The sequence below is a fragment of the Pseudomonas sp. LB-090624 genome, from assembly GCF_003205205.1.
Taxonomy (GTDB): domain Bacteria; phylum Pseudomonadota; class Gammaproteobacteria; order Pseudomonadales; family Pseudomonadaceae; genus Aquipseudomonas.
Window position 1 is genome coordinate 1 of record NZ_QJRL01000003.1, and the last position, 113,173, is coordinate 113,173.

The 113,173-nt window shown below is 62.5% G+C and carries 105 protein-coding genes, 1 other RNA gene and 1 pseudogene (1 of these 107 cut by a window edge); 41 read left to right on the forward strand and 66 right to left on the reverse strand.

All coding sequences use genetic code 11. From position 1 onward, the window contains the following. Positions 1–166: 166 nt before the first annotated feature. A complete protein-coding gene (locus DMX11_RS03855) occupies positions 167–643 on the reverse strand; it encodes a DUF4399 domain-containing protein (protein WP_110743307.1) in 477 nt (158 codons plus the stop codon). Positions 644–863: 220 nt separating this feature from the next. Between DMX11_RS03855 and DMX11_RS03860 the strand changes: the two genes are divergently transcribed. Beyond that, on the forward strand, positions 864–1,352 hold the full coding sequence (locus tag DMX11_RS03860) for a transporter substrate-binding domain-containing protein (RefSeq protein ID WP_110743593.1): 489 nt from the start codon (positions 864–866) through the stop codon (positions 1,350–1,352). Positions 1,353–1,439: 87 nt separating this feature from the next. Here DMX11_RS03860 and DMX11_RS03865 read toward each other — a convergent pair whose 3' ends face one another. Both DMX11_RS03865 and DMX11_RS03870 read right to left on the reverse strand, forming a co-directional pair. Continuing rightward, the gene (locus DMX11_RS03865; protein ID WP_110743308.1) at positions 1,440–1,943 is read right to left on the reverse strand and encodes a DUF523 domain-containing protein; all 504 of its coding nucleotides are present in this window, start codon (positions 1,941–1,943) and stop codon (positions 1,440–1,442) included. Next, on the reverse strand, positions 1,930–2,562 hold the full coding sequence (locus tag DMX11_RS03870; protein ID WP_110743594.1) for a 2OG-Fe(II) oxygenase: 633 nt from the start codon (positions 2,560–2,562) through the stop codon (positions 1,930–1,932). Before DMX11_RS03870 ends, DMX11_RS03865 begins: the two co-directional genes overlap by 14 nt. Before the next feature lie 113 nt (positions 2,563–2,675). Here DMX11_RS03870 and DMX11_RS03875 point away from each other — a divergent pair, with 113 nt between their 5' ends. After that, entirely contained in the window at positions 2,676–3,428 is a 753-nt protein-coding gene (locus tag DMX11_RS03875; protein WP_110743309.1) for a DUF2059 domain-containing protein, read from the forward strand. On the opposite strand, the gene DMX11_RS03880 is transcribed toward DMX11_RS03875, so the two are convergent. After that, positions 3,429–4,355 carry an alpha/beta hydrolase gene (locus DMX11_RS03880; protein ID WP_110743310.1) on the reverse strand — a complete coding sequence of 309 codons (927 nt, stop codon included), beginning with the start codon at positions 4,353–4,355 and terminating at the stop codon, positions 3,429–3,431. A gap of 157 nt (positions 4,356–4,512) precedes the next feature. On the opposite strand from DMX11_RS03880, the gene DMX11_RS03885 reads away from it, so the two are divergent. Continuing rightward, positions 4,513–5,082, forward strand: a complete 570-nt coding sequence (locus DMX11_RS03885; protein WP_110743311.1) for a DUF6436 domain-containing protein — start codon at positions 4,513–4,515, stop codon at positions 5,080–5,082. Here the strand turns inward: DMX11_RS03885 and DMX11_RS03890 are convergent. After that, positions 5,061–5,627: a sugar O-acetyltransferase gene (locus DMX11_RS03890; protein ID WP_110743312.1), complete on the reverse strand. Its 567-nt coding sequence runs from the start codon at positions 5,625–5,627 to the stop codon at positions 5,061–5,063. The genes DMX11_RS03885 and DMX11_RS03890 overlap by 22 nt on opposite strands. Positions 5,628–5,712: 85 nt before the next feature. Between DMX11_RS03890 and DMX11_RS03895 the strand changes: the two genes are divergently transcribed. After that, a complete protein-coding gene (locus tag DMX11_RS03895) occupies positions 5,713–8,076 on the forward strand; it encodes a penicillin acylase family protein (protein ID WP_110743313.1) in 2,364 nt (787 codons plus the stop codon). A 151-nt stretch (positions 8,077–8,227) separates the two neighbouring features. Here DMX11_RS03895 and DMX11_RS03900 read toward each other — a convergent pair whose 3' ends face one another. From DMX11_RS03900 to DMX11_RS03970, 14 genes are all read right to left on the reverse strand, one after another. Next, the gene (locus DMX11_RS03900) at positions 8,228–9,013 is read right to left on the reverse strand and encodes a MetQ/NlpA family ABC transporter substrate-binding protein (protein ID WP_110743314.1); all 786 of its coding nucleotides are present in this window, start codon (positions 9,011–9,013) and stop codon (positions 8,228–8,230) included. A gap of 175 nt (positions 9,014–9,188) precedes the next feature. Further along, on the reverse strand, positions 9,189–10,019 hold the full coding sequence (locus DMX11_RS03905; RefSeq protein ID WP_110743315.1) for a sigma 54-interacting transcriptional regulator: 831 nt from the start codon (positions 10,017–10,019) through the stop codon (positions 9,189–9,191). 64 nt (positions 10,020–10,083) lie between these two features. Then, positions 10,084–10,665 carry an alpha/beta hydrolase gene (locus DMX11_RS03910; protein WP_110743316.1) on the reverse strand — a complete coding sequence of 194 codons (582 nt, stop codon included), beginning with the start codon at positions 10,663–10,665 and terminating at the stop codon, positions 10,084–10,086. A 283-nt stretch (positions 10,666–10,948) separates the two neighbouring features. Continuing rightward, positions 10,949–11,350: a biopolymer transporter ExbD gene (locus DMX11_RS03920; RefSeq protein ID WP_110743318.1), complete on the reverse strand. Its 402-nt coding sequence runs from the start codon at positions 11,348–11,350 to the stop codon at positions 10,949–10,951. 1 nt (position 11,351) lies between these two features. After that, entirely contained in the window at positions 11,352–12,071 is a 720-nt protein-coding gene (locus tag DMX11_RS03925; RefSeq protein WP_110743319.1) for a MotA/TolQ/ExbB proton channel family protein, read from the reverse strand. A 30-nt stretch (positions 12,072–12,101) separates the two neighbouring features. After that, positions 12,102–12,896: an energy transducer TonB gene (locus DMX11_RS03930; RefSeq protein WP_110743320.1), complete on the reverse strand. Its 795-nt coding sequence runs from the start codon at positions 12,894–12,896 to the stop codon at positions 12,102–12,104. 379 nt (positions 12,897–13,275) lie between these two features. Next, on the reverse strand, positions 13,276–14,265 hold the full coding sequence (locus DMX11_RS03935; RefSeq protein WP_110743321.1) for a sulfate/molybdate ABC transporter ATP-binding protein: 990 nt from the start codon (positions 14,263–14,265) through the stop codon (positions 13,276–13,278). A 3-nt stretch (positions 14,266–14,268) separates the two neighbouring features. Then, entirely contained in the window at positions 14,269–15,141 is an 873-nt protein-coding gene (gene cysW / locus DMX11_RS03940) for a sulfate ABC transporter permease subunit CysW (protein WP_110743322.1), read from the reverse strand. A gap of 11 nt (positions 15,142–15,152) precedes the next feature. Next, on the reverse strand, positions 15,153–15,971 hold the full coding sequence (gene cysT, locus DMX11_RS03945; protein WP_010955699.1) for a sulfate ABC transporter permease subunit CysT: 819 nt from the start codon (positions 15,969–15,971) through the stop codon (positions 15,153–15,155). Between the two features lie 204 nt (positions 15,972–16,175). Then, entirely contained in the window at positions 16,176–17,183 is a 1,008-nt protein-coding gene (locus DMX11_RS03950; protein WP_110632752.1) for a sulfate ABC transporter substrate-binding protein, read from the reverse strand. A gap of 48 nt (positions 17,184–17,231) precedes the next feature. Next, complete coding sequence (gene oscA, locus DMX11_RS03955; protein ID WP_003258557.1) at positions 17,232–17,414, reverse strand: sulfur starvation response protein OscA; 183 nt, start codon at positions 17,412–17,414, stop codon at positions 17,232–17,234. A gap of 204 nt (positions 17,415–17,618) precedes the next feature. Continuing rightward, positions 17,619–20,672, reverse strand: a complete 3,054-nt coding sequence (locus DMX11_RS03960; RefSeq protein ID WP_110743323.1) for an efflux RND transporter permease subunit — start codon at positions 20,670–20,672, stop codon at positions 17,619–17,621. Continuing rightward, positions 20,669–21,736, reverse strand: coding sequence for an efflux RND transporter periplasmic adaptor subunit (locus DMX11_RS03965; RefSeq protein WP_110743324.1), 1,068 nt, complete (start codon positions 21,734–21,736; stop codon positions 20,669–20,671). Before DMX11_RS03965 ends, DMX11_RS03960 begins: the two co-directional genes overlap by 4 nt. Then, a complete protein-coding gene (locus tag DMX11_RS03970; RefSeq protein ID WP_110743325.1) occupies positions 21,733–22,821 on the reverse strand; it encodes an efflux RND transporter periplasmic adaptor subunit in 1,089 nt (362 codons plus the stop codon). The genes DMX11_RS03965 and DMX11_RS03970 overlap by 4 nt, the downstream gene beginning before the upstream one ends. 344 nt (positions 22,822–23,165) lie before the next feature. Here DMX11_RS03970 and DMX11_RS03975 point away from each other — a divergent pair, with 344 nt between their 5' ends. Beyond that, positions 23,166–24,107, forward strand: coding sequence for an RHS repeat-associated core domain-containing protein (locus tag DMX11_RS03975; protein ID WP_110743326.1), 942 nt, complete (start codon positions 23,166–23,168; stop codon positions 24,105–24,107). A 108-nt stretch (positions 24,108–24,215) separates the two neighbouring features. Here DMX11_RS03975 and DMX11_RS03980 read toward each other — a convergent pair whose 3' ends face one another. From DMX11_RS03980 to DMX11_RS04010, 7 genes are all read right to left on the reverse strand, one after another. Continuing rightward, a complete protein-coding gene (locus tag DMX11_RS03980) occupies positions 24,216–25,109 on the reverse strand; it encodes an ABC transporter permease subunit (protein WP_110743327.1) in 894 nt (297 codons plus the stop codon). Continuing rightward, the gene (locus DMX11_RS03985; protein ID WP_110743328.1) at positions 25,106–26,026 is read right to left on the reverse strand and encodes an ABC transporter permease subunit; all 921 of its coding nucleotides are present in this window, start codon (positions 26,024–26,026) and stop codon (positions 25,106–25,108) included. Before DMX11_RS03985 ends, DMX11_RS03980 begins: the two co-directional genes overlap by 4 nt. Next, complete coding sequence (potA, locus tag DMX11_RS03990) at positions 26,023–27,165, reverse strand: polyamine ABC transporter ATP-binding protein (RefSeq protein WP_110743329.1); 1,143 nt, start codon at positions 27,163–27,165, stop codon at positions 26,023–26,025. The genes DMX11_RS03985 and potA overlap by 4 nt, the downstream gene beginning before the upstream one ends. A 71-nt stretch (positions 27,166–27,236) precedes the next feature. Then, entirely contained in the window at positions 27,237–28,331 is a 1,095-nt protein-coding gene (locus tag DMX11_RS03995) for a polyamine ABC transporter substrate-binding protein (protein WP_110743330.1), read from the reverse strand. A gap of 158 nt (positions 28,332–28,489) precedes the next feature. Beyond that, positions 28,490–29,587, reverse strand: a complete 1,098-nt coding sequence (locus DMX11_RS04000) for a polyamine ABC transporter substrate-binding protein (protein WP_110743331.1) — start codon at positions 29,585–29,587, stop codon at positions 28,490–28,492. A gap of 170 nt (positions 29,588–29,757) precedes the next feature. Beyond that, a complete protein-coding gene (locus DMX11_RS04005) occupies positions 29,758–31,119 on the reverse strand; it encodes an aspartate aminotransferase family protein (protein WP_110743332.1) in 1,362 nt (453 codons plus the stop codon). Positions 31,120–31,165: 46 nt separating this feature from the next. Beyond that, positions 31,166–32,524, reverse strand: a complete 1,359-nt coding sequence (locus DMX11_RS04010; RefSeq protein WP_009681719.1) for a glutamine synthetase family protein — start codon at positions 32,522–32,524, stop codon at positions 31,166–31,168. A 573-nt stretch (positions 32,525–33,097) separates the two neighbouring features. Here DMX11_RS04010 and DMX11_RS04020 point away from each other — a divergent pair. Continuing rightward, the gene (locus DMX11_RS04020; RefSeq protein ID WP_014592784.1) at positions 33,098–34,474 is read left to right on the forward strand and encodes a glutamine synthetase family protein; all 1,377 of its coding nucleotides are present in this window, start codon (positions 33,098–33,100) and stop codon (positions 34,472–34,474) included. Positions 34,475–34,544: 70 nt separating this feature from the next. Here the strand turns inward: DMX11_RS04020 and argA are convergent, their stop codons facing one another. Continuing rightward, positions 34,545–35,843 (reverse strand): amino-acid N-acetyltransferase, encoded by a 1,299-nt coding sequence (gene argA, locus DMX11_RS04025; protein ID WP_110743333.1) that lies wholly within the window; start codon positions 35,841–35,843, stop codon positions 34,545–34,547. Positions 35,844–35,967: 124 nt separating this feature from the next. Continuing rightward, positions 35,968–37,110, reverse strand: coding sequence for an acetylornithine deacetylase (gene argE, locus DMX11_RS04030; RefSeq protein WP_110743334.1), 1,143 nt, complete (start codon positions 37,108–37,110; stop codon positions 35,968–35,970). 144 nt (positions 37,111–37,254) lie between these two features. Here argE and DMX11_RS04035 point away from each other — a divergent pair, with 144 nt between their 5' ends. Further along, positions 37,255–38,622 (forward strand): CYTH domain-containing protein, encoded by a 1,368-nt coding sequence (locus DMX11_RS04035; RefSeq protein ID WP_110743335.1) that lies wholly within the window; start codon positions 37,255–37,257, stop codon positions 38,620–38,622. Positions 38,623–38,716: 94 nt separating this feature from the next. Here the strand turns inward: DMX11_RS04035 and DMX11_RS04040 are convergent, their stop codons facing one another. Then, on the reverse strand, positions 38,717–39,187 hold the full coding sequence (locus tag DMX11_RS04040; protein WP_110743336.1) for an Lrp/AsnC family transcriptional regulator: 471 nt from the start codon (positions 39,185–39,187) through the stop codon (positions 38,717–38,719). 126 nt (positions 39,188–39,313) lie between these two features. Between DMX11_RS04040 and DMX11_RS04045 the strand changes: the two genes are divergently transcribed. The 3 genes from DMX11_RS04045 (at position 39,314) to DMX11_RS04055 (ending at position 41,816) form a co-directional block, all read left to right on the forward strand. Then, positions 39,314–39,619: a hypothetical protein gene (locus DMX11_RS04045; RefSeq protein WP_110743337.1), complete on the forward strand. Its 306-nt coding sequence runs from the start codon at positions 39,314–39,316 to the stop codon at positions 39,617–39,619. 121 nt (positions 39,620–39,740) lie between these two features. Further along, a complete protein-coding gene (locus DMX11_RS04050; RefSeq protein WP_110743338.1) occupies positions 39,741–41,414 on the forward strand; it encodes a GspE/PulE family protein in 1,674 nt (557 codons plus the stop codon). An 87-nt stretch (positions 41,415–41,501) separates the two neighbouring features. Next, complete coding sequence (locus tag DMX11_RS04055) at positions 41,502–41,816, forward strand: DUF2388 domain-containing protein (RefSeq protein WP_110743339.1); 315 nt, start codon at positions 41,502–41,504, stop codon at positions 41,814–41,816. Positions 41,817–41,873: 57 nt separating this feature from the next. On the opposite strand, the gene gcvP is transcribed toward DMX11_RS04055, so the two are convergent. The 10 genes from gcvP to DMX11_RS04105 form a co-directional block, all read right to left on the reverse strand. Further along, positions 41,874–44,747, reverse strand: coding sequence for an aminomethyl-transferring glycine dehydrogenase (gene gcvP, locus DMX11_RS04060; RefSeq protein WP_110743340.1), 2,874 nt, complete (start codon positions 44,745–44,747; stop codon positions 41,874–41,876). Between the two features lie 175 nt (positions 44,748–44,922). Next, positions 44,923–45,306, reverse strand: a complete 384-nt coding sequence (gene gcvH / locus DMX11_RS04065; RefSeq protein ID WP_110743341.1) for a glycine cleavage system protein GcvH — start codon at positions 45,304–45,306, stop codon at positions 44,923–44,925. A 51-nt stretch (positions 45,307–45,357) separates the two neighbouring features. Then, positions 45,358–46,440, reverse strand: a complete 1,083-nt coding sequence (gene gcvT, locus DMX11_RS04070) for a glycine cleavage system aminomethyltransferase GcvT (RefSeq protein WP_110743342.1) — start codon at positions 46,438–46,440, stop codon at positions 45,358–45,360. Between the two features lie 124 nt (positions 46,441–46,564). Continuing rightward, positions 46,565–48,145 (reverse strand): iron ABC transporter permease, encoded by a 1,581-nt coding sequence (locus DMX11_RS04075; RefSeq protein ID WP_177410707.1) that lies wholly within the window; start codon positions 48,143–48,145, stop codon positions 46,565–46,567. A 204-nt stretch (positions 48,146–48,349) separates the two neighbouring features. Further along, a complete protein-coding gene (locus DMX11_RS04080; RefSeq protein ID WP_110743343.1) occupies positions 48,350–49,351 on the reverse strand; it encodes an extracellular solute-binding protein in 1,002 nt (333 codons plus the stop codon). A 116-nt stretch (positions 49,352–49,467) separates the two neighbouring features. Next, the gene (locus DMX11_RS04085) at positions 49,468–50,685 is read right to left on the reverse strand and encodes a 2-octaprenyl-3-methyl-6-methoxy-1,4-benzoquinol hydroxylase (protein ID WP_177410708.1); all 1,218 of its coding nucleotides are present in this window, start codon (positions 50,683–50,685) and stop codon (positions 49,468–49,470) included. Positions 50,686–50,694: 9 nt separating this feature from the next. Further along, positions 50,695–51,177 carry a DUF4442 domain-containing protein gene (locus DMX11_RS04090; protein WP_110743345.1) on the reverse strand — a complete coding sequence of 161 codons (483 nt, stop codon included), beginning with the start codon at positions 51,175–51,177 and terminating at the stop codon, positions 50,695–50,697. Further along, complete coding sequence (gene ubiH, locus DMX11_RS04095; RefSeq protein WP_110743346.1) at positions 51,174–52,373, reverse strand: 2-octaprenyl-6-methoxyphenyl hydroxylase; 1,200 nt, start codon at positions 52,371–52,373, stop codon at positions 51,174–51,176. Before ubiH ends, DMX11_RS04090 begins: the two co-directional genes overlap by 4 nt. Then, positions 52,370–53,704: a Xaa-Pro aminopeptidase gene (gene pepP / locus DMX11_RS04100; RefSeq protein ID WP_110743347.1), complete on the reverse strand. Its 1,335-nt coding sequence runs from the start codon at positions 53,702–53,704 to the stop codon at positions 52,370–52,372. The genes ubiH and pepP overlap by 4 nt, the downstream gene beginning before the upstream one ends. 21 nt (positions 53,705–53,725) lie before the next feature. Continuing rightward, on the reverse strand, positions 53,726–54,280 hold the full coding sequence (locus DMX11_RS04105; RefSeq protein WP_110743348.1) for a YecA family protein: 555 nt from the start codon (positions 54,278–54,280) through the stop codon (positions 53,726–53,728). 180 nt (positions 54,281–54,460) lie between these two features. Between DMX11_RS04105 and DMX11_RS04110 the strand changes: the two genes are divergently transcribed. The 4 genes from DMX11_RS04110 (at position 54,461) to DMX11_RS04125 (ending at position 55,845) form a co-directional block, all read left to right on the forward strand. Beyond that, on the forward strand, positions 54,461–54,643 hold the full coding sequence (locus DMX11_RS04110; protein ID WP_029886233.1) for a TIGR02449 family protein: 183 nt from the start codon (positions 54,461–54,463) through the stop codon (positions 54,641–54,643). Beyond that, complete coding sequence (locus tag DMX11_RS04115; protein WP_110743349.1) at positions 54,640–54,960, forward strand: cell division protein ZapA; 321 nt, start codon at positions 54,640–54,642, stop codon at positions 54,958–54,960. The genes DMX11_RS04110 and DMX11_RS04115 overlap by 4 nt, the downstream gene beginning before the upstream one ends. 17 nt (positions 54,961–54,977) lie before the next feature. Next, a non-coding RNA gene (gene ssrS / locus DMX11_RS04120) (6S RNA) lies at positions 54,978–55,157 on the forward strand. A gap of 79 nt (positions 55,158–55,236) precedes the next feature. Beyond that, positions 55,237–55,845, forward strand: a complete 609-nt coding sequence (locus DMX11_RS04125; protein WP_110743596.1) for a 5-formyltetrahydrofolate cyclo-ligase — start codon at positions 55,237–55,239, stop codon at positions 55,843–55,845. Between the two features lie 18 nt (positions 55,846–55,863). Here the strand turns inward: DMX11_RS04125 and DMX11_RS26020 are convergent, their stop codons facing one another. After that, positions 55,864–56,016, reverse strand: a complete 153-nt coding sequence (locus DMX11_RS26020) for a hypothetical protein (RefSeq protein WP_177410703.1) — start codon at positions 56,014–56,016, stop codon at positions 55,864–55,866. 179 nt (positions 56,017–56,195) lie between these two features. Between DMX11_RS26020 and DMX11_RS04130 the strand changes: the two genes are divergently transcribed. Further along, on the forward strand, positions 56,196–56,648 hold the full coding sequence (locus DMX11_RS04130) for an EVE domain-containing protein (RefSeq protein ID WP_110743350.1): 453 nt from the start codon (positions 56,196–56,198) through the stop codon (positions 56,646–56,648). Between the two features lie 98 nt (positions 56,649–56,746). On the opposite strand, the gene DMX11_RS04135 is transcribed toward DMX11_RS04130, so the two are convergent. After that, positions 56,747–57,151 carry a flagellar basal body-associated protein FliL gene (locus DMX11_RS04135; protein WP_110743351.1) on the reverse strand — a complete coding sequence of 135 codons (405 nt, stop codon included), beginning with the start codon at positions 57,149–57,151 and terminating at the stop codon, positions 56,747–56,749. 157 nt (positions 57,152–57,308) lie between these two features. On the opposite strand from DMX11_RS04135, the gene DMX11_RS04140 reads away from it, so the two are divergent. Further along, a complete protein-coding gene (locus tag DMX11_RS04140) occupies positions 57,309–58,286 on the forward strand; it encodes an NADPH:quinone oxidoreductase family protein (protein ID WP_110743352.1) in 978 nt (325 codons plus the stop codon). Between the two features lie 80 nt (positions 58,287–58,366). Here DMX11_RS04140 and DMX11_RS04145 read toward each other — a convergent pair whose 3' ends face one another. The 5 genes from DMX11_RS04145 to trxA form a co-directional block, all read right to left on the reverse strand. Next, entirely contained in the window at positions 58,367–59,017 is a 651-nt protein-coding gene (locus DMX11_RS04145) for a gamma-glutamylcyclotransferase (protein ID WP_110743353.1), read from the reverse strand. A 245-nt stretch (positions 59,018–59,262) separates the two neighbouring features. Beyond that, entirely contained in the window at positions 59,263–60,231 is a 969-nt protein-coding gene (locus DMX11_RS04150) for a CDP-6-deoxy-delta-3,4-glucoseen reductase (RefSeq protein WP_110743354.1), read from the reverse strand. Further along, entirely contained in the window at positions 60,231–61,697 is a 1,467-nt protein-coding gene (ubiD, locus tag DMX11_RS04155; RefSeq protein ID WP_110743355.1) for a 4-hydroxy-3-polyprenylbenzoate decarboxylase, read from the reverse strand. Before ubiD ends, DMX11_RS04150 begins: the two co-directional genes overlap by 1 nt. Positions 61,698–61,855: 158 nt before the next feature. Then, positions 61,856–63,115 carry a transcription termination factor Rho gene (gene rho / locus DMX11_RS04160; RefSeq protein WP_003253661.1) on the reverse strand — a complete coding sequence of 420 codons (1,260 nt, stop codon included), beginning with the start codon at positions 63,113–63,115 and terminating at the stop codon, positions 61,856–61,858. Positions 63,116–63,488: 373 nt separating this feature from the next. Beyond that, positions 63,489–63,818 (reverse strand): thioredoxin TrxA, encoded by a 330-nt coding sequence (trxA, locus tag DMX11_RS04165; RefSeq protein WP_054894093.1) that lies wholly within the window; start codon positions 63,816–63,818, stop codon positions 63,489–63,491. A gap of 244 nt (positions 63,819–64,062) precedes the next feature. Between trxA and ppx the strand changes: the two genes are divergently transcribed. Further along, a complete protein-coding gene (gene ppx, locus DMX11_RS04170; RefSeq protein ID WP_110743597.1) occupies positions 64,063–65,565 on the forward strand; it encodes an exopolyphosphatase in 1,503 nt (500 codons plus the stop codon). On the opposite strand, the gene ppk1 is transcribed toward ppx, so the two are convergent. Next, complete coding sequence (gene ppk1, locus DMX11_RS04175) at positions 65,552–67,807, reverse strand: polyphosphate kinase 1 (RefSeq protein WP_110743356.1); 2,256 nt, start codon at positions 67,805–67,807, stop codon at positions 65,552–65,554. The two genes, ppx and ppk1, sit on opposite strands and share 14 nt — an antisense overlap. 213 nt (positions 67,808–68,020) lie before the next feature. Between ppk1 and DMX11_RS04180 the strand changes: the two genes are divergently transcribed. Continuing rightward, on the forward strand, positions 68,021–68,623 hold the full coding sequence (locus tag DMX11_RS04180; protein WP_110743598.1) for a DedA family protein: 603 nt from the start codon (positions 68,021–68,023) through the stop codon (positions 68,621–68,623). A 262-nt stretch (positions 68,624–68,885) separates the two neighbouring features. Beyond that, positions 68,886–69,554, forward strand: coding sequence for an isoprenoid biosynthesis glyoxalase ElbB (elbB, locus tag DMX11_RS04185; protein WP_110743357.1), 669 nt, complete (start codon positions 68,886–68,888; stop codon positions 69,552–69,554). 27 nt (positions 69,555–69,581) lie between these two features. On the opposite strand, the gene DMX11_RS04190 is transcribed toward elbB, so the two are convergent. Next, complete coding sequence (locus DMX11_RS04190) at positions 69,582–70,034, reverse strand: YaiI/YqxD family protein (protein ID WP_110743358.1); 453 nt, start codon at positions 70,032–70,034, stop codon at positions 69,582–69,584. A 170-nt stretch (positions 70,035–70,204) separates the two neighbouring features. On the opposite strand from DMX11_RS04190, the gene DMX11_RS04195 reads away from it, so the two are divergent. Further along, positions 70,205–73,054 carry a class I adenylate cyclase gene (locus tag DMX11_RS04195; protein WP_110743359.1) on the forward strand — a complete coding sequence of 950 codons (2,850 nt, stop codon included), beginning with the start codon at positions 70,205–70,207 and terminating at the stop codon, positions 73,052–73,054. A gap of 71 nt (positions 73,055–73,125) precedes the next feature. On the opposite strand, the gene rnk is transcribed toward DMX11_RS04195, so the two are convergent. The 3 genes from rnk to cyaY form a co-directional block, all read right to left on the reverse strand. Next, positions 73,126–73,536 (reverse strand): nucleoside diphosphate kinase regulator, encoded by a 411-nt coding sequence (gene rnk / locus DMX11_RS04200; RefSeq protein WP_110743360.1) that lies wholly within the window; start codon positions 73,534–73,536, stop codon positions 73,126–73,128. Positions 73,537–73,682: 146 nt separating this feature from the next. After that, positions 73,683–73,907: a DUF1289 domain-containing protein gene (locus DMX11_RS04205; protein WP_110743361.1), complete on the reverse strand. Its 225-nt coding sequence runs from the start codon at positions 73,905–73,907 to the stop codon at positions 73,683–73,685. Between the two features lies 1 nt (position 73,908). Beyond that, positions 73,909–74,241, reverse strand: coding sequence for an iron donor protein CyaY (gene cyaY, locus DMX11_RS04210; protein ID WP_110743362.1), 333 nt, complete (start codon positions 74,239–74,241; stop codon positions 73,909–73,911). A gap of 239 nt (positions 74,242–74,480) precedes the next feature. On the opposite strand from cyaY, the gene DMX11_RS04220 reads away from it, so the two are divergent. From DMX11_RS04220 to DMX11_RS04245, 6 genes are read left to right on the forward strand one after another with little or no spacing between them, the layout of a single operon-like run. Next, positions 74,481–74,693, forward strand: a complete 213-nt coding sequence (locus DMX11_RS04220) for a lipoprotein (protein ID WP_110743363.1) — start codon at positions 74,481–74,483, stop codon at positions 74,691–74,693. A 10-nt stretch (positions 74,694–74,703) separates the two neighbouring features. Next, on the forward strand, positions 74,704–75,951 hold the full coding sequence (gene lysA / locus DMX11_RS04225; protein WP_110743364.1) for a diaminopimelate decarboxylase: 1,248 nt from the start codon (positions 74,704–74,706) through the stop codon (positions 75,949–75,951). Between the two features lie 4 nt (positions 75,952–75,955). Beyond that, positions 75,956–76,786: a diaminopimelate epimerase gene (dapF, locus tag DMX11_RS04230; RefSeq protein WP_110743365.1), complete on the forward strand. Its 831-nt coding sequence runs from the start codon at positions 75,956–75,958 to the stop codon at positions 76,784–76,786. Positions 76,787–76,799: 13 nt separating this feature from the next. Then, the gene (locus tag DMX11_RS04235; protein WP_110743366.1) at positions 76,800–77,510 is read left to right on the forward strand and encodes a DUF484 family protein; all 711 of its coding nucleotides are present in this window, start codon (positions 76,800–76,802) and stop codon (positions 77,508–77,510) included. Continuing rightward, positions 77,510–78,409 (forward strand): tyrosine recombinase XerC, encoded by a 900-nt coding sequence (gene xerC / locus DMX11_RS04240; RefSeq protein ID WP_110743367.1) that lies wholly within the window; start codon positions 77,510–77,512, stop codon positions 78,407–78,409. The genes DMX11_RS04235 and xerC overlap by 1 nt, the downstream gene beginning before the upstream one ends. Further along, positions 78,406–79,101 (forward strand): HAD family hydrolase, encoded by a 696-nt coding sequence (locus DMX11_RS04245; protein ID WP_110743368.1) that lies wholly within the window; start codon positions 78,406–78,408, stop codon positions 79,099–79,101. Before xerC ends, DMX11_RS04245 begins: the two co-directional genes overlap by 4 nt. A 93-nt stretch (positions 79,102–79,194) precedes the next feature. On the opposite strand, the gene sutA is transcribed toward DMX11_RS04245, so the two are convergent. The 3 genes from sutA to glnK all read right to left on the reverse strand — a co-directional run bounded on the left by sutA (position 79,195) and on the right by glnK (position 81,670). After that, positions 79,195–79,524 carry a transcriptional regulator SutA gene (gene sutA / locus DMX11_RS04250; RefSeq protein ID WP_110743369.1) on the reverse strand — a complete coding sequence of 110 codons (330 nt, stop codon included), beginning with the start codon at positions 79,522–79,524 and terminating at the stop codon, positions 79,195–79,197. 429 nt (positions 79,525–79,953) lie between these two features. Next, positions 79,954–81,285 (reverse strand): ammonium transporter, encoded by a 1,332-nt coding sequence (locus DMX11_RS04255; protein ID WP_110743370.1) that lies wholly within the window; start codon positions 81,283–81,285, stop codon positions 79,954–79,956. Positions 81,286–81,331: 46 nt separating this feature from the next. Then, complete coding sequence (glnK, locus tag DMX11_RS04260) at positions 81,332–81,670, reverse strand: P-II family nitrogen regulator (protein ID WP_002555808.1); 339 nt, start codon at positions 81,668–81,670, stop codon at positions 81,332–81,334. A 519-nt stretch (positions 81,671–82,189) separates the two neighbouring features. Between glnK and DMX11_RS04265 the strand changes: the two genes are divergently transcribed. Then, the gene (locus DMX11_RS04265) at positions 82,190–82,456 is read left to right on the forward strand and encodes an accessory factor UbiK family protein (RefSeq protein ID WP_110743371.1); all 267 of its coding nucleotides are present in this window, start codon (positions 82,190–82,192) and stop codon (positions 82,454–82,456) included. Continuing rightward, on the forward strand, positions 82,457–82,810 hold the full coding sequence (locus tag DMX11_RS04270; RefSeq protein ID WP_110743372.1) for a gamma-glutamylcyclotransferase family protein: 354 nt from the start codon (positions 82,457–82,459) through the stop codon (positions 82,808–82,810). Here the strand turns inward: DMX11_RS04270 and DMX11_RS04275 are convergent. Continuing rightward, the gene (locus DMX11_RS04275; protein WP_110743373.1) at positions 82,764–84,839 is read right to left on the reverse strand and encodes a DUF4034 domain-containing protein; all 2,076 of its coding nucleotides are present in this window, start codon (positions 84,837–84,839) and stop codon (positions 82,764–82,766) included. The two genes, DMX11_RS04270 and DMX11_RS04275, sit on opposite strands and share 47 nt — an antisense overlap. A 257-nt stretch (positions 84,840–85,096) precedes the next feature. Between DMX11_RS04275 and DMX11_RS26365 the strand changes: the two are divergent. Next, a pseudogene (locus DMX11_RS26365) lies at positions 85,097–85,180 on the forward strand (magnesium chelatase); the annotation flags it as partial. 10 nt (positions 85,181–85,190) lie between these two features. On the opposite strand, the gene DMX11_RS04285 reads toward DMX11_RS26365, so the two are convergent. Beyond that, a complete protein-coding gene (locus DMX11_RS04285; protein WP_110743374.1) occupies positions 85,191–85,682 on the reverse strand; it encodes a hypothetical protein in 492 nt (163 codons plus the stop codon). Between the two features lie 160 nt (positions 85,683–85,842). Here DMX11_RS04285 and DMX11_RS04290 point away from each other — a divergent pair, with 160 nt between their 5' ends. The 3 genes from DMX11_RS04290 to DMX11_RS04300 all read left to right on the forward strand — a co-directional run bounded on the left by DMX11_RS04290 (position 85,843) and on the right by DMX11_RS04300 (position 89,181). After that, on the forward strand, positions 85,843–86,085 hold the full coding sequence (locus tag DMX11_RS04290; RefSeq protein ID WP_256590498.1) for a response regulator transcription factor: 243 nt from the start codon (positions 85,843–85,845) through the stop codon (positions 86,083–86,085). A 635-nt stretch (positions 86,086–86,720) separates the two neighbouring features. Beyond that, a complete protein-coding gene (locus tag DMX11_RS04295) occupies positions 86,721–87,182 on the forward strand; it encodes a hypothetical protein (protein WP_110743375.1) in 462 nt (153 codons plus the stop codon). A 508-nt stretch (positions 87,183–87,690) separates the two neighbouring features. Then, on the forward strand, positions 87,691–89,181 hold the full coding sequence (locus tag DMX11_RS04300) for a YifB family Mg chelatase-like AAA ATPase (protein ID WP_110743376.1): 1,491 nt from the start codon (positions 87,691–87,693) through the stop codon (positions 89,179–89,181). Positions 89,182–89,209: 28 nt separating this feature from the next. Here the strand turns inward: DMX11_RS04300 and DMX11_RS04305 are convergent, their stop codons facing one another. Next, on the reverse strand, positions 89,210–89,578 hold the full coding sequence (locus DMX11_RS04305; protein WP_110743377.1) for a response regulator transcription factor: 369 nt from the start codon (positions 89,576–89,578) through the stop codon (positions 89,210–89,212). After that, positions 89,575–90,567, reverse strand: a complete 993-nt coding sequence (locus DMX11_RS04310; protein WP_110743378.1) for a response regulator — start codon at positions 90,565–90,567, stop codon at positions 89,575–89,577. The genes DMX11_RS04305 and DMX11_RS04310 overlap by 4 nt, the downstream gene beginning before the upstream one ends. A gap of 240 nt (positions 90,568–90,807) precedes the next feature. Here DMX11_RS04310 and DMX11_RS04315 point away from each other — a divergent pair, with 240 nt between their 5' ends. Further along, positions 90,808–95,856, forward strand: a complete 5,049-nt coding sequence (locus tag DMX11_RS04315) for an ATP-binding sensor histidine kinase (RefSeq protein WP_110743379.1) — start codon at positions 90,808–90,810, stop codon at positions 95,854–95,856. Between the two features lie 54 nt (positions 95,857–95,910). Here the strand turns inward: DMX11_RS04315 and ycaC (DMX11_RS04320) are convergent, their stop codons facing one another. Further along, the gene (gene ycaC, locus DMX11_RS04320; protein WP_060498171.1) at positions 95,911–96,537 is read right to left on the reverse strand and encodes an isochorismate family cysteine hydrolase YcaC; all 627 of its coding nucleotides are present in this window, start codon (positions 96,535–96,537) and stop codon (positions 95,911–95,913) included. Between the two features lie 72 nt (positions 96,538–96,609). Then, on the reverse strand, positions 96,610–96,972 hold the full coding sequence (locus DMX11_RS04325) for an AraC family transcriptional regulator (RefSeq protein WP_110743380.1): 363 nt from the start codon (positions 96,970–96,972) through the stop codon (positions 96,610–96,612). Between the two features lie 131 nt (positions 96,973–97,103). Between DMX11_RS04325 and DMX11_RS04330 the strand changes: the two genes are divergently transcribed. The 3 genes from DMX11_RS04330 (at position 97,104) to DMX11_RS04340 (ending at position 101,086) form a co-directional block, all read left to right on the forward strand. Further along, positions 97,104–98,090 (forward strand): GlxA family transcriptional regulator, encoded by a 987-nt coding sequence (locus DMX11_RS04330; RefSeq protein ID WP_110743381.1) that lies wholly within the window; start codon positions 97,104–97,106, stop codon positions 98,088–98,090. Between the two features lie 173 nt (positions 98,091–98,263). Beyond that, a complete protein-coding gene (locus tag DMX11_RS04335; RefSeq protein ID WP_110743382.1) occupies positions 98,264–100,051 on the forward strand; it encodes a monovalent cation:proton antiporter-2 (CPA2) family protein in 1,788 nt (595 codons plus the stop codon). 741 nt (positions 100,052–100,792) lie between these two features. Continuing rightward, positions 100,793–101,086 carry a hypothetical protein gene (locus DMX11_RS04340; protein ID WP_110743383.1) on the forward strand — a complete coding sequence of 98 codons (294 nt, stop codon included), beginning with the start codon at positions 100,793–100,795 and terminating at the stop codon, positions 101,084–101,086. 114 nt (positions 101,087–101,200) lie between these two features. Here the strand turns inward: DMX11_RS04340 and ycaC (DMX11_RS04345) are convergent, their stop codons facing one another. Continuing rightward, on the reverse strand, positions 101,201–101,830 hold the full coding sequence (gene ycaC / locus DMX11_RS04345; RefSeq protein ID WP_012274792.1) for an isochorismate family cysteine hydrolase YcaC: 630 nt from the start codon (positions 101,828–101,830) through the stop codon (positions 101,201–101,203). Positions 101,831–102,028: 198 nt separating this feature from the next. On the opposite strand from ycaC (DMX11_RS04345), the gene DMX11_RS04350 reads away from it, so the two are divergent. After that, positions 102,029–102,940, forward strand: a complete 912-nt coding sequence (locus DMX11_RS04350; RefSeq protein WP_110743384.1) for a LysR substrate-binding domain-containing protein — start codon at positions 102,029–102,031, stop codon at positions 102,938–102,940. On the opposite strand, the gene DMX11_RS04355 is transcribed toward DMX11_RS04350, so the two are convergent. Next, on the reverse strand, positions 102,901–104,100 hold the full coding sequence (locus DMX11_RS04355) for a YbfB/YjiJ family MFS transporter (RefSeq protein ID WP_110743385.1): 1,200 nt from the start codon (positions 104,098–104,100) through the stop codon (positions 102,901–102,903). The genes DMX11_RS04350 and DMX11_RS04355 overlap by 40 nt on opposite strands. 129 nt (positions 104,101–104,229) lie before the next feature. On the opposite strand from DMX11_RS04355, the gene DMX11_RS04360 reads away from it, so the two are divergent. The 3 genes from DMX11_RS04360 (at position 104,230) to DMX11_RS04370 (ending at position 108,095) form a co-directional block, all read left to right on the forward strand. Continuing rightward, entirely contained in the window at positions 104,230–105,087 is an 858-nt protein-coding gene (locus tag DMX11_RS04360) for a LysR family transcriptional regulator (protein ID WP_110743386.1), read from the forward strand. A 145-nt stretch (positions 105,088–105,232) separates the two neighbouring features. Then, positions 105,233–106,495: an OprD family porin gene (locus DMX11_RS04365; RefSeq protein WP_110743387.1), complete on the forward strand. Its 1,263-nt coding sequence runs from the start codon at positions 105,233–105,235 to the stop codon at positions 106,493–106,495. Position 106,496: 1 nt separating this feature from the next. After that, on the forward strand, positions 106,497–108,095 hold the full coding sequence (locus DMX11_RS04370) for an MFS transporter (RefSeq protein ID WP_110743388.1): 1,599 nt from the start codon (positions 106,497–106,499) through the stop codon (positions 108,093–108,095). A 61-nt stretch (positions 108,096–108,156) separates the two neighbouring features. On the opposite strand, the gene DMX11_RS04375 is transcribed toward DMX11_RS04370, so the two are convergent. From DMX11_RS04375 to ycaC (DMX11_RS04390), 4 genes are all read right to left on the reverse strand, one after another. Next, complete coding sequence (locus DMX11_RS04375) at positions 108,157–109,998, reverse strand: amidohydrolase (protein WP_177410709.1); 1,842 nt, start codon at positions 109,996–109,998, stop codon at positions 108,157–108,159. A gap of 350 nt (positions 109,999–110,348) precedes the next feature. Continuing rightward, positions 110,349–111,167, reverse strand: a complete 819-nt coding sequence (locus DMX11_RS04380; RefSeq protein ID WP_110743390.1) for an alpha/beta fold hydrolase — start codon at positions 111,165–111,167, stop codon at positions 110,349–110,351. Between the two features lie 40 nt (positions 111,168–111,207). Continuing rightward, positions 111,208–111,516 carry a hypothetical protein gene (locus DMX11_RS04385; RefSeq protein WP_110743391.1) on the reverse strand — a complete coding sequence of 103 codons (309 nt, stop codon included), beginning with the start codon at positions 111,514–111,516 and terminating at the stop codon, positions 111,208–111,210. 117 nt (positions 111,517–111,633) lie between these two features. After that, positions 111,634–112,263 carry an isochorismate family cysteine hydrolase YcaC gene (gene ycaC / locus DMX11_RS04390; RefSeq protein WP_110743392.1) on the reverse strand — a complete coding sequence of 210 codons (630 nt, stop codon included), beginning with the start codon at positions 112,261–112,263 and terminating at the stop codon, positions 111,634–111,636. 261 nt (positions 112,264–112,524) lie between these two features. On the opposite strand from ycaC (DMX11_RS04390), the gene DMX11_RS04395 reads away from it, so the two are divergent. Beyond that, positions 112,525–113,173 carry the 5' end (the start) of a mechanosensitive ion channel family protein gene (locus DMX11_RS04395; protein WP_110743393.1) on the forward strand. Its footprint extends 779 nt past the window's final position, so only the first 649 of its 1,428 coding nucleotides appear in the window; its start codon is at positions 112,525–112,527; the stop codon falls past the right edge of the window.

The window sequence follows — 113,173 nt, forward strand, 5'->3', positions numbered from 1 at the left end:
TCGACCTGATCCACTACGGCCAATTTAAAAGTCAGCGAGTAATCACGCTGTGTTCGCTTCACACCATGCACCATCGAGCTCTCCAGATTCTCGGGGGAAAGGTGTAAACCTTATTCAGGACGGGACAGCAGCATGAAGAAGGGAGGCCCTGGTGGCCTCCCTTTTTTCATTTCACTTCGACAGTGATCTTCTTCGACTCCACGCTCGGCTTGAACGGCACGTGGTAACGGTCACCCAGCACCAGTTGCAGGGTGTGCTTGCCCGGGGTCAGGGTGATGCTGGTTTCAGTCTGTGCCTTACCGAAGTGCAGCACCTGCGGGCCTGCTGGCAGTGCGGTACCGGCCTCTGGCATCAGGCTGGTCGGCAGCGGCATGTCGGCTACCGGCTCTTTGTCCACATCCACCAGCAGGTGGTGATGGCCGGTGTGCGGGGTCTGGTCACCGGCCGGCTTCAGGCCCATGCCCTCGATGCCGAACTTGACGGTAAAGGTCTTGTCGACCGTAGCGCCATCGGCGGGGGAAACGATGACGACCTTGGCATCCTTGGGCGGCTCCTGGCTCTTCAAGGCGTCTGCGGCACTGGCGACCACCGACACTCCCATCAGCAGACCGGCTACGGCAGCACGCGAAAATAGGCTGTTCATTCACTTCTCCTGTGATTCACTTATTGACCGCCGCAATAGTCCAGCGGCAGCGGTGTTTCACCTTAGTTGAAATATTCGCCAAGGTGTTCACATTGCCTGACAGAAATATTTCCGTCAGGGTTAAACAATGCCGAGGCTTCAGGGTCATAGGCTGCGCTCGACCATGGCGAGGAAGAAAGCCATGGCGAAAGTTATTCATCTGCGAAAAAAAGGGGCATTCATGCGTTCGACCATAGGGGTACTGCTGGCAGTACTGATCAGTCCATTGGCCCAAGCGGAGCTGATCGACGAAATCGCCGACCGGGGTGAACTGCGCATTGCCGTACAGGCCAACAATCAGCCGTACGCCTTCAAGCAAGACGACCACCTGACCGGGTTCGACATTGAGTTTGGCCAGGACCTGGCCAAGGAGCTGGACTTGCGCGCCGAGTTCGTCGAAACCCCGGCAGCCGATGTGCTGCCCGGTGTCGAAAGCGGCAAGTACGACATCGCACTCACACCGTCTATTGAATCGCTCACCGTTGACGGCCCGCTCGATGTGAGCCAGCCGTTTGGCGAGCAGAAACTGGTGATCCCGTTCCAGAAGGACAACCCGGCTTTCGAAAGCGCGGTGAACAATGCCCTGCAGCGGTTGAAAGACAGCGGCCGCACTGCCGAACTGGAGCAGAAGTGGTTCAAGGGTGTGCAGGAGACTGCAGCCGGGCAGTAAGATTCTTATCGCCTGCACTGGCCTCTTCGCGGGGGTGCGTGCTATCCCCGTGGGAGCGGGCTCACCCGCGACGGGGCCGGCACAGGTTTAACCTGAAAGCTCAGCCAGGGCCCGCTGCGCCTGTTCCAGCTCCAGCTCGCTGAACACCTGCACCCCCGCCCGCCGTAGCAATGCCGTGGTCACCCCTTCGCCCGTCACCTTCACCCCACTGAACGTGCCGTCATAGGTCAGCCGGTTGCCACAGGAAGGGCTGCCCGACTTCAGCACCGCCACGCCAATGCCATGCCGCCGCACCAACTCCAGCGCCAGCTGCGCACCGGCCAGAAACTCGGCAGTGACATTTCCACCCGTCACGGTAATCACCTGCGCGTCACCATCAAGCACCTTGCCGCCCTGCCCACCCGGGATCTCCGCTGGCGGGCGCGGGGTCGGCAACCCCCCGGCGACTTCCGGGCACAATGGCACCACGCGCCCTTCGGCCTGCCACTGCTGCAACAGGTCTGGGTGGCCACTGGCTCGGCCGTCATAGCGCACCGGCTGCCCCAACAGGCAGGCACTGACAAGCACCTTGGGCAAATCAGAACGGGTCATTGCCCCGACGCCTGAACCAGCCGGTCAACGATAGGCGTTCGCGCCCGGCCGGCAGCACTTCGTGAGGCACCTCGCCCGACAGGAACACCACCAGGCAACCCGCCACCGGCTCGACATCATGCTCGATACCGTCCGCGAGGAACATGCGCAACTGCCCGCCATCCTGCGGCTGCCAGCCCTCGTTCAGATAAAGCACCGCCGAGACCATGCGCCGGTCGTCGTCGCGAAAGCGGTCCAGATGGCGGCGGTAGAATGCCCCCGGCGGGTACAAAGCGAAGTGGCACTCGAAATCTTCCAGACCGAGGAACAGCCCCTGGTTGATGGCCTGGCGCAACTGGTCCATGGCGCCCAGGTACTGGTCGCAAGCCTCGGCCTGCCCGGGGTCGATCCACTGGATCTGGTCGCCACGAATGGTCTCGCGCACCTCCTGGGCATCACCGCGCCCCACCCCGGCCGGGTTGAGTTCGCCTTCGGCGTCACGGCGCCGGCACTCGGCCGCCAGCGCGCGCACGAGGTCGCCCGGCAGGAAGAGCGCCTGCTGGGACCAGCCATGGGTGGCCAAATCGTCTACGACGGCCGCAAGCATCGGGTTTTCAGGGGAAGTGTGCATGGCGCGCATCATATCCATTCGCCTTGTCGGCGCACAGCGCCACTTGGCCGAGAAACACGCGGATATCTCGACAAACCGGCGCCGGGCCAAGGACAATAGCCACCTGCCGACAGGAGTCCTGAATGCGCCGTCTGTTTTCCCTGATTCTGCTGATGATCTGCACCACGCCTGTCTGGGCAGACAACCTGGATCAACTGTACAAGGCCGCCGGCTGGCCCGACCAGCGCGCCCACTTCAACGATGCCCTGACCGCCGCCCAGCAGCGCTACCGCAACAGTTTGCCACCCGCCGTATACCAGGCGCTGGTCAACAACAGCAACCAGCGCTTCCAGGCCCAGGCGGTGGACCGTCGCGCCCAGGCAAAACTGCGCGCCAGCCTGGCCAACCCGGCACCGGCCCTGGCGTTCTTCCAGTCGCCGCTGGGGCGCAAGGTGGTGGCGGCCGAGCTCAAGGCCACGCGCAAGGACGAACTGGCCAAAAATGCCAAGGGCCTGCCGAAAATCCAGGCCAGCGACGACCGCCTGCTGGTCATCGGCCATCTGGCCCAGGCCCTGCCAGCACGTGAGGCCGGTGCCGAAGTCAGCCTGGCCATTGCCGGCGTGGCCGCCGACAGCCTGAGCTCGATGATCCCCGGCCTGTTCGGCGGCGGCCAGGCCCAGGGCCTGCTCGACGGCCAGCGCCAGCGGTTGATGGGGCAGATTGGCGAAGACCTCAACAACACCCTTCTCTACGTCTACCGCGACCTGACCGACGCCGAGCTGGAAGAGTTCGCCACTTTTGCCGAATCCCCCGACGGCAAGGCCTATTACCAGGCTGCCTTGGCCGCTGTGCGTGCCGGCCTGGCGGTTGGCCAGAGCAGCAACGACCTGAAGTGATCAGCCAAGGTGCTGGTCGATGAAGTCGAAGTAGCGCTGGCGAATGCCCGGCAGCTCGTTGGCCAGATGGTGACGCGCTTCGGGCAGCATCAGTATCTGCGGCTCGGCGAATTTGGCCTTCAGCACTTCAAGGTTGTAGGGCCAGTCCACCGTACCATCGGCCTCACCCTGCACGATCAATGGCCGCCGCGTACTGCGTGGCGCGGCCTCGATGCGTTTGACCCAGGCAATCAAGGCGCCCACCCAGGCGGTTGGTAGCCGGCGCGGTTGCAGCGGGTCTGCCTCAAGAAACGGCAGAAAGGCCGGATCGTTGGTGTTCTCGCTGAAGCGTCGCTCGATGCCGTTGACGAAGTGGCGCAGCACGCGATAGCTGAACTTCGACCAACGCCAGGAACAGGGCCGCACCAGCGGGGCCAGCAGGATGACCTGGCCATCGACAGGGCTGCGCGCGCCCTGGTACAGCAGATGATCCACGGCAATCGCGCCGCCGGTGCTTTGCCCGCACAGGTGCCACGGGTGCGGTAGCTGCAACGTACTCGCCTGGTAGAACAGGGCCTCCAGCACCTGCTGATACACCGCAAAGTCACTGATACTGGCGCGCTCGCCGCTGGACAACCCATGGCCGGGCAGGTCGCAGCTGACTACCGCAAAACCCTGCTTGAGCGCCCACTCGATCACGTGCCGATACAGGCCCATGTGGTCGTAATAGCCGTGCAACAGGAACAGCGTCGCGCTTGGCTGCTCGGGCAGCCATGCCTGCGCGACCAGGTCGAACCCCGCGGCCTGAAAGCTGCCCAGCCAGCTGTGTGCCGGTAGGTTCAGGCCATAGAAACGCTGGTAGTCCTGCGCTTGTGCCGACAGAGGCTGGCGAGTGGTGAACGGCGCCAGGCTGGTGCGCAGGCGGTCGGGGTGAAAGGCAGGGGGCATCGGGTACATCCACATTGATGCAAGTATTGATCTGGAATCTTCAGCTCTGGCCGGCGCCATGGCAAGCTTGCTCACCTTTGCACAATCATCACCGATCAAACTGTTGGATCAACTGTCTTGCACAAAGCCTGCTCCCACAAAGGGCCATCGACTCTTCATGAATAGCCGAATCATCAAACCGCTGTGCACGGTAATCGCCTTGTTGGTCGGCGCAGTCATCCTCTGGCAGGCCTACACCACCTTCCAGGCCCGCTACCTGCGCCCGTTCGACAACCAGGCCACGCTGTTCGACGGCAGCCAACTGCAACTACCTGTAGGGCTGGCCGGCCCCGGCCCGGTTCGTGTGGTGCATTTCTGGGACCCGGCGTGCCCGTGCAATGTCGGCAACCAGCAGCACCTGGGCGACCTGGTGAGCCAGTTCGCAGGCCACGGCGTTACCTTCCACGTGCTGCAAAAGCCCGGTAGCCACGGCCAGCTACCGGCTAACCTCGGCAGCTTGCAACCCATCACCGATCTGCCCGGCAGCCAGCACCTGCCCGCTTCCCCGGCCGTAGCCATCTGGGACCAGCAAGGCCGCCTGGCCTACTTTGGCCCGTACAGCGAAGGCGCGGTGTGCAACGCCAGCAACAGCTTCATCGAACCAATCCTCAGGGCCCTGCTCGACGGCCGCCAGGTCAGCGCCTCCAATACCCTGGCCGTGGGCTGCTACTGCCCTTGGGCGGGCTGACGCACCCGCGCAGGGTTACCCACCACCGTCGCACCCGCCGGCACGTCCCGGGTTACCACGCTGCCGGCGCCGACCACAGCATTGTCGCCAATGGTCACCCCCGGCAGGATGATCGCCGCACCGCCAATCCACACGTTGTCGCCGATCGTCACCGGCCGCCCACTCTCCAGGCCACTGCGCCGCACTTCAGGGTCAAGCGGATGGTCCGCCGCGTAGATTTGCACATTGGGACCGATCTGGCAGTGGTCGCCGATACGCACGGGCACCACGTCGAGGATCACGCAGTTGAAGTTCACGAAGGTATTGCGGCCGACACTGATGTTGTAGCCGTAGTCGCAATAGAACGGCGGGCGAATCACTGTGCCTTCGCCGACGTGATTGAAGTGCTCGACCAACAGCCCATGACGCGCATCATTGAGCAGTTCGACACTGCCGTTGTAGTGATTCATCCAGTGCTTGTTGGCGATCTGCTCGGCTTGCAGCTCGGGGCAGCCAGCGTGGTAGAGCTGGCCGGAGAGCATTTTCTGTTTTTCGCTGAGGGACATGGAAACTCCTTTGGGGGCTATGCTCTGTTCGCGAATCCACCGATGATCGGACCTTATTTTCTGCTTGAACGCACAAGGAGTCTGCATGAAGCGCAGCCTGACCCTGCTGGCCGTGGTGGTTGCCGTGGCCGCCGGCGCCGGTTACTGGTACGTGCAGGGCAAGCTGCCGCGACGCGAAGGCGAGGTCGCCATCGCGGGCCTGCAAGCGCCGGTCAGCGTACGCTATGACGCCCGTGGTGTGCCGCACCTGCAGGCACAGAGCGAGCCAGACCTGTACCGCGCCCTGGGCTACGTGCACGCCCAGGACCGGTTGTTCCAGATGGAGATCATGCGCCGCCTGGCGCGTGGCGAGCTGGCCGAAGTACTGGGCAACAAGCTGCTGCCCACCGACACCCTGTTCCGCAGCCTGCGCATACGCGAGCAGGCCGCGCTGATGGCCAAGCGTCAGGACCCGCAGTCGCCCGCCGGGCAGGCCCTGCAAGCCTACCTGGAGGGGGTCAACAGTTGGCAGGCCAGCCACCCCAAGCCGATGGAATTCGACCTGCTCGGCATCACCCCACGCCCGTTCACCGCCGAGGACACACTCAGCATCGCCGGCTACCTGGCCTACAGTTTCGCCGCAGCGTTCCGCACCGAACCGGCGCTGACCTACATCCGGGATCAGCTGGGCCCCGACTACCTGAACGTCTTCGTCCAAGGCTGGCAACCCGACGGGGCGCTGGGCAAGCCGCTGGCCGCGGCCGACTGGCGCACCCTGGAAGCCCTCGCCCGCCTGAGCCACGAAGCGCTGACCGACGCCGGCATCCCCCAGTTCGAAGGCAGCAACGCATGGGCCGTTTCAGGCAGCCGTACCCGCAGTGGCAAGCCATTGCTGGCCGGCGACCCACACATCAGCTTCGCGGTGCCAGCGGTGTGGTACGAAGCTGAGCTTTCGGCGCCCGGCTTCAACCTCTATGGCTACTTCCAGGCGCTCAACCCATTCGCTCTGCTCGGCCACAACCGCGACTTCGGCTGGAGCCTGACCATGTTCCAGAACGACGACGTGGACCTGATCGCCGAGCGCAGCAACCCGGCCGACCCCAGCCAGGTCATGGTCGGCGGTAAATGGCAGGCGCTGGAAAAAACCGAGCAACAGATTGCGGTCAAAGGCGAAACGCCGGTCACCATCAGCCTGCGCCGCTCGCCCCATGGCCCGATCGTCAACGACGTGCTGGGCAACACCGCCGGGGCCACGCCAATCGCCATGTGGTGGGCGTTCCTGGAAACCGAAAACCCGATCCTCGACGGTTTCTACCAGCTCAACCGCGCCGACACCCTGGCCAAGATGCGTGAGGCCGCAGGCAAGGTTCACGCACCAGGCCTGAACTTTGTCTGGGCCAACGCCCGCGGCGATATTGGCTGGTGGGCGGCGGCGAAGCTACCGATACGTCCGGACGGCGTCGACCCAGGGTTCATCCTCGACGGCGCCAGCACGCAAGCCGACAAGCTCGGTTTCTACCCGTTCAGCGTCAACCCGCAGCAGGAGAACCCGACACAAGGCTACATCGTCTCGGCCAACTACCAGCCGGCAGCGGCGGTGCCGGTACCGGGTTACTACAACCTGCCCGACCGTGGCCGCCAGCTCGATCGCTACCTGGCCAACCCTGACGTGAAGTGGGACACCCAGAACAGCCAGGCGCTACAACTGGACACCGCCAGCGCCTATGGCCCGCGTACCCTGGCCCCACTGCTGGCAACCCTGCGCGGTATAGCCGTAGGTGACGAAGAGAAGGAGCTGGTCGAGCAACTGGCGGCCTGGGCTGGCGACTACCCGCTGGACTCGACCACTGCCACGCTGTTCAACCAGTTTCTCTACGAATTGGCGTTCGCGGCCCTGCATGACGAACTGGGCGACACCTGGTTCCCGGTACTGATCAGCACCCGAGCCATCGACGACGCCCTGCCGCGGCTGGCGGCAGATGCCGATTCACCTTGGTGGAACACCCGTGGTGGCAACCAGCGTACCGACCGTACGGCGGTGGTGCGTACGGCATGGCAGAACAGCCTGAAGCACCTGCGCGATACGCTGGGCAACGACCCGGCGCGCTGGCAGTGGGGCAAGGCCCATACCCTGACCCACAACCATCCACTGGGGGTGAAAAAGCCGCTGAACCTGCTGTTCAACGTTGGTGCGTTCGCGGCGCCAGGTACCCACGAGGTACCCAACAACCTCTCGGCAAAGATTGGCCCGGCGCCATGGCCGGTGACCTATGGGCCGTCTACCCGACGGTTGATCGACTTTGCCGATGCCGGGCAGGCGCTCACCAGCAACCCGGTTGGGCAGAGTGGCGTGCCATTTGACCGGCATTACTCGGACCAGGCCGAGGGGTATGTGCAGGGGCAGTATCAGCGAGCGCAGATGGGGGTGATTCCAGCGCACAGTACCTTGCGATTGATACCAGGCGAATGACGCAGAGGGTACTGCTGGTGCCGGTGGTTCTGCGTACGCCGGGCATTGTGGAATGCCTGCCTTGCGCCGCGAATGGGCCGCAGAGCGGCCCCGAAACAGAAACGCCGACACAAGCGTGTCGGCGTTGGTCATGCCAGGACCTGCAACCGGATCAGAACGCCGGCAGCACAGCACCTTGGTACTTCTTGGCGATGAATGCTTTCACTTCCGGGCTGGTCAGCGCCTTGGCCAGTTTCTGCATGGCCTCGCTATCCTTGTTGTCCGGGCGGGCAACCAGGAAGTTCACGTACGGCGAGTCGGCACCTTCGATCACCAGCGCATCCTTGGCCGGGTTCAGGCCGGCTTCCAGGGCGTAGTTGGTGTTGATCATGTCCAGGTCCACTTGGTCCAGCACGCGCGGCAGCATGGCCGACTCAAGCTCGCGGAACTTCAGCTTCTTCGGGTTCTCGGCGATGTCCTTGGGGGTAGCCAGGGCGTTTTTCGGGTCTTTGAGGGTAATCAGGCCAGCCTTCTGCAGCAGGATCAGCGCACGGCCGCTGTTGCTCCCCTCGTTCGGGATAGCCACGGTAGCGCCGTCCTTCAGCTCGCTCAGGTTCTTGACCTTCTTCGAGTAACCACCGAACGGCTCGACGTGCACGCCGACCACTGTCTCCAGGTGGGTGCCCTTGCCTTCGTTGAAGCTCTTCAGGTACGGCAGGGTCTGGAAGTAGTTGGCATCCAGGCGCTTCTGGTCAACCTGCACGTTCGGCTGGACGTAGTCGGTGAAGACCTTGATCTGCAGGTCCACGCCTTCTTTCGCCAGGGTCGGCTTGATCAGCTCGAGGATTTCGGCATGGGGTACCGGGGTAGCAGCAACCACCAGTTTCTCGGCAGCGGCGGCCAGGCCGGAAAACGACAGGGCAGCGGCCAGGGCAGTGGTGAGCAGGGTCTTCTTCATGGTGGTCCTTGTTCTGATTCTGGGCCATCAGCGATGGCGAAAGGGGTGCCCAACCGATTCACCAGCGGGCATGAGGCGGACAATACCTAGATTTTTTATTCCGTAACAATATCTTTTACTTAGCTGCTTATTCCAAAAACAAAATGCCACCAGTCACTTTGCTTATGAGTGAGGTCTAGCGCGCGTGCTTGAGCAGATCGAGATCTTCAGGCTGGATCTCAACACCGTCATTCACCAGCAAGGCAAAGTGGATGACGTTCTCGAGTTCGCGGGTGTTGCCAGGCCATGGATGGGCCTCCAACACGTGCTGCGCAGCCTCGCTTACCAAGGGCACTGGCCGCTGCAGGCGCACACTGTAGATGCCCACGAAATACTCGGCCAGCGGCAGGATATCGCCCGGCCGCTCGCGCAACGGGGGCAGCTCCAAAGCCCCTTCGCGCAGGTATTGGTAAAGGCGTTCGTTAAAGCGCCCCGCACGCACCACACGCGCCAGGTCGATGCTGCTGGCGGCCACCAGGCGCACATCCACCGGCTGCGGCTGTTGCGCGCCCACCCTTATGACCTCGCGGTTCTCCAGGGCCGCCAGCAGCTTGCCCTGGATGGCCAGCGGCAAGTCGGCGATCTCGTCCAGGTACAGCGTGCCGCCGTTGGCCGAGCCGAACCACCCGGCGCGGCTGCTGGCCGTCCCGCCATGGCTGCCGGCGCTGTAGCCGAACAACTCGGCGTCGGCGTAGGTGGGGCTGATAGCTGCGCAGTTGACCGACACGAATAGCCCGCCCCGGTCGCTGGCGCGGTGAATCTGCCGCGCCAGCAGCTCCTTGCCGGTGCCAGTCTCGCCACGGATCAACACCGGCACGGGTTGCGGCGCCAGGCGCTCAAGGTCCTCGCGCAATTGCTGCGAACGCGGGTCGATGAAAACCAGAGCCTTGGCACGGATGCTCAGCGGGCTCTTGTCCAGCTCGGGGAAGGTCAGCAGTGGCTGGCCAAACGGGTTTTGAAACGTCATGACGAACTCCCGCCCCAGGCCTCCATTGGCCGGGCGTCAGGTAAACGGAAAACGCTAAGGCCTATCAGGCGCGACGCAGTGCGCGCAGCTCGACCCGGCTCTGCAAGCGATACAAGTAGGCAAAGCCTTGTTCCCAACGCTCATGGCCAGACTTGACGTTGATGTGCCCGGCGTTGCTCAGCAACCCCGCTTCGGCGCCCCACGCCTGGGCCAGGTACAGCGCCCGCGGCACGCTTACGGCAGGGTCGTTGTCAGAGCTGACGACCTGGCTGGGGAATGGCAAGGCTTCGGTCGGGATCGGCGCAAAGTTGCGCAGGGCCGGCGCACAGGTCGGCCGTTCGACGTCTGCCGGTGCCACCAACAGTGCACCCCGCACCTGCCGCCGCAAGGCCGGGCTGGCCTGCGCAGCCCAATGGGCGACAGTGACGCAGCCAAGGCTGTGGGCAATCAGGATCACCGGCGAGCGCTCGGCGGCAATCGCCTGCTCCAGCGCCTGGACCCAGTCCTGCCGTTGCGGGGTGAGCCAGTCGTGCTGCTCAACCCGCGCACTGTTGGGCAGGGTGCGCTGCCAGTGACTTTGCCAATGGTTGTCTGGCGATCCTTGCCAGCCCGGCACAATCAGGTAACGAATCGACTCATTGCGCATGGGGACGCCTCCAGTAAGTTTGCGTGCTTGGAGACAAGTATAGGGAGGGAGTTATATTCGTAAAGGAATAAGAAGCTATTTATTAATAACCAAATATTCGATAGCTTGTGCGATCCCAGTGGGAGCGGGCATGCCCGCGAAGCAAGCACCGCGGTGGATGGCACGGGCTTCGCCCGTGTTCGCGGGCACGCCCGCTCCCACCCGGCTCAGGCAAAAAAAAGAGGGCCAACCCCTGCCAAGAGATGTGGCCCATAAGCACTTGCCTGAAGCGGATTTGCAGGTATCAGCGCGCGGTTATCACCGCCAGTTTGCTGATCCCCGCACGTTCGATGGCGGCCATAGCCCGCGCCACTTCGCCGTAGTTCACGCCGTCATCGGCCTGCAGTTGCACGCGTACATCAGCGTTCTTGTCCTTGGCAGCCTTGAGGCTGCTTTCCAGCAGGTCGGGCTGGATTTCGTCCTTGTTGATGAACAGCTTGCCCGCGCCATCGATGCTGACCACTAGCGGGTCCTTCTGCTCCACCGGGGCCACGGCCTCGGTCTTGGGCAGATTGATGGGGATAGCATTGGTCAGCAGCGGTGCCGTGACGATGAACACCACCAGCAGCACCAGCATGACGTCAACCAACGGGGTGACGTTGATTTCACTGAGGACTTCGTCGCTGTCCTGGGTCGAAAAGGCCATATCAGGACGCCTCCTTCACCGGCTGGGTGAAACCGGCCTGCGCTTTGTGCACAGCCGGGTGCACCAGCACGCGGAAGGCGTTCTTCTGCGCCAGGCTGTAGAAGTCGTGGGCAAAGTCATCCAGGTCGGCAGCCGTCAGCTTGAGGCGGCGCAGGAAATAGTTGTACACCAGCACCGCCGGGACCGCGACGGCGATACCTACACCGGTTGCCACCAGTGCAGCACCAATCGGCCCGGCCACGGTTTCCAGACTGGCAGAGCCGGCCGCGCTGATGCCCTTGAGCGCTTCCATGATGCCCCACACGGTGCCGAACAGGCCGATGAAGGGCGACGTGCTGCCGATACTGGCAACCACTGCCAGGCCGGTTTCCAGCGAGCGGCGCTCACGCACGATTTGCTGGCGCAACGCGCGCTCCAGGCGGTCCTGGTGATTGATGGCGTGGCTCAGGTCATTGGCCTGGGTTTCGCCCACGGCGATTGCAGCGTAACCAGACTGGGCCACACGGGCAGCCGGGCCAGGCAGCTCGTGGCTGAGTTGTGCCGCCGAGTCCAGGCTGGAGGCAGCCCAGAACTGCTGGTGGAAGCGTTTGTCCTGGTTCTTCAGCCGCACGAACTGCGCGACCTTGACCAGGGCAAGCCCCCACGTGACGACAGAGAAACCAACCAGCAGCCAGATGACTGCGCTTTCAACGGACTCAAGGGGGGATGCCAGCAGGCTCATGATGATGTCTTCCTGTGTTCTGCGAAAAAGTTAGCGAAGCTTGAAATCGATCGGCACGCTGACCCAGCCGGCCTGCGCCACGTCGCCCTGCTTGGCAGGCACGAAGCTCCAGCGCTTGACCGCGGCTAGCGCAGCGGCATCCAGGGCATCGCGGCCGCTGCTCTTCTGGATCTGAATTTGCCCCGGCTTGCCGCTGGGCAGCACCTCTACGCGCAATAGCACGGTGCCTTCCCAGCCACGACGCTGGGCCATCTGCGGATACTCCGGTGCCGGGTTTTTCAGGTATGCGGCGTTTGCCGAAGCCGGGGTTATCGGGGCCGGCGCAGGTGGTGCCGGAGCAGGCGGGGCCGGCGCTGCGACCGGCCTCGGCGGTGGTGCTTCGACCGGTTTGGGCTGGGGCTTCGGCGCTTGCTTGACCACTGGCTTAGCCACGGGCTTGGGCTTGGGTTTGGGCTTGGCGGCCAGCTCGTCGACTGCCGGGGGCGGTGGCACGACAACGGGCGGCGCAGGGGCTGGCGGCGGCGGCTCGACCACGGGCGGTGCCGGCGCGGCGAATTCGATGGTCATGGGCGGCACCTGCGGCGGCACCACCGGCAGCACAGGCGTGGGTGCCTGGCTGACCCAATACCCAGCTGCGCCATGCAGGGCCAGCACTAGCAGGCCGAGCACCAGCTTGTCGCGGCGCTTGAGCCCGCTGACCGGCGTGCGTTGCAGGCGCAGCTGGCCCAGTGGCAGGCGAAGCGTGCGTCCAAGCTCGACCAGGTCGCCCGGGGCCGGGCCCCATGGCTGGTCGTAGGCCCTGACGGCCGACTGGACATTACCCATTGATAAAAACTCCTGGGGTCTCGATTCAGGTGTGTGGCTGAATCATCGGGGCCAGAGGCTTATCTCTTAAAGTAATGTTTGAAATTATAGTTATAACTTAATTGAATATTGTTTTTGATGGGCAACGCTCAAGCCACGAATTGCGTGGGCTGCGGCAGTCAGAAGCAAGCGCGATGCATTGAGGGCATACAAAATATTTGCGCAAGGCATGAGACTGCCGCGAGGGTTGCGCCCTTGTTCGCTCAAGCAATTGGGGCCGCCCTGCGGCCCTTCGCCGGCAAGCCCGCGAAAGGCTGCAAGGCAGCCCCAATCGATGTCACATCGGGCTTAGGTGAACAGCATCAAGACCAAGCCCGGGCCTTTCAATCACAAAGCCGGCTCAGATATCCGCCACCTTCTGCCAAACTTTCGGCCGGAAGAACAACGTTTCTCCCCGCGCCAACCCGGTCAGGCTGTCATGGTCCTTGACCACTTCGGCTTCGATCAGCTCGCTCTGCCCTTCCACCTTCAAGGTCACCCGTGTGGTCGCGCCCAACGGCCGGATATCTCGCACCTCGGCGGCATGGTGCCCTTCGGTCTCATGGCGCGACAGCGACACTTCGTGCGGGCGGAACAGCACATGGTGCCCTTCGCTCAAGGCCAACCGGTTGGAATCGCCGAGGAAGTGATAGACGAAATCGTTGGCCGGCTGTTCGTACACCTCGCCTGGCGAGCCGATCTGCTCGATCACCCCTTTGTTCATCACCACAATGCGGTCAGCCACTTCCATGGCCTCCTCCTGGTCGTGGGTGACAAACACCGAGGTCAGGTTGATATCCTCGTGCAGCCGCGCCAGCCAGCGCCGCAGCTCTTTTCGCACCTTGGCATCCAGCGCACCGAATGGCTCGTCCAGCAGCAGCACCTTCGGCTCCACCGCTAGGGCACGGGCCAGGGCGATACGCTGACGCTGGCCGCCAGACAGCTGCTCCGGGTAGCGGTCGGACAGCCAGTCCAGCTGCACCATGTTCAGCAGTTCATGCACCTTCTCGGCAATCCTGCTCTCGCTCGGGCGCTCGCCCTTGGGCTTCATGCGCAGGCCAAAGGCAACGTTGTCGAACACGCTCATGTGACGGAACAACGCGTAGTGCTGGAATACGAAACCGACGTTGCGGTCGCGCACGTCATGGCCGGACACGTCCTCACCATGGAACACGATGTTGCCCTGGTCCGGGGTTTCCAGGCCGGCGATGATGCGCAGCAGGGTGGTCTTGCCGCAACCGGACGGGCCGAGCAAGGCCACCAGTTCGCCGCTGTTGATGTCCAGGTTGATGTTGTCCAGGGCCTGGAAGCTGTTGAAGCGCTTGCTGACGTTACGAACTTCGATCGACATGAATCATTCCTCCGCGGCGCTGTGGCGCAGGCGGTTAATACGGTTCTCGCTCCACTGCTTGAGCAGCAGGATGAAGAGCGCCAAGATCAGCAACAGGCTGGCCACGCTGAAAGCCGCGACGTGGTTGTACTCGTTGTAGAGGATCTCCACGTGGAGCGGCAAGGTGTTGGTCACGCCACGGATGTGGCCGGACACCACCGACACCGCGCCAAACTCGCCCATGGCCCGTGCAGTACACAGCACCACGCCATAGATCAGGCCCCACTTGATGTTCGGCAGGGTCACGTGCCAGAACATCTGCCAACCATTGGCGCCGAGCAGGCGTGCGGCCTCCTCCTCTTGCGTGCCCTGCTCCTGCATCAGCGGGATCAGCTCACGGGCCACGAACGGCACGGTGACGAAGATGGTCGCCAGGACAATGCCGGGCAGTGCGAAGACGATCTGGATATCGTGGTCCTGCAGCCACGGCCCGAACAGGCCTTGCGCGCCGAACATCAGCACGTAGACCAGGCCGGCGATCACCGGCGACACCGAGAACGGCAGGTCGATCAGGGTGACCAGGATGCTCTTGCCGCGGAAGGTGTACTTGCTCACGCACCACGCAGCGCTGACCCCGAACACCAGGTTCAGCGGCACCGAGATGAACACGGCGAGCAGGGTCAGCTTCAGCGCCGACAAGGCGTCAGGCTCGAAGATCGCCTCGAAGAAGGTACCAAAACCGTTCTTCAGTGCCTGCGACACCACGATGACCAGCGGCAGCAGCAGGAACAGCGCGAACACCAGCCAGCCAAGGCCGATCAGAATGCGGCGCGAAGTGGCACTGCCACGGCGGGCGGCGTTGGCGGCGGCGCTGGTACTCAGGGATGAACTGGACATGCCGGCCTCCTTCAAGGGGTTTCGATACGGCGCTGCAGCAGGTTGATCAGCAGCAGCAGGATGAAGGAAACCACCAGCATCAGCACGCCGATAGCGGTCGCGCCGGTGTAGTCGTACTGGTCGAGCTTGACCATGATCAGCAGCGGCAGGATTTCGGTTTTCATCGGCATGTTGCCGGCGATGAAAATCACCGAGCCATACTCGCCCACGCCACGGGCGAAGGCCAACGCAAAGCCCGTGAGCCAGGCCGGCAGCAGTGCCGGCGCCAGGATGTGGCGGAACACCTGCAATGGCTTGGCGCCCAGGCAGGCCGCGGCTTCTTCCACTTCACGCGGGATATCGGCCAGCACCGGCTGCACCGTGCGCACCACGAACGGCAGGGTGACGAAGGTCAGTGCCAGGGTGATACCCAGCGGGGTGTAGGCGATCTTGAAGCCCAGGTCGGTGGCGAACTGGCCGACCCAACCCTGCGGTGCATACAAGGCGGTCAGGGCGATGCCGGCAACGGCAGTGGGCAGGGCGAAGGGCAGGTCGATCATGGCGTCGATGATCTTGCGCCCTGGGAACGTGTAACGCACCAGCACCCAGGCCAGCAGGGTACCGATCACACCATTGATGATGGCGGCGAACAGGGCGGTGCCGAAGCTCAGCTTGAGCGCAGCGATCACCCGCGGCGCACTGATGATGTTCCAGAACTGCTCGAAGGTGAGCTGCGAGGCATGGATGAACATGGCCGCCAGCGGTATCAGCACGATCAGGCTGAGGTACACCAAGGTGTAGCCCAGCGTCAGCCCGAAGCCGGGTATGACGGGGGAAATACGACGTGACATAAGTATCCCTGGTTGAATGCACTTGGCCCAGTATCGATCCGGGGCCGGTGCAGGCTTCTGAATCCTGGGGCTGCTTTGCAGCCCATTCGCGGCACAAGGCCGCTCCCACAGGGGCCGCGGTTCCACAGGGGGATCGCGGCTCTTTGTGGGAGCGGCCTTGTGCCGCGAATGGGCCGCAAGGCGGCCCCCGCTTTTCCTTGGCGTTTACTGTGCCTGATAGATCTGGTCGAACACACCGCCATCATTGAAGAATTTCGGTTGTGCCGTCTTCCAACCACCAAAATCCTTGTCGATGGTCACCAGGTCGAGTTTCGGGAACTGCTTGCCGAACTCGGCAGCCACTTTCTCGTCACGCGGGCGGTAGAAGTTCTCCGCAGCAATCTTCTGCCCGGCCGGGCTGTACAGGTGCTTCAGGTACTCGGTGGCAATCTCGGTATTGCCCTTCTTCTCGGCGTTCTTGTCCACCACCGCGACCGGCGGCTCGGCCAGGATCGACAGCGACGGTACGACGATGTCGAACTTGTCAGCCCCGCCGTCTTCCTTCAGCGCCAGGAAAGCTTCGTTTTCCCAGGCCAGCAACACGTCGCCCTGGCCGTTGTTGACGAAGGTGATGGTCGAGCCACGGGCGCCGGTGTCCAGCACAGGTACGTGCTTGAACAGCTCCTGGACATATGCCTTGGCCTTATCTTCGCTCCCGCCGGTCTTCAGGCCGTAGGCCCAGGCGGCGAGGAAGTTCCAGCGCGCACCGCCAGAGGTTTTCGGGTTGGGGGTAATGACCGACACGTCCTTCTTGATCAGGTCGCCCCAGTCCTTGATGCCCTTCGGGTTGCCCTTGCGTACTAGGAACACGATGGTCGAGGTATACGGGGTGCTGGCGTCCGGCAGGCGGGTTTGCCAGTTGTCCGGCAGGGTCTTGCCCAGCTTGGCGATTTCGTCGATGTCACCGGCCAGGGCCAGGGTCACCACGTCGGCACGCAGGCCGTCGATCACCGCACGCCCCTGTTTGCCCGAGCCACCGTGGGATTGCTGGATCTTCACCTTGTCGCCCGGGTGGGCCTGCTGCCAGTGCTTGATGAACTCGGCGTTATACTGCTGGTACAGCTCACGGGTCGGGTCGTAGGACACGTTCAGCAGTTCGTAGTCCTTGGCGATGGCGGAACCGGCAAAAACAGCACTGGCCAGGGCGGCGAGCGCATAACGGCGGATGGACATGGTGAAGCTCCCGATTGGCATTTTTCTAGTTTTGAATGGGTGGCGCGATCAGCCGGTCTTGTTGCCGGGCTGTTGCAGGCGGAACTTCTCCTTGCGCTCGATCTGGACGACCTGAGCGTTGTGCACAGTGATCTCCACCGCACCGAACCGCAGGTCGCGCAGGGCGCTCTGGATTTCCCGCAGAATGGTGGCTTCGTCCTGACCGTCGATGCTACGCAGGGATGCACTCATGCTCGTTCTCCTTGGAGTGAGGTGCCGGGCAGAGGTTTGAAGGGGATTTGCGCCTGGCTTGAGGGCAATAGTAGTGAGGCGGAGTTATTCTTAAAAATACTGTTTAAGAATTTTTATATAACCAAAATAAATTCACGATTTCGCAGGCGCCAGAACCCCCTGTGGGAGCGGGATCACCCGCTCCCACAAGGTCCGTACAAGGCTTCAGTTCTGTTTCTGCGGCTCGCGGATCTTGTACCAGGCCACGTACAGTGCCGGTAGGAACAGCAGCGTCAGCAAGGTGGCCACGATGATCCCGCCAATCATCGCGTAGGCCATCGGGCCCCAGAACACCTCGCGGGCAATCGGGATCATGCCCAGGCTCGCCGCCGCCGCAGTCAGCAGGATAGGCCGACGACGATGATTGGTAGCCTCCACCACCGCATCCCACGGCGAGAAGCCCTGGGCTTCGAACTCGTCGATCTGGGTCACCAGGATCACCGAGTTGCGAATGATGATACCCGCGAGCGCCAGAATGCCGAGGATCGCCACAAAGCCCATCGGCGTGCCCGTAGGCACCAGCGCCAACACCACGCCAATCAACCCCAGCGGCGCCACGCTGACCACCAGGAACAGCTTCTGTACGCTGTGCAACTGGATCATCAGGAAGGTCGCCATCAGGAACAGCATCAGTGGGAGGACCTTGGCGATCGGCCCCTGGGCCTTGCTGCTTTCTTCAACCGTACCCCCCGTGGCCACTTCGTAACCGACCGGCAGCTTGCTGGCGAACTCGTCAATTTTCGGCTTCAGTTGGGCCACCAGGTCGGTGGGCTGGATGTCGCCGTTGACCGAGGCCTTGATGGTGATGGTCGGTTTGCGGTCGCGCCGCCATACCAATGGCTGCTCCAGCTCGTAGCGCACGGTGGCGAACGACAGCAGTGGGATCGAGGTGCCGTTGGGGGTGAGGATCTGCAGGTTCTGCAGGGTATCGGGCGAACCGCGCTCGCTGTCTTCGGCGCGGGCGACCACGTTCACCAGGTAGATGTTGTCGTTGACCTGGGTTATCTGCACGCCACTGACGATGCTGTTCATCACATTGGCCACGTCTTCCGACGACAGCCCCAGCTGGCGCGCCTTGTCCTGGGCAATCTCCACGCGCAGCACCTTACCGGGCTCGTTCCAGTCATAGATCATCTCGCCGATGTGCTCGTTCTGGTTAAGCAAGGTGGCCAGGTCGATGGCGTGCTTGCGCACCTCGTCGATACTGGAGCCACTGACCCGGTACTGGATCGGCCGACCCACCGGCGGGCCCATTTCCAGCGATTGCACGTTGGTGCCGATGCCGACGAATTCTTCATGCAGGATCTTCTGCAAGCGCTCGATCATGCCCTGGCGCTCTTCGAAGCCCTTGCTGACAATGACCAGCTGGGCGTAATACGGGTTCTGCAACTGCTGGTCGAGGGGCAGGTAGAAGCGGATGGCGCCCTGGCCAATGTAGGTGCTCCAATGCACCAAATCGGGGTCATCCTTGATGCGGGCCTCGAAACGGTCGACCACCTTTCGGGTTTCCTCGATCGAAGCGTTTTGCGGCAGGTTCAGGTCGACCAGGATCTCTGGGCGGTCCGAGGAGGGGAAGAACTGGTTCTGCACGAAACGCATGCAGAACAGCGACAGGGCAAACAACAGGATGGTGCCGATGATCGTCAGCCAGCGATGACGCATGCACCACAGCAGCCCCCCTTCAAACGCCCTGCCGACCCGCCCAGGCTCGGCTTCGTGAGCCTTGAGCCTGCTGCTGCTGAGAATATGCACACCCAGCACTGGGGCGAAGAACACGGCAACGATCCATGACACCAGCAAGGCCACGGCAATGACCGCGAACAAGGTGTAGGTGTATTCGCCCGCGGAGCTGGCGTTGAGGCCGATCGGCACAAAGCCGGCCACGGTCACCAGAGTGCCGGTGAGCATCGGGAAAGCCGTGGAGGTATAGGCAAAGGTAGCCGCCTGCTCCTTGCTCTCGCCCATCTCCAGCCGGGTGACCATGACCTCCACGGTGATCATCGCATCATCTACCAACAGCCCCAGGGCAATGATCAACGCGCCCAGCGAAATCCGCTGCATGGTGATGCCGCTGTATTCCATGAACACGAACACCATCGCCAGCACCAGCGGAATCGAGCAGGCCACCACCAAGCCTGCGCGCATGCCCAGGCTGACGAAGCTCACCGCCAGCACGATCACCACCGCTTCGAACAGCGCACTGGTAAAACCGCCAACCGCCTGTTTGACCACCACCGCCTGGTCCGACACGGTGTGCACGCCAACACCTATCGGCAGGTCTTCGATCACTTGGTCCATGCGCTTTTTCAGCGCAGCACCGAATACCTGCATGTTGCCGCCAGCCTTCATGCCAATGGCCAAGCCGATCGCGGTCTGGCCGTTGTACCGGAACATCGGTGACGGCGGGTCGACATAGCCGCGCTCGATGTCAGCGATATCAGCCAGGCGGAAGAAGCGGTCGTTGATCTTGAGGTTGACGGTTTGCAGGTCCTTTTCCGAGGCGAACTGCCCGGAGGTACGCACCGAGATACGCTCCGGCCCAGCCTCGATCACCCCGGCCGGGGTGACCGCATTCTGCGCTTGCAGGGCCTGCATGACCTGGCGCTGGTCTATGCCCAGGGCGGCCAGCTTGCGGGTGGAGAAGTTCAGGTACAGCACTTCGTCCTGGGTACCGACAAACTCGATCTTGCCGATGTTGGGCACATCGCGTACTTCGGCCCGCGCCTGCTCTACATAGTCACGCAACTGACGCATGGTCAGGCCGTCGGCGGTAAAAGCGTAGATCGAGCCGAACACGTCACCGAACTCGTCGTTGAACCCAGGCCCCTGGATGCCGGCGGGGAACTGGCCACGAATGTCCTGGATCTTCTTGCGCACCTGGTACCAGATTTCCGGGATGTCCTCGGCCTTGGTGGTGTCACGCAGGTACACGTAGACCGTGGACTCGCCCGGGCGGGTGTAGCTCTTGGTGTAATCCAGCGAGTCGAGCTCCTCGAGCTTCTTCTCGATGCGGTCGGTAACCTGGTACAGGGTTTCATCCTGGGTTGCACCGGGCCAGCGGGTCTGGATGACCATGGTCTTGATGGTGAACGACGGGTCTTCCTCACGGCCCAGGTTGAAATAGGAAAAAATCCCCATCAGCAAGCCGACGAACATCAGGTACCAGACGAACGATTGATGCTTGAGTGCCCAGTCGGACAGGTTGAAGCTTCCTTTCATTGCGCATCCTCGTCGAAGGCGACCTTCTGGCCAGGCTTGAGGCTGTTAACGCCGGCAGTCACCACACGCTCGCCTGGCTGCACGCCGGAAGCCAGGATGATGCTGTCAGACGTGCGGTCGATCAGGGTGACGTCGCGAGGGGCAACCGTCTTCTGCTGGATGTCGATCACCCACACCTGGGTCTTGCCGTCACGCTCGAGCAAGGCACTCAGGGGCAGCTCGCTGCGTGGGGAAACTTGCGAAGTCAGGGTGACACTGATCGCAGTGCCTAGGTGGAACGCTGCCGGGGTGCTCGCCAAGGTCAGTCGCGCACGGCGGGTACGGGTTGTCGGGTCGGCCTGCGGCTCCAGCTCGCGCAGGGTGGCGGTGGTGCTGATGGTAGGGTCGAGCTGCGAGGCGACAGTGAAGGTCAGGTCCTTGTTCAGTTGCTCAGCCAGGCCGATCGGCAGGTCGATCACTGCCTCCTTCACATCGGGCCGGGCCAAGGTCACCACGGCCTGCCCGGCGGTCACGGTTTGCCCGGCTTCGGCCTGCCAGGCGGTGATTACCGCCGCGTGGTCGGTGCGCAGGGTGCTGTAGTCGAGCTGGTCGCGGGCCTGGCTGAGTGCCGAGCGCGCCTGCTCCAGCGCGGCACTGGTAGTTTTCAGGTTGGTCTGGGCGATGTCCAGCTGCGCCTGGGCACCCACGCCACGGTCATACAGCTGTTGCTGGCGCCGAGCATCTGCCTGGGCATTGATCCATTGTGCCTGCACCTTGGCCAGGTCGCCTTCGGCGGCACGCAGCTGGTTCTGCTGGTCGGTGGGGTCGAGCGTGGCCAGCGTATCGCCCGGCTTGACCTGGGCGCCCACATCCAGCCAGCGGCGGGCAATGCGCCCGGAAACCCGAAAGCCCAAAGTGCTTTCAAAGCGCGCTTCGATATTGCCGGCAAAGCGGCCCAGCTGTGACTGTACCTGGGGCTCCACCTTCACCGACAGCACCGGCCGGATCGGCTCTGGGGCTTGCTCCTCGCTTCCGCAGCCGGCCAGCAGCATGGCGGCCGAGAGCATCAGCAGCAGGCGTGTCATAACTCACCCCCTTGGGCCTTGGCATCGACCTTCTCAACCTGCATGCCCGGGTGCAGCAGCTGGCTACCATTGACCACCACGGTCTCGCCCGCCTTCAAGCCGCTGGCGATCACGATCTTGCCGGTCAGGTAGCGGCTGACCTCGACCTTGCGCAATTCGACCTTGTCACCTTCGCCCACTACCCAGACGGCAGGCCCATGCAGTGCCTTGGTCAAAGCCGACCACGGCAGCTCGATGCTCGGCCGCCCCACCGCATTGGTGCTGGCGGTTACCGGCGCGCCCAGTTGCATGCCCGGTGGCACGTCCTTCAGGGCTACCTTGACCTGCACCGTGCCGCTTTGCGCCGACACGGTAGGGGTGATTTCACGGACAAAGCCGTGCGCCTGGACCTTAGGGTCGTCCAGCAGGCTGACAATCACCCCGGCATCGCTGGGCGGTGCCACCAACAAGGATTCATAAACGTTGAACACCGCGTCTCGATCACCGTCCACGGCCAGGCTGAAGATCGGCATGGTCGCTTGCACCACCTGGCCAACTTCAGCTTGACGCTCGGTGATCACCCCGGCGGCCTCTGAGACCAGTGCGGTGTAGCTGAGTTGCTCGTTGGCATTGGCCAGTTGCGCCTGGGCGGCCTTGAGCGCGCTCTGATTGCTGCGCAGCGCGGCTTCGGCAGCATCGTATTCGCTCTGGCTGGTGTAGCCCTTGGGCAGCAGCTTTTGCTGGCGTACGAAGGCCGCGCTGGTCTGGGTAACCCGCGCCTGCGCGGCGAAGACCTCGGCTTTGGCCGAGTTGACGTTGTTCTGCAGGTCTTTCGGGTCCAGCCGCGCCAGCACCTGGTTAGCCTTCACATGATCGCCCACGTCCACACTGCGCGAAATGATCTTGCCGCCAACGCGGAACGACAGGTCGGTCTGCACGCGCGCCTGTACGTCGCCGGTCAGGGTGACCCTGGCAGCGAAATCGGTGGGCTGAACCTGTTGCACGCCGACCCGAGGCAATGTCTCGGGGACCTCTTCCTTGCTACAGCCAGTGAGCATGTAAAGCAGCCCGAGGCAGACGACCGACAGCGGACGTATCAACGCCATGCTGGCTCCTTGCTTGTGCACAAATGATTTGTGGAATGCGACTGTGAGCGTAGTTCAGGGTTCGATAAACATCACTGACGTGGGTCACGCTGGCATTTTTGTTACCTGTCCCGCCGTGCGCATGGCGAAAGGGCCGAACTTAGCCGAAGCAGCCGCCTTGAAAAGGTAAAAATCCGGGCATGCAAGAGGTCTCGGATTCAGCACGAATGCTTACTGATGACCTGACATTTCTACCAGTTGCCGGGCATTCAACCCCACCGCACACTGTGCTCAACCTGATGTTTCCACCTATGCGAGCAATAGCCAGGTAGCGCTATGCTCAACTTCGCCGCCCTGGAGGTTTCGTGGCCGCTCCCAAACAAACACTGCGCTTCTATCAGAACAGCCGTGTTTCTACCGAAGTCAAAGGCTCTCTGACACATTCGGTCTTCCGGCATGCGGGTGGTCTTTTAGCGCAACGCGCCTCAGTTGCTGACGAAGGTCACTTACTCATAGGCGTTAGCAATAACGACACCGTCATGACCGAGTTAGGGCATGCCGCGCTGAAGGCGTATCCCTACAGCCCTTATGGCCACTGCAACGCCCGTAGCGAATCGAATACCCTCTTGGCATTCAACGGCGAGCCGCTGGATTCAGCAACAGGCTGCTATGCGCTCGGTAATGGGTATCGTCTGTATAATCCCACGCTCGAGAGGTTCTGCAGCCCAGATAATCTTAGCCCCTTCGGGAAAGGTGGGTTGAACGCTTATATGTATTGTGCGGGTGACCCGGTAAATCGCGTTGATCCCACAGGGCACTTAAGTTTCGGTATCATTGGGGCGGGGCTTCATTATACTGCACTCGCCACCGGGCTTGTGGGAAGCGGGCTGGCGATCGCTGGAATGATTACAAAGTCCAAAAAACTAGAAATGGCTGGAGGATTTCTTTCCTTAGCAACCCTACTGATTATAGGTGCTGGGCGACTTGCTATGCAAAAAATGCGCACCATTAACGCTGCTCGGCCGGCCCCTCGCCCTGAAAATTTACCACCCTCTCACAGTCAAGCTATAAATCGCGCAAGGCCTAGTGCCCCTACAGAGCCCCCACCACCTTCTTACAGTGAAGCTGTAAATCCCCCAGAGACCCCACCACCAACTTTCAGTAAAGCTACAGGAAACTCAGCTAATCACGCAGCGGCCGCACAAGCCCTTAACTCTAATGCAGGTACGTCCAGCGTGCCTGTTAACAACAACGGCAGGACAAGCGCATTTGCCACCCAGATCAGCATGGGCAATGTACGCCAATAATTATGATATGCCGAATGAGCTAAGAAAATCTGGTGAATATCAGCCAGGTAATTTCGGAGCTTGTACGAGCCTGTTCGCGGCAATGGCTCGCCGCGAACAGGCGCTATATCACGCTGAAGCCGTGAGCTGGCTCGGTCGCTTGACCTGCGGCTGCGAAGCGTTGGCCGCCGCACCCTCTTCGATTGCCTGCTGAATCGCCTTGCGACGACGCTCTTCGGCACGGCGGCTGAAGAACCAGACAAAGAAGGTGACCAGCGATACAGACAGCAAAATCAGGCTGGCCACTGCGTTGATTTCAGGCTTCACGCCCAGGCGCACCGCCGAGAACACTTCCATCGGCAAGGTGGTCGAGCCCGGGCCGGACACGAAGCTGGCCAGTACCAGGTCGTCCAGCGACAGGGCGAACGACATCATGCCGCCCGCCGCCAGCGATGGCGCGATCATCGGGATGGTGATCAGGAAGAACACCTTCCACGGCTTGGCACCCAGGTCCATCGCCGCCTCCTCGATCGACAGGTCCAGCTCACGCAGGCGAGCCGACACCACCACCGCCACATACGCCGCACAGAACGTTGTATGGGCGATCCAGATGGTGACGATACCGCGCTCCTGCGGCCAGCCGATCATCTGCGCCATGGCCACGAACAGCAGCAATAGCGACAGACCGGTGATCACTTCGGGCATTACCAGCGGCGCGGTGACCAGGCCACCGAACAGCGTCCGGCCCTTGAACCGGGTGACCCGGGTCAGCACGAAGGCCGCCAGGGTACCCAGCGCCACCGCAGCCACCGCCGTGTAGCAGGCAATTTCCAGCGAGCGCATCACCGAACCCATCAGCTGGGTGTTGTCGAGCAGGCCGACGTACCACTTGATCGACCAGCCGCCCCACACCGTCACCAGCTTGGAGGCGTTGAACGAGTAGATCACCAGGATCAGCATCGGCAGGTAGATGAACAGCAAGCCGAGCACCAGCATCAGCTTGGAGAAACTGAAGCGTTTCATGCGCGGCCCTCCATCTCTTTGGCCTGGCTACGGTTGAACAGCAGGATCGGCACGATCAGGATCGCCAGCATCACCACCGCCAGGGCAGATGCCACCGGCCAGTCGCGGTTGTTGAAGAACTCCTGCCACAGCACTTTACCGATCATCAGGGTTTCCGGGCCGCCGAGCAGTTCAGGGATCACGAACTCGCCCACCACCGGGATGAACACCAGCATGCAACCGGCGATGATGCCGTTCTTCGACAGCGGCACGGTAATTTTCCAGAAGCTGTTGAAGGTACTCGACCCCAGGTCCGAAGCAGCCTCCAGCAGCGAAGGGTCGTGCTTCACCAGGTTGGCGAACAGCGGCAGGATCATGAACGGCAGATACGAATAGACCACGCCTATGTACACCGCCAGGTTGGTGTTGAGGATCTGCAACGGCTGGTCGATCAGCCCGGTCCACATCAGGAAGCCATTGAGCAGGCCGTTGTTGCTGAGGATACCCATCCACGCGTAGACGCGAATCAGGATCGCCGTCCAGGTCGGCATCATGATCAGTAGCAGCAGGACGGTCTGGGTTTCCTTCTTGGCGTTGGCAATGGCATAAGCCATTGGGTAGCCGATCAGCAGGCACAACAGGGTGCTGAAGAAGGCCATCTTCAGCGAGCCAAGGTAAGCCGAAATATACAGCTCATCCTCGGTCAGCAGGCCGTAGTTGGCCAGGTTGAGCACCAGCTGGATCTTGTCTCCGACGTAGGTGTAGATCTCGGTGTACGGCGGGATCGCGACGTCGGCTTCGGCGAAGCTGATCTTCAGCACGATGAAGAACGGCAGCATGAAGAACAGGAACAGCCAGATGAACGGCACGCCGATCACCAGGTGTCGCCCCTCCGGGGTAATGCGCTGGAAGGCTCGCTTGAGCTTGCGCAGTTTCATGACCGCAGTACCACGCCGCTGTCGTCTTCCCACCAGACGTACACTTCATCGCCCCAGGTCGGGCGCGTGCCCTGGCGCTCGGCGTTGGCGACGAACGACTGCACGACCTTGCCGCTCGGCAGCTCGACGTAGAACACCGAGTGGCCACCCAGGTAGGCGATATCGTGGACCTTGCCGCGCGACCAGTTGTGCTCGAACTCGGGCTGCTTGGTGGTGACCAGCAGTTTCTCCGGGCGCAGGGCGTAGGTGATGTGCTTGTCTTCCACCGAGGTGGTGATGCCGTGGCCGACGTAGATCTTGCGCTCCAGCTCTGGGCTGGCAATGATCGCGTGGCCTTCGGCGTCATCGACCACGTCACCTTCGAACAGGTTGACGTTACCGATGAACTCGCACACCAGGCGGCTGGTAGGTGTCTCGTAGATGTCGACCGGCGAGCCGATCTGGGCGATCCAGCCCAAGTGCATGATGGCGATGCGCTGGGCCATGGTCATGGCCTCTTCCTGGTCGTGGGTCACCATCACGCAGGTCACGCCCACGCGCTCGATGATCTCTACCAGTTCCAGCTGCATCTGCGAACGCAGCTTCTTGTCCAGCGCGCCCATCGGTTCGTCGAGCAGCAGCAGCTTGGGGCGCTTGGCCAACGAGCGGGCCAGGGCCACGCGCTGGCGCTGGCCACCGGACAGCTGGTGCGGCTTGCGCTTGGCGTACTGGGTCATATGCACCAGCTTGAGCATCTCCGCCACGCGGGCATCGATCTCGGCCTTGGCCATCTTGTCCTGCTGCAGGCCAAAGGCGATGTTCTGCGCCACGGTCATGTGCGGGAACAGCGCGTAGGACTGGAACATCATGTTGATCGGCCGCTCGTAAGGCGGCATGTCGGTGATATCGACGCCATCGAGGAAGATACGCCCTTCAGTCGGGCGTTCGAAGCCAGCCAGCATGCGCAGCAAGGTGGACTTGCCAGAGCCGGAACCACCCAGCAGGGCGAAGATCTCGCCCTTGCGGATTTCCAGGGACACATCGTCCACGGCTACGGTTTCGTCGAATTTTTTCGTGACCCGGTCGATCTTGACCAGCACCTGCTTGGGTTGCTGGCCACCCTCGAGGGCTTTCTTATAGGCACCGGAGGCAACTGCCATGAGTGAAACTCCCAACAAGATTTTTGTGCCCGCGTGGCCTGTTCTGCAGGTGCCGGCGCGGGTCTGGATTTTTACTTGCCCGACTTGACCTTGGTCCAGCTACGGGTCATCAGCCGTTGCACCTTGGGTGGCAACTCTGAGTTCACGAACATCTTGTCCAGCACTTCCTGCGGTGGGTAAACCGCGGCGTCAGTCCTCACGGCCTGGTCCATCAGGTCGCCAGCCTTGGGGTTCGGGTTGGCGTAACCGACGTAATCACTGACCTGGGCGATAACCTCAGGTTTCAGCAAATAGTTGATGAAGGCGTGCGCCTCCTTGACGTTCTTGGCGTCCTTGGGGATCGCCAGCACGTCGAACCAGAGGTTGCCGCCTTCCTTGGGAATGGCGTAGGCCAGGTTCACGCCCTTCTTCGCTTCTTCTGCGCGGGCCTTGGCCTGGAACACATCACCCGAAAAACCTGCCGCGACGCAGATGTCGCCGTTGGCCAGGTCGGTGATGTACTTGGACGAGTGGAAGTAGGTCACGTACGGGCGCACCGCCAGCAGCTTCTGCTCGGCCTTGGCGTAATCCTTGGGGTCGGTGCTGTTGGGGTTGAGGCCCATGTAGTTGAGCACCGCTGGCAGCATTTCGTCTGCCGAGTCGAGGAAGGCCACACCGCACTTGGAGAGCTTTTTCATGTTTTCGGGCTCGAACAGCACGGCCCAGGAATCGATGGTATCCACGCCCAGCGCGGCCTTGACCTTGTCGACGTTGTAACCGATGCCGTTGGTGCCCCACAGGTAAGGCACCGCGTACTGGTTGCCCGGGTCGTTCTTTTCCAGGCGCTTCATCAACGCCGGGTCGAGGTTGGAATAGTTGGGCAGCAGGTTCTTGTCGAGCTTCTGGAAAGCGCCCGCCTTGATCTGCTTGCCGAGGAAATGGTTGGACGGCACTACCACGTCATAGCCGGTGTTGCCGGCCAGCAGCTTGCCTTCCAGGGTTTCGTTGGAGTCGAATACATCCTGCACGGGTTTGATGCCCGTGGCTTTCTCGAAGTCCGCGAGTGTGGTCGGGCCGATGTAGTCGGACCAGTTATAGAAGTGCACCGTTGGCGCCGCTTGGACGCTGCATGCCAGCGTCAGGCCCGCGCCGGCCATCAAGGCCTTGCGGAATACAGAAATAGACAAGTGGGTGGTCCTCACAATCAGTGCCTGGGTAGCGACAATGCTGCCGCACACGCAAAACCGGCGCGCAACTTACCTTCGCAGCTTCGATGCCGCAATCATCAATTGCCTTTCACAGGCCCTGGGCCGGGAATCCCCAGCCCAGGGATGTTTCATCGGGCTTACTTGCCCGACTTGATCTTGGTCCAGCTGCGGGTGATCACGCGCTGTACCGAAGCATCAGGTGCAGCGATCGCGTACAGCTGCTTCTTCACTTCGGCAGGCGGGTAGATGCTTGGGTCGCTGGAGATGTCCTTGTCCACCATCGGGGTGGCCGCCTTGTTGCCGTTCGGGAAGCGCACGGCATTGGTGATCTCAGCCATGATTTCCGGCTGCATCAGGAAATTCATGAACTGGTAGGCAGCGTCTTTGTGCTCGGCATCTTTAGGGATGGCGACCATGTCGTAGAAAGTACCGGCACCTTCTTTCGGAATGACGTAGTCCACTTTCACCTTGTCACCAGCTTCGTGGGCGCGGGCCTTGGACTGCTCCAGGTCACCCGAGTAACCGACGGCCACGCAGATGTTGCCGTTGGCCATGTCGCCGATGTACTTGGACGAATGGAAGTAGGTGATCGAAGGACGGATCTTGAGGAACAGGTCCTCGGCGGCCTTCAGGTCTTCTTTCTTGGTGCTGTTGCTTGGCAGGCCCAGGTAGTGCAGCGCGGCCGGCAGCATTTCGGTCGGGGCATCCAGGAAGCTCACACCGCAGCTCTTGAGCTTGGCGATATTCTCAGGCTTGAACACCGCGTCCCACGAGTCGATCTTGTCCACACCCAGCGCGGCCTTGACCTTCTCCGGGTTGTAGCCGATGCCGATCGAGCCCCACATGTACGGGAAGGCGTGCTTGTTGCCTTGGTCGCTGGCATCGCCGACGGCCTTGAGCAGGTCTTCGTCGAGGTTCTTCCAGTTCGGCAGCTTGGAACGGTCCAGTTCTTCGTACACGCCAGCCTTGATTTGCTTGGCCAGGAAGTTGTTGGACGGCACCACGATGTCGTAACCCGATTTGCCGGCCAGCAGCTTGGCTTCAAGGGTTTCGTTGCTGTCGAAAACGTCGTACTTGACCTTGATGCCAGTCTGTTTCTCGAACTTGGCGATAGTGTCCGGAGCGATGTAGTCCGACCAGTTGTAGACGTTCAACACCTTGTCTTCAGCCTGAACAGCGGAGGCCATGGCACCCATAAGGGCGGCGGCCAGCAACGTCTTGCCCATTTTCTTCATGCGTAATGCTCCAGAATTTTTTGTTTAGCCTTCCGTTCAGCAGCCAGGACCCACGGTGCAGAGCGCGCGGCGACTGAAACAGTCGCTAGTCTGGCAAGTTACAAGGCCCTGTTTCAAGGAAAGCAGGGCGTTGTAACGACTTAATGTCACATCGCTAGCCTAGCAGGTGCTCAGTTGATCGCTTCGAGCGTCAGGTCCAGGCATTTGCGCGCCTTTTCCACCAGCTCGTCGATCTCCGCATGGCTGATCACCAGCGGCGGCGCGATGATCATGGTGTCACCCACCGCGCGCATGATCAGGCCGTTTTCAAAGCAGAAGTTGCGGCAGATCATGCCCACGCCCTTGCCTTCGTAACGGCTACGGGTGGCCTTGTCCTTGACCAGCTCGATCGCGCCGAGCAGGCCCAGGCCACGTACCTCGCCCACCAGCGGGTGGTCCTGCAGCTCACGCAACCGCTTTTGCAAATACGGTGCCGCTTCCGTACGCGCCTTCTCGACAATTTTCTCGTCGCGCAGGATGCGCAGGTTTTCCAGACCCACCGCAGCCGCCACCGGGTGGCCGGAGTAGGTGAAACCATGGTTGAAGTCACCGCCTTCGCTGATCACCTTGGCCACGGTGTCACGCACAATCACACCGCCCATGGGGATGTAACCGGACGTCAGGCCCTTGGCGATGGTCATCAGGTCAGGTTCGAGGCCGTAGTAGTCAGAGCCGAACCACTCGCCGGTACGGCCGAAACCACAGATCACTTCGTCGGCGACAAACAGGATGTCGTACTTGGCGAGGATCTCCTTCACCTTCGGCCAGTAGGTCTCGGGCGGGATGATCACGCCACCGGCACCCTGGATAGGTTCGGCGATAAAGGCGGCGACATTGTCTTCGCCAACTTCGAGAATTTTCTTCTCCAATTGCTCGGCAGCCCAGACACCGAATTCATCCGGGGTCATGTCGCCGCCTTCACCGAACCAGTAAGGCTGCGGGATATGCACGATGCCCGGAATCGGCAAGCCGCCCTGCTCGTGCATGCCGCTCATACCGCCCAGGCTGGCGCCGGCCACGGTAGAGCCGTGGTAGCCGTTGACCCGGCTGATGATGGTCTGCTTGTGTGGCTTGCCCTTCAGCGCCCAGTAGTGGCGGACCATGCGCAGCACAGTGTCGTTGCCTTCGGAGCCAGAGCCGGTGAAGAACACATGGGTCATGCCCTCCGGCGCCACGTCAGTGATCGCCTTGGCCAGCTCCAGCGCTGGCGGGTGGGCGGTCTGGAAGAACAGGTTGTAGTACGGCAGCTCGCGCATCTGCTTTTCGGCCGCCTGTACCAGTTCCTCACGGCCGTAGCCGACCGCCACGCACCACAGGCCGGCCATGCCGTCGAGAATCTTGTGCCCCTCGCTATCCCACAAATGCACACCCTGGGCCTTGGTGATGATGCGCGGCCCCTTCTCCTTCAGCTGCTTGTAATCACTGAAGGGTGCCAGGTGGTGCTCGCCGCTCAGGGTTTGCCATTCACGGGTTTGCGGGTTGATGACGCTCATGTGCCTCTCCATTTTCCGGCGGCCGCGCGGGCGGCCTCAGGGTTGATCAGACAGCGAACAGCAGGAACTCACGCTCCCAGGAGCTGATGACGCGTTTGAAATTTTCGTGCTCGGCACGCTTGGTGGCGACGTAACCGGTAATGAATTTCTTGCCCAGGTACTGGACGAGCGCACGGCTGTTTTCCATGCGTTCCAAGGCATCTTCGATGGTCAGGGGCAGGCGCAGGTTGCGGCGTTCGTAACCACGGCCCTGCACTGGCGCGCTGGCCTCGATGCCTTCGACCATGCCGATATAGCCGCACAGCAGGCTGGCGGCGATGGCCAGATAAGGGTTGGCGTCGGCGCCCGGCAGGCGGTTCTCGACCCGGCGGCTTTGTGGGCCGGCATCCGGTACGCGCAGGCCGACGGTGCGGTTCTCTTCGCCCCACTCCACGTTCACCGGCGCCGAGGTGTCGGGCAGGAAGCGGCGGAACGAGTTGACGTTGGGGGCGAACAGCGGCAGGGCCTCGGGGATGAACTTCTGCAAGCCACCGATGTGGTGCAGGAACAGCTCGCTCATGCTGCCGTCGGCATTGCTGAAGATGTTCTTGCCGGTGGCCACGTCAACCACGCTCTGGTGCAGGTGCATGGCACTGCCCGGCTCGCCGGTCATCGGCTTGGCCATGAAGGTGGCGGCCACGTTGTGCTTGAGCGCTGCCTCGCGCATGGTGCGTTTGAACACCAGAATCTGGTCGGCCAGGTGCAGGGCGTCGCCGTGACGGAAGTTGATTTCCATCTGCGCCGTGCCGTCCTCGTGGATCAGCGTGTCGAGGTCCAGCTGCTGCAGTTCGCACCAATCGTAGACATCTTCGAACAGCGGATCGAATTCGTTGGCAGCTTCGATCGAGAACGACTGGCGGCCGGTTTCCGGGCGGCCGGAGCGGCCTACCGGTGGCTGCAACGGGAAGTCCGGGTCTTCGCTACGCTTGGTCAGGTAGAACTCCATCTCGGGCGCGACAATCGGCTGCCAGCCCTTGTCGGCGTAGAGTTTGAGGACTTTCTTCAACACGTTGCGCGGCGACAGCTCTACCGGGTTGCCCTTTTTGTCGTAGGTATCGTGGATCACCTGGGCCGTGGGCTCGATGGCCCACGGCACAAGGAACACGGCGTTCTCGTCGGGGCGACAGATCATGTCGATGTCGGCCGGATCGAGCAGTTCGTAATAGATGTCGTCGTCGACGTAGTCGCCAGTCACGGTTTGCAGCAGCACGCTCTCGGGCAGGCGCATGCCTTTTTCGGCGATGAATTTGTTGGTGGGCGAAATCTTGCCGCGCGTGATGCCGGTCAGGTCACTGATCATGCATTCGACTTCGGTGATCTTGTGCTCTTTCAACCAATCGGTGAGCTGGTCGAGGTTGTTACTCATAAATACCTCAGGAGGTAAGGTGGTCCGCGCCTTGATTCTGGATGGAGTAGATTGCTAAAGCAAAAACCCCCGCGCAGGCGGACACTGGATACACTGAAAACAAGCGTGTCCGTATGAGTTGGAAGGGCAGGAAAACGAAATCAAGGGCGGCATGCCGCTACGAGGACGGGTCCGAAGGCGCCAAGCGTCAATTATTGCGGCCAGGGCGGCCACGCCATTGACGAAGCTTGCAAAAACGAAAGAGGTACCCGTTGGCACTGCGCAGGCAGTGCTTTCAGGTCGCGGCAAGCGGACCATGTGACCCTCGTATTATTGTGTTCTGGGTTGAGACCGAGCTTAGCCTTGTTCATTTTTTTACACAACACCCGCGTAAAAAATAAAACACGGCGAGCTTGAGATAGCCCTTTACAAGAGAAATAGCGGATAATGGCACGCCCCGATATGCAGCAAATCTGCCGTAGATGTGCCATTTCAGGGCGTCATGGGGTTGGCTTGACATCAGTATGGCTTTTCGATTGACTGGTCCTGCAAGCCCCCCTTGATTGATATTTTTAACAACAAAGGTGTTGCATCATGTCGGTACCCCCGCGTGCCGTTCAGCTTAACGAAGCGAACGCGTTCCTTAAGGAACATCCTGAGGTTCTCTACGTTGACCTTCTGATTGCAGATATGAATGGTGTGGTGCGTGGCAAGCGCATTGAGCGCACCAGCCTCCACAAGGTTTACGAGAAAGGCATCAACCTGCCGGCCTCCCTCTTCGCCCTGGACATCAACGGTTCCACCGTCGAAAGCACCGGGCTGGGTCTGGATATCGGCGATGCTGATCGCATCTGCTATCCAATCCCCGACACGCTCTGTAACGAGCCGTGGCAAAAACGCCCTACCGCCCAGCTGCTGATGACCATGCACGAGCTGGAAGGCGAACCGTTCTTCGCCGACCCGCGCGAAGTGCTGCGCCAGGTGGTGAGCAAGTTCACCGATATGGGCCTGACCATCTGTGCCGCATTCGAGCTGGAGTTCTACCTGATCGATCAGGAGAACGTGAATGGCCGCCCTCAGCCGCCGCGCTCGCCAATCTCGGGCAAGCGTCCGCAGTCGACTCAGGTGTACCTGATCGACGACCTCGACGAATATGCCGATTGCCTGCAGGATATCCTGGAAGGCGCGAAGGAACAGGGCATCCCGGCCGACGCCATCGTCAAGGAAAGCGCCCCGGCGCAGTTCGAAGTCAACCTGCACCACGTGGCCGACCCGCTCAAGGCCTGCGACTACGCGGTACTGCTCAAGCGCTTGATCAAGAACATTGCGTACGACCATGAAATGGACACCACCTTCATGGCCAAGCCCTACCCGGGCCAGGCAGGTAACGGCCTGCATGTACACATTTCCGTGCTGGACAAAGATGGCAATAACATCTTCACCAGCGAGGATCCCGAGCAGAACGCCGCGCTACGTCACGCTGTCGGCGGTGTGCTCGAGACCCTGCCTGCGTCCATGGCGTTCCTCTGCCCGAACGTCAACTCGTACCGCCGCTTTGGCGCGCAGTTCTACGTACCGAACGCGCCAAGCTGGGGCCTGGACAACCGCACCGTAGCGCTACGCGTACCAACCGGCTCGGCCGATGCAGTGCGCATCGAGCACCGCGTCGCGGGTGCCGACGCCAACCCGTACCTGATGATGGCTGCCGTGCTGGCTGGCGTGCACCATGGCCTGACCAACAAGATCGAGCCAGGCGCGCCGATCGAAGGCAACTCGTACGAGCAGCTGGAGCAGAGCCTGCCGAACAACCTGCGCGATGCCCTGCGCGAGCTGGACGACAGCGAGATCCTCAACAAGTACATCGATCCGAAGTACATCGACATCTTCGTCGCGTGCAAGGAAAGCGAGCTGGAGGAGTTCGAGCACTCGATCTCCGACCTCGAGTACAACTGGTACCTGCACACCGTGTAAACAAAAACGCCGCCCCTCAAGGGCGGCGTTTTTGGTTGAGACCGGTGTCGCCGGCTTCGCGGGCACAGGCCTATAGCGGTTTCTCGAAAATCTTCGAATTGCGCTGATAGTTGTACAGCGAAGCCCGGGCCGCCGGCAGCCGCTCCACGCCACTCGGCGCAAAGCCACGTTCGCGGAACCAGTGAGCGGTACGCGTGGTAAGCACGAACAAGGTATTGAGGCCCATGTCCCGCGCCCGGCTCTCGATACGCTCCAGCAACTCGTCCCCACGCCCACCATGGCGGTATTCCGGGTTCACCGCCAGGCATGCCAGCTCCCCAGCCTCGGAATCGGCAATCGGGTACAACGCCGCGCAGGCGATGATCATGCCTTCGCGCTCGACCACGCTGAACTGCTCGATCTCGCGCTCCAGGACCTCGCGCGAGCGGCGTACCAGGATGCCCTGCTCTTCCAGTGGGCTGATCAGCTCCAGCAAGCCGCCTACGTCCTCGATGGTCGCCTCGCGCACCACTTCAAACTGCTCCTGTGACACCAGCGTACCGCCACCGCCTCGGGTGAACAGCTCGGTCAGCAGGGCGCCATCCTCGGCATAACTGACAATATGGCTACGCGCCACGCCGCCTTTGCAGGCTTCGGCGGCAGCATCCAGCAGTTCGCCCTGGTAATCGCTGCCCAAACGCTGCAGGTGCGGCGCTACCTGCTGCGGGCGCAGCTCGCGTACCAACTTGCCGTCGGCATCCAGCAGGCCCGGCTCGGCGCCGAACAGCAGCAACTTGTCGGCACCCAGCTCGATGGCCGCGCGGGTGGCAACGTCTTCGCAGGCCAAGTTGAAGATTTCACCCGTGGGCGAGTAGCCCAGCGGCGACAACAGCACGATGGACCGCTCGTCGAGCAGGCGGCTGATGCCCTTGCGGTCGACCCGGCGGACTTCGCCGGTGTGGTGGTAGTCCACCCCTTCGAGCACGCCGATCGGCCGTGCAGTGACGAGGTTGCCGGACGCCACGCGCAGGCGCGAGCCCTGCATCGGCGAAGCAGCGATGTCCATCGACAGGCGCGCCTCGATGGCCAGGCGCAGGGCGCCCACGGCGTCGATCACGCAGTCCAGCGTGGCCGCATCGGTGATGCGCAGGCCACGGTGGTAGTGCGGGGTCAGGCCGCGATCGGCCAGGCGGCTTTCGATCTGCGGGCGCGAGCCATGCACCAGCACCAGGCGCACGCCCAGGCTGTGCAGCAGCACCAGGTCGTGGACGATATTGCCGAAATTGGGGTGTTCCACCCCATCGCCAGGGAGCATGACCACGAAGGTGCAGTCGCGATGGGCATTGATGTACGGGGAGGCATGACGCAGCCAGTTAACGTAGTCGGGCATGACAGGGCCTGTGGATAAGTGGACGGAGAACGGCGATTCACGGGGCGTTCAGGATCATCGTCGGAACAGGCTTGCGGTCACGCGCGGTCTCCTCTAGGCAGGAACGAATCAGTTCGATTGACGTTTAGTGCAGGCAATAGTGCCGGATCAGGTCACGCAATAGACGCACGGTAGGCTCGATTCGTGACATTTCAAGGTATTCGCCAGGTTGGTGGGCACAGGCGATGTCGCCGGGGCCCAGCACGATGGTCTGGCAACCCAGCTGCTGAAGATAAGGCGCTTCGGTGCCGAACGCCACCGCTTCGGCGCGATGGCCGGTCAGGCGTTCCGCCACTTGTACCAGTTCGGCGTCAGCGTCCTGCTCGAACGGCGGCACTTCGGGGAACAGCGGCGCGTAGTCGATCCGCACCTCATGGCGCTCGGCCACCGGCACCAGCTTTTCGCGAATGGCCGCGCGCAGTTGCTCGACGTCCATGCCCGGCAGCGGTCGCAGGTCGAACTCCAGGGCGCACTGGCCGCAAATGCGGTTGGGGTTGTCGCCGCCGTGGATGCAGCCGAAGTTCATGGTCGGGGTCGGCACGGTGAACTGCGGGTTGCGATAGGTTTGCTGCCACTGCTGGCGCAAGCCCATCAGCTCGCCCATTACCGCGTGCATGGCCTCCAGGGCGCTACGGCCCAGGCTTGGGTCCGACGAATGGCCGCTGCGCCCAAGGATGTCGATGCGATCCATGAGGATCCCCTTGTGCATACGGATCGGCCGCAGGCCGGTAGGCTCGCCGATCACGGCTGCACGGCCCAAGGGCTGACCAGCCTCGGCCAGGGCACGGGCGCCAGACATCGAGCTCTCTTCGTCGCAGGTGGCGAGGATCAGCAGCGGCTGCTTGAAATCGTGCTCCAGCAGCGGAATGACAGCCTCGATGACCAAGGCGAAGAAGCCTTTCATGTCGCAGCTGCCCAGGCCGACCCAGCGGCCATCGGCCTCGGTCAGCTTCAGCGGGTCGCTGCTCCACAGCTGTTCGTCATAGGGTACCGTGTCGCTGTGCCCGGCCAGCACCAGGCCGCCTGGGCCTGAGCCACGGCTGGCCAGCAGGTTGAACTTGCCGGGGGTGACTTGCTGGATATCGCATTTGAAACCCAGGTCACCCAGCCAGCTGGCCAGCAGGTCGATGACCTGCCGGTTGGACTGGTCCAGCGCAGGCTGGGTGCAACTGACCGACGGCGCAGCGATCAAAGCGGCAAACTGGTCTTTCAGCGTCGGCAACGGCATGCGCGTACTCCTCGGAAGCGTCACCCATCATAACAATGCCTATCGTTCGCAGGGCAAGCCCGCGAAGAAGGCACCAGGATCCAACAGTCGACAGCCGACTACTGTAAACTCCTTGCCAACCACGCCCCCTCCTTCGAGTCTGTGATGCACAAAGAAACCGAACTCAAGCTCCGCGCCAGCCGCGAGACCCTTGCCGCCCTGCGCGAGCACCCTCTGCTGAAAAAGCGCAACAAGTCCGGCTGGCAGACCCGCGAACTGACCAACCAGTACTTCGATACCCCTGAGCGTGAACTGTCCGCCGCGCGTGTGGCCCTGCGCCTGCGCCGCGATGGCGATGTGGTTATCCAGACCCTCAAGTGCCGCGGTCAGAGCGTGGCGGGGCTCTCCGAGCGCAACGAGTACGAGTGGAATCTGGACAAGGCCAAGCTCGACCTGAAAAAGCTCGACGCCACCTGCTGGCCTGAGCAACTGGCGGACCTGGACAAAAAGACCATCAAGCCACTGTTCACCACCGACTTCACCCGCGAGTTCGCTGAAATCGCCTGGGGCCGTGGCAAAAGCAAGGTAGTGATCGAGGCCGCGCTGGACCAGGGCTTCGTGGTCGCCGGCAAGCGCAAGGAAGAAATCTGCGAGCTGGAGCTGGAACTGCGCGAAGGTGAGCCGCAGGCACTGCTGGAGCTGGCTGCCGAGCTGGCCGCCAGCCTGCCGCTGATGCCTTGCGACATCAGCAAGGCCGAGCGTGGCTACCGCCTGCTGGAACCGGACAGCTACGAGCTGGGCCTGCCAGCCACCGAGCTGGAAGCCGAAATGGCCGTGGACGACGCCTACGCCGCGCTGGCCTGGCAGCTGCTGGGCAGCAGCCAGCGCCTGGCCGAGCAATATCGCCACAACGGCCACTGGCGCCTGCTTCAGGACTGGGTCGAGTGCTTGAGCGAGCTGCGTGCCCTCACCGCCAGCCTTGGCCAGGCCGCGCCGCGTGCCACTACCCGCGAACTGCGCAGCAGCCTGGACGCCCTGCTCGAAGACTGGCGCCCGCTGGTGCACGCTGGCAACGATGACGAAGACATCCGCCGCGCCGCGCCTGAGCAGTTTGCCGAAGAACTGGAAGACGTGCGCTGGGGCCAGTTCTCGCTGGAAACCTCGCGCTGGCTGCTGGCCCGTGCCTGGACCGTGGAGCGTAAAGGCCGTGGCGAACGCCAGGGCAAGGCGCAGCTGGCCAGCTGGATGGGGCACTTGCTGGGCGAAGAAGGCCGTGCGCTGAAGCTGCCGCTGTACACCCAACGCCCGGAAGACCTGGCCGAGCAGTTGCCGCGCCTCGAACAGCTGCTGGCCTGGTTGCATCATGCGCGCCAGGTGCTGGAAGCGCCGCAGATGGACCGCCTGTATGGCGACCTGAAGAAACTGCACGAGTTGGCCGAGCTGCCGATCAGCGATGAAGTCCTGGAAGCCCGCATCGAACAGGCTCGGGCAGTGGACCAGAGCCGCGGCTGGAAGCACCTGCTCAAGGCGTGATACCGCGTCGCCTGCTTCGCGGGTAACACGCTCCTACAAAGGGTTCGCGCCAGGCGTGAGGCCGGTGTAGGAGCGGGTTTACCCGCGAATGGCCTCACCGCGACAGCGGCAGGCTGGTGGTGGACTTGATTTCGGACAGCGCCACAATCGAGTTCACCTCCTGTATACCCGGCACGTTCGACAGCTTTTCAAAGAAGAAACGCTCGTAGGCTTCTATGTCCGACGTGACGATACGCAGCAGAAAGTCCACGGCCCCCATCAGCACATAACACTCCAGCACTTCAGGGAACCCGCGGATCGCCTCGGTGAACTCGGTAAAGTTGGAGCGCCCGTGGGCGTTCAGTTTCACTTCGGCAAAAATCTGCGTGTTCAGGCCGACCTTCTTGCGGTCGAGCAAAGTTACCTGCCCACGAATTATCCCCTCCTCCTTCAAGCGCTGAATACGCCGCCAGCACGGCGATTGCGACAGCCCGACACGCTCGGCGATCTGCGCGCTGGACAGCGAAGCGTCCTCTTGCAGCAGTTCGAGAATCCGCCGGTCGTATGCGTCCAGCTCGCTGTGCATTTTTAAGTCTCCATATCGGCTTATGTTGGATTAAATTATTCGCTATAAATGGGATATAACCAAATCATAGCGAAAAAATACCGCCCACAACGTGCAAGAATTTCTCCCACATTTGCGGAGACCAGTATGAACGCACAGCCCCGTACCGACGCCTGGGCCGCCCACAACGCCCACAGCACCGTCCATTACCGCCTGCAAGCCGACGCAGAGCCCGACAGCCTTTGTCGGGTGCTCAACCTGTTCGCCCTGCAGTTCCTCACGCCGCACAGCGTGCAGGTCAGCCAGCAGGATGACTGGCTGGATATCGAAGTGGGTGTCGGCGGCCTGAGCTGGCACCGGGCCGAGGTGATTGCGCAGAAACTCCGTAACCTGGTGTGTGTGGGCGAGGTGAGCCTGAACAACCTGCAGCGTTTGGAGCTGGCAGTCGTATGAGCCTGCACCGGCCCTATCGCCGGCACAGGCACAGCAAAATCCCGAAACCCTTCGCGCATGATGATCCCGCCCCACGCGGCTAGCCTTGTTCAGCCCATTCCTACAGGCACGGACGCCCATCATGCACACCCCTGAGAACCCGGCACTCGACCTCAACCACGTGCTCCAGGCCCTGCTCGCTGACCAATGCCTGCATGCCAGCGACACCCTGAACGTGCTCGAACACGCCGCCGCCGACCCCACCCGCCACCCACTGGAACAAATCGCCGCCTGCAGCCTGGAAAACCGCCAGCACCCGGGCCAGCCGCTGGACCTCGATCACCTCTGCCAATGGCTGGCGAGCAAGGTTGGCCAACCCTACCTGCGCATCGATCCCATCCAGCTCGACCTGCCCCAGGTCAGCGGCCTGATCTCTCCGGCCTTCGCCCAGCGCCACGGCATCCTTATCATCGCCGCCGACGCTACCAGCGTTACCGTCGCCAGCGCTCAGCCCTATCAGGATGACTGGCAGGCCGACCTGGCCCGCAGCCTCGGCCGGCCAATCCGTCGCGTGCTGGCCAGCCCGTTGCAGATCCGCCAGTCAGGCCAATCGTTCCAGCGCCTGGCCCAGTCGGTGAAAGGGGCGCAACACCAGCAAGCCGCCAGCCTGGGCGAACTGGAGCAATTGCTGGAACTGGGCAAGCGCCAATCCGAAGCCAGCGCCGACGACGCCCACATCGTGCATATCGTCGACTGGCTGCTGCAGTACGCCATCGAACAGCGCGCCAGCGATATTCACCTTGAACCCCGCCGCGACCAGGGTCAGCTGCGCTACCGCATCGACGGCCTGCTGCATAACGTGTACGCCTTCCCTGCCGGGGTCACCCTGGCGCTAGTCAGCCGCCTGAAGCACCTGGGTCGCATGGATGTGGCGGAAAAGCGCCGCCCACAGGACGGCCGGCTGCAAAGCCGACTGCCAGGCGGCGGTGAGGTGGAACTACGGCTATCGACCCTGCCAACCCCGTTTGGCGAGAAGCTGGTGCTGCGCCTGTTTGACCCGAACCAGCTGCAAGATGGCTTCGACCGCCTCGGCCTGCAAGGCCAGCAGCTGGCCCAGTGGCAAGCCCTGCTGCGCCAGCGCCAAGGGATCATCCTGGTCACTGGCCCAACCGGCTCCGGCAAGACCAGTACGCTGTATGCCAGCCTCAAGCTGCTGGCGACGCCCCAGGTCAACCTGTGCACCATCGAGGATCCGATCGAGCGCCTGGAACCGGCCTTCAACCAGTTGCAGGTCCAGCCAGCCTTGGACCTGGGCTTTGCCGACGGCGTGCGGGCCCTGCTGCGACAGGATCCGGACATCATCATGGTTGGCGAAATCCGCGATCGCGAAACGGCCTTGGTGGCGGTGCAGGCAGCCCTGACTGGGCACCTGGTGCTGTCCACTCTGCATACCAACGACGCCTGTGCGGCAATTACCCGCCTGCAAGAACTGGGTGTCGCCGATTACCTGATAAAGGCGACACTGATCGCCGTGATGGCCCAGCGCTTGGTGCGCACCTTGTGCACGGATTGCCAAGTGGCTGCATCGGGCAATTGCCGAACCTGCCGGGGCACCGGCTTTCACGGGCGTACGGGTTTGTTCGAACTGCTCGAGCCCAGTGACAGCCTGCGTGCATTGATCGGCCCGAACGCCGACCTGAACCAGCTACGGCGCCAGGCAGTGCTCGACGGCCTGGTTGATCTGCGCCGCTGCGGCGAAGCGAAAGTGGCCTGTGGGCAGACGCGTGAGGAGGAGGTGCTGCGCGTCTGCAGCTGACGAAAAGCCCACTGTATTCAGGAACTTGCCTCGTTGAAAAAGATCCAACCGCGCATCTTCAACCCTCACCCTTCGAGGTGTTTCAACATGCGTCTCAAAACCGCCATCGCCGCCGCTGCCTTGCTTTCGCTGCCTATAGGCTCGGCCATGGCCGATACCTTCTGGCGTAACGTAATGACCTCCGGTGCTACTACGGCATCGAGCTACCTGACCTCGCGGGATCACAAGCTGGTAGTGGCCGCGCAGGATGACGCCAGCAGCTTCGTCGCCAGTGAAGGCGCGATCCGTGGGCCGTTCCTGGAAGCAGCCATGCGCCAGGCCCGGGCCGAGCACCCGGGGCTGCAGGCTTCGGACATGGAATTGGCCAATGCCATCCTGGCCAAGAATGCAGTAGCCGAGTAACCGCCTTGCCTGCTTCGCGGGCCTCCCCCGCGAAGCGGGCGACACCAGTCTTCTGCCCTACCGGTAAGCGTCCACCGGTACACACGCACAGAACAGATTGCGGTCTCCATACACGTTGTCCACCCGGTTTACCGCCGGCCAGTACTTGTGCTGGCGGACATGGGCGCTGGGCGCCACCGCCTGCTCCAGGCTATAGGGCCTGTCCCACACGCCCAGCACATCGGCCAAGGTATGCGGCGCATGCTTGAGCGGGTTGTTCTCCGCTGGCCAGTTACCCTCCTGCACCTCGGCAATCTCCGCACGAATCGCCAGCATCGCCTCGACAAAGCGGTCCAGCTCAGCCTTGGACTCACTCTCCGTCGGCTCCACCATCAGCGTACCCGGCACCGGAAACGACATGGTCGGCGCATGGAAGCCATAGTCCATCAGGCGCTTGGCCACGTCCTCCTCGCTGATACCGGTCAGCGCCTTCAACGGCCGCAGGTCGAGGATACACTCGTGCGCCACACGCTGGTTGCGCCCGCGGTAAAGCACCGGAAACGCGCCGCCCAGCTGGCTGGCCAGGTAGTTGGCTGACAGGATCGCCACCTCACTGGCGTCGGCCAGCTGCGGGCCCATCATGGCGATGTACATCCAGCTGATCGGCAGGATGCTCGCACTGCCCCAGGGTGCGGCACTGACCGCGCTGTTGTTCGGGTCCAGGCCGGGCACCGGTACTACCGGGTGGCTGGCGACGAACGGCTTGAGGTGCCCGCGAATGCCGATCGGTCCCATGCCCGGCCCCCCTCCGCCGTGGGGGATGCAGAAGGTCTTGTGCAGGTTCATGTGTGAAACGTCGGCGCCGATGTCCGCCGGGCGCGCCAGGCCCACCTGGGCATTGAGGTTGGCGCCGTCCATGTACACCTGGCCGCCGTGCTGGTGCACCACTCCGCAAATTTCGCGAATGCCCTCTTCGTACACCCCGTGGGTCGAAGGGTAGGTGATCATCAGGCACGACAACCGCTCGCCGGCCGCGCTGGCCTTGGCTTTGAGATCGACCAGGTCGACGTTGCCGTCATTATCGCAATCGACGATCACCACCTCCATGCCGGCCATTTGCGCCGACGCCGGGTTGGTGCCGTGAGCCGACGACGGTATCAGGCACAACGTGCGCTGAGGCTGGTGGCGGCTGCGGTGATAACGGGTAATGGCCATCAGCCCGGCGTATTCGCCCTGGGCGCCAGAGTTGGGCTGCATGCAGATGGCATCGAAGCCGGTGATCGCGCACAGCCAGCTCTCAAGCTCGTCGATCATCGCCTTGTAGCCGATGGCCTGCCCCGCCGGGGAAAACGGGTGTAGCTGGGCAAACCCGGGCCAGGTGATCGGGATCATCTCGCTGGTGGCATTGAGCTTCATGGTGCACGAGCCCAGCGGAATCATCGATTGGTTCAGCGCCAGGTCCTTGTTCTCCAGCTGCTTGAGGTAGCGCAGCATCTCGGTTTCGCTGTGGTGCAGGTTGAACACCGGGTGCGCGAGGAACGGGGTACGCCGCACCAGGCTGGCGGGGATACCTTCGGGCATGGCCAACTGGTCGAGGGCGGCAATCTCCAGGCCGTGATCCACCCCCAGGAAGATATCCAGCAGGCGCAACACCGTCTGTTCGTTGCAGGTTTCGTCCAGGCTAACGCCCAGGTGGCCGCGGCCCAGTATGCGCAGGTTGATCTGCGCGGCTTCAGCGCTTTCGATTATCGCGGCCTGGGCGCCACCGACATTCAGGGTGAGGGTGTCGAAGAACTGCTGGTTGAGGCGCTGGATGCCTTTGGCTTCCAGCCCGGCGGCCAGGATGAAGGTCAGCCGGTGCACGCGCTGGGCAATGCGTTGCAGGCCTTCTGGGCCGTGGTAGACGGCATAGAAGCCGGCGATGTTGGCCAGTAGCACCTGCGCCGTGCAGATGTTGGAGTTGGCCTTCTCGCGGCGGATATGCTGCTCGCGGGTCTGCAGAGCCATACGCAGCGCGGTGTTGCCACGGGCATCACGCGATACGCCGATGATGCGCCCGGGCATGGCCCGCTTGTAGTCGTCGCGGCAGGCGAAATAGGCCGCGTGGGGGCCGCCGTAGCCCATCGGCACGCCAAAGCGCTGGGTCGAGCCCAAAACCACATCGGCGCCCAGCTCACCGGGTGGCGCGAGCACCACCAGGCTCAACAAGTCGGCCGCCACGCAAGCCAGGGCCTGCTGGCTGTGCAACTGATCGATCAGCGGGCGCAGGTCGCGCACTTCGCCATGGGTGTCGGGGTATTGCAGCAAGGCGCCGAACACCGAATGGCTGGCCAGGTTATCCACAGAGTCGACGATCAGCTCGAAGCCAAAGCCCTCTGCGCGGGTCCTGAGTACCGACAAGGTCTGTGGGTGGCAGTGCTCATCGGCGAAGAACGCATTGCTCTTGTTGCGTGCCACCCGCTTGGCCAGGGCCATGGCCTCGGCCGCGGCGGTGGCCTCATCGAGCAGCGAAGCATTGGCCAGCGCCAAACCAGTGAGGTCGATGACCATCTGCTGGAAGTTCAACAACGCCTCCAGCCGGCCTTGGGCAATTTCAGGCTGGTAGGGCGTGTACGCAGTGTACCAACCGGGGTTTTCCAGTACGTTGCGCAGGATCACCGTGGGGGTGATAGTGCCGTGATAGCCCATGCCGATCAGGCTGGTCCAGACCTGGTTTTGCGCGGCGTAGCCAGCAAGCTTGGCCAAGGCAGCCTGCTCGTCCAGCGCCGGTGGCAGGTCGAGGGGGCGGTTGAAGCGGATGTCTGGCGGTACGGTCTGCTCGATCAGCTCACTGCGGCTGGCGATGCCCAGCGCGTTGAGCATGGCTTGTTGCTCCGTGGCATCCGGGCCTAAGTGGCGACGCAGGAACGGGTTGAGCTCTTGCAGTTGGTGCAGGGATGGCGACTGGGACATGACGACGCTCTCTTCCTGGAACAGCTCTCATGGAGACTTACAAGTCTAGGAAGGGATTGCCGATTGTGCGGGGAAACTTGTTTGCAGGCCCGGCCTCTTCGCGAGGCTGCCGCCCCCACAGGTTAATCACCGGCCAGCGGCGGGCGCTTACGCTGTGGGAGCAGGCAACGGGGATTTACTCGCCGATGGCGGCTTGATAGCCAGCAGCATCAAGCAGCTTGTCCAGCTCGGCAGGGTTGCTTGGCTTCAGCTTGAAGATCCACGCAGCGTAAGGTTCTTCGTTGAGCTGTTCCGGGCTATCGGCCAGTTCTTCGTTAACGGCGATCACTTCGCCACCCACCGGGGCGTAAATATCAGAAGCGGCCTTGACCGACTCCACCACACCCGCAGCATCGCCAGCGCCAAACACTTTGCCGACTTCAGCCAGCTCTACGAACACCACGTCACCCAGGGCTTGCTGGGCGTGGTCGCTGATGCCCACGGTCACTGTACCGTCGGCTTCCAGGCGCGCCCACTCGTGGCTTTCGGCAAAACGCAGTTCGGCGGGGATATTGCTCATGTCTTGAATTCCTCGATTGGCTCAGCGGTACGCCCGCCGGTTAAAAATTGTTCAGATCAGGATCTTTCCGTGGCGCACGAAAGTCGGTTTGACTACCCGCACCGGGTACCACTTGCCGCGAATTTCCACCTCGGCCCGGTCACCGGTCGCCATGGGCACGCGCGCCAAGGCAATGGACTTGCTCAGCGTAGGCGAGAAACTACCACTGGTGATCTCCCCTTCGCCAATGCCGGATACACGCACGACCTGGTGGGCACGCAGCACGCCGCGCTCTTCCAGCACCAGGCCGACCAGTTTTTCCTGCACACCCTGCTCGATTTCCTTCAGCAGGCCGGTGCGGCCGATGAAGTCACGCCCGGCCGGCTCCCAGGCGATGCTCCAGCCCAGGTTGGAGGTAAGGGGGGTGTGGGCTTCGTCGATGTCCTGGCCGTAGAGGTTCATGCCGGCTTCCAGGCGCAAGGTGTCACGGGCGCCCAGGCCGCTGGGGGCGATGCCCGCGCCGACCAGGTCGTTGAAAAAGGCCACGGCCTGCTCACCCGGGAAGATGATCTCCAGGCCGTCCTCGCCGGTATAACCGGTGCGGGCGATGAACCAGTCGCCGTCGGTAACGCCTTCAAAGGGGCGCAGTTCGCGGATCAGCGCGGCGCGTGCGGGGCTGAGCAGGGCTGCAACTTTCTCGCGAGCGTGTGGCCCCTGGATGGCAAGGATGGCCAGGTCGGGGCGGACCTGGAAGCCCACGTTGAAACTGGCACGCTGCAGTTGCAGCCAGTCGAGCACCCTGGCCCGGGTGGCAGCGTTGGTGACCAGGCGATAGCCGGATTCAGTGCGATAGACGATGAGATCATCGATCACCCCGCCCAGTTCGTTCAGCAGCGGGCTGTACAGCGCCATGCCAGTGCCTTCGAGGCGGGCCACGTCATTGGCCAGCAGGCGCTGCAGCCAAACGGTAGCATCGGTGCCGTCGACATCGATCACAGTCATGTGGGAAACATCGAAGACGCCGCAGTCGCTGCGCACCTGATGGTGCTCCTCGACCTGCGAGCCGTAGTGCAGGGGCATGTCCCAGCCACCAAAATCGACCAGCTTGGCGCCTAGCGCCAGGTGCAGGTCATACAAAAGCGTGCGCTGTCCCATGGGTTTCTCCTTCCGGGCGTGGCGAAGCGGCGGCGGTCGATGACGTTGGTCGTCAGCTCTTCTTGTTCAACACCCACCGCGCGAATGCCGCGCATTGTAGCCGCAAGGTCGCAAGCTGGCATCCTCAGTGACTGTGACCGGGTCGACGGGCCGAACGACGGATCAGGCCGATGACCGGCAGCAAGCCCACCAGCACCAAGGTCAGCGCCGGCAGCGAAGCACGCGCCCACTCGCCTTCGCTGGTCATCTCGAACACGCGCACGGCAAGGGTGTCCCAGCCGAACGGCCGCATCAGCAAGGTGGCCGGCATTTCCTTGAGGACGTCGACGAACACCAGCAAGGCGGCGCTAAGAACACCAGGTACCAGCAGCGGCAGATACACCTTGCAAAACAATCTTGCGCCACCGACACCCAGGCTGCGCGAAGCCTCCGGCAATGACGGGCGGATGCGTTCCAGGCTGCTCTCCAGTGGCCCGTAAGCGACTGCGATGAAGCGCACCAGGTAGGCCAGCAGCAACGCCGACAGGCTACCCAGCAGCAACGGTTTGCCCGCCCCGCCCAGCCAGCCGGACAGTGGGATGACCAGGTTGTTGTCGAGGTAACTGAAGGCCAGCATGATTGACACCGCCAGCACCGAACCGGGCAAGGCATAACCCAGGTTGGCCATACCTACCCCGGCGCGAATGGCGCCGGTCGGCGCCTGGCGCCGGGCAAAAGCCAGCAGCAGCGCCACACACACCGTAACCAGAGCAGCCATCCCGCCCAGGTACAAGGTGTGCAGCACCAGGCCGACGTAGCGCTCGTCCAAGTCATGCCGCCCGCGCTGCCAGAACCACACCAGCAGCTGCAGCAGGGGTATCACGAAGGCGCAGGCGAACACCAGCAGGCACCAGCCGCTGGCCAACACCGCCTTGAGCCCGCGCAGGTGATAAAGCGCCTGACCACGCGGCCGCTCGTTACCACTGCGACTGGCGCCGCGGGCGCGGCGCTCGCCGTACAGCACCAGCATCACCGCCAACAGCAGCAGGCTGGCCAGCTGGGCCGCACTGGACAGGCTGAAGAAGCCGTACCAGGTCTTGTAGATGGCGGTGGTGAAGGTGTCGAAGTTGAATACCGCTACAGCACCAAAGTCGGCCAGGGTTTCCATCAGCGCCAGGGCGATGCCGGCGCCGATTGCCGGCCGCGCCATGGGCAGGGCCACGCGCCAGAATGCCTGCAATGGGGAGAGCCCCAGTACCCGCGCGGCTTCCATCAGGCCCTTGCCTTGGGCCATGAAGGCAGTGCGCGCCAGCAGATAGACGTAGGGATAGAACACCAGCACCAGGACGATGATTACCCCGCCGGTGGAGCGTACCCGTGGCAAGCGCATTGGCCCGAACACCTCACGCAACGCACTTTGCACCGGGCCGGCGAAATCCAGCAGGCCGACGAAAACGAATGCCAGCACGTAGGCAGGGATGGCGAACGGCAACATCAGCGCCCAGTCCAGCCAGCGCCGGCCAGGGAACTCGCACAGGCTGGTGAGCCAGGCCAGGCTGACGCCCAGGACAGTGACGCCGATGCCTACGCCGACTACCAGGGCCAGGGTATTGCCCAGCAGCCGGCTCATCTGGGTGTCGAGAAGGTGCGACCAGATCTGCAGGTCGACGGATTGCCAGGACAACAGCAGCACGCTCAGGGGCAGCAGCACCAAGGCGGCGATCATGGCGACCGGGAGGTACCAGCGGCGTTGGGGAGTGTGGGGCAAGGCTTGGTTCTCGATTGCGATGGCGACCGCTGCGCGGTCGTTCGCGGGACAAGCCCGCTCCCACAGGGACCGCACAAGGCATCGATCCTGTGAAGGTCCTGTGGGAGCGGGCTTGTCCCGCGAAGGGGCCTCTGACGGCCCCGGAAGGATAAAGCCTGGCGCTTAGTTGTAGCCAGCCCGATCCATCAGGCGGATAGCTTCAGCCTGGCGCTTGCCGGCAATCTCCACCGGAATGCTATCGGCCTTGAAGCTACCCCACGCTGCCACTTCATCCGATGGCTTGACCTTCGGGTTGGCCGGGAATTCCTGGTTGATGTCGGCAAACAGCTTCTGAGCTTCTTCGCCGGTCATCCACTCCACCAGTTTCTTCGCGGCTTCCGGGTGTGGCGCATGCTTGGTCAGGCCAATGCCCGACAGGTTCACATGTACGCCACGGTCGCCCTGGTTGGGCCAGAAGATTTTCACCGGCAGTTGCGGGTTCTGCTTGTGCAGGCGGCCGTAGTAGTAGGTGTTGACCACGCCCACGTCGCACTGGCCGGCCTCGATGGCCTGGATCACCGCATTGTCGTCGGAGAACACGTCGGTGGACAGGTTGTTGACCCAGCCTTTGACGATTTGCTCGGTCTTCGCCTCGCCATGGGTTTCGATCAGGGTAGCGGTCAGCGACTGGTTGTACACCTTCTTCGCCGTGCGCAGGCACAGGCGGCCTTCCCACTGCTTGTCGGCCAGCGCCTCGTAGGTGCTCAGCTCTGCCGGCTTGACCCGCTCGGTGGAGTAGATGATGGTGCGCGCACGCAGGCTCAGACCAGTCCAGTCATGGGACGAGGCGCGGTACTGTGGCGGAATGTTCTGGTCGATGATGTCGGACTTGATCGGCTGCAGGATGCCCATTTGCTCGGCCTGCCACAGGTTGCCGGCATCGACCGTCAGCAGCAGGTCGGCCACGCCGTTTTCGCCCTCGGCCTTGATGCGCTGCATCAGCGGGGCTTCCTTGTCGGTGATGAACTTGACCTTGACCCCGGTCTTGGCGGTATAGGCATCGAACACCGGCTTGATCAGCTCGTCGATGCGCGAGGAGTACACCACCACTTCGTCCGCTGCTTGAGCGGTGCCGCCGAACAAAGTCAGGGCCAGGGCGGCCAGTAGGGGCTTGCGTGGCAACATGGAAAGCACTCCTCGGAGGGTATGAGAGGTGCGAATGGTAGTGAATCCCATTTTCTGGCTCATCTACCTAGCAGTTACCGAATGTTGCAAAGGGCCGCAACGCGGCCCCGGCACGCTCAAGCCTTGGCCAGATCCGGCAGATCACCACTTAAACCCAGTGCCTGACGCACAAACAGCGCTTTGGCTTCAGGCATCTGCTCCACCAGCTTCAACCCGCTGTTGCGCAACCAGCGCAACGGCAGCGGATCGGCCTGGAACAACCTCTCGAAGCCCTCCATCGCCGCCATCAACGCCAGGTTGTGTGGCATGCGCCGGCGCTCGTAACGGCTCAGCACCTTCACATCGGCCAGCCGCTCGCCGCGCGCGCAGGCATTGACCAGCACCTCGGCCAACACCGCCGCATCGAGAAAGCCCAGGTTCACACCCTGCCCGGCCAGCGGGTGGATAGTGTGTGCAGCATCACCGATCAAGGCCAGGCCTTCATCCACATAGCGCTTGGCGTGACGCTGGCGCAGCGGCACGCACACCCGTGGGTCGGCCTGCAACACGCCCCCCAGGCGCCCTTCGAAGGCCCGTTCCAGGGCCTGCATGAAGGCCGCTTCATCCATCGCCATCAGCTGCTCGGCATGCTCAGGGGTGGTCGACCATACGATCGAACACCAGTCTTCCTGGCCATCGCGGCTCAACGGTAAAAAGGCCAATGGCCCTTCATCGGTGAAGCGCTGCCAGGCCGTGGCCTGGTGCCCGCCGCTGCAACGCACGCTGGTGACGATGGCATGGTGCAGGTAATCCCACTCGCGGGTTTCACAGCCCGCCAGGCGCCGTACTGCCGAATTGGCGCCATCAGCAGCGATTACCAGCGGCGCGCGCAGTTGCCGGCCATCGGCCAGGGTCAGCAGCCATTCATCGCCAGATCGGCGCAGCTGCTCCAGCCGCGCATTCGCCAGCAGGCCAATGTCGCTGTCGTGCAGGCGCTCCAGCAGGCCGTCCTGCACCACCCGGTTCTCGACAATATGGCCGAGCACCTGGGCATGCACGCTGGCCGCCGAGAAATGAATCTGCCCGGTGCCGCTGCCATCCCATACATGCATGTCGGAATACGGCGTGGCGCGCCGCTGGGCAATGCCGTCCCAGGCGCCAAGGCGCTCGAGGATGCGCTGGCTGGCAGCCGACAGCGCGCTGACACGCGGCTCGAACGGAGCCTGGGCATCGAATGGCTTGACCGTCAGCGGGCCACCGTCGAGCAAGAGGATTTGCAAGCCACTGTGGCGCAACGCCAGGGCCAGTGCGCTGCCGACCATACCGGCACCGACAATCAACAGATCTGCGCGCATTTCCATGCTTTACGCCAGCCTCGCTTGCGGCTTGAGCCGCACATATAGGGTTTTATCGACCCGCGCCACCAACTCGCCAGCGCCATCGCGGATATCGACCTGCAAACGCGGCAGGCACTTCTTGCCGGTGGCGGTCTGCTGGCGAATGTCGTCCAGCAGCGCGTCATCGACGTGGAATTCGGCATACACCGGGCCTTTGCCCGGCGAGATGAAATCGATGCTGGCAGCCTTGTCCCAGACGATGTACTCCCGCCCCAGTTGCTCGATCAGCAGCAGCATGTAGAACGGGTCGGTCATGGCGTACAAACTGCCACCGAACTGGGTACCGACATAGTTGCGATTCCAGCGCGTCAGTTTCATCGCCACCTTGACGCTGCGCAGGTCCGGGCTGATGTGCTGCACACGAATGCCGGCGCCCAGGTAAGGGGGGTAAAGGTTCAGCAGCCAGCGCAGCATACGCGCCCGGCGCGCCAGTTTACGCGCGTTGCTCATGCCTGGCCCCGCGGGTCGGGGCGAGTGCCCAGGCCCATGGCCTGGCGGGCGAACCAGCTTTTTGCCGGTGGCAGCAGGTCGAGCCCGAGCAGGCCCAGGTTGCGCCCGGCGGCCAGCAACGGCTGGTTGCTGCCGAACAGGCGGGTGACCTGGTCGGAGAAACCGATGGTCATGGCCTGGTCCAGGCGCTGACGCTGGTGGTAAGCCTGCAGCGTGGTCAGGTCGCCTGGCCGCTGCGGGCCAGCCAGCAGAGCCTCGGCCAGCGCCTGCACGTCACGCAGCGACAGGTTGAAGCCCTGGCCAGCGATGGGGTGCAGGCTGTGCGCAGCGTTGCCCAATACCACCAGATGCGGCCGCACCTGCTCCTGGGCTTCGATCAACGACAGCGGGTACAGGTGCCGTGCGCCGACCTGGCGAAGCGCCCCCAGGCGGTAGCCGAACTCACCCTGCAGCTCGCGCAGGAAGCTGCGCTCGTCGATGTCGGCCAGCCGCCGTGCATCCATGCCCTGGCGGGTCCACACCAGCGCACAGCGGTTATCCGGCAGTGGCAACAGGGCCATCGGGCCTTCTGCGGTGAAGCGCTCGAATGCTTGGCCACCGTGGGCCTCGCCGGGGGTGATATTGGCGATCAACGCGCTTTGCTGGTACGGCGTATGGCGTACGTGGATGCCCAGCTGTTCGCGCAAGCCGGAACGGCCGCCGTCGGCCAGTACCGCGAGGTCGCATTCCAGCTGGGTGTCGTCGTTCAGGCGCAACCGGTAGCCGCCTTCGATGGCCTGCATCGAGGTCACTTCCGCTGGGCAGCGCCAGCTCACCACGTCACTGTCCAGCCCTTGCCACAGGCATTGCCCGAGCCAGGCGTTTTCCACCACGTAGCCCAGCGCCGGCACACCCTCTTCCAAGGCATCCAGGCGCGTGGCGCCAAAGCGGCCACGGTCGGAGACGTGAATCTGCCGGATCGGTTCGGCGCGACGGCCGATGGCCTGCCACAGTCCCAATTGCTGATAGATCTGCTGGGTGCCGAAAGACAATGCCGAGGACCGCGCATCGTAGCTGGGCTGGAAGCTGTCGCCGGGGGCGAAGGGCTCGATCAGCAGGATCTTCCAGCCACGCGCCTTGGCCCCGGCCTGCAGGGCCAAGGCCAGGCTTGCACCCACCAGGCCACCGCCGATGATCGCCAGGTTTACCCGGTTCATGCAGCGTCCTTGCGGGCGGCCTGCATCAGCGCCTCGATCTCGGCGACCGTGCGTGGCACGCCCGACGTCAGGATTTCACAACCTTTCTTGGTGACTACCACGTCGTCCTCGATCCTTACCCCAATGCCGCGCCACTTCCTGGCTACAGCCTGGTTGTCGGCGCCAATGTAGATACCCGGTTCGACGGTCAGCGCCATGCCGGGCTCCAGCACGCGCCACTCGCCGCCCACCTTGTACTCGCCTACATCGTGCACATCCATGCCCAGCCAGTGGCCGGCGCGGTGCATGTAGAAGGCGCGATAGGCTTCGCTGTCGATCAGCTCCTGCACATCCCCTTGAAGCAGGCCGAGCTCCACCAAGCCTGCGGTAATCACCCGCACGGTCGCCTCGTGGGCGTGGTTCCAGTGCTTGCCGGGGGCGATTTCGGCAAATGCCGCCGCCTGCGCCTTGAGCACCAGCTCGTAGATGGCCTTCTGCTCGGGCGAAAAACGGCCGCTAACCGGGAAGGTGCGAGTGATGTCACTGGCGTAGCAGTCGATTTCGCAACCTGCGTCGATCAGCACCAGGTCACCCTCCTTGAGCGGCGCGTCATTCTGCTGGTAGTGCAGGATGCAGCCATTGCGCCCGGCCGCGACGATCGAACCGTAGGCTGGCATTTTTGCCCCGCCCTTGCGGAATGCGTAGTCCAGCTCGGCTTCCAGGCTGTATTCATGCAGCCCGGCCCGGCAGGCCTGCATGGCCCGCACGTGGGCCCGTGCAGAAATGTCTGCAGCCGCACGCATTACCTTCACTTCCGCTGCCGATTTATACAGGCGCATGTCATGCAGCAGATGATCCAGCGCAACGAACTCGTTCGGCGGCTGGGCGCCCAGGCGGGCCTTGGAGCGGATCACGTTGATCCAGTCCATCAGCCGGCGATCGAACTCTGGGTTGCTGCCCATGGCGCTGTACACCCGCTCGCGGCCTTCGATCAGGCCTGGCAGGATCTCGTCGATATCGGTGATGGGGAAGGCATCGTCGGCACCAAAATCACTCACCGCGCCTTCCTGGCCGGCGCGCAGGCCGTCCCACAGTTCGCGCTCGGGGTTACGCTCACGGCAGAACAGCACGTACTCGCCATGCTCGCGCCCAGGGATCAAGGCGATCACCGCCTCCGGCTCGGGAAAACCGCTGAGGTACTGGAAGTCACTGTCCTGGCGGTACACGTGCTCGACGTCGCGGTTGCGGATCGCAACTGCGGCGGCAGGCAGGATGGCGATGCTGTTGGGGACCATCTGCGCCATCAGCGCCTTGCGCCGCCGGGCATACTCGGCCTTGGGAATGTGGCTCATGGGCAGACTACCCCCGGTTGATCAGTGCAACGATGGCTTGGGCGCGGGTGCGGCTGGCTTGGCCAGCTCGGAGAACAGCAGCAGTGGCGCCACGCGCAGGTACTCCATGACCTCCATGTAGTCGCTCTCGCCGTCTTCGGACTCCTCGAGGGCTTCCTGCACCTGGGAAATGGCTACCAGGTCCTGCAGCACTTCCTTGGCCTCGTCGGACAAGTCCTTGCCGCCGGCGTTCAAGCCAAAACCGGTGATGAAACCTTGGCACCACTGGCCCAGCGCGGTGGCGCGGTCACTCAGTGCAGCGTCGTCGGAAGGCAGCAGGAGGACAATGGCCATGTCGTCGCTGGTTAGCTCGCCCTTGACCATTTCCTGCAGGCCCACCAGGGCGTTGCGCACGGTATCACCGGGCTCGGTTTCCAGCAGTTGGGCGGCATCGGCCAGCCAGGCGTCGGCTTCGAAGCCGGCGCCGGCGCAACTGCGGCCGATCAGCAGGCCGTGCAGTTCGGCCGGGGTGACAGGATGGCCATTGCTCGAGAGCAGCATGGCGAAGGCGATGTAGGGCGATTGGGTATTGGGCATGGGCTGCTAGGCGCCAGACGGCGCAATGACTAGAATGAAGACCTTGTATCCTAGCACCGGCAGGCGCGCCAAGACCATCGGCACTGGCCGTCGCCGCCCAGGGAGCGGCATCATCGCAGGTGACTCAACGACGGAGCGAATCGAGTGCAACCCACGCAAGAGAATGACCTGCAGGCACTGATGAGCCGATTCGAGTTGCTGATCGAGCGCGTCGAGCAACTAAAACGGCAAAATGCACTCCTAGTAGCTCAGGAAAAATCCTGGCGCGAAGAGCGCGCCCACCTCATCGAAAAGAACGAGATCGCCAAGCGCAAGGTCGAGTCGATGATTTTACGCCTCAAGGCTCTGGAGCAAGACTCATGAGTTCAAGCAATAGCGTCACCGTGCAGATCCTCGACAAGGATTACTCGATCATCTGCCCGCCGGAAGAGCGCAACAACCTGGTTAGCGCCGCCCGCTACCTGGACAGCAAGATGCGCGAGATCCGCAGCAGCGGCAAGGTGATCGGCGCCGACCGCATTGCGGTCATGGCGGCATTGAACATTACCCACGAAATGCTGCACCGTCAGGAAGACCGCAGCGCTGCGCCGGTCAACAGCACCAACCGCGAACAGGTGCGCGACCTGCTGGATCGGGTGGACAAGGCTTTGTCCGACGACACGGGTACCAAAATCGACTGAGATTGGTATACTGGCGCCACTCCCTGGGGGATGCGCCAGTCGGTTATGTCCCTGAGCCGATACGCACAACCACGGGGGTTGCACGCTGGGGCCGGTGTGCATGTCCGCCCGACGGAAAGCCTTAACGCCCCCTGCAATCTCCACCTTGAACTTTCGGGTTCAAGGGCTACACCGATAGCGGTCTTGTCGGGGAGCCTGAATTTCTTGCCCGCCTTTATTGGCGGGCAATTCGTTTTGGCCGAGCTCATCGGCCAGCACCCTGGGATCGCTTGTGCCATGACCGACACCGCGCCGCTCACCCGCCCCCAGCTTCGTCGCCTGCTCCGCAATGCCCGCCGCGCCCTTACCCCTGCCCAGCAACGCCAGGCCACCCTTGGCCTGTACCGCCAGCTGGCGCAGCACCCGCTGTTTCGCCGCGCCAGGCACATTGCCCTTTATCTGCCCAATGACGGCGAAATCGACCCCTGCCTGTTACTGCGCGAAGCCCAACGCCGCGGCAAGCGCACTTACCTGCCGGTGCTGCATGCCTGGCCGCGCACGCGCATGGTGTTCCAGCGCTTCGAACAGGGCGAAAAGCTCCGGCCCAACCGTTTTCGTATTCCCGAGCCGGTTACCGAGCGCAAGCGCCAACGGCCGATCTGGGCGCTGGACCTGATCCTGCTACCGCTGGTCGGTTTCGATGAAATGGGGGGTCGCCTGGGAATGGGCGGGGGGTTCTATGACCGCAGCCTGGCTTACCAGGCACGTCGACAGACCTGGAAGAAACCTTTGCTACTAGGGTTGGCGCACGAATGCCAGAAGGTCGAGCGGCTGGCCCAGGCCAGTTGGGATGTACCACTGCAAGGCACGGTCTCGGACCGTGGCTGGTACCTGGCGCCGCGTTGAGCGGCACCAGCGGGCGTATCAACGTTGCGGCTGGCTGGCCTCGACCGGCATTTGATAGGCGTTGTCCAGCTTGCGCTCCCAGAACCCTTGCGCATAACCGGTAGTGACCACACCCAGGCCAAAAATGAAGACCAGGATCCACAGCAGATCCGGTTTTTTACGTTGATACATGGAAGATTGCCCCCCAAGGCAAACTGTTCAGGCTCGGCGGTATTCTGGGCACCACCTGAGCATCGCGCTTTAAACGGGGCGCATTTTCCGACAACCTGCGTCTGCACGCAAACCTTGACGCCAACCGGCTGTCGGTTTCGTGCAACAGGTTATTTCAAACCTTTTCAGGAGCTGCATCCATGGCCTACTGGCTGATGAAATCCGAGCCCGACGAGCTCTCCATCGAAGCCCTCGGCCGCCTGGGCGAAGCGCGCTGGGACGGCGTGCGCAACTATCAGGCACGCAATTTCTTACGCGCCATGAGCGTGGGGGACGCGTTCTTCTTCTACCACTCCAGCTGCCCGCAGCCCGGTATTGCCGGCATTGGCAAAATCATTCGCGCAGCCTACCCCGACCCGACCGCACTGGACCCGCAGAGCCACTACTACGATGCCAAGGCCACGGCAGAGAAGAATGCGTGGACAGCGGTGGATGTTGCACATGTGAAGACATTCCGCCAGGTGCTGGGGCTGGGGCTGCTGAAGCAGCAGAGCGCGCTGGAGGCGTTACCGCTGGTGCAGAAAGGCACACGATTGTCGGTAATGCCAGTGACCGAGGAGCAATGGGCGGCGATCGTTGCGCTGGCAGGGTGAGCCTGAAGCGTTCGCCTTGAGTCATGACGCGTGATTGAAATCGAGCGCCGCGCGGGCGGCGCTCGACAGAACAGGCGCTACAGCTAACGCGACGGGAATTACTGCACGATCAGGTTGTTGAACAGCAGGTCTTCTACGATCGGCTTGCCCTCTTCAGCTTCCAGCACCTGCTGTACCTGCTTCAGCGCTTCCTGGCGAAGGTGTTCCTTGGCCTCGACGTTGCTCATGCTGTCTACGGTCTGCTGGGTGAACAGCGCCACCAGCTGGTTACGAATCAGCGGTTCGTGGTGCTGGACCGCCTTGGCGGCTTCGTCGCCAGTCACACGCAGGGCCACATCGGCCTTGTAAACGCGCAGGCGCGGGCCGCCATCGAGGGCATAGTTGCCGACAAAGGGCGGGCTCAAGCTGATGTAGGCGACCTTGGGCGCCCCTTCCTTGGCTTCCTCGGCCATGGCCGCAGCCGGCAGCAGCAGCGCCAGTACCATCAAGATCCACGCGTTCACGAATTCGCTCCTCAATACAGTTGGCGCCAGCTTACCCAGCACACCGCTCAAACCCAAGCCCGGGCTTATGCCGGCCCATCAGGGAGGACCATGCTCGTTGACCCGGCAAACGGCCCTCCTACACTTATCGGCCACTACCCGCAAAGGAATAGCCCCGATGAAAGCTGTGTTGTGCAAAACCCTCGGCCCGGCGCGCAACCTGGTGCTGGAAGAGGTAGCCAGCCCCCTGCCGAAGAAAAACGAGATCCTGCTGGACGTGCAGGCTGCCGGGGTCAACTTTCCCGACACCCTGATCATTGAAGGCAAGTACCAGTTCCAGCCTCCACTGCCGTTCTCTCCCGGTGGCGAGGCGGCAGGCGTGGTCGCTGCGGTCGGGGAAAAGGCCGGTGCCTTCAAGGTCGGCGACCGGGTCATGGCACTCACTGGCTGGGGCGCATTTGCCGAGCAGGTGGCAGTGCCCGTCTACAACGTGCTGCCGGTCCCGACCAGCATGGACTTCACCACCGCTGCGGCATTCGGCATGACCTATGGTACGTCGATGCACGCCCTGCGCCAGCGTGGCCAACTGCAGGCGGGCGAAACCCTGCTGGTGCTGGGCGCGTCCGGCGGGGTCGGCCTGGCGGCGGTTGAGATCGGCAAGGCCATGGGCGCGCGGGTCATTGCCGCCGCCAGCAATGCCGAGAAACTGGCCGTGGCAAAGGCGGCCGGGGCGGATGAGCTGATCGACTACAGCCAGGCCAGCCTGCGCGAAGAGATCAAGCGCCTGACCGGTGGCCAGGGTGTGGACGTGATTTACGACCCGGTCGGCGGCGAACTGTTCGAGCAGGCGGTGCGCGGCCTGGCCTGGAACGGCCGGTTGCTGGTGGTGGGGTTTGCCAGCGGGGCCATCCCGCAATTGGCGGCCAACCTGGTGCTGCTCAAGGGTGCCGCGGTGCTGGGGGTGTTCTGGGGGGCGTTTGCACAACGCCAGCCCGAGGACAATGCGGCCAACTTCAAGCAGCTGTTTGCCTGGCATGCCGAAGGTAAATTGAAGCCGCTGGTGTCGCAGACTTATCCACTGGCCGAGGCAGGCGCTGCCATTGAGAAGCTGGGGCAGCGACAGGCTGTGGGTAAGTTGGTGGTGCTCGCTAGATAAGCCTCAGGTTTTCTGGTGACAGTGCTGGCCTCTGCGCAGGTAGGAGCAGTTCTACCCGCAAAGCGACCGGCACCGATCAGTCACACTTCCCGCAGGTTATGGCAACGGCGAAACCGTGCTTCGAGGTTGCGATCAGGCATCTGGTGGCTGCGCAGGGCATGCAAGGTCTGCTCGACATAATCGCGCGTGCTGCCATAACGCCCCTTGGCACTCGCCAGGATCTGGCTGAGCAAAGTATCTGGCAGGTTGCCGGCATAGCACGGCAAATGCCGCTCCAGCACAAAGCCCAAGGCTTGCACCTTGCTGCCATCGCCCAGGCGGCAGTTCAGCCAATGCGGCCGGTACGCCGGATAGGGCATCTCGCGTTGCCACAGGGCCATCAACGAGTCGTCCAGGTTGCTTTCATCCAGCCGGTAGGCAAAACCGCTGCAAGAGCCGCCCCGGTCTAGCCCAAACACCAGGCCGGGGGTTTCAGGGGTACCGCGATGCTCGTGCGACCACAAGTACAAGCCGCGGTGGTAACCATGTACCCGCGCACGCTGGCGTTCCACCGAGTTGCACTCCGGGCGCCAAATCAACGAACCATACGCAAACAGCCACACCGGCCCACCCTGGTGCCGAGACATGGTTGTCTTCATGGAGTGGAACAACTGTTCGTTGGTATGTTGCTGACCAAAGTCGAGTGTCGGTGGATATGAAACTTTCCAGGACATACTTTCAAGTGCCGACATAAGCTGCCGCCATTATCCCTATGAACTACGGATGAAGCGCGATTCGATAAGAGGCAGCCCAAGGCCTGTAAACCACGGCTGCTTGCAGTAACCATAGGCCAGATTTGCAGAAATACTCAAGCCCTGACAGCCGCGTTTCATGCGCGGCCCCGACGACCGGGAAGTACTGTTTCGCAACCCGTGAAAGTTATTAGCCAAGGCGGTAACAATTACCGCCTTATACCCGTACTTGCCAACTTCGGTTATTAAGCGCGGGGCGCGTAGGCGAACACATCAGCACGCATGCGGTGCGCATCCATGCCGGCTTCGACAAGGGCGTCGAGGGTGGCGTAGATCATGTTGGGCGAGCCGCTGGCATAGACATGCACGCTATTGAGGTCGGCAATGTCTTCGCAAACCGCTTCATGCAGCATGCCGCAACGGCCTTCCCAGCCGCACAGATCGCTGACCACCTGATGCAGGAACAGGTTGGGCAGGCGCTGCCATTCGTCCCAGTGTTCGATCTGGTAGAAGTCTTCGGGCCGGCGCACGCCCCAGTACAGGTGAACCGGGTGCTTGAAGCCCTTGGCCCGGCAATGCTCTACCAGGCTGTGCATCTGGCCCATGCCGGTACCGGCGGCGATCAAAACCAGCGGGCCGTCGGGCAACTCGGCAAGGTGAGTATCGCCAAAAGGCATTTCGATGCGCGCCAGGCCGTCGCGCTTGAGCTGTTCGATCAGTTGCAGCGCACTGGGCTCACGCGCCAGCACATGCAACTCCAGCTCACGCCCGGCGTGCGGCGCGGAAGCCAGCGAGAAGGCCGCCTGCTTGCCGCCCTCACGCTCGATCATCAGGTACTGCCCGGCGTGATAGCGCAGCGGCTTGCCGGCTGGCGCGCGCAGACGTACCCGCCAGACGTCGCCACCCACGTCGACGCACTCACTGACACTGCACGCCAGCTTGCGCACTGGCAGCTCGCCCAGGGCGAGCACACCATCCCAGAGCAACACACAGTCCTCCAGCGGTTCGGCAATGCAGGTGAACAATTCGCCATGGTCGCGGACTTCGCCATCTTGGCGTACCCGACCTTCGACCAACAACGCGGCGCAGACATGGCAATTGCCATTGCGGCAGCTGTTAGGGCAGTCATAGCCCAGCCGCCGCGCTCCATCCAGGATCCGTTCCCCGGGTTCGAGCGCCAGCACCGCCCCGGACGGCTGCAACGTTACCTGCATCAATCTATTCCCAACTGGTCCCACAGCTCATCGATACGGCGGGTGACGGCTTCGTCCTTGACGATGACCCGCCCCCATTCGCGTGTTGTCTCGCCCGGCCACTTGTGCGTGGCGTCCAGGCCCATCTTCGACCCCAGCCCGGATACCGGCGACGCAAAATCGAGGTAGTCGATCGGGGTGTTATCGATCATCACCGTATCACGCTTGGGGTCCATGCGCGTGGTAATGGCCCAGATCACATCGTTCCAGTCACGGGCGTTGATGTCGTCATCGGTGACAATAACGAACTTGGTGTACATGAACTGTCGCAGGAACGACCACACACCCAACATCACGCGCTTGGCGTGGCCGGGGTACTGCTTCTTCATCGTCACCACCGCCATGCGGTACGAGCAACCTTCCGGCGGCAGGTAGAAGTCGGTGATTTCCGGGAACTGCTTCTGCAGGATCGGCACGAACACTTCGTTCAGCGCAACACCCAGAATGGCCGGCTCATCTGGCGGCCGGCCGGTGTAGGTGCTGTGGTAGATCGGCTTCTGCCGGTGGGTGATGCGCTCGACGGTGAACACCGGGAAGCTGTCCACTTCGTTGTAGTAGCCGGTGTGGTCGCCGTAAGGGCCTTCCGGGGCCATTTCACCCGGGTGGATCACGCCTTCGAGGATTATTTCGGCAGTGGCCGGCACCTGCAGGTTACTGCCACGGCACTTGACCAGCTCGGTACGGTTGCCACGCAGCAAGCCGGCGAAGGCATATTCAGAGAGCGTATCCGGTACCGGGGTCACGGCGCCAAGAATGGTCGCCGGGTCAGCGCCCAGGGCGACTGCAACCGGAAACGGCTGGCCGGGGTTCTTCTCACACCACTCGCGGTAGTCGAGGGCGCCACCACGGTGGCTGAGCCAACGCATGATGACCTTGTTGCGACCGATTACCTGCTGGCGGTAGATGCCCAGGTTCTGACGGTCCTTGTTCGGGCCGCGGGTCACGGTGAGGCCCCAGGTGATCAGCGGCGCCACGTCGCCTGGCCAGCAATGCTGGATCGGCAACGAACCGAGGTCGACGTCGTCACCCTCGACCACCACTTCCTGGCATACCGCGTCCTTGACGACTTTCGGCGCCATCGACACGACCTTTTTGAAGATCGGTAGCTTCGACCAGGCGTCCTTCAGGCCCTTCGGCGGCTCCGGCTCTTTGAGGAAGGCCAGCAGCTTGCCGATTTCGCGCAGCTCATCGACCGACTCCGCGCCCATGCCCATGGCCACGCGCTCCGGAGTGCCAAAGAGGTTGCCGAGCACCGGGATGTCGAAGCCGGTGGGCTTTTCGAACAGCAATGCCGGGCCCTTGGCACGCAGGGTGCGGTCGCAGACCTCGGTCATTTCCAGGACGGGGGAGATCGGAACCTGGATGCGCTTGAGCTCGCCGCGCTGTTCCAGGCCACGGATGAAGTCGCGCAAGTCGCGATACTGCATGCAGGAGCCTCGTGTTGGCCGTATCGGTCGGGGTGCAGAGTGTAGCGCCGTTCGGGCTTTGTTTGGGGCGAAAATGCATTGGGGCCGCTTCGCAGCCCTTCGCGGACACGCCCGCGAAGGGGCGCGAAGCGGCCCCAATTACTGCCTGGTCGGGAAGCTTACTTACGCTTCATCGACAGGAAGAACTCGTCGTTGGTCTTGGTCTGCTTGAGCTTGTCGACCAGGAACTCGATGGCGGCGATTTCGTCCATCGGGTGCAGCAGCTTGCGCAGGATCCACATGCGTTGCAGTTCGTCATCGGCGGTCAGCAGCTCTTCGCGGCGGGTGCCGGAGCGGTTGATGTTGATGGCCGGGAACACACGCTTCTCGGCGATGCGGCGGTCCAGTGGCAGCTCCATGTTGCCGGTACCCTTGAACTCTTCGTAGATCACTTCGTCCATCTTCGAGCCGGTTTCGACCAGCGCGGTGGCGATAATGGTCAGCGAGCCGCCCTCTTCGATGTTACGCGCAGCACCGAAGAAGCGCTTAGGCTTCTCCAGGGCGTGGGCGTCGACACCACCGGTCAGCACCTTGCCGGAGCTCGGGATCACGGTGTTGTAGGCACGTGCCAGACGGGTGATGGAGTCCAGCAGGATGACCACATCCTTCTTGTGCTCGACCAGGCGCTTGGCCTTCTCGATCACCATTTCGGCAACCTGCACGTGGCGGGTTGGCGGCTCGTCGAAGGTAGAGGCAACCACTTCGCCGCGCACGGTGCGCTGCATTTCGGTTACTTCTTCCGGGCGCTCGTCGATCAGCAGGACGATCAGGTGGCACTCGGGGTTGTTGCGCGTAATGTTCGCCGCGATGTTCTGCAGCATGATCGTCTTACCGGCTTTCGGCGGAGCAACGATCAGGCCACGCTGGCCTTTGCCGATCGGGGCACACAGGTCGATGACGCGACCGGTCAGGTCTTCGGTGGAGCCGTTACCGGCTTCCATCTTCAGGCGCTTGTTCGGGAACAGCGGCGTCAGGTTTTCGAACAGGATCTTGTTCTTCGCGTTTTCCGGGCGGTCGAAGTTGATGGTGTCAACCTTCAGCAGGGCGAAGTAACGCTCCCCTTCCTTCGGCGGGCGGATCTTGCCGACGATGGTGTCGCCGGTACGCAGGTTGAAGCGGCGGATCTGGCTAGGCGAGACGTAAATGTCATCGGGGCCGGCCAGGTAGGACGCATCAGCGGAACGCAGGAAACCGAAACCATCCTGGAGGATCTCCAGCACGCCGTCACCCGAGATCTCTTCGCCGCTTTTCGCGTGCTTTTTCAGCAGGGCGAAAATCACGTCCTGTTTGCGCGAACGGGCCATGTTTTCGATGCCCATCTGTTCGGCCATTTCCAAAAGATCGGTAATCGGCTTTTGCTTGAGTTCAGTCAGGTTCATAAGGGGAATGACGTAATCATGTAAGAAGGGAGAATTAAGCTTTGGCTTAATGAAGCCGCGCCGCTAGATGGCGACAGGATCGCGTACTGATTCGAATTAGGGATGCTTCGGCGACGGCGTGTAGAGGGCACTGGAGAAGCAGTGCGAGGCCGAATGTAACACTTGCTTTTTTCGACGTCTAGTGGTTTTGCCCTGCCATTTTCAGCGACAGCACACTCTGCGACAGAAGTAGCCTGGTGCTGCGAAGAGGCCATCAGCCGCAGCGACCATGCCGGCATAGCCGGCTCTTTCGCAGCAGAACGCTGCTTGTACAGGGGGGCTTGGCAGCCTTTCAGAGGCAAAAAAAAGCCCCGCGTTCGCGGGGCTCTTCACATCACAGGTGGGCGTCGAGGAACGCGGCCAGCTGCGATTTCGACAGCGCGCCAACCTTGGTCGCTTCGACGTTGCCGTTCTTGAACAGCATCAGCGTCGGGATGCCACGCACGCCGTGCTTGGCCGGGGTTTCCTGGTTGTCGTCGATGTTCAGCTTGGCGACGGTCAGCTTGCCCTCGTAAGTGGAGGCGATGTCGTCCAGAACCGGAGCGATCATCTTGCACGGACCGCACCATTCAGCCCAGTAGTCGACCAGCACCGGGCCTTGAGCCTGCAGGACTTCGGCGTCGAAGGTGGCGTCGGTGACGTGTTTGATCAGATCGCTGCTCATGGATATCTCCAGGGTCGTAAGCAAAAAAACGTGGCCCATGATAGCCGCACCCACGCTCGACAGGAAGCCGCGGACGATTGAGTGTAACTATAGTTGTGCAAGAGGCCGCGAATCGAAACTGTCATACAAGTGTCATAGCATCGAATGGCACATTGCCTTGCATCAAGGCCTGGCGTCTCACGCGTTGGCGACAGCCTGCTATCGTGGCACGATTGCCGGGTTAACGACCGAGAACAACCAGATCATGCCGCATACCATCGCGAAGAACCTGTCCCTGATCGCCGCCATCGACCTTGGCTCCAACAGTTTCCACATGGTCGTGGCCAAGGCCCACCATACCGAAATCCGCATCCTTGAGCGGCTCGGCGAGAAGGTTCAGCTTGCCGCCGGCATCGACGAAGATCGCAAGCTCAGTGAAGATGCGATGGAACGAGGCCTGGATTGCCTCAAGCGCTTTTCCCAACTGATCAACGGCATGCCGGCTGGCTCCGTGCGCATCGTCGGTACCAACGCCCTGCGCGAAGCGCGCAACCGCAACGAATTCATCCAGCGCGCCGAGGCTATCCTCGGCCACCCGGTCGAGGTCATTTCTGGCCGTGAAGAGGCGCGCCTGATCTACCTGGGTGTATCTCACACCCTGGCTGACACCCCTGGTAAGCGCTTGGTCGCCGACATCGGTGGCGGCAGTACCGAGTTCATCATTGGCCAGCGCTTCGAGCCACTGTTGCGCGAAAGCCTGCAGATGGGTTGCGTCAGCTTCACCCAGCGCTACTTCCGCGACGGCAAGATTACCCCGGCCCGCTATGCCCAGGCCTACACCGCCGCGCGCCTGGAGCTGATGAGCATCGAGAACGCCCTGCATCGCCTGACCTGGGATGAGGCCATCGGCTCGTCCGGGACCATTCGCGCGATCGGCGCCGCGATCAAGGCGGGCGGCCTGGGCAACGGCGAGGTCAATGCCGAAGGCCTCGCCTGGGTCAAGCGCAAGATGTTCAAGCTGGGCGAGGTCGACAAGATCGACTTTGACGGCGTCAAACCAGATCGTCGCGCCATATTCCCGGCCGGCATGGCGATTCTCGAAGCAATCTTCGACGCCCTGGAACTGCAGCGCATGGACCACTGCGACGGCGCATTGCGCGAGGGCGTGCTGTTCGACCTGCTCGGCCGCCACCATCACGAGGACGTGCGCGAGCGCACCCTCAACTCACTGATGGAGCGTTACCATGTCGACCAGGGCCAGGCCGCCCGCGTCGAACGCAAGGCCCTGCACGCCTTCGACCAGGTCGCCGAAGCATGGCAGCTGAAAGACGGAAATTGGCGCGATCTGCTGGGCTGGGCAGCGAAAGTGCACGAAATAGGGTTGGATATCGCCCACTATCACTATCACAAGCACGGCGCCTACCTGATCGAACACTCCGATCTTTCGGGCTTCTCCCGCGAGGACCAGCAGATGATGGCCTTGCTGGTACGCGGTCACCGTCGCAACATCCCGAAAGACAAGATCGCCGAGCTGGGTGAGGAAGGGGTAAAACTGCTGCGCCTGTGCGTGCTGCTGCGCTTCGCCATCCTGTTCCACCACATTCGTGGCAACCAGCAAATGCCGAAAGTACAACTCAAGGCCGCCGACGACAGCCTCGATGTGGCCTTCCCGGAAGGCTGGCTGGAACAGAACCAGCTGACCCAGGCCGACTTCGCCAACGAGGCGGAGTGGCTGGCCCGGGTCGGCTTCGTCCTCAGCGTACGTTGAGGACCGGGTTGCTCAGGCGCTCCAGCAGGGTCGCCTGGGCACTGCGCGGGTTCTGGTTGCCGGTCGGTGCGCTGCGCACGTAACGCCCGTCTGGCTGCAAGGTCCAGGCGTGGGTGTTGTCGGTCAGGTAGCCTTCCAGTTCCTTTTTCACCCGCAGCAACAACTTCTTGCCCTCGACCGGGAAGCAGGTCTCGACACGCTTGTCGAGGTTACGCTCCATCCAGTCGGCGCTGGACAGGTAGATCTGCTCTTCGCCGCCATTGAGGAAGTAGAACACCCGGGTGTGCTCAAGGAAGCGGCCAATGATCGAGCGCACCTGGATATTGTGCGAAACCCCCGGTATGCCAGGGCGCAGGCAGCACATGCCGCGTACCACCAGGTCGATCTTCACGCCCGACTGGCTGGCCTTGTACAGCGCCTTGATGACCTTGGCGTCGGTCAGCGAGTTGAACTTGGCGATGATGTGCGCCGGCTTGCCCTCAAGGGCGAACTGGGTTTCCCGCGCAATCATGTCGAGCATGCCCTTTTTCAGGGTGAACGGCGCGTGCAGCAGCTTCTTCATGCGCAGGGTCTTGCCCATGCCGATCAGCTGGCTGAACAGCTTGCCGACGTCTTCGGTGAGGGCATCGTCAGAGGTCAGCAGGCTGTAGTCGGTATAAAGACGGGCGTTGCCGGCGTGATAGTTGCCGGTGCCCAGGTGCGCATAACGCACGATCTCGCCCTGCTCGCGGCGCAGAATCAGCATCATTTTGGCGTGGGTCTTGAAGCCAACGACGCCGTAGATCACAACGGCACCGGCCGCTTGCAGGCGGCTGGCCATCTGCAGGTTGGACTCTTCGTCGAAGCGCGCACGCAGCTCGATCACCGCCGTGACCTCCTTGCCGTTACGCGCAGCATCCACCAGCGCATCGACGATTTCCGAGTTGGCCCCGGAGCGGTAGAGGGTCTGGCGCACGGCAAGCACGTGCGGGTCCTTGGCGGCCTGGCGCAGCAGATCGATGACCGGGGTGAAAGATTCGAACGGGTGCATCAGCAGGATGTCCTGCTTGCCGATCACGCTGAAGATGTTGTCGGCGTTCTGCAGCAGCTTGGGGATCGCCGGGGTGAACGGCGTGTACTGCAGCTCGGGGTGGCTGTCCAGACCGGTGATGCTGAACAGGCGGGTAAGGTTGACCGGGCCATTGACCTGGTACAGCTCGCTTTCGCTGAGGCTGAACTGCTTGAGCAGGTAGTCCGAAAGGTGTTTCGGGCAGGTATCGGCCACTTCCAGCCGCACGGCGTCGCCGTAGCGGCGTGAGAACAGCTCGCCGCGCAGGGCGCGTGCCAGGTCGTCGACCTCTTCGGAGTCCAGCGCCAGGTCGGCGTTACGGGTCAGGCGGAACTGGTAGCAGCCCTTTACCTTCATGCCCTGGAACAGGTCATCGGCGTGCGCGTGGATCATCGACGACAGGAAGACGTAGTTGGCCCCCGGGCCACCCACCTCTTCCGGGACCCGGATCACCCGCGGCAACAGGCGCGGGGCAGGAATGATCGCAAGGCCCGAATCACGACCGAAGGCGTCGACACCCTCTAGCTCGACAATGAAGTTCAGGCTCTTGTTTACCAGCAACGGGAACGGGTGGGTCGGGTCGAGGCCGATCGGGGTAATGATCGGGGCAATTTCGTCGCGGAAGTAGCGGCGTACCCAGGTCTTGAGCTTGGGCGTCCAGTAACGGCGGCGGATGAAGCGGATATGGTGTTTTTCCAGCTCCGGCAACAGCACGTCGTTGAGGATGGCGTACTGACGTTCCACCTCGTAGTGCACCAGCTCGCTGATGCGCGCCAGCGCCTGGTGCGGCTGCAGGCCGTCTGCGCCGGCCTGTTCGCGGGCGAAGTTGATCTGCTTCTTGAGGCCGGCAACGCGGATCTCGAAGAACTCGTCCAGGTTGCTGGAGAAGATCAGCAGGAACTTGAGGCGTTCAAGCAGCGGGTAGTTCTCGTCCAGTGCCTGCTCCAGCACGCGGATGTTGAACTGCAGCTGCGAAAGTTCGCGATGAATGTACAGGCTGCTGTCGTCCAGGCCAGGCACGGCGATTGCCGGGGCCGGAGCAGGTGCCGGGGCCGCAGGCTCGGCCACCTGCTCCGCTGCTGGCTCCGCTTCTGGCTCGGTTGCCGGTGGCAGATCTGGCGGAGTCTGCACCATCTCTTCGGGGAGCTCGTGAGCATCCTTGATCGCGACAGGGGATAGCACTTCATTATTCATCTGGCGTTCCTGAGGACGTTAATGCCCTATCATCAATTGAGCGGCAAGATAAGCGCCCATTATGACGCCTGTGTTACACAGCAGGGCAAGCCATGACGCGTGGCGTCTGGCATTGTCGTTGTAGGAATTGTTCACGTCGAGACACATTTGGACACTTTCACGAACGCGCGCGAAGGGGTAGGCTGCGCGTTCATTTCGCCAGCACCTCAGAAAATGCTTCAACAATTCCTGCAGGATTTCGGCTACTTTGCCCTTTTTCTAGGCACCTTCTTCGAAGGCGAGACCATCCTGGTGCTTGCGGGATTCCTTGCGTTCCGCGGTTACATGGACATCAACCTGGTGTGCTTGGTGGCATTTTTCGGCAGCTACGCGGGCGACCAGTTGTGGTACTTCATGGGCCGCCGCCACGGGCGCAGGATCCTGGCACGCAAACCGCGCTGGCAGGCCATGGGTGACCGGGCGCTGGGTCACATCCGCCGCCATCCCGATATCTGGGTGCTGAGTTTTCGCTTCGTCTATGGCTTGCGCACAGTCATGCCCGTGGCGATCGGCCTGTCAGGCTATCCGCCCCGCCGCTACCTGCTACTGAACGGCATTGGCGCGGCCATCTGGGCCATTGCCCTGGGTGCTGCCGCCTACCACTTCGGCGCCATCCTCGAAGGCCTGCTGGGCAACGTGAAACGCTACGAGCTATGGGTGCTCGGTGGCCTGCTGGCGCTGGGCGGCCTGCTGTGGCTGCGTCGGCGCTTCCGCGCCCTGCGCGCGGAGCGCAAGGCGGCAGGCCAGGCACTAGAGGAGCCGCGCGACCACCAGTAGCACGGTGCCTGTCTTGCGTTTTGAGGTGGTGCGCACACCGAGCGCCGCCCGCGCCTAGTTTCTTTCGGGCCAATTGTTCCTGTGGTGTTTTCGGGCGACCGCTTTGAAGCATGGCTTGCTATCGTTTCATGCGAACAAAGGCTGTAGCGCGCCTGTCACAAGCATGACGGGCCCGAATCAACCGTAGGAGCGAGCGCCAGCTCGCGATGCGCCGCGCGGCGGCGCTCGATCTCACAGGCGCTACACAACTGGAGCTTTAAACATGACAAAAAAAGTAGCGGTGATTCTTTCCGGCTGTGGCGTGTATGACGGCGCCGAAATCCACGAAAGCGTGATCACCCTGCTGCGCCTCGACCAGCGTGGGGCGCAGGTGCAGTGCTTTGCGCCGGACATTGCGCAGATGCATGTAATCAACCACCTGACCGGCGAGGAGATGGCCGAGTCACGCAATGTATTGGTGGAATCTGCACGCATTGCTCGCGGCGAGGTCAAGGACGTCCGCGAGGCCAAGGTCGAGGAATTCGATGCGCTGATCGTGCCGGGCGGCTTCGGTGCCGCGAAGAACTTGTCCAACTTTGCCGTGGAAGGCGCCAACTGCAGCGTCAACCCGGATGTGCTGCAGTTGGCCGAGGCGTTTGCCGCTGCGTGCAAGCCGGTTGGCCTGATCTGCATCTCGCCGGCGCTGGCGGCGAAAATCTACGGGCCGGGCGTGGTCTGCACCATCGGTAGCGATGCCGACACTGCGGCGGCGGTAGAAAAGATGGGCGGCACCCATGAAGTGTGCGATGTGCACGATATTGTCGAAGATACCCAGCGCAAGCTGGTGACTACGCCGGCGTACATGGAGGCGAAGTCGATCAGTGAGGCGGCTGGCGGTATTTACAAGCTGGTTGACCGGGTGCTGGAACTGACGCACGCCGACGACCAGTAATACTGGGGGCTGCAACGCAGCCCCGCATCAGGCCTTGGAGAGCCGCGCTACGATCCGGTCCAGCGCATTGGCAAACGCCTGCTTGTCGCGCTCCCCATAAGACGCCTGCCCTCCCCCCACCTGGCCCTGCTCGCGCAACTCAGTGAACAGATTGCGCGCTGCCAGCCGGTCACCCATGTTGCGCTCATCGAACTCGCGCCCGCGCGGGTCCAACGCCGCTACGCCCTTTTTCACCAGGCGGTCAGCCAGGGGCACGTCACTGCAGATCACCAGCTCGCCCGGCACGGCGTGCTCGACCAGGTAATCGTCGGCCGCATCCATGCCACTGGGCACCACGATCAATCGCACGATCGCGAACGCTGGCTTGGCCACCGCCTGGCCGGCCACCATCACCACCTCGAACTTGCGCTTGAGGGCGAACTTGACGATCAGATCCTTGGCTGCCTTGGGGCAGGCATCGGCATCGATCCATACACGCATCGGACAATCTCTTCATCAACCTAATGCGCACATCATGCCTCAAGCGCAGCCAAAGCTGGAGCCATCTCGCAGGCGCTGGAAAAATGGCGTCAATATTTGATTTAGCGCTTATCCGGCCTGACCACTCAGGCTAAACTCGCGGCAGCCCCGCTGGCCTGCCCGAGTGCGCAATGAACCACCCTCACGAAATCCGCCCAGACCTGGAGGAAGGCATCGACCGCAAGGTCCTGGCGACGTTGCGCGCACGCTTCCTGCAGCTGAACCAGCGCCGCCTGCAGCGGGCAATGGAAGGTCTGTCGACACGCCAGCAACAGGTATTGACCTTGCTGCCGCTGCTGTTCCATGTGAACCACCCGCTATTGCCGGGCTACGTTTCGGGCAGCACCCCCGCAGGGGTCTCGGGTTACGAGCCAGGCGCCGAGCTGGTAGCAGAGGCCCAGCGCATGGCCCGCTCGTTTACCTACAAACCCCGCCATGGCAATCCGCAAAGCCCGATTCACGGCCTGTTCCTGATGGGCAGCCTGGGCTCGCTGGCCCAGGCTGAGCACAGCGACATGGACTTGTGGGTATGCCATGCGCCTGGCCTTACCGGACAGCTGCTGGATGAACTGCGCCAGAAGTGCCAGTTGCTGGAGACGTGGGCGGCCAGCCTGGGTGCGGAGGCTCATTTTTTCTTGATCGATACGCAAGGCTTTGCCCAAGGCCAGCGCGATGGCCAGCTCGGCTCCGATGATTGTGGCACCACCCAGCACTATCTGCTGCTGGACGAGTTCTACCGCACTACCCTGTGGCTGGCCGGCCGCACACCGTTGTGGTGGCTGGTGCCAGTCTACGAAGAACACAATTACCACGCCTACACGCAGACCCTGTTGTCCAAGCGCTTCATCCGCAGCCAACACGCGCTCGACCTCGGCAACCTGGCGCACATCCCGCCCGGCGAATTCGTCGGTGCTGGCCTGTGGCAACTGTTCAAAGGCATCGATTCACCCTACAAGTCACTGCTCAAGCTGCTGCTGACCGAGGCCTATGCCAGCGAACACCCGGCCATACGCTGCCTGAGCCTGGACTACAAGCAGGCGGTGTTCGTCAACCAGCTCGACCTCGACGAGCTGGACCCGTATGTCATGGTCTACCGGCGCATCGAACGCTACCTGCTGCAACGCGGCGAGCCCGCACGGCTGGAGCTGGTACGGCGCAGCCTGTACCTGAAGGTGAACAAGAAACTCAGCGATCAGGGCCGCAGCAATGGCTGGCAACGCCGCCTGCTGCAGCGCCTGGCCGACGAGTGGGGTTGGGACGAACGGCAGCTGGCCCTGCTCGACAGCCGTAGCCAATGGAAAGTGCAGCAGGTCGCCGTCGAACGCCGCGAGCTGGTGGCCGAGCTGAACCATAGCTACCGCTTCCTGAGCCAGTTTGCTCGTACCCGCGACGCCATCAGCCGCGCCGATCAACGCGACCTCAATGTACTGGGTCGACGCCTGTATGCGGCTTTCGAACGCCGCGCCGGCAAGGTCGAGGTGATCAACCCAGGCATCGCACCGGACCTCGCCGAAAGCACCCTGACGCTGGTTCAGGCACCCAACCGCAAGGAGCCGGGCAGCTACCACTGGGAGCTCTACAGCGGCAATCTGAGCACCCATGAGGTGGAGCACTTCAGCCCGATAAAGCGCTGCCGCGAGCTGCTCGAGCTGCTGGCCTGGGCCCACCGCAACGGGGTCATCGACAGCAGCACGCGCCTGGCGCTGCACCCGGGTGCCAGCGACCTCGGCGAGTTCGAACTCTTCAACCTGCTGAGCTGCCTGCAGCAAAGCATCCCCCTGCCCTTGCCAACCGTCAGCGAAGTGCGCCTGCTACAGCCCAGTGTTGCCGACGAGGTGCTGCTGCTGGTCAACGTCGCCATCGACCCGCTGCGTCATCACCGCGACCTGAACATCCTGATGACCACCGAGCGCACCGACTCGCTGAGCTACGCAGGCGTACGCGAGAACCTGGTGCTGACCCTGGACCAGGTGACCCTCAATAGCTGGAACGAGGTGCTGGTCCAGCGCTATGACGGCGAGCATGCATTGCTACGCTGCCTGCGTGACTTCCTCAACAGCCCGGTGCTGCGTGGCCACAGGCCACGGGTGCGGGTGCGCTGCTTCTGCCGCAGCCGCGCTCAGGCCATCAGCCAACGCGTGGAGGAAATTTTCGATACGGTGCAGTTGCTGCTGGACCAGGGCGTGAATCACCGCTACCTGCTACAGGTGGCCCAGCACACCCATGTGCTGGAGCTGTTGGCCGGGAATGTACGCCTGGCCACCTTGGCCGAACACGAGTCGCTGGTGGCCCATCTGGGCGAAGAGCGTAGCGCCTACAGCCCGCTGTATCTGGATCACAACGCCCTGCTCGACCACGACCTGCGCCTGGTGCTGGAACAAGGCCGCCCGGCTTGTATCCAGGTGTTCTACCGTCTGCTAGATGGTTGGGCCGAGTTGTATGTGCTGGATGAATACAATGCCCTGTGGCAGCAACGCCTGCCCCTGCATGACGAAGCTCACCTGCTGCTGCCGCTGCAGCGGTTCCTGCGTTCGGTGGTGATGCGCCGCGATGCCAGACTGCCGCTGGAGACTCAGCGCGCAGCCTCACTGGACATCCACTACGCGCAATTGTTGCCTTCCGGCGCAGGCAGGGCGCGTAGCATCGAACCGCGCTTGGCCCCGGTCGAAGGCAGCGACCAGCCTTACTATGAGGTGCAAGCCATCATCCAGGCGGGTGTGGAGGGTGCGACGCATGTGACGCTGTACTGCGATCAGCAAGAGTTTTCCGAGCTGGAGCATGGTGACCAGCTGTATGCAGTGGTGGCCCGGCAGATCATCGGACAGCGCAGGGGTGGCGGGCGCTACCGCTGCTACATCACCGACCTGGATTTGTCTGAATTGCTGGATGACCGGGTGGGGGCGACGCAGGTCTACCTGAGCTACAAGCGGGTGCTGGAGCAGGCGCTGAATGAGGGGTTGGAGCAGGTGCAGAGTGAGTGACCGAGGGCTGCTGTGCAGCCCTTGTAGGGCTGGCTTGCCGGCGATGGGCCGCACCGCGGCCCCACTGAATATTACAGGTCGAAATCACCCGCGGCTTCCGGCTGATATTCCACCTCCAGCAGCTTCAGCTTGAGGGTCTTGCCGCCCGGCGCCGGCCAGTCGATCTGTTCTCCCACCGACAGCCCGAGCAAGGCACAACCAATCGGCGCCAGAATGGAGACCTTGCCTTCCGGCCCGGCATCTTTCGGGTAGACCAGGGTCAGGTGATAGTCCTTGCCGCTGGCTTCCTCGCGGCAGTGCACGCGGGAGTTCATGGTCACCACGCCCGCTGGCACTTCCTCGTGACCGACCACCTCCGCGGCGCGGTCCAGCTCGTCCTGCAGGGCGAGCACACCCGGCGTACTCTCGTCGAGGCTGTCGATCAGACGCTCCAGACGCTGTACGTCCAATCGGGTGAGGGTGAGGGCAGGCTTGGTGCTCATGATCCAGTCAGACTCCTTTGAACAGGCAGTTTTCAATGTGCAGATAAAGCAAAACCCCGCCCAAGGGCGGGGTTTGAGAAGGCTTTGGCGTCACCGACGCAGAACCCGACACTACCACAGCCGGGCAAATACTCAAGCCCCTGCGTTCAGTGTGCCTTAGCCTGCTCGCGCAAAGCCTGGGCCTCGCGGCAGATCTGCCGGCGCCGTTCATCATCGGCCGAGCGCCATTCACGGATGTGCTCGACATGTCGATGGCAACCGGTACACACCCGGTGTTCATCCAGCCGGCAGACACTGATGCACGGTGACGGCACCGCAGGGCTGACATTACTGTAAAGCGGCTTGGGCGGCCGAGCCTGGACGCTGCTCATGTCAGATCTCGTCGAAGTCCAGCTTCTCGCCGGCCCGCTCCCAGACGATGCGCTCAAGCATTTCGCCCAGCAGCTCCTCGCTCTTCTCGCACACCCACTTGCCGGTGTCTTCGTCGTAATCGAAGTGGAAACCACCGGAGCGGTCGGCCAGCCACAGCTGACGCAGCGGCTCCTGGCGGCTGAAGATCAACTGGGCGCCGCCCTCGAACTTGACGGTGAGGACGCCGCCGGAGTTCTCCATGTCCAGGTCCAGGCCGCTCTCGTCGAACAGGTCTTCCAGGGCCTGTTGGGTAGCGTCGACCAGATCATGGAAACGCGCTTCACTCAAACTCATTGCAGGAACCTCGAAATTGGCTGCGTTACAGGCAAGCCGGGCAAGATACGGGCGCTTGCCGCCGAATGCAAAAGTTTAGCCGTTGCCTTCACTGGCCTCTTTGCAGGCAAGCCCGCTTGCACCGGGGCTTTTCCAGGCGATAAGGATAGCCCGCCCGGCGGACCGGCCCTTGCATAGGCAAGCCGCCGGTCGCTCGGTATACTCGGGCGCAATACTGCATTTTTCTAAGGATTTCACCCATGAAGCGCCTGATTTCCTCCTTCGCGGCGCTGGTCGCTGTTGCCTGCCTCGTTTCGGCCTGCGGCCAGAAGGGCCCGCTGTATCTGCCTGAAGACGGCGATAACGGCAAGGCACACAAGTCGCACCAGCACCAGCCGAAAGCCAAGCCGGCCCCGGTACAAGAGCAGCAGCCAGAGCCGGAGTCCGAGCTCGAGCAGTCGCCAGCGCAGTAAAGGAAACCAGATGAACGCTTTCAACTACCGCGACGGCGAGCTGTTCGCGGAAGGCGTGGCCCTGTCGGCCCTGGCCGAACGTTACGGCACGCCAACCTACGTGTATTCGCGCGCCCACATCGAGGCCCAGTACCGCAGCTACACCGACGCCCTGCAAGGCGCCGAGCACCTGGTGTGCTTCGCCGTCAAGGCCAACTCCAACCTCGGCGTGCTGAACGTGCTGGCACGCCTGGGCGCAGGTTTCGATATTGTCTCTGGCGGCGAGCTGGAGCGCGTGCTGGCTGCAGGCGGCCGTGCCGACCGCGTGGTGTTCTCCGGCGTGGGTAAAACCCGCGAAGACATGCGCCGCGCCCTGGAAGTGGGTGTGCACTGCTTCAACGTCGAGTCCACCGACGAACTGGAGCGCCTGCAAGTGGTGGCCGCCGAAATGGGCAAGGTCGCCCCAGTGTCGCTGCGGGTCAACCCGGACGTCGACGCCGGCACCCACCCGTACATCTCCACCGGCCTCAAAGAGAACAAGTTCGGCATCGCCATTGCCGACGCCGAAGCCATCTACGTGCGCGCCGCTCAACTGCCGAACCTGGAAGTGGTCGGGGTCGACTGCCACATCGGCTCGCAGCTGACCACCGTCGAGCCATTCCTCGACGCCCTGGACCGCCTGCTGGTGCTGGTCGACCGCCTGGCTGAGTGCGGCATCCACCTGCGCCACCTGGACCTGGGTGGTGGTGTGGGCGTGCGCTACCGCGATGAACAGCCGCCGCTGGTAGCCGACTACATCAAGGCCATCCGCGAGCGCGTGGGCCACCGCGACCTGGCCCTGGTGTTCGAACCGGGCCGCTACATCGTGGCCAACGCCGGCGTCCTGCTGACCCGGGTGGAATACCTCAAGCACACCGAACACAAGGACTTCGCCATCATCGATGCGGCAATGAACGACCTGATCCGCCCGGCCCTGTACCAGGCCTGGATGGGTATCAGCGCGGTCAAGCCACGTGCAGGTGAAGGCCGTGCCTATGACCTGGTCGGCCCGATCTGCGAGACCGGCGACTTCCTCGGCAAAGACCGTGTACTCAACCTGGCCGAAGGTGATCTGCTGGCCGTGGAGTCGGCGGGCGCCTATGGTTTTGTCATGAGCTCCAACTACAACACCCGTGGCCGTTGCGCTGAAATCCTGGTCGACGGCGACCAGGCGTTCGAAGTACGCCGCCGCGAGACCATCGCCGAACTGTATGCTGGCGAAAGCCTGCTGCCGGAGTAAGCCCATGCTGCTGCGTTTTACCAAGATGCATGGGCTGGGCAACGACTTCATGGTCCTCGACCTGGTCAGCCAGCACGCGCACATCCAGCCCAAGCACGCCAAGCAATGGGGTGACCGCCACACCGGCATCGGCTTCGACCAGTTGCTGATCGTGGAGGCGCCGAACAATCCGGAAGTGGACTTCCGCTACCGCATTTTCAATGCCGACGGCTCCGAAGTGGAGCAGTGTGGCAACGGCGCGCGCTGCTTCGCCCGCTTCGTACTGGACAAGCGCCTGACCGCGAAAAAGCGCATCCGCGTGGAAACCAAGAGCGGCATCATCGTGCTGGACGTGCAGAACGACGGCCAGGTGAGTGTCGACATGGGCCCGCCACGCTTCATCCCTGCCGAAATCCCCTTCGTAGCCGACGCGCAGGCGCAGCACTACCCACTGGAAGTCGACGGCCATGTGCATTCGATTGCCGCCGTGTCCATGGGCAACCCGCATGCGGTGCTGCGTGTCGACGACGTGCATACTGCCCCCGTGCATGAGCTGGGCCCGAAGATCGAGCACCACCCACGCTTCCCGCAGCGGGTGAATGCCGGTTTCCTTCAGGTCATCGATCGCCACCGCGCCAACCTGCGCGTATGGGAGCGCGGCGCTGGCGAAACCCAGGCCTGCGGCACCGGCGCCTGCGCCGCGGCCGTGGCCGCGATCAGCCAGGGCTGGATGGACTCCCCGGTGTCGCTGGACCTGCCGGGTGGCCGCCTGCACATCGAGTGGGCGGGTCCCGGCAAGCCCGTGGTGATGACTGGCCCGGCCGTACGCGTCTACGAAGGACAGGTTCGTCTCTAAGCGAGTAACCGCCATGACCGATCAGCCCAAGGTTGTACCCCAGCAGTCCGCCGAGCTCGATGCCGAGGTGGTGGTCGCCTATCTGCGCGCCCACCCCACGTTCTTCGCCGAGCACGACGAGTTGCTGATCGAACAGCACATCCCGCACCAGCGTGGCGACAGCGTGTCGCTGGTGGAACGCCAGCTCAAGCTGCTGCGCGACCGCAACATCGAGATGCGCCATCGCCTTTCGCAACTGATGGACGTGGCCCGCGACAACGACCGGCTGTTCGACAAGACCCGCCGGCTGATCCTCGACCTGCTCGATGCCAGCAGCCTGGAGGAAGTCGTCATGGCGGTCGAAGACAGCCTGCGCCAGGAATTCCAGGTGCCCTTCGTCAGCCTGATCCTGTTCGGCGACAACGTCGCCCCGGTCGGGCGCTGGGTCAGCAACGCCGAGGCCCAACAGGCCATCGGCGCCCTGCTGGGCGGCGGCAAGACGGTCAGCGGTAACCTGCGCGAGCACGAACTGGCGTTCCTGTTCGGTGAAGAGCAGCGCCGCGAAGTCGGCTCCAGCGCCGTGGCCGCCCTGGAGTACCAGGGGCTGCACGGGGTGCTGGCGATCGGCAGCCGCGACCCGCAACACTACAAGAGCAGCGTCGGCACCCTGTTCCTCGGCTACATCGCCGAAGTGCTCGGCCGCGTTGTACCTCGCGTCACCCAGACCCTGCGTTCGGTACGCTGATGGAACGCCAGCTGGAAGCTTATTGCGCACACCTGCGCAATGAGCGCCAGGTGTCGGAGCACACCGTGCTGGGCTATCGGCGTGACTTGAACAAGGTCATTGCCTACTGCAAGGAACACGCTATCGCCGACTGGCAGGCGTTGCAGATCCAGCAGTTGCGCCAGCTGATCGCCCGCTTGCACCACCATGGCCAGTCCTCGCGCAGCTTGGCACGTCTGCTGTCGTCTGTACGCGGCCTGTACCGCTACCTCAACCGCGAGGGCCTGTGCCAGCACGACCCGGCCACTGGTTTGAGCGCACCCAAAGGTAAGCGCCAGCTGCCCAAGGTGCTGGACACCGACCGTGCCCAGCAGTTGCTCGATGGCGGCGTCGACGACGATTTCATTGCCCGCCGCGACCAGGCGATGCTCGAACTCTTCTATTCGTCAGGCCTGCGCCTGTCCGAACTGACCAACCTCGACCTCGACCATCTCGACCTTGCAGCCGGTCTGGTGCAGGTACTGGGCAAGGGCGGCAAGGCCCGCGTGCTGCCGGTTGGCCGCAAGGCGCGCGAGGCGCTGCAGGAGTGGTACCGCCTGCGTGGCATCGGCAACCCGCGTGACCGTGCGGTGTTCATTACCCGCCAGGGCAATCGCATCAGCCCCCGTGCCGTGCGACAACGGGTAAAGGCCGTCGGTGAGCGCGAGCTGGGCCAGCACCTGCACCCACACATGCTTCGCCATTCCTTCGCCAGCCATGTGCTGGAATCGTCCCAGGACCTGCGCGCGGTGCAGGAGATGCTCGGCCATGCCGACATCAGCACCACGCAAATCTATACCCACCTGGACTTCCAGCACCTGGCCGCGGTGTACGACAGCGCCCACCCTCGGGCCAAACGCAGCAAAGGCACAGACTCATGAGCATCAAGCTGATCACCTTCGACCTCGACGACACCCTGTGGGACACCGCCCCGGTCATCGCCAGCGCTGAAGTCGTGCTGCGCGACTGGCTAGAAGCCAATGCCCCAATCCTGGGGGGCGTGCCGGTGGAGCACCTGTTTGCCATTCGCGAGCGCCTGGTACAGGCAGAACCCGGCCTCAAACACCGCATCAGCGCCCTGCGTCGGCGGGTGTTGTTCCATGCCCTGGAAGAGGTCGGCTACAGCGAGAAGCAAGCGCAGGCGCTGGCCAACGAAGGCTTTGAAGTGTTCCTGCATGCTCGCCACCAGGTAGAGATATTCCCCGAGGTGCAGCCGGTGCTGGAGATCCTGCGTCACCATTACATTCTGGGCGTGGTGACCAACGGCAACGCCGACGTGAGCCGGTTGGGGCTGGCCGACTACTTCCGCTTTGCCCTGTGCGCCGAGGACCTGGGCATCGGCAAGCCGGACCCTGCCCCCTTCCTTGAAGCGTTGCGCCGTGGCGAGGTGGACGCGGGTGCGGCGGTTCACATCGGCGATCACCCTGGCGATGACATTGCCGGTGCCCAGCGCGCCGGTTTGCGCGCGGTGTGGTTCAACCCGCAGGGCAAGGCGTGGGCAGGCGAACAGGCGCCGGATGCCGAGATCCAGCGCCTGTCGCAACTGCCAGACGTGCTCGCGCGCTGGCGCTGAAGGGGGCCGCTTTGCGGCCCATTCGCGTGCACGCACGCTCCCACAGGCACAAAAAAGCCCGCAGCGACGGCGGGCTTTTTTGCGTTCAGCCACTCAGATAGGGCGGCTGCCGTACTTGTTGTCCGGCTTTTTGGGCGGGTCGGCGACCACGTTGGCCTCGACTTCCTGCACCTTGCCACCGCGCGACAGGAATTCTTCCATCGCCTTGGCCAGGGCATCACGCTCTTTCTGCTTGGCTTCCATGCTCGGCATCTCGTCTACCGAGACCGCCGCCTTGGATTTGCCCTTGGCAGTGGGTGCCGGGCTGCTGTCGTCGTCGCCAGCGTCTTCGGCGCCATCGTCAGCCGCCGCTTCGAGGCCCTCATCAGCCTCGTCATCGTCGCCTACTTCGAGGTCATCATTTTCCAGATCGTCGTCGCTCATGTTCTACCTCATGACTTGCGAAAAGCAGGTTAGTTATAGACCAGTGCAGCCGTAGACCGGCAGCCACCAGTGAAAATTCAACTGGCCGTGGGTTAGGCCACTGCCCTTGAGTCTGCGCTCCTGATGGGAGGCGGCACCCAGCAGGCCCTGCTCCTGGCAGGACCTGACAAATCCATTAGCCCCTGCTGGCCACACGCTATTGGCAAGCCTAGCAAAGGCTGGCGAAGTGTGCGGACTACTCATCAAACACCCTTCGGCGCGCATTCTAGCGCGCTCGTGGAAAAAGCAAAGCACCATAAATGCCCCACGACTTGTAAGTTTTCTGCCTACGTCGCGAACGTGCCAGATAAACCGTTTGCCGAGCGGGAAATGTTAAAAATCTGACAAAAAAATGCCCGGCAAGCCGGGCAAGTTTTTACCGCGTCGCAGTTACAGGTTGTAGCCGCGTTCGTTGTGTTGAGCCAGGTCGAGGCCGACCGACTCTTCTTCTTCGTTGACCCGCAGGCCCATGACCACATCCAGCACCTTGAGGATCACGTAGGTGACGATGGCGGTGTAGACCACGGTGAAGATCACGCCCTTGGCCTGTACCCAGACCTGCATGCCGATATCGGTGACGGTGCCGAAGCCGCCCAGTGCCGGGGCTGCGAACACGCCGGTGAGGATGGCGCCGATGATGCCGCCAACACCATGCACACCAAAGGCGTCCAGCGAGTCGTCATAGCCCAGCTTGCGCTTGAGGGTGGTGGCGCAGAAGTAGCAGATCACACCCGAGGCCAGGCCGATCACCAGGGCGCCCATCGGGCCCACGGTCCCGGCAGCCGGGGTGATGGCGACCAGGCCAGCAACCACACCCGAAGCAATGCCCAGGGCGCTCGGTTTGCCGTGGCCGATCCACTCGGCGAACATCCAGCCCAGCGCCGCAGCAGCTGTAGCGATCTGGGTGACCAGCATGGCCATGCCCGCAGTGCCGTTGGCGGCAGCGGCAGAGCCTGCGTTGAAGCCGAACCAGCCGATCCACAGCATGGCGGCGCCCATCAGGGTGTAGCCGAGGTTATGCGGAGCCATCGGGGTGGTCGGGTAGCCCTTGCGCTTGCCCAGCACCAGGCAGCAGACCAGGCCCGCGATACCGGCGTTGATGTGCACCACAGTGCCGCCAGCGAAGTCCAGTACGCCCCAGTCCCACATCAGCGCACCGTCACCGCTCCACACCATGTGGGCGATCGGCGCGTACACCAGGGTGAACCAGATACCCATGAACACCAGCATGGCGGAGAACTTCATGCGCTCGGCGAAGGCACCCACGATCAGTGCCGGGGTGATGATGGCGAACGTCATCTGGAAGGTGATGAACACCGCTTCAGGGAACAGCGCGGCGGCGGAAGTCAGGCTCTGGGGCGTGACGCCGCTGAGGAAAGCCTTGGAGAAGCCGCCGACGAAGGAGTTGAAGTTGAGCACGCCCTTTTCCATACCCGTGGTATCGAAGGCCATGCTGTAGCCGTAGACGACCCAGAGAATGCTCATCAGGCCGGTGATTGCAAAGCACTGCATCATCACCGACAGCACGTTCTTGGAACGCACCATGCCGCCATAGAACAGGGCCAGGCCCGGAATGGTCATGAACAGCACCAGCGCCGTTGCGGTCAGCATCCAGGCGGTGTCGCCGGAGTTCAGCGCTGGGGCAGCTTCCTCTGCCAGGGCGAACCCGGGCATTACGAGGGACAATAGGGCTCCTAGCCCTGCGATCTTACGCAGAGTCATGTTGTTTTCTCCTGGGGCGTTGGGTTTGGTGAGGCTTTGTTGCTGCTTAGATCGCGTCGGTATCGGTTTCGCCGGTACGGATACGGATCGCCTGCTCCAGATTCACCACGAAAATCTTGCCGTCACCGATCTTGCCGGTGTTGGCTGCCTTGGTGATGGCTTCGATTACCCGATCAAGGTCCTTGTCATCGATGGCGACATCGATCTTCACCTTGGGCAGGAAATCGACCACGTACTCAGCACCGCGATACAGCTCGGTGTGGCCCTTCTGCCGACCGAAACCTTTGACCTCGGTAACGGTGATGCCCTGCACGCCGATTTCCGACAGCGACTCGCGCACGTCGTCCAGCTTGAACGGCTTGATGATGGCTGTGACTAGCTTCATGAAACTCTCTCCCGATTTGGTGGACTTGCCCCAGGAAAACAAACCCGTCTCAAGTCTAAGCGCAGCGGTTGGCTTTGTAACGCGTCGTCGGCATCCGGCTCCGCGTGCGCACTGCCTGGTCACAAGGAACTGCATCAGTGCATGGCTCGTACAGGTCTTTGCAGAATCCTTGCCAGTTCCGACAAAGCGCCAGAAAACAGAGCGTTATGTGATTTAGTCGGGATTGGCCAGTCGCCAGCATGGAAAACATGCACAATTTCGGTGCGCGGCGGTGGGTGAAGTTGCGCGAAAAATGTGCACCTGATTGAAAACCGCACGCGATCTTTGTGGGAGCGGCCTTGCGTCGCGATGGGGGTGCGAAGCGCCCCTACGATTTGTGCCTTGATGCCGATATTGCCGGGGCCGCTGTGCAGCCCAATCGCCACGCAAGGCCATTCCCACAAAGGCCAATGTGCACTCAAGCGCCAGGTGTGTGCGTGCTACACTGCCGGCCATTTCTCCGTTTCAGTGGACAGCCCCATGCTCGCGCCCAAAGCCCTCCTTGATGCCCTGAGCGACCAGGCCTCGCGCCTGTTCAGCAGCGATACCGCCCAGCCCCGCGCTGAACTGGAAAGCCAGTTCAAGGTGCTGATGCAAGGCGCTTTCAGCAAGCTGGACCTGGTCAGCCGCGACGAATTCGACAGCCAGATGGTCGTGCTGGCACGCACCCGTGCACGCCTCGAGGCCCTGGAAAAGCAGGTCGCCGACCTGGAAGCGCGGCTGAACCCAACTTCACAGGATGAGTGAATGCAGCCCTCCAGCGCATACCCGGTACTGTTGTTTTCCTACGGCACCTTGCAGGATAAAGCCGTGCAACTGGCCAATTTTGGCCGTGATCTGAGCGGCCAGGCCGACCGCATGCCGGGCTACCGCCTGGACTGGATCGAGATCACTGACCCAGACGTACTGGCGACCAGCGGCAAGTCCCATCATCCCATCGTTTCCCCCAGCAGCCAGGCCAACGACAGCGTGGCAGGTATGGTCTTCCAGATCAGCGAAGACGAACTGGCAGCGGCGGATCGCTATGAAGTTGCCGACTACAAGCGTGTCGCCGTCACCCTCGCATCGGGCCTGACAGCCTGGGTTTATGTGCGCACCTAAGCCCCTCCGATGCAGGTTGAACCCGTAACGACTCGGCGTGGGTAAAGCCCTGTTTCGGTGGTAGCTCACTGGCATGCAAGCTGCCGCGGAACAACGCCGCCCCGCACTGAATAAACAACGTCTTCACCCGGTTGTGCGAATTGAGGATCTGGGCCTGGATATCACCAATGGCCATATCCCTTGGTTGCAAACTGGCCGCTCGGTTGACCCATTCGATGGCGGCAAAGCGGCTTTGCTTGCGGGTGCCACGCCCCTGCATCCAGGCCAGCCCCAGTTCGGCGCTGGCACGCCCTGCAAGCCACGGGTCCGGGTGCTCGACCAGGCTCAGCAGGTAAGCAACCGCCTCGGTCCGCTCCTGCGCCTCACCAAACCGGCGTAACAAAATCCCCAGATGCAAACGCGCACGCGCGTTGATCTGCGGGTTGCCCAGCGCGTCGACAAGCAGGCGCCTGACCGCCAGCATGGCACTGCGCTCGTTCAAATCCTCATCGCTGTCCATGCGCAGGCAGGCCAGGTTGTATTTGGCCTGCCTGCTGCCCGCCTCCACCGCACGCTGCAGCCAGTACCCGGCGGCCTCGTCATCCAGGTAATGCGCCGGGGTATTGTCCAGGTCGCCATGGTGCAGCTCGTACAAGGCCAGGGCAGCACCCGGCAGGTTCAGTTCGGCGCAGCGTTCATACAGGTAGCAGGCAACTTCATGCCGGTTGGCTACCCACAGCACCCGTGCCACTTCAAGCACTTCGAACCCCGGTGCCTGGCCCGCGCACTGGCGATTCACCGCCCGTTGCAACCATAGCCTTGCCTGCTCGGCCGAGTGTGGCAGCGCCCACAGCCCGAAACGGTGCCCGACCGCGCGTAGAGCACAGGCAGCAGCATGTGAACGGCCGTCACAAAGGCGCTCAATAGCCCCGTGTAACAGTTGCCTCTCATCTACCATGCCATCGCGCAGTATCAGCTCGACCAAACAGCGAAACGGCACACCCATGGCGCGAATGGCGCCGAGATCGGCATTGCACGCCAAGCTCGCGGCAAAATCGCGCATAGCGCCAGCATGGTCGCCCGATGCCCTGCTGCGCAGCGCCCCCCGCCATGCCAGAACGACAGCACGTTCCCTGGGCCTCAACGGGCGTTGTGACCAGTCTTCGAGCACGTCCAGCCAGTCGGCGACGGCTTGCAACGGATCAGACTGTGGCAGCATCAGCCGGCCTTCGACGGCCATCCAGTGCAGCGCATTACGCAAACGCTCGTCCCAGGTTGCGCACAGCGGGCCATTGATCAACAGCTCAAACGCATCGAGGCTGTCGCGCCAGCGGGGCAGCAGGTACACAGCAAGGGCCTGGATAGCTTCGAAGCAGCCGGGGCGGGCGATCAGCGCATGGCGCAGCCAGTAATAGCAAGGGTCCTCGTTTTCATGGTCGACCCGCTTGCCCAGGTAGCGCGGCAGCGACTGTGGCAGCTCGGCCAAGGGCAACAGCCCATGCCTCACCAGCAACGGCGCTGCAGCTTCCTGTACCTCTACATCGGCATGGGCACTGGGCCTGAAGCGTGCAGGCTCCCCCTGAAACAGTTGCAGCAACCAACCAGGCTCATGGAACTGCGCACTGATGCGCAGCATGCCAATGGCCGCTGCCACGGGGTGCGCAGAGCGGTCCATTGCACGCAACAGGTGCGCGGTGGCGGATTCACAAATTTGCGCAACAGCCAACAAGCGCGCAGCGTTGCGTGGGCCATCAACCTGCACCTGGCAGGCCCGGTGGAAGCAGTGCATACCCATTACCACTTGTGGGTGGTAAGCCCTGGGGCACGCGTCAACCCAGGCTCTGAGCACTTGGCTCAGGGCCCTGTCGCCCTGGTTTTCCTGGTCGAGCAGCATGTGCCCTTCAATGGCCGCCAAGTAGGCCGGGAACTCGCCGGGCGGGGCTTGGCGCCATTGAGCCTCAAGCTTGTCAAAAAAGCGATTGAGTTCAACGAATGCACTGGCCTGCACCAGTTCGCGGATTACCTGGCGCGTGCGGGTGAGCGTTTGCACGGAGCAATACCTCAAGTCCATTTGAAAGAAGATGCGGTGCCATCCCATGGCAACTGCAGTTGCTCAATAACACTAAGCCATAGCAGGTACCTGCGCAAAGAATATTGGATCCATTTTTTGCTTCAAGGATGAAAAACACAGGAGAAAACCCTGCTCTGTAAAACCACGACGCACACTTCTAGCGCCTGCCATGGCAGCACTGGCTATTCTTTGCCCAGCCGCAGGAAGCGGCATTTTTCAGCAACAACGGAGTGTTCATGTCCCTAGCCCTCGTCCACAGCCGCGCCCAGGTAGGCGTGCAGGCACCGGCGGTCAGCGTCGAAACCCACCTGACCAATGGCTAGCCCCATCTCACCGGTGCGCTAGTGTGGCCTGCTCCCGGTGCAGGCTTGCCAACTTGCTCTGCAGGCTTAGCCTATCCTCGGCCTGCAACTGCTCTTGCTTGATGAGTTCATCGTTTAACGAGCAACGACGTTGTAAAAGTTTTTCGCTGGCACTGGCCTGTTCGAGGCGGGATTCGCTGAAGCGTTCGCTGGATAATCTGAACAGTGGCGCACCTCGATCAACCTTATGCCCTTCTTCGACAAAGCGCTCGAGCACAACACCATGTTGTGGGGAGTGGACCCTGATTAACTCGGAAGAAGGGACAAGCTGACCCACTACTGTGCTCCGTTTGGTATAGCTTTCATAAATAAATAAGACCACTACCATCGCAGCGAGCAGCACCGCAATAAAAGTGAGCATGCTGAACGAAACAGGACGAATCAGCACAATTTCATCGAGCCAGTTTATTACCCGTGCGGCGATCGCTTCGGGCCGAAACAAAGACGCCTTGTCTGTCACTCACGCACCTCCACCTCTGAGAAACCCCTCTAACACACTGCAATACATTTTATATTCAAATCCTTATTGGATTCGCTGGTTTCCATGTAAGCATGGATGGGCGCCGATAGCCTTCGGCGGCTAGCGCACTAGCCATTTTCAGCACACGCAAGGACACATTTTGAATATTACTGAGAGAGAGCGCGACGTCATGCGCCTAGTAGGCCAAGGCAAAACCAACAAACAGATAGGTCTTGACTTAGGCATTAGCCACAATACGGTAAGAGACCATGTTTCTTCGTTATTCAAAAAACTGAGGGTGAAAAGCAGAACCGAACTTGCGATTCTGCTAGCCACATCAGCCATGCAACAGCCAGCGCATGCAAAACCAGCAGCAACCGAGCCTATACTGCCAACAGAATAAATTTTGGCAACCCCTACGCCTGTAGGATACCAATACGACGCGGTTTAGTTGTAGCCTAAAGAGGATGACTTCAATCTAACGTTTCTCATTGCACCTTGGCTTGGTGCAGACCAATAACAATTACGACCGTCACTGTACACATGACCACTTCAACTCGCAAGGTACCCGGCCAACTTCCCGACTGCACGAAATTTTGCAGAATTGCGAATTTCAGCAAGTCGCAGTCTGCTCGGTGTTATTTCTCAATCCATCACTGTCCGACCCCGGTTGCATGGCGATTTTGTGTGGGATTTACAGCTCTATTATAAAGCCCTCTGGATCTCGTTACATTAATAGTGCACCAGGCGCTATAGGAGGTGGAACGGCTTACAACGCTGTCGAAGGCGCTGCCAATGCTTGGGATCCTGCCGGATTTTCCGGTACATCATTCTTTCCGCAAACCAATGGTAGCTGAGTAATCGGGTCGATCTGTGGCGCAAAGCTTCTTGAACCTCAAGTCACTATTCGGTAGTATCGAAAAATCACATAGCCATCCAATCTTTTCAGTCGTGTCACGGCGTGCAACACTTGCAAAAAATGAGCTTGAATAAACATATCTATAAAGTTACGAACACCGCACCATGGAAATAGACAATATGACCACCACGTTAACTAGGGTGAAATTGCTAGCCCAGATCAAGTACGACCCGATGAAGGCCTTAGCGCTTGGTGAGAAACTGATCGTGGCTTTTTTGGCGACTCTCCTAATTTTTTATTTATTAGCGATTTTCGGCCTTACCCGTGAAATCTTAGTTGGGGCTGCAGGCAGTGGAACATTGGGTTTCTTAGCGGTGACCTGGAAGAAAATGTATTACGACAATGCATTCTCAAAGCTCGACTTACCAGCCGAAATAGAACTCACCTCGGTACAGAATGGCTTGGTAAAAATGGGGTTTTGTAAAAATGGCAGCGGAGGATTTTCGAAAAATAAAAACAAATTCAGCATATTCCATAAATGCAAAAGTGAAATTATAAATATTGAATACGGCAAAGATACGATTCGTTTATGCGGGCCTTACGAAGACCTGCAAAACATTTATAAGATGGTATGCAGTTAAGTGTCTCGGAGTGGCTCTATACAGAAAAGGGCCGAATTTTAATCATCAGACTCGAGCACGAGTGCCATAGCAGAAGCTAGCCTGCGACTGATGGAACTGTGCTCCAGTACCGAAACGCATTAACCAGATGAGCGGGGTGTTCGGTGCGGCCAAGCCCTAATGAGCTCATTCGTTCGTCAAGCTCCGGCACTCACACGATGAAAAAGCTGGGGCATAACGGCGTAAATCATTAAGTAGATAGCGTTTCAAATTTCCTTCCTCGACCGCGACAGGCTTGCCGAACACCGCAAGCTGATAACTCCGGCGCAAGGCAATTTGCCCATAACGCAAAGCCAGAGCGGGTACCTGCGCAAAACCTACTGGATTTTTTTGCCGAACCGCATGAAACACAGGAGAAAAACCAGCCCTGTAAAACCACGACGCACACTTCTAGCGCCTGCCATGGCAGCACTGGCTATTCTTTGCCCAGCCGCAGGAAGCGGCATTTTCCAGCAACAACGGAGTGTTCATGTCCCTAGCCCTCGTCCACAGCCGCGCCCAGGTAGGCGTGCAGGCACCGGCGGTCAGCGTCGAAACCCACCTGACCAATGGTTTGCCCCATCTCACCCTCGTCGGCTTGCCGGAAACCACGGTCAAGGAAAGCAAGGACCGGGTGCGCAGCGCCATCGTCAACTCCGGGCTGAACTACCCGCAACGACGCATTACCCAGAACCTCGCCCCCGCCGACCTGCCCAAGGATGGCGGCCGATATGACCTGGCCATTGCCCTGGGCATCCTCGCCGCCGATGGCCAGGTGCCGATTGCCACCCTGGCCGATATGGAATGCCTGGGCGAACTGGCGCTTTCGGGGAAATTGCGCCCGGTCCAGGGTGTGCTCCCTGCCGCACTGGCCGCGCGCGAAGCAGGCCGGGCGCTGGTGGTACCACGGGAAAATGCCGAGGAAGCCAGCTTGGCGGGTGGGCTGGTGGTGTATGCGGTGGGTCACCTGTTGGAGCTGGTCGCACACCTGAACGGCCAGGTGCCGTTGCCGCCCTACGCCGCCAACGGTCTGATCCTGCAGCAACGCCCCTACCCGGACCTGAGCGAAGTACAGGGCCAACTGGCAGCCAAGCGCGCCTTGCTGCTGGCTGCGGCCGGGGCGCACAACCTGTTGTTCACCGGGCCGCCCGGCACCGGCAAGACCTTGCTCGCCAGCCGCCTGCCCGGGCTGCTGCCACCGCTGGACGAACACGAAGCGCTGGAAGTGGCAGCCATCCAGTCGGTCAGCGGTAATGCGCCGCTGAACAGCTGGCCACAGCGACCCTTTCGCCACCCCCATCACTCTGCCTCCGGCCCCGCGCTGGTCGGTGGCAGCAGCCGACCGCAACCAGGAGAAATCACACTCGCCCATCACGGCGTGTTGTTTCTCGACGAGCTTCCGGAGTTTGAACGGCGCGTGCTGGAAGTGCTGCGCGAGCCACTGGAGTCAGGTGAAATCGTAATTGCCCGAGCCCGCGACAAGGTGCGTTTCCCCGCGCGCTTCCAGCTGGTGGCGGCGATGAACCCCTGCCCTTGCGGCTACCTGGGCGACCCCACTGGCCGCTGCCGCTGCAGCACCGAGCAGATCGCACGCTATCGCAACAAACTGTCCGGGCCACTGCTGGACCGCATCGACCTGCACCTGACCGTGGCTCGTGAGACCACCACGTTGAACAACCAGCCATGCGGGGAAACCAGTGCCGATGTCGCCGTCAGGGTGGCTGAAGCGCGGGAGCTGCAGCACAGGCGACAAGGGTGTGCGAATGCATTTCTCGACCTTGAAGGGTTGCGGCGCCATTGTGGCTTGGCACCAGCGGACCAAGTCTGGCTGGAGGGTGCGTGCGAGCGATTGACCTTGTCGTTACGAGCAGCGCACCGGTTGTTGAAGGTGGCGCGGACACTGGCGGATCTGGAGGGGTGCGCTGCGATCGGCCGGGCGCACCTGGCCGAGGCCCTGCAGTACCGGCCGGGGAGCAGCTAGGCGATGGCGGTCAAGGCGTACAGGCACATTACTGGCCGCCAGCCAAAGCCTCTTCAACCGCCTTCAGCAGCACCTCTTCGGAAAACGGCTTGCCCAGACAGGCCTGCGCCCCTTGGCCCGTTGCTGTACGCACCGCGCCATCATCCCAATGCGCCGACATGCAGATCACCGGCAACGCCCACTGCAGCCGCGCGAGCTCGCGCTGCACCTCCAGCCCGTTCATTCCCGACATCTTCAGATCGAGCAACACGCAACCCGCCTGCCGCGCCAGCTCAGAGGCCAGGAACACCTCTCCGCCAGCGAACGACAAGGTCTCGAACCCGGCCGAGCGCAGCAAGTTGGCCAGGCTTTTGCGCACCGAAGCATCGTCATCGACGATGCATACCCATCTGCTCATGCGCCGGCCAGGCCCTCGGGCTGTACACCAAGCACGTTGTGCATGGCGACCAACTCCACCAGCGAGCGGGACTGCATCTTGTTCATGATGTTCTTCTTGTGCACTTTGGTGGTCACCTCGCTGGTGCCAATCTGCCTGGCAATCTGCTTGTGCGAAAGGCCATCGACCACCAGCGAGAACACCTGGCGCTCACGCGGGGTCAGGCGCTGGTACTTCTCCTCTACCTGCCGCACGTGGCGCCATTTGCGCCCATCGGCCACGGCACGCAGGCGCACAGCCTGCAGCAGCGTCAGCAACTGGTCTTCGTCAAAGGGCTTGGTCAGGAACTCCACGGCGCCGGCGCGCATGGCCTGCACGGTCATCGGAATGGTGCCGAAGCCGGTCATGAACACGATCGGCCAAGGCAAGGCCAGCTGGCGCAGCGCTTGCTGCACTTCGAGCCCGGTGGTATCGGGCAGGTGCATGTCCAGCAACAAGCAGGCATAGGGGGTTGCGAGGCGAGCCTCGAACAACGCCTCGGCACTGGCAAACAGATGGTGCGGAATATCCTGCGAGCGCAGCAGGCGGCCCAACGCCGTGCGTACCGAAGGGTCGTCGTCCACCACCAGCACCGGCACGTCCAGGCTGTGGCCTGATGGCTCTGGCGTGTCGACGCCACTCCACAACGGCAAGTGCTCATGGGCACGGCCAGGCGCATCAAAGCTGATCTCGGCGGCCAGACGATAGCCGCGCCGTGGCACAGTCTGGATCAGCCCACGGTCACCAAACGCCTTGCGGAGCAAAGACACCTGCACCTGCAGGTTGTTGTCCTCGACCACCGTGCCGGCCCACACCTGGCTGAACAACTCGTCCTTGCCAACCACCCGGCCCTTGGCCCTGATCAGCGTGGCCAGCACCTCGAAAGCTCGACCGCCCAGCAGCATCGGCTTGCCATCGAGAAACACTTCTCGCCGCTCCAGCGACACCTGGGCATTGCCTATTCGGATCATGGCTTCCTCGCATGGGCGTGAGCGTTTGCGCAGCCCCGGGCAGCCTAGGCCAGCATACGCGCTCAGACAATTATCCCGAGGGATAGGTTGGCCACTGCACTATACAAGCGCCAGGCACAGGCCAGGGGGCGATAACGGACAACAGCGTCCCCGTTCCTGCCAAGCGGGCTGTAACCCGCGTCCGCACTGGGCCCCCTGCGTATACTCGCGGCTCGGGATGTCGCTAGCAGGGGGTGCCATATGCTTGATGAACGCCTTGCCCACAGGCCTTTGGATTACGATCAGTCCGTCGACGAGGGCTGGCTGAGCCGCTGCGACATCACTGCATTGGGGCAGGAAGGCGAGCTCAGCTACTTTCGTCTGTGCGACCCCGCTACCCAGCAAACCTGGGTCGCAGTGCGCGCGCCGCTTGAGGCCCCCTCCGCCTGTCAGCGCCTGGAGCGCGACTACCGGCTGGAGCTGGACCCGCAATGGGCCGTAATCCCCTGCGCGTTCGTGCGTTCAGCCGAAGGCCCACTCTTGGTGTACCCGGCCGGCCACTGCATCGCTGACCTGCTAGCCGAAGGCCCGCTGGCCCTTGAGCCATTTCTCGACATCGCGGTGAACGCTGCGACTGCATTGGCCCATGCCCACAAACGCAATGTGCTTCACGGTGCCCTTCAGCCAGCACATGTGTATTTGCAGGGTAACCAGCGGGTGCGGTTGGGCTGCTTCCGCGCTACCCCCACGCAGCTGATCAGCGAACAGGGCACCCCTCTCGGTAACTGGACCTACCTGGCCCCCGAACAAGTCTGCCCGCACGGCAGCAGCAGCGACCAGCGAAGTGATATTTATGCGCTGGGTGCAATTCTCTACCAGCTGCTGCTCGGCGAGCTGCCGCTAGCAGGGCGCGACACCCAGCACTGGCGCCAGTTACATGCCGGTGTACAGCCAAGGGCGGCCTGCGAAGTGGACAGCAAGGTGCCGCAGCCACTGAGCAGAGTGTTGAGCAAGGCCCTGGCCAAAGAGCCGGGCGCCCGCTACCAGAGCGCCCACGCGCTGGCGGTGGACTTGGCCTACTGCCAGCGGCAATGGGCTGACAGCGGGTACATGGCGGCTTTCGAGCCAGGCTGCGCCGACCCGGTTGCCGCCAATGACAGCCGCCTGTATGGCCGCAGTGCAGAACAGAAGGCCATCGCCCTGCTGCTCAAGGGCATGCGCCGCGACAGCAAGCCACAAGTGTTGCATATCAACGGCGCCGCCGGCATGGGCAAGTCGAGCCTGGTCGAGGCGGCACTCAAGGCCAATGCCGAAGGGTATTGGGCCGTCGGCAAATGCAACAGCCTGACCCAGGCTGCACCCTACGCGCCCTGGGTGGGAATCCTCGGCGCGCTGACCACCCAACTGCTGGCCAAGAACAGCCAGGATCTCGACACCCTGCGGCGTGACATCCTGCGCCGCATCAAAGGCCACGGCCGCTTGCTTGGCAAGCTGGCGCCAGACCTGCAACTGGTTGTCGGCCCATTGCCTGACCTACCAGCCAAACCCACGCGCCTGGCATTGCAGAAAGAACTGCGCGCAGTCGTGGAATTCCTCCAAGTGTTCAGCCGCCCTGGCCTGCCGCTGGTGCTGTTCCTCGATGACACGCAGTGGGTCGATGACGCCTCTCGGCAGTTGCTGGCACAACTGTTGGCCAACATGCCCGATAACCTGCTGCTGATCTTTGCCCGGCACAATGACGGCAACGCCAGCAACGCGCCACTTGCCGTCCCCACCTCGGTGCGCAGCACCACCCTTAACCTGCGCCCCTTGGCCGTGGGTGCAGTGGCCGAGCTGATCGTGGAACGCTATCACGTCGACCCCGGCCCGGCGTGGCAACTGGCCGAGCAGGTACATGCCAAAACGGCAGGCAACCCATTCTTCATCCACCAGATTCTCTGGGCCATGGTCGAGGACCAGCTGTTCACCTTCGATACCCAGGCCATGCGCTGGTCATGGTGCCTGAAGGCAGTGGCCCGGCACCGCTACTCCGACAATGTCGCAGACCTGATGATCCACCGCCTGGCACGCCTGCCCGCGCCGCAGCGCGACGTGCTGCGCGTTGCCAGCGCAGCGGGCAGTCGATGTGATGAAAGCGTGTTGCAGCTGGTCCTCGCAAAACCCCTGGGCGATCCGTTGCAGGCTCTGATTGGCGCGGGTTTTCTGCTGTCGAGCCAGGACGGCCTGGGCTTCGTTCATGACCGGGTCATGGAAGCGGCTTATCAACTGACGCCGGTGCACGAGCGCGAATCGCTGCATGCGCGCATTGCCCTGGCCATGCTCCGGGCCTGGCCAGAACGTGTGCATGAGCTGCCGTTCGAGATCGCCCACCAGCTGCAACGCGCCAGCCCACGCGGGTTTGCCGCGGATGACAGCGCAGTCTTCCTGCAGCTTTTACCCGAAGCCGCACTGCGTGCGCGTGACAGCGGCGCCCATGAGCAGGCAGCCGGGTATCTGCGCACGGCCGAACAACTGCTTGACCACGGCAGCACGCTGGAAAACCGCGCCACGCTTGGCTTTGCCATCGCCAGCATGGCGGCGGAGTGCGAGCTGCAGCTGTCGCGCATGGCCGCCGCCGAGGCCCGGCTGGGCGAATGCCGCCAGCGCGCAGGCTCGATGCTGGAGCGGGCCAGGGTGTGCCAGCTGCAGGCTCGCCTTGATACTCTGCGGGGCGACTATCAGGCAGCCATTGACAGCGCGCTGTCCGGCCTGCAGATGCTGGGTATCTGCCTGGCGCCGGGCCATGACCCGCAACAGGTGGCTGCCAGCCATGCCCGCGTGCAAGCCTTGATCGAGCAAAAAGGCCGTCACTGCCTGGAGTCGCTGCCCCGCACCGAGTCGGAAGAAGTGGCCTTGGCAATGGGTTTGCTGGCCACCCTGTCGTGCTCATTCCTGGTGCAGGACGACCTGTGCTTCCTGCACCTGGCCAAGCTCATGGAGCTTTCGCTGTTGCACGGTGTTGCCCCAGGCAGTGCCTACGGCCTGGCCTGGTACGGGGTGCTGTGCGCCGAACGCTTCGGCACCTACCACGACGGCCACGCATGCTGCCTGGCGGCGCTCAAACTGATCGAGCGCCACGGTCTGGAGGCAGACCTGAGCAGCGCCCTCCTCGCCCTGGACCAGGTCAGCGCCTGGACTTCGCCCATGGAATTGGCCCGCCGCACAGCCCTGGAGGCTGTCGACTCGGCGCACCTGAGCGGTGACCTGGCGATGAGCTGCCAAGCCTGTAACCACCTGGTTTCCGACTCGTTGATCATGGGCCGCTACCTGCCGGAGGTGGACGATGAAATAGCACAAGGCCTGGCTACCGTGCGCCGCCACGGCTACCGCGATGTCGAACAGATCCTGCTGGCCCAGCAAGCGTTCGTTGCCAGCCTCGGCGGCATGCCCTGCCCGGTTTCAACTGCGCCCTCGAACTCGCCCACCACACGGTTCTTCCAGCACCTGTTTGCCGGCATGTGCGCCTTCTACCTGGGCAACCACCCGCAGGCCATGCGCAACCTGACCCTGGCAGGCGATTACACCTGGGCCGCACCGGCGCATATCAACCTGGCCGACTTTCACCTGTTCCGCGGCTTGGTCCTGGGCAGCCCTGAGGCCCCCGGCTGCCTTGTCGACAAGCTGCGTGAGCTGCAGGCCCTGCGTGAGCGCTTCGTGCACTGGGCAGGCTTCAACCCGGTCACGTTCCGCAACAAGCTGCTGCTGATCGAAGGGGTCATCGCCAAGCTCGAGGGCGACGGGCTGGCAGCCATCCGCTGCTTCGACCAGGCGCAGATCGCCGCCACCGCCGCCGGTTTCATCCATGAACAGGCGCTGGCCCACGAGCAACTGGCTGAAGTGTGCATCCCCAGCGGCCTGATTTCTGGCGCCAACCTGCACCTGCGCATCGCGCGGGACTGCTTTCATATCTGGGGCGCAACCGGCAAGGTGCACCAACTGGAAACACTCCACCCGTTTCTGCGGACCCAGCCAATTCAGGAGACCCAGCGTGCCACCCACCAGGCCAGGCTAGACCTTGAGGCCGGTATCCAAGCCGCACGGGCGTTGTCCGAAGAGGTGCTGCTCGAGGGCCTGATCGAAAGCCTGATGGGCAACCTGACCCAGCATTCCGGCGCCGACCATGGTGCGTTGCTGATCGTCAGTGGCGCCGAATTCCAGATGGCCGCCCTTGCGTTCATCGACGATGCCGGGCTGCATGTGAGCATGGACAACTGCCAGAAATTCATGACCCAGGCACCGCTGTCGGTCATCAACACCACCATGCGCACGCGCAAGCCACTGCTGCTCAATGATGCCCAAAGCGATTGCCCCGAGGCTTTTCGCCAGGAACTGAACTTACGCAACGCTCGCTCGGTACTGTGCCTGCCTCTGGTGATCCAGGGGGTGCTGATCGGCCTGGTGTACCTGGAAAACCGGCTGGTGCCCAACCTGTTCGGCAGCCAGCGCCTGGCCATGCTGGAAATCCTTGCATCGCAGGCAGCGGTGTCGCTGCAGACGGCCAAGTTCTATACACGCCTGGCCGAAGACAACCAGAGCCGCGCGCAGATGGAGGCGGAACTGCGCCACTCGCGTGCAGAGCTCGCGCGCACGGCGCACCTGCAAGTGATGAACGAGCTGTCGGCCTCGATTGCCCATGAGATCAGCCAACCGCTGCTGGGCATCACCGCCAATGCCGCTGCCAGCCTGCGTTGGCTGAAACGCGCGACGCCCGACCTGGAAGAAGCGATTGCCGGCCTGGAGGACATCCGCAATGACAGTGAGCGTGCCGCTAACATCGTGCGGGCGCTGCGCTCGCTGGCCCGGCAGTCACCGATGCAACTGAAGGCAGTGAAGCTGGACGAGCTGATCCGCGAGGTCGTGCGTTTGACATCGGCCGATGCCGCCAGAGGTGCAGTGGACGTGCAGACGCAGCTACAGGCAGGGGTCAGCGTGATGGCCGACCCGGTGCAGTTGCAGCAGCTGGTGTTCAACTTGATTACCAATGGCCTGGAGGCGTTGGCAGGGTATCGCAGCAATGGTGTGCTGCGGATTGCCTCGGCACAGGCTGGAGAGCGGGTGGAGATCTGCGTGGACGACAACGGGCCGGGGATTGCGCCCGAGGAACGGGAACGGGTATTCGGGGCGTTCTACACCACCAAGAGCAGTGGCATGGGCATGGGGCTGGCGATTTGCAGTTCGGTGGTGCAGGCCCATGGTGGAGAGTTGCAGGCGCTGGTGTCGGAGCTGGGTGGATGCCGGATTCGTTTCAGTCTGCCGGTGAGTCATTCGTAGCCTGGGCCGGCCTGTTCGCGGAAAAGACCGCAAAGCGGCCGGCGCAGGGTTGAATCACCGTGAGGTCAACGCCGCGTAGCTGTTCATCAGGTTGCGGTAGTTGGGGATACGCTGCGACAGCAGGTTGCCCAGCCCTTCGATGTCGTTGCGCCAGTCGCGGTGCAGCTCACACGCCACCGAGAACCAGTTCATCATCTGCGCGCCCGCCTGGGTCATGCGCACCCACGCCGCCTGCTGCACGGTTTCGTTGAAGGTGCCCGAGGCATCGGTGACCACGAATACTTCAAAACCCTCCGCCAGCGCCGACAGGGTCGGGAACGCCACGCACACGTCGGTGACCACGCCGGCGATGATCAGCTGCTTGCGGCCAGTGGCCTTGATCGCCTTGACGAAGTCTTCGTTATCCCACGCGTTGATCTGGCCAGGGCGGGCGATGTAGGGGGCGTCCGGGAACATCTCTTTCAGCTCGGGTACCAGCGGGCCGTTCGGGCCCTGCTCGAAGCTGGTGGTGAGGATGGTTGGCAGGCCGAAGAACTTGGCAAGGTCGCCCAGGGCCAACACGTTGTTCTTGAATTCGTTGGGTGAGAAGTCCTGCACCAGCGAGATCAGGCCGGTCTGGTGATCCACCAGCAGGACCACGGCGTCGTCTTTGTTCAGGCGCTTGTAATCGGGTTGGCTCATCGGGGTGACTCCTTGGGTTGGGAAAGCGGCCGGCACTGCCCGCAAGGGGGTATACCAGAGGATAGCTTCGGCTTAAGGAATGGCGTGCGCCTGGCGCCAGGCGTTCGGCGGTTGGCCGACCAGGCGGCTGAAGGCGCGGGTGAAATGGGCCTGGTCGCAAAAGCCGCACTCCAGGCTGACGTGGGTGATCGGCGCCTCGGTCGCGAGCAGGCGCTTGGCCTTTTCCATACGTGCCAGCAGGCGCCACGCCTGGGGCGATAGGCCGGTATTGACCTTGAAGGCGCGGGAGAAATGGCTGCGGGTGAGGTTGCACACGCCAGCGATCTCGATGATCGACAGCGAGCTGCGCAGCATCAGCTCCTTGGCCTGGCGCAAGCGCGCTGGCGTCAACGCACCAGGGGCTTGCAGCGGTGGTTGGGGTGTCCCAGGGGGCATGACGACTCTCCTGTTCAGTGAGAAAAGTCTCGCCCGCGGCTCATGACAAAGTCCTGAGCCAAAGCTGAATTGTTCTTAATCGTGCAGAGCTGCCCTAAGATGCGTGCTCAGGACACTTGGGGTTATGAGGTATGCAGGAAAATCGCGCTCATCGGACCGTGGCCATGGTGCTGTTCAACGATGTGCTGTTGCTGGACGTGACCGGGCCAATGGACGCCTTTGCCATTGCCAACCGGTTCTTGCCTGAAGACAAACGGTACCGATTGCTCACCGTAGCCGAGAACAATCAGGCGATCCGCGGCTCGTGCGGCCTGACCGTCCTGGCCGACCTGCGCCTGGAGGCATTGCCCGAAGGCGTGGATCTGTTGCTGGTACCGGGCGGCCCAGGCGCCTATGACGTCGCCCTACCTGGGCTGGAGCGTTGGCTGCCGCAGGCGGTGCGCAGTGCCAGACGCTTTGGTGCAATCTGTACCGGGGTGTTCCTGCTGGGCAGGGCGGGGCTGCTGGATGGCTATCGCTGCACCACTCACTGGAACTACGTCGAGCGCCTGGCGCAGGCGTTTCCCGAGGCCAAGGTAGAAACCGAGCAGATCTATGTCATCGACCGCTGCCTGATCACCTCGGGCGGAATCACCGCAGGCATCGACCTGGCATTGGCGGTGGTCGCTGAAGACCACGGCAAGGCGCTGGCCCTGGAAGTGGCCAAGGTACTGCTGGTCGCCCGCCATCGCCAGGGTGGGCAGACACCCTATGGGCCACTGCTGGCGGCGATACCACGCGATGATTCACCGATTGCCCGGGTGCAGGCATACATCGTCGACCATATCGAGCAGGCGTTCACCGTGCAGAAGATGGCCGACCTGGTGGCCATGAGCGGGCGCAACTTTGCCAGGACGTTTCAGCGTGAGGTGGGCATTACACCGCTGCAGTACCTGCAGAATGCGCGCATCGATCGCGCGCGCAAGCTGCTCGAATGCGGTGACCTGCCGATGAAGGTGGTGGCGGCGCAGTGTGGGTTCGGCAGTGACCGGCACATGCGCAAGGTATTCTGCGAGCGGATTGGCATGACGCCAGCGCAGTATCGGGCGCAGTTTGGTGGCGGTGAACAGTCGGACTAGCGCTGCCTTACCGCAAGCGCGCCTGCGGCTACAGGTAATAGACGGCACCGATTGTCACCCTGATCAGGACAATGTTTCTTCCCGTCAGACGATTGTCTGGCGCCGACCCGCCCCTCAGAATTGTCCGTCAAACTGTTCGAACGCTGCCCCGGCAGCTCATGGAGTACGAGCCAATGCCACACGAAGGCAGCCTTCTGCAAACCGCGGTGATCTTTCTGCTCGCCGCAGTCCTCGCCGTCCCCCTGGCAAAGCGCCTGCAACTGGGCGCGGTGCTCGGTTACCTGCTGGCCGGCGTGGTCATCGGCCCGCAAGCACTCGGCCTGATCCGCGATACCGAAAGCGTGGCGCACATTTCCGAGCTGGGCGTGGTCCTGCTGCTGTTCATCATTGGCCTGGAGTTGTCGCCCAAGCGCCTGTGGCTGATGCGCAAGTCGGTGTTCGGCGTTGGCACGGCCCAGGTGCTGCTGACCGGCGCGCTGATCGGTGCCATTGCCCTGTTCGGTTTCAGCCAGACGCTCCCGGCAGCCATCGTGCTCGGCCTGGGCCTGGCGCTGTCATCCACCGCCCTCGGCCTGCAGAGCCTGGCTGAGAGCAAGCAGCTCAATGCACCGCACGGCCGCCTGGCGTTCGCCATCCTGCTGTTCCAGGACATTGCCGCCATTCCGCTGATCGCTCTGGTACCACTGCTGGCCGCCAGCGGCCCGGACACCAGCCACGGCGACAGCCTGCAACACGGCTTGAAGGTATTCGCCAGCATCGCCGTGGTAATCATCGGCGGCCGCTACCTGCTGCGCCCGGTGTTCCGCACCGTTGCCCGCACCGGCCTGCCGGAAGTGTCTACCGCCACCGCGCTGCTGGTAGTGATCGGCACCGCCTGGCTGATGGAAGAAGCTGGCATCTCCATGGCTCTGGGTGCCTTCCTCGCCGGCCTGCTGCTGGCCGACTCGGAATACCGCCACGAGCTGGAGTCACAGATCGAGCCATTCAAGGGCCTGCTGCTCGGGTTGTTCTTCATCAGTGTCGGCATGGGGGCCAACTTGCGCCTGCTGCTGGAAATGCCACTGGTGGTGCTGGGCCTGACCCTGCTGCTGGTGGCGGTGAAGCTGGTACTGCTGGTGGGCGTCGGCCGCCTGGCGGGAGGCCTGAGCGGCGCCAGCGCGCTGCGCCTGGGCATGGTGCTGGCGGCCGGTGGCGAGTTCGCTTTCGTGGTGTTCAAGCTGGGCAAGGACCAGGGCCTGTTCGACACCCAGACCTACGACCTGCTGCTGATGACCATCACCCTGTCGATGGCCATTACCCCGCTGCTGATGATTGGCTGCGCCCGCGCCCTCAAGCGCCCACAGCCGGCGCGGGAGGTACCCGAGCAGTACAAGCAGATCCGCACGGATACGCCACGGGTGGTGATCGTCGGCATGGGCCGCATGGGCCAGATCGTCGCGCGCATCCTGCGGGCACAGAAAATCCCGTTCATTGCCCTGGAAACCTCGGTGGACACGATCGAGATGACCCGCATGTTCGAACAGGTGCCAGTGTTCTACGGCGACCCGCTGCGCCCGGAGGTGCTGCACGCCGCCAAGGTGGGTGAAGCGGAGTATTTCATCATCACCATTGATGACCCAGAAGCCGCCATTCATACCGCCGAACGGGTGAAGCGCCTGTACCCACACCTGAAGGTGCTGGCCCGGGCGCGTAACCGCCAGCATGTGCACAAGTTGGTGGATGTGGGTGCCGAGCCGATTCGCGAAACGTTCTACTCCAGCCTGGAAATGACGCGCCGGGCGCTGGTGGGGTTGGGCCTGAGCGATGAACAGGCGGCGGACCGCATTGCGCGGTTCACCCAGCATGACGAAGAGGTGCTGGAGGCCCAGGGGCAAGTGCGTGATGACCGGGCCAAGGTGATGCAGACGGCCAAGGAGGCGCGGGTGGAGCTGGAAAGGTTGTTTGATTCGGATACGGATTGAGGGCTTGTGGCGCATGTCTTGAGGGTTGTAGTGCCTGTGAGATCGGGCGCCGCCCGGGTGGCGCATGCCATAAGAACTATGGCGCCTGTGAGACCGAGCGCCGCCCGCGCGGCGCATCGCGAGCTGCGCTCGCTCCTACGTTTGTTTCGGGCCAATCATTCCTGTGGGATTTGCGCGCGTACGCCTTGGCGCATGGCGCGATATCGCGTCATACCAACAAGGCGGTCGCGCGCGCCTGTCACAGGCATAACTGGCCCGAAACAAACGTAGGAGCGAGCGCAGCTCGCGATGCGCCGCGCGGGCGGCGCTCGATCTCATGGGCGCCCAAAAACTCCCGCCAGGCACCTGGAGGCCATCCTGCAACCTCCTGACGATCACCTCGCTGCCGTTACACGAACACACAAAAACCATCACAAAATCGTCAATTCTCAGCTGGGTCCTACTTCCCCGCGAACCATTTCCTACGTTCACGCCAATCCCAAGGATTTATCCTACACACCGTGTCGACGCCCGTCTGATTGTCCGGGGAAGGCCTGCTCTCTAGGCTAACCGGGTCGCTGTCGGTTCAGCGATCGGGTGTGGAAACCCGGATGTGATGAAGGGCTGCCGTTATGGCAGTTGTGCGCGTGAGGCCGTTTGGCCTACCGGCTTGCCTTCTCACCGGTTTTCCACCCCGCGCACAACTGCCGCCTTCTGCGTGGAAACGGGTGGTTGCAGTTCAATCCTGGAGAAGGAATTGCCATGAAAAGAATCGTCCCCGATCCACCCCTCCCCAACACCACACAACGCTCTTTCAGCCGCTGCGATGCCGGCCATCCCCCATTGTTCACCGTAAACCCCGACGTCTCGGCCCACGATGCCCTGGTGCATGTCGCCCAGTACCTGCGCGGCGCCTACGACTGTGGCTACAAAGCCTTGGAGCATCTGGATGACACAGGCAAGAGCCTGTTCTGGAGCAACCTGAACGCACTCGAAATGGCAGAAGGGTTGGTGGAGGCATTGCTGGATGGGATTGAGTCACAGCCCATGAACTGAATCGCCTGTACCGGCCCTTTCGCGGGCTTGCCCGCGAAGAGGCCGGTACAACAAACAAAAAAGGCCGGCTCTCTACAGAGAGAGCCGGCCTTTGTGCGCGTTGCTGATGGTTGATTACTTACCCGCAGTCAGCGCGTTATAGCTGGTCATCAGGTTGCGATAATCCGGAATGTGGTTGGAGCAAAGTGCAGCCAGCCCTTCGACATCGTTGCGCCAGTCGCGGTGCAGCTCGCAGGCCACGCCGAACCAGGTCATCAGTTGGGCACCCGCCTGGCTCATGCGGTCATGGGCAGCATCGCGGGTCATTTCGTTGAAAGTGCCGGAAGCATCAGTCACCACGAACACGTCAAATTCTTCCTCCAAGGCCGACAGCGCCGGGAACGCCACGCAAACCTCGGTCACAACACCGGCAATGATCAGTTGCTTCTTGCCGGTCGCCTTCACCGCCTTGACGAAATCCTCGTTGTCCCAGGCGTTGATCTGGCCAGGGCGGGCGATGTACGGGGCATCAGGGAACAGGGCTTTCAGTTCCGGCACCAGCGGGCCGTTAGGGCCTTGCTCGAAGCTGGTGGTGAGGATGGTCGGCAGGTTGAAGAACTTGGCCAGGTCAGCCAGCGCCAGCACGTTGTTCTTGAACTTGTCCGGTTCGATGTCGCGCACCAGCGACAGCAGCCCAGCTTGGTGGTCGACCAGCAGTACGGCAGCGTCGTCTTTGTTCAGGCGGTTGTAGGTGAATTTGCTCATGGTCTGTGCTCCTAAGGGTTATGAATTTTTCAGCAATCCGGGGTGTTTCGCGTTGATGGGCACAGATTAAAATCATCACCTTTGCGGCGGTAGTTAGCAGAATCTGGCTTTAGCGTTCCGATTTATGAACGATGGATTGGCGTTGGTTTTGCCGGCCCCTTCGCGGGTACAGGCCAACAGATAACCGGAGACCGATCATTGGAAGACCTCAACTCTCTCTACTACTTCACCCAGGTCGTGGAGCACGGTGGCTTCGCCCCCGCCGGGCGGGCGCTGGACATGCCCAAATCAAAACTCAGCCGGCGTATCGCTGACCTTGAGGACCGCCTGGGCGTGCGGCTGCTGCACCGCACCAGCCGCCACTGCTCGCTGACCGAGATCGGCCAGGCCTACTACAACCGCTGCCTGGCCATGCGCGTAGAGGCCGAAGGCGCGGCGGAGATCATCGAGCGCAACCGCAGCGAACCCCGCGGGCTGGTGCGTATCAGTTGCCCGACCACCCTGCTCAATTCCTGGGTCGGGCCGATGCTGACCCGCTACATGCTCAAGTACCCGCAGGTGGAGCTGTTCATCGAAAGTACCAACCGCCGTGTCGACCTGCTGCATGAGGGCTTCGACATCGCACTGCGGGTGCGCTTTCCGCCGCTGGAGAACACCGACATGGTGATGAAAGTGCTCAGCAACAGTACCCAGTGCCTGGTGGGTCAGCCGCAGTACCTTGAGCAGCTGGGCGAAAGCTTCGACCCACGGATGCTCGGCACGCTGCCGAGCCTGCACTGGGGCAGCGCCCAGCGCGAATACCAATGGGAGCTGTTCCAGGGCGAGGACAGCAGCCGCAGCATTGTCATCCCGCATACGCCGCGCATGGTGACCGACGACCTGTTTGCCCTGCGACACTTCGTGGTAGCCGGAGTGGGGATCGCACACTTGCCGCGGGTGGCGGTGCGTGAGGACCTGGCGGCAGGACGTCTGGTTGAGCTGATTCCAGACTGGCACCCGCGTTGCGGCATTGTGCATGCGATCTTCCCATCGCGCCGCGGGCTGCTGCCATCGGTGCGGGCGCTGATCGATCACTTGGCAGAGGAGTTCGCAATCAGCGACATGGCTTGACGCTCTTTGGGCAGCAGATCAATCAACAGCGCCAGCAGCACCGCGCCAGCGGCTACGGCGAACAGTACGGTGTAATGGCCGCCATTGGCAGCAAACAGTGCTGAATAAGCGTAACCTGCAATGGCCTGAAAACTGGCGAACGATACCGTCGCCCTGCTCCAGGTCGCATTCTGCCGGGCATGGCCATCGACCAGTTGGTGCACCCTGGCCAGCGCCAGCGGCACGATGCCCGGCGGGAACGAACCAATCAACAGTGCGGCGGCGCCGAGCAGGCGCAAGTCACGGCTAACCAGCAGCACCGCCAAGGCTGCCAGTTGCGCCAGCAACACCAGGCGAATGCCGGCACGTGCCCCCAGGTGGTCGGCCATCAGCCCGTAAGCCACCGGCCCGGCAATTGCCCCCAGGCCATACAGCCCCCAGATCACGGCCCCGGCATGTGTACCCGCGCCAAGACCACGGCTGATGTAGTCCACCAGGAACATCATCGGTGCCACCAGAGCTGTTGCCATGAGCGCGTACTGACTGAAGAGAACAAGGATGGCAGGCGAGGCAACCGCTTGCTGCTTCGTCTGCGTAACCTGCGCATACTCGGGCTCGGCCGGCCAACCAGCCCAGCTGGTGAGGGTCAGCAGCAGCGACAGCAGGGCCAGCCCAAGCCAGGTCTGCTGCAAGCCCTTGCCCAGCAGCCAAGGCACCAGGCTCGCGGCACCGGCGATACCCAGACCGATGCCGAGAAAGATCGCGCCACTGGCCAGCCCACGCCGCGAGGCCGCGACATGGGGCAGGATTGCGCTGGCCGCCAGTACCATGATCACCCCGCCAGCCACCCCGGACAGTAACCGCCAGCCGAAATACCAGCTCACCGACAGCGGCCAAGCACACGCCAGGAACGCCAGGCTGACACAGAGCATCATGCAGCGCAGCACTGATGCACTCGACCAGCGTGCAGTCAATGGCCTGCCGACGAGGGCGCCGATCAGATAGCCGGCAAGGTTGGCAGCACCGAGGTAGACCACCGCCGAACTGTCGAACCAATGCGCGCCGATCAGCGCCGGAATCAGCGGTGTATAGGCAAAACGCGCCAGGCCGATACCTACCAGGCTGGCACACAGCCCGGCCCAGATCGGCAGCCAGGGAGAACGTGATGTTGAGTCGCTCATGATATTCCCTTGCGCCAGCGTCGGCGCTTGTTGATAACGATGGGAACAGCATAAAGTGGCCGATCGCAGAAAAAATGCAGCGATTTCTCACTACTGCACTGCATCATTGCATCATCGAGGATCACGTTGATGAACTGGGACGATACCCGCGTCTTTCTCGCGCTGTGCCGCGAGCAGACTTTGCGAGGCGCAGCCCGTCGCCTGGGTGTGGACCAGGCAACCGTCGGCCGCCGGCTGTCGTCGTTGGAGAGTGCGCTGGGCGCGACCCTATTCCTGCGCACCTCCAACGGCTATTCGTTGACCAGCGCCGGCGAAGTGGCGATGCGTGCGGCACTCGAGATGGAGACGGCCGCCGCCGGCCTGCAGCGGCAGATTCTTGGCATGGATGAGCGCCTGAGCGGCGCAGTGCGGGTCACCACCACCGATTCCTTCGCCCTCGACTTCATCATCCCGGCGATTGCCCGCCTGCGCCTCGACCACCCGGGTATCGAAGTGCAACTGCACGCTTCGACGCAGATGCTCAACCTCAGCCAGCGCGAGGCCGATATCGCTGTGCGTACACATAAGCCGGATAACCCCGAGCTGGTGGTGCGGCGGCTGGCGCGCTGGCACAGCGGGCTTTTCGCTTCTCGCGAATACCTGCAGCGACGCGGTGAACCCCCGCCGGGCAGCGCATTTGCCGGGCACGAACTGGTGATCTACCAACCGTACCTGGACAGCGGCAAAGAGGTGACCCTGGCGGGCGAGTCGATTGCTCAAGGGCGGGTTGCAATGACCTGCACCTCGGGTCTGATGGTGCGGCGGGCGCTGGCAAGCGGTATCGGCCTGGGTGAGCTGCCGGTGCCACTGGGGGAGCGCGATGGCCTGCAGCAGGTATGGGCGCCGGGCAAGCCTTACGACATCTGGCTGGTAACCCATCAGGATGTGCGGCACACCGCGCGGGTGCGGGTGGTGATAGAGGCTATTGTCCAGGCGTTCAGCGTCTAGGCAGCCTGTCTCGGCGTCTTCGCGGTGAAAGCCGCTCCTGCAATGAGGGTGCGAGCACAAGTAACGCACCTCCCCCAGCACACCCTTACAAGACCGCTGGCCTACGCTTGCTCCACAGTCCCGGATCATCCCCTCCGGAGCCTTCATGATCCGCGCCACTCACGGACCGGGCCGCGCCCTGCTCGCCACGCTCGCCTTGTGCCCCACATTCAGCCAAGCCGATGAACCCGGCTGGTCGCTGCTCAGCCGCAACTATTTCCTGCACAGCGACTTCCGCTCACCTTCCGCCAGCGGCCAGAACTACCGCCAGGAATGGGCCCAGGGCTTCATCGGCGAGGTACGCTCCGGGTTCATCGGGGGCGCTGTCGGGGTGGGCATCGATGCCCACGGTTTTATCGGCCTCAAGCTCGACGGCGGCCGCGGCCATGCCGGCACCGGCCTGCTGCCACGCGACAGCGATGGCCGCGCCGAGTCCGACTATTCCAGCGCTGGTGCCGCACTCAAACTTCGCCTGGGCAATACCCGCCTGCGCTATGGCGAGATGATGGTGGAAACACCGGTATTCGATACCGGCGACAAACGCCTGCACCCCGAATACGCCACCGGCTGGCTCGTGGAGAACACCGACCTGCCCGGCTGGCGCCTCCAGGCCGGGCGTTTCACCGCCTTCAACAACCAGGACAACAGCTCTACCCATGACGACTTCAGCGGCTACGGCGCCAGCACTCACAACCGTGCAATCAGCCTGGCCGGCGCCACCTTCGCGCCCGCAGGCCCGTTCGGCGGCGCGCTGTATGCCGGGCAGTTGCAGGACACCTGGCGCCAGGCCTACCTGAACCTGAACCTGGCTGAAGGCAACTGGCGCCTGGACGGCAACCTGTACAAAACCCGCGACACCGGCAACGCCAGCGCGGGCGCAATCGACACCCTCGCCTACAGCCTTCTGGCCAAATACAGTTTCGGCGCCCAGGCGCTGAGCCTGGCCTACCAGAAAGTCGAGGGCAACACCCCGTTCGACTTCGTCGGTGGCGATTCCATCTACTTGGCCAACTCGATCAAGTACGCCGACTTCAACGGGCCCGGCGAGCGCTCGTGGCAACTGCGCTACGACCTCAACTTCGCCACTTTCGGTATGCCTGGCCTGAGCCTGATGGGCCGCTACGTCAGTGGCCGTGGCATCGACGGCAGCCACGCATCGGCGGGCGGGGCGTACGTGAACCAGTACGGCGACGGCGGCAAACACTGGGAACGCGACATCGACCTGAAGTACGTGGTGCAGTCGGGCGCCGCCAAGGACCTGAGCCTGTCGTTCTCCCACGTCAGCCACCGTGCCAACCAGGCCCAGGCCGGCGATGACATCGACCGCATCTACCTGATCATCGAATACCCACTCAAAGGCAGCTTCTGACATGAGCACCTCACCTTCAGGCGCCTGGAGCCCCCTGCGCAACAGCACGTTCCGCATGCTGTGGATCGCCACCATCGCCTCCAACATCGGCACCTGGATGCACGAGGTGGGCGCCGGCTGGCTGATGACCACGCTGTCGACCAGCCCGCTGCACGTGGCGTTGATCCAGGTAGCCGGCTCGCTGCCGATGTTCTTCCTGGCCCTGCCCGCAGGCGCGGCAGCGGACATCGTCGACAAACGCCGCTACCTGCTGCTGGTGCAACTGTGGATGTCGACGGTGGCCGTAGCGCTGGCAGCGCTGACGCTGCTCGGCCTGATGAACATTACGCTGCTGCTGGTGCTGACCCTGGCACTGGGTATCGGCACCGCGCTGATGATGCCGGCCTGGAGCGCACTGACGCCGGAACTGGTGGGCAAGGAAGACCTGGCCAATGCAGTGGCCATTTCCAGTGTCGGCATCAACGTGTCCCGCGCCATAGGCCCGGCGCTGGCCGGCGTGGTGGTGAGCATGGTCGGCCCGTGGCTGACCTTTGCCCTGAACGCCATTTCGTTCGCCGGGGTGATCCTGGTGCTGTTCCTGTGGAAACGTGAGGTGAAGGAGCCCCTGCTGCCGGCGGAGCGGTTTGTCGCCGCCATGCGCACCGGGCTGCGTTTTGCACGCAGTGCCAAACCCTTGCAGGCGGTGCTGTTGCGGGCGTTGGCGTTTTTCTTCTGCGCCAGCGCCGGCACTTCGCTGCTGCCGTTGATCGTGCGCGGCGAGATGCACGGCACTGCCGCCGATTTCGGCCTGCTACTGGCAGCCATCGGCATCGGCGCGGTGGCCGGTGCCACCCTGCTGCCACGCCTGCGTGAACGCATCAGCCGTGACCGCCTGGTGCTGCTCGCCAGCCTGTTGTATGCCCTTTTCCTGCTGGCCCTGGCGTTGGTGCGCAATTTCTATGTGCTGCTGCCGGCCATGCTGCTCAGCGGCGCGGCGTGGATTGCCGTGCTGTCCAACCTGCAGGTGGCGGCGCAGACCTCAGTACCGGCCTGGGTCAGGGCGCGGGCGTTGTCGGTGTACATCCTGATCTTCTTTGGTGCCATGGCCAGTGGTGGCTTGCTCTGGGGTACCGTGGCCAGCCATGTATCGATCACCATCAGCCTGCTGGTTGCCGCTGGGGGCCTGCTGCTGGGCACCTTGCTGACTTGCAAGGTGACACTGCCGGACACCGACGCCGAGGAGTTGACGCCGTCTCTGCATTGGCCGGTGCCGGTGCTTGGCGATGACGTGGACAAGGAAAGCGGGCCGGTTATGGTGACCGTGGAGTACCATATCGAGCCGGCCAAAGGCGAAGCATTCCAGCTGGCGGCGCGAGAGCTGGAGGCAATGCGCAAGCGAAATGGCGCATTGTCCTGGGGGTTGATGCGCGACAGCGCTGATCCTGCGTTGTGGCTGGAGTTTTTCTTCGAGGAATCGTGGCTTGAGCATCTGAGGCATCACCATCGGGTGACCCGGGGGGAACTGAAGATCGAGGCGCGGGTGCGGATGCTGCAGACCGCTGGGGTTGAAGTGCGAATTCGGCATCTGTTGGCTGGCGGGGAGCATCGGGCTCACCCTTGATGCGGCCCTTGAGACACAAGAAAGGGGCCAGATCTTGGCCCCCTCTTTACTTCAGCTCAGCTTAGAAGGCGAAGCACGAACAGCCCAGCGCCCCCCAGAAGCCCTGGAAGTCATTGACCGGAACACTCGATTTACGCGCCTTGTCATGGCTGTGTGCGTGCACTCCGCACGGCCCCGAGCACTGGTGCACGGCGGCCGCCAGCGACGGCGTACCCACACGCCAGTGGCCCGGCACCTTGGCCACCGGAGACCACTCGGGCAAGACCGGCACCTGGGGTGGACCGAGGCGATCGAACTCACCCGCTGCATACACCACTTTGCCGTCGACGATGGTCAGCATCGACTCGATGCCCTTTATCGCCTCTTCCTCGACGCTGAAGAAGTCCAGCGACAGCGCCGCGAGGTCAGCCAGCTGGCCGACCTTGATCTGGCCCTTCTTGCCTTGCTCGCTGGAGAACCAGGCACTGCCTTGGGTAAACAGCTGCAAAGCAGTGTCACGGCTGAGGCCTTCCGGGTACAGCTCCATGCCACCAACGGTCTTGCCGCTGACCAGCCAGTACAGCGAAGTCCACGGGTTGTAGCTGGACACTCGGGTGGCATCGGTACCGGCACCGACCGGCACGCCCATGTCGAGCATGCGCTTGATCGGCGGGGTCTGTTCGGCAGCCTTGGCGCCGTAACGATCGACGAAGTACTCACCCTGGAAGGCCATGCGATCCTGAATGGCAATACCGCCACCCAGCGCCCGCACGCGCTCGATGTTCTGGGGGGTGATGGTTTCGGCGTGGTCGAAGAACCACGGCAAGCCATTGAACGGGATGTCCCGGTTGACCTTTTCGAACACGTCGAGCATGCGCGTGATCGACTCGTTGTAGGTGGCGTGCAGGCGGAATGGCCAGCGTTGCTCGACCAGGTGGCGTACCACCGGCTCCAGCTCCTCTTCCATGGTCTGCGGCAGGTCCGGGCGCGGTTCGAGGAAGTCCTCGAAGTCGGCGGCGGAGAACACCAGCATTTCGCCAGCGCCGTTGTGGCGCAAGAAGTCGGTACCGCTGTGCAGCTTGACGCTGGACGTCCACTTCTTGAAGTCGTCCAGCTCTTCCTTGGGCTTCTGGGTGAACAGGTTGTAGGCGATGCGCACGGTCAGCTGGTTGTTGTCGGCCAACTCCTGAATCACCGAGTAGTCATCGGGGAAATTCTGGTAGCCACCGCCGGCATCGATGGCGCTGGTCAGGCCCAGGCGGTTGAGTTCGCGCATGAACTGGCGGGTGGAGTTGACCTGGTACTCCAGCGGCAGCTTCGGCCCCTTGGCCAGGGTGGCGTAGAGGATCATTGCGTTGGGGCGGGCGATCAGCATGCCGGTCGGGTTGCCGAACTTGTCACGCTGGATTTCGCCACCTGGCGGGTTCGGGGTGCTCTTGTCGTAGCCGACAGCCTTGAGCGCAGCGCGGTTGAGCAGCGCGCGGTCGTACAGGTGCAGCAGGAATACCGGGGTATCGGGCGCAGCCTGGTTGATTTCTTCCAGGGTGGGCATGCGTTTTTCGGCGAACTGGAATTCGTTCCAGCCACCGACTACCCGCACCCACTGCGGGGTTGGCGTACGCGCGGCCTGGTCCTTGAGCATGCGCAGGGCATCAGCCACCGACGGCACGCCTTCCCAGCGCAGTTCGAGGTTGTAGTTCAGGCCACCGCGGATCAGGTGCAGGTGCGAGTCATTCAGGCCCGGAATCACCGTGCGTTGCTTGAGATCGATGATTTGCGTGGCGGCGCCCTTGTGGGCCATGGCCTCGGCGTCGTTACCCACGGCGACGAAGCGGCCGTCCTTGATGGCGACGGCGGTCGCGGTGGGCTTTTCGCGGTCAACGGTGTGCAGCTTGCCGTTGAACAGAATCAGGTCGGCGGTCATGGAACCTCCTTGGCTGGATGCGTGAGCGGAACCGGCTTGGCCGGTGAAGGGCAATGCGGACCAGAGCGCGCCGGCGGCACCGAGCACGGTGCTGGTGGCGAGGAACTGGCGACGAGTCTTGTCGTTGCGGTCCTGGGACATAAGCTTCTCCGACGAGGGCCGGCAGGGGGACTGCGAAGCATGCCGGTTGATGCAAGGCTTGGGCTTGGATGGATGTGCGGTGGGTTGAAGAAGGTTAGCCCTGGTCAAGCTTTTTGCTGTCTGGGCCGGCCTCTTCGTGGGTAAACCCGCTCCTACAACGGACTGCGAACGTCTGTAGGAGCGAGTTCACCCGCGAATGTTTCCCACAATTACCGCTGAAGGAACGCCAGCAAGTCCTCATTCAGCTGCTGCGCATGGGTCACTGCAAAACCGTGCGGCGCCCCGGCATACACCTTCAACTCCGCCCCGCGAATCAGCTCTGCGGCCTGCTTGCCGGTGGTCTCGAATGGCACGATCTGGTCGTCATCGCCATGAATCACCAGGGTCGGCACATCGACCTTGGCCATGTCCGGGCGGAAGTCGGTTTCGGAGAACGCCGTCACGCAATCCAGGGTGCCCTTGATGGACGCCATCAGCGCGATGTTCAGCGTCTGCGTCTGCACGCCCTGGGACACCTGCTGGCCATGGTTGATGCCATAGAAAGGCGCAGCAAAATCGGCGATGAATTGCGCTCGGTCGGCACGCAGGCCGGCGCGAATACCTTCGAACACCGACAGGTCGACACCTTCAGGGTTGTCGTCACGTTTGCCGAACACTGGGGTTACCGCGCCCAGCAGCACCAGCCCGGCCACCCGCTCGCTGCCGTGGCGGGCGATATAGCGGCTGACGTCACCGCCCCCCATCGAGAAGCCCACCAAGGTGACGTCGCGCAGGTCGAGGTGCTCGATCAACTGGGCGATGTCATCGGCAAAGGTGTCGTAATCGTAGCCGTTCCATGGCTGGCTGGAACGGCCGAAACCCCGGCGGTCGAAGGCGATGGTGCGGTAACCGCGGCTGGCCAGGAATTCCATCTGCGAATCCCACATGTCGGCGTCCAGCGGCCAGCCGTGGCTGAACAGCACAGGCTTGCCACTGCCCCAGTCCTTGAAATAGATCGACGTGCCATCGCGGGTAACGAACGTGCTCATAACGGTATCTCCTTGAACGTTTCGAGGTATAGGCGTCGGCTCAGCCGCGCAGCCAGTTGGCGCAGCGGCGAGTTACCCAAGGCATGATGTAGAACACCACGGGCAGGATGACGAACAGGTTGACGATCAGGTTGCCGGTGATCACGCCGCCCAGCTGCGGGAAGCGTGCGAACAGCGGCGCCAGCAGTTGCGGGACGACCATGGTCATCGGGCAGATCACCAAGTAGGTCAGCAGCGCCTGCTTCCAGCGCGGCGGTTGCGCTGCCGGGGTGCCCGGCGAGCGATCAAGCACTTTGTGTTGCAGGCATACGGTCACCACTTCGCGGTTGTCATGGAGTGCGGTGTTCATCGGCGTTCCTTGGGATGAGCTTGCCCGCATCCACTGTGCAACGGCGGACGGGCGCTGGATTGGATAGGTGTGCTGCCCTGGGCGGGCACCGATTGGCGGTGCCCGCGGCGTTTGCGCTTATTTGTTGGCGTTGAAGGCGTTGTAGCTGGTCATCAGGTTGCGGTAGTCCGGGATGTGGTTGGAGCACAGCGCGGCCAGGCCTTCGATGTCGTTGCGCCAGTCGCGGTGCAGCTCGCAGGCCACGCCGAACCAGGTCATCAGTTGCGCACCGGCACGGCTCATGCGGTCATGGGCGGCGTCGCGGGTCATGGCATTGAAGGTGCCGGAGGCATCGGTCACCACGAACACGTCGAACTCTTCTTCCAGGGCGGCCAGCGCCGGGAAGGCTACGCACACTTCGGTTACCACGCCGGCAATGATCAGCTGCTTCTTGCCGGTGGCCTTCACTGCCTTGACGAAGTCTTCGTTGTCCCAAGCGTTGATCTGGCCTGGGCGGGCGATGTACGGCGCGTCCGGGAACAGTGCTTTCAGCTCGGGCACCAGGGGGCCGTTGGGGCCTTGTTCAAAGCTGGTGGTAAGAATGGTCGGCAGGTTGAAGAACTTGGCCAGGTCGGCCAGGGCCAACACGTTGTTCTTGAAGGCGTCCGGCTCGATGTCGCGGACCAGGGACAGCAGGCCCGCCTGGTGGTCAACCAGCAGTACGGCGGCGTCGTCTTTGTTCAGGCGGTTGTATTTGAAGTTGTTCATGGGGGTAGCTCCTAAGGGTTTTGATTTTCAGTAAGTTGGGTGTTTCGCGTTGATGGGAGAAGATTAAAACCATCACCTTTGGAGCGGTAGATAGCGGTTTTTGGCTTTAGCGTTCTGTTATGTGAACGATGATTTGACCCTGGAATTTGCTGGCCGCTTCGCGGGCGTGCCGGCATCCACAGGCACTGCGCCAGCCCCATTGCTTGCAACAGCAACCTGCTCTATTACTACCCACAGCCCTCCCCTCTACCCGAGATCATCATGCTGGCGTTCATCCAGTCGTCCCCGTTGTTGCTCGGTACCGCCCTGATCCTGCTTGACCTGGTGCTCTGGCAATCAATCCCCATCCAGCGCCGGGCCTGGCGCATCGGCACACGGCTGGTGATCTTCGTAGTGTTCAGCTCGGTGCTGGTGGCCGCCGGCATGAGCCCGCTGCAACCGCCTCCTTGGCCCGACGATGTTCCCCGCAATTTGATGGCCACGGTGCTGACGATTGGCTGGTGGCTGTTCGGCGCGCGCACGGTAACCGTGGTATTCGGCCTGCTGCTGGTAGCCCGTGGCAGCCATGGCGGGCGCTTGCTGCAGGATGTGCTAGGCGCGTTGATCTTCCTCGCTGCCGTGGTCGCGGCCGCAGGCTATGTGTTGCAACTGCCGGTGAAGGGCCTGTTGGCCACGTCCGGGGTGATGGCCATCGTTATCGGCCTGGCCCTGCAAAGCACCTTGGCAGATGTGTTCAGCGGCATCGTGCTGAATACCACGCGGCCCTATCAGATTGGCGATTCGATCTCGATCGACGGCACTGAAGGCAAGGTGGTGGATATCGACTGGCGGGCGACGCGCATGATTACCGGCACCGGCAGCCTGGCGGTCATTCCCAACTCGGTAGCGGCCAAGGCCAAGCTGCTCAACC

Bases quoted from the DNA above. Each gene is read 5' to 3' on its own strand.
- DMX11_RS03855 (WP_110743307.1), bottom strand. From the start codon at position 643: ATGAACAGCCTATTTTCGCGTGCTGCCGTAGCCGGTCTGCTGATGGGA.
- DMX11_RS03860 (WP_110743593.1), top strand. From the start codon at position 864: ATGCGTTCGACCATAGGGGTACTGCTGGCAGTACTGATCAGTCCATTG.
- DMX11_RS03865 (WP_110743308.1), bottom strand. From the start codon at position 1,943: ATGACCCGTTCTGATTTGCCCAAGGTGCTTGTCAGTGCCTGCCTGTTG.
- DMX11_RS03870 (WP_110743594.1), bottom strand. From the start codon at position 2,562: ATGCGCGCCATGCACACTTCCCCTGAAAACCCGATGCTTGCGGCCGTC.
- DMX11_RS03875 (WP_110743309.1), top strand. From the start codon at position 2,676: ATGCGCCGTCTGTTTTCCCTGATTCTGCTGATGATCTGCACCACGCCT.
- DMX11_RS03880 (WP_110743310.1), bottom strand. From the start codon at position 4,355: ATGCCCCCTGCCTTTCACCCCGACCGCCTGCGCACCAGCCTGGCGCCG.
- DMX11_RS03885 (WP_110743311.1), top strand. From the start codon at position 4,513: ATGAATAGCCGAATCATCAAACCGCTGTGCACGGTAATCGCCTTGTTG.
- DMX11_RS03890 (WP_110743312.1), bottom strand. From the start codon at position 5,627: ATGTCCCTCAGCGAAAAACAGAAAATGCTCTCCGGCCAGCTCTACCAC.
- DMX11_RS03895 (WP_110743313.1), top strand. From the start codon at position 5,713: ATGAAGCGCAGCCTGACCCTGCTGGCCGTGGTGGTTGCCGTGGCCGCC.
- DMX11_RS03900 (WP_110743314.1), bottom strand. From the start codon at position 9,013: ATGAAGAAGACCCTGCTCACCACTGCCCTGGCCGCTGCCCTGTCGTTT.
- DMX11_RS03905 (WP_110743315.1), bottom strand. From the start codon at position 10,019: ATGACGTTTCAAAACCCGTTTGGCCAGCCACTGCTGACCTTCCCCGAG.
- DMX11_RS03910 (WP_110743316.1), bottom strand. From the start codon at position 10,665: ATGCGCAATGAGTCGATTCGTTACCTGATTGTGCCGGGCTGGCAAGGA.
- DMX11_RS03920 (WP_110743318.1), bottom strand. From the start codon at position 11,350: ATGGCCTTTTCGACCCAGGACAGCGACGAAGTCCTCAGTGAAATCAAC.
- DMX11_RS03925 (WP_110743319.1), bottom strand. From the start codon at position 12,071: ATGAGCCTGCTGGCATCCCCCCTTGAGTCCGTTGAAAGCGCAGTCATC.
- DMX11_RS03930 (WP_110743320.1), bottom strand. From the start codon at position 12,896: ATGGGTAATGTCCAGTCGGCCGTCAGGGCCTACGACCAGCCATGGGGC.
- DMX11_RS03935 (WP_110743321.1), bottom strand. From the start codon at position 14,265: ATGTCGATCGAAGTTCGTAACGTCAGCAAGCGCTTCAACAGCTTCCAG.
- cysW (WP_110743322.1), bottom strand. From the start codon at position 15,141: ATGTCCAGTTCATCCCTGAGTACCAGCGCCGCCGCCAACGCCGCCCGC.
- cysT (WP_010955699.1), bottom strand. From the start codon at position 15,971: ATGTCACGTCGTATTTCCCCCGTCATACCCGGCTTCGGGCTGACGCTG.
- DMX11_RS03950 (WP_110632752.1), bottom strand. From the start codon at position 17,183: ATGTCCATCCGCCGTTATGCGCTCGCCGCCCTGGCCAGTGCTGTTTTT.
- oscA (WP_003258557.1), bottom strand. From the start codon at position 17,414: ATGAGTGCATCCCTGCGTAGCATCGACGGTCAGGACGAAGCCACCATT.
- DMX11_RS03960 (WP_110743323.1), bottom strand. From the start codon at position 20,672: ATGAAAGGAAGCTTCAACCTGTCCGACTGGGCACTCAAGCATCAATCG.
- DMX11_RS03965 (WP_110743324.1), bottom strand. From the start codon at position 21,736: ATGACACGCCTGCTGCTGATGCTCTCGGCCGCCATGCTGCTGGCCGGC.
- DMX11_RS03970 (WP_110743325.1), bottom strand. From the start codon at position 22,821: ATGGCGTTGATACGTCCGCTGTCGGTCGTCTGCCTCGGGCTGCTTTAC.
- DMX11_RS03980 (WP_110743327.1), bottom strand. From the start codon at position 25,109: ATGAAACGCTTCAGTTTCTCCAAGCTGATGCTGGTGCTCGGCTTGCTG.
- DMX11_RS03985 (WP_110743328.1), bottom strand. From the start codon at position 26,026: ATGAAACTGCGCAAGCTCAAGCGAGCCTTCCAGCGCATTACCCCGGAG.
- potA (WP_110743329.1), bottom strand. From the start codon at position 27,165: ATGGCAGTTGCCTCCGGTGCCTATAAGAAAGCCCTCGAGGGTGGCCAG.
- DMX11_RS04000 (WP_110743331.1), bottom strand. From the start codon at position 29,587: ATGAAGAAAATGGGCAAGACGTTGCTGGCCGCCGCCCTTATGGGTGCC.
- DMX11_RS04005 (WP_110743332.1), bottom strand. From the start codon at position 31,119: ATGAGCGTCATCAACCCGCAAACCCGTGAATGGCAAACCCTGAGCGGC.
- DMX11_RS04010 (WP_009681719.1), bottom strand. From the start codon at position 32,524: ATGAGTAACAACCTCGACCAGCTCACCGATTGGTTGAAAGAGCACAAG.
- DMX11_RS04020 (WP_014592784.1), top strand. From the start codon at position 33,098: ATGTCGGTACCCCCGCGTGCCGTTCAGCTTAACGAAGCGAACGCGTTC.
- argA (WP_110743333.1), bottom strand. From the start codon at position 35,843: ATGCCCGACTACGTTAACTGGCTGCGTCATGCCTCCCCGTACATCAAT.
- argE (WP_110743334.1), bottom strand. From the start codon at position 37,110: ATGCCGTTGCCGACGCTGAAAGACCAGTTTGCCGCTTTGATCGCTGCG.
- DMX11_RS04035 (WP_110743335.1), top strand. From the start codon at position 37,255: ATGCACAAAGAAACCGAACTCAAGCTCCGCGCCAGCCGCGAGACCCTT.
- DMX11_RS04040 (WP_110743336.1), bottom strand. From the start codon at position 39,187: ATGCACAGCGAGCTGGACGCATACGACCGGCGGATTCTCGAACTGCTG.
- DMX11_RS04045 (WP_110743337.1), top strand. From the start codon at position 39,314: ATGAACGCACAGCCCCGTACCGACGCCTGGGCCGCCCACAACGCCCAC.
- DMX11_RS04050 (WP_110743338.1), top strand. From the start codon at position 39,741: ATGCACACCCCTGAGAACCCGGCACTCGACCTCAACCACGTGCTCCAG.
- DMX11_RS04055 (WP_110743339.1), top strand. From the start codon at position 41,502: ATGCGTCTCAAAACCGCCATCGCCGCCGCTGCCTTGCTTTCGCTGCCT.
- gcvP (WP_110743340.1), bottom strand. From the start codon at position 44,747: ATGTCCCAGTCGCCATCCCTGCACCAACTGCAAGAGCTCAACCCGTTC.
- gcvH (WP_110743341.1), bottom strand. From the start codon at position 45,306: ATGAGCAATATCCCCGCCGAACTGCGTTTTGCCGAAAGCCACGAGTGG.
- gcvT (WP_110743342.1), bottom strand. From the start codon at position 46,440: ATGGGACAGCGCACGCTTTTGTATGACCTGCACCTGGCGCTAGGCGCC.
- DMX11_RS04075 (WP_177410707.1), bottom strand. From the start codon at position 48,145: ATGATCGCCGCCTTGGTGCTGCTGCCCCTGAGCGTGCTGCTGTTGTCC.
- DMX11_RS04080 (WP_110743343.1), bottom strand. From the start codon at position 49,351: ATGTTGCCACGCAAGCCCCTACTGGCCGCCCTGGCCCTGACTTTGTTC.
- DMX11_RS04085 (WP_177410708.1), bottom strand. From the start codon at position 50,685: ATGCGCGCAGATCTGTTGATTGTCGGTGCCGGTATGGTCGGCAGCGCA.
- DMX11_RS04090 (WP_110743345.1), bottom strand. From the start codon at position 51,177: ATGAGCAACGCGCGTAAACTGGCGCGCCGGGCGCGTATGCTGCGCTGG.
- ubiH (WP_110743346.1), bottom strand. From the start codon at position 52,373: ATGAACCGGGTAAACCTGGCGATCATCGGCGGTGGCCTGGTGGGTGCA.
- pepP (WP_110743347.1), bottom strand. From the start codon at position 53,704: ATGAGCCACATTCCCAAGGCCGAGTATGCCCGGCGGCGCAAGGCGCTG.
- DMX11_RS04105 (WP_110743348.1), bottom strand. From the start codon at position 54,280: ATGCCCAATACCCAATCGCCCTACATCGCCTTCGCCATGCTGCTCTCG.
- DMX11_RS04110 (WP_029886233.1), top strand. From the start codon at position 54,461: ATGAGCCGATTCGAGTTGCTGATCGAGCGCGTCGAGCAACTAAAACGG.
- DMX11_RS04115 (WP_110743349.1), top strand. From the start codon at position 54,640: ATGAGTTCAAGCAATAGCGTCACCGTGCAGATCCTCGACAAGGATTAC.
- DMX11_RS04125 (WP_110743596.1), top strand. From the start codon at position 55,237: ATGACCGACACCGCGCCGCTCACCCGCCCCCAGCTTCGTCGCCTGCTC.
- DMX11_RS26020 (WP_177410703.1), bottom strand. From the start codon at position 56,016: ATGTATCAACGTAAAAAACCGGATCTGCTGTGGATCCTGGTCTTCATT.
- DMX11_RS04130 (WP_110743350.1), top strand. From the start codon at position 56,196: ATGGCCTACTGGCTGATGAAATCCGAGCCCGACGAGCTCTCCATCGAA.
- DMX11_RS04140 (WP_110743352.1), top strand. From the start codon at position 57,309: ATGAAAGCTGTGTTGTGCAAAACCCTCGGCCCGGCGCGCAACCTGGTG.
- DMX11_RS04145 (WP_110743353.1), bottom strand. From the start codon at position 59,017: ATGTCGGCACTTGAAAGTATGTCCTGGAAAGTTTCATATCCACCGACA.
- DMX11_RS04150 (WP_110743354.1), bottom strand. From the start codon at position 60,231: ATGCAGGTAACGTTGCAGCCGTCCGGGGCGGTGCTGGCGCTCGAACCC.
- ubiD (WP_110743355.1), bottom strand. From the start codon at position 61,697: ATGCAGTATCGCGACTTGCGCGACTTCATCCGTGGCCTGGAACAGCGC.
- rho (WP_003253661.1), bottom strand. From the start codon at position 63,115: ATGAACCTGACTGAACTCAAGCAAAAGCCGATTACCGATCTTTTGGAA.
- trxA (WP_054894093.1), bottom strand. From the start codon at position 63,818: ATGAGCAGCGATCTGATCAAACACGTCACCGACGCCACCTTCGACGCC.
- ppx (WP_110743597.1), top strand. From the start codon at position 64,063: ATGCCGCATACCATCGCGAAGAACCTGTCCCTGATCGCCGCCATCGAC.
- ppk1 (WP_110743356.1), bottom strand. From the start codon at position 67,807: ATGAATAATGAAGTGCTATCCCCTGTCGCGATCAAGGATGCTCACGAG.
- DMX11_RS04180 (WP_110743598.1), top strand. From the start codon at position 68,021: ATGCTTCAACAATTCCTGCAGGATTTCGGCTACTTTGCCCTTTTTCTA.
- elbB (WP_110743357.1), top strand. From the start codon at position 68,886: ATGACAAAAAAAGTAGCGGTGATTCTTTCCGGCTGTGGCGTGTATGAC.
- DMX11_RS04190 (WP_110743358.1), bottom strand. From the start codon at position 70,034: ATGCGTGTATGGATCGATGCCGATGCCTGCCCCAAGGCAGCCAAGGAT.
- DMX11_RS04195 (WP_110743359.1), top strand. From the start codon at position 70,205: ATGAACCACCCTCACGAAATCCGCCCAGACCTGGAGGAAGGCATCGAC.
- rnk (WP_110743360.1), bottom strand. From the start codon at position 73,536: ATGAGCACCAAGCCTGCCCTCACCCTCACCCGATTGGACGTACAGCGT.
- DMX11_RS04205 (WP_110743361.1), bottom strand. From the start codon at position 73,907: ATGAGCAGCGTCCAGGCTCGGCCGCCCAAGCCGCTTTACAGTAATGTC.
- cyaY (WP_110743362.1), bottom strand. From the start codon at position 74,241: ATGAGTTTGAGTGAAGCGCGTTTCCATGATCTGGTCGACGCTACCCAA.
- DMX11_RS04220 (WP_110743363.1), top strand. From the start codon at position 74,481: ATGAAGCGCCTGATTTCCTCCTTCGCGGCGCTGGTCGCTGTTGCCTGC.
- lysA (WP_110743364.1), top strand. From the start codon at position 74,704: ATGAACGCTTTCAACTACCGCGACGGCGAGCTGTTCGCGGAAGGCGTG.
- dapF (WP_110743365.1), top strand. From the start codon at position 75,956: ATGCTGCTGCGTTTTACCAAGATGCATGGGCTGGGCAACGACTTCATG.
- DMX11_RS04235 (WP_110743366.1), top strand. From the start codon at position 76,800: ATGACCGATCAGCCCAAGGTTGTACCCCAGCAGTCCGCCGAGCTCGAT.
- xerC (WP_110743367.1), top strand. From the start codon at position 77,510: ATGGAACGCCAGCTGGAAGCTTATTGCGCACACCTGCGCAATGAGCGC.
- DMX11_RS04245 (WP_110743368.1), top strand. From the start codon at position 78,406: ATGAGCATCAAGCTGATCACCTTCGACCTCGACGACACCCTGTGGGAC.
- sutA (WP_110743369.1), bottom strand. From the start codon at position 79,524: ATGAGCGACGACGATCTGGAAAATGATGACCTCGAAGTAGGCGACGAT.
- DMX11_RS04255 (WP_110743370.1), bottom strand. From the start codon at position 81,285: ATGACTCTGCGTAAGATCGCAGGGCTAGGAGCCCTATTGTCCCTCGTA.
- glnK (WP_002555808.1), bottom strand. From the start codon at position 81,670: ATGAAGCTAGTCACAGCCATCATCAAGCCGTTCAAGCTGGACGACGTG.
- DMX11_RS04265 (WP_110743371.1), top strand. From the start codon at position 82,190: ATGCTCGCGCCCAAAGCCCTCCTTGATGCCCTGAGCGACCAGGCCTCG.
- DMX11_RS04270 (WP_110743372.1), top strand. From the start codon at position 82,457: ATGCAGCCCTCCAGCGCATACCCGGTACTGTTGTTTTCCTACGGCACC.
- DMX11_RS04295 (WP_110743375.1), top strand. From the start codon at position 86,721: ATGACCACCACGTTAACTAGGGTGAAATTGCTAGCCCAGATCAAGTAC.
- DMX11_RS04300 (WP_110743376.1), top strand. From the start codon at position 87,691: ATGTCCCTAGCCCTCGTCCACAGCCGCGCCCAGGTAGGCGTGCAGGCA.
- DMX11_RS04305 (WP_110743377.1), bottom strand. From the start codon at position 89,578: ATGAGCAGATGGGTATGCATCGTCGATGACGATGCTTCGGTGCGCAAA.
- DMX11_RS04310 (WP_110743378.1), bottom strand. From the start codon at position 90,567: ATGATCCGAATAGGCAATGCCCAGGTGTCGCTGGAGCGGCGAGAAGTG.
- DMX11_RS04315 (WP_110743379.1), top strand. From the start codon at position 90,808: ATGCTTGATGAACGCCTTGCCCACAGGCCTTTGGATTACGATCAGTCC.
- ycaC (WP_060498171.1), bottom strand. From the start codon at position 96,537: ATGAGCCAACCCGATTACAAGCGCCTGAACAAAGACGACGCCGTGGTC.
- DMX11_RS04325 (WP_110743380.1), bottom strand. From the start codon at position 96,972: ATGCCCCCTGGGACACCCCAACCACCGCTGCAAGCCCCTGGTGCGTTG.
- DMX11_RS04330 (WP_110743381.1), top strand. From the start codon at position 97,104: ATGCAGGAAAATCGCGCTCATCGGACCGTGGCCATGGTGCTGTTCAAC.
- DMX11_RS04335 (WP_110743382.1), top strand. From the start codon at position 98,264: ATGCCACACGAAGGCAGCCTTCTGCAAACCGCGGTGATCTTTCTGCTC.
- DMX11_RS04340 (WP_110743383.1), top strand. From the start codon at position 100,793: ATGAAAAGAATCGTCCCCGATCCACCCCTCCCCAACACCACACAACGC.
- ycaC (WP_012274792.1), bottom strand. From the start codon at position 101,830: ATGAGCAAATTCACCTACAACCGCCTGAACAAAGACGACGCTGCCGTA.
- DMX11_RS04355 (WP_110743385.1), bottom strand. From the start codon at position 104,100: ATGAGCGACTCAACATCACGTTCTCCCTGGCTGCCGATCTGGGCCGGG.
- DMX11_RS04360 (WP_110743386.1), top strand. From the start codon at position 104,230: ATGAACTGGGACGATACCCGCGTCTTTCTCGCGCTGTGCCGCGAGCAG.
- DMX11_RS04365 (WP_110743387.1), top strand. From the start codon at position 105,233: ATGATCCGCGCCACTCACGGACCGGGCCGCGCCCTGCTCGCCACGCTC.
- DMX11_RS04370 (WP_110743388.1), top strand. From the start codon at position 106,497: ATGAGCACCTCACCTTCAGGCGCCTGGAGCCCCCTGCGCAACAGCACG.
- DMX11_RS04375 (WP_177410709.1), bottom strand. From the start codon at position 109,998: ATGACCGCCGACCTGATTCTGTTCAACGGCAAGCTGCACACCGTTGAC.
- DMX11_RS04380 (WP_110743390.1), bottom strand. From the start codon at position 111,167: ATGAGCACGTTCGTTACCCGCGATGGCACGTCGATCTATTTCAAGGAC.
- DMX11_RS04385 (WP_110743391.1), bottom strand. From the start codon at position 111,516: ATGAACACCGCACTCCATGACAACCGCGAAGTGGTGACCGTATGCCTG.
- ycaC (WP_110743392.1), bottom strand. From the start codon at position 112,263: ATGAACAACTTCAAATACAACCGCCTGAACAAAGACGACGCCGCCGTA.